General features: G+C 68.7%; 97 protein-coding genes and 1 pseudogene (2 of these 98 only partly in view). 48 read left to right on the forward strand and 50 right to left on the reverse strand.

What is annotated here, in order from left to right:
* From G9Q37_RS00310 to G9Q37_RS00320, 4 genes are all read right to left on the reverse strand, one after another.
* A protein-coding gene (locus G9Q37_RS00310) for a hybrid sensor histidine kinase/response regulator (protein ID WP_166222904.1) crosses the window boundary here: on the reverse strand, nt 1-1626 show its 5' portion. It extends 114 nt beyond the left edge of the window; only the first 1626 of its 1740 coding nucleotides appear in the window; the start codon lies at nt 1624-1626; its stop codon lies off the left edge, out of view.
* Nucleotides 1627-2223: a LuxR C-terminal-related transcriptional regulator gene (locus tag G9Q37_RS00315; RefSeq protein WP_166222907.1), complete on the reverse strand. Its 597-nt coding sequence runs from the start codon at nt 2221-2223 to the stop codon at nt 1627-1629.
* A 657-nt stretch (nt 2224-2880) separates the two neighbouring features.
* Nucleotides 2881-3003, reverse strand: a complete 123-nt coding sequence (locus tag G9Q37_RS21920) for a hypothetical protein (RefSeq protein WP_277345026.1) — start codon at nt 3001-3003, stop codon at nt 2881-2883.
* A 176-nt stretch (nt 3004-3179) separates the two neighbouring features.
* On the reverse strand, nt 3180-3443 hold the full coding sequence (locus G9Q37_RS00320) for a hypothetical protein (protein WP_166222910.1): 264 nt from the start codon (nt 3441-3443) through the stop codon (nt 3180-3182).
* Between the two features lie 258 nt (nt 3444-3701).
* Here G9Q37_RS00320 and G9Q37_RS00325 point away from each other — a divergent pair, with 258 nt between their 5' ends.
* The 5 genes and pseudogenes from G9Q37_RS00325 to G9Q37_RS00345 all read left to right on the forward strand — a co-directional run bounded on the left by G9Q37_RS00325 (nt 3702) and on the right by G9Q37_RS00345 (nt 12408).
* On the forward strand, nt 3702-5252 hold the full coding sequence (locus G9Q37_RS00325; protein ID WP_166222913.1) for a PhoX family protein: 1551 nt from the start codon (nt 3702-3704) through the stop codon (nt 5250-5252).
* 493 nt (nt 5253-5745) lie between these two features.
* Nucleotides 5746-5850: pseudogene (locus G9Q37_RS22000) on the forward strand (PEP-CTERM sorting domain-containing protein); the annotation flags it as partial.
* A gap of 250 nt (nt 5851-6100) precedes the next feature.
* Nucleotides 6101-9265 carry an ExeM/NucH family extracellular endonuclease gene (locus tag G9Q37_RS00335; RefSeq protein WP_240936461.1) on the forward strand — a complete coding sequence of 1055 codons (3165 nt, stop codon included), beginning with the start codon at nt 6101-6103 and terminating at the stop codon, nt 9263-9265.
* 25 nt (nt 9266-9290) lie between these two features.
* Nucleotides 9291-11603, forward strand: coding sequence for a 5'-nucleotidase C-terminal domain-containing protein (locus G9Q37_RS00340; RefSeq protein WP_205710695.1), 2313 nt, complete (start codon nt 9291-9293; stop codon nt 11601-11603).
* Nucleotides 11604-11646: 43 nt separating this feature from the next.
* Complete coding sequence (locus tag G9Q37_RS00345) at nt 11647-12408, forward strand: PEP-CTERM sorting domain-containing protein (RefSeq protein ID WP_166222919.1); 762 nt, start codon at nt 11647-11649, stop codon at nt 12406-12408.
* A gap of 13 nt (nt 12409-12421) precedes the next feature.
* On the opposite strand, the gene G9Q37_RS00350 is transcribed toward G9Q37_RS00345, so the two are convergent.
* Nucleotides 12422-13111 carry a PEP-CTERM sorting domain-containing protein gene (locus G9Q37_RS00350; RefSeq protein ID WP_166222922.1) on the reverse strand — a complete coding sequence of 230 codons (690 nt, stop codon included), beginning with the start codon at nt 13109-13111 and terminating at the stop codon, nt 12422-12424.
* Between the two features lie 245 nt (nt 13112-13356).
* Between G9Q37_RS00350 and G9Q37_RS00355 the strand changes: the two genes are divergently transcribed.
* On the forward strand, nt 13357-14145 hold the full coding sequence (locus G9Q37_RS00355) for a trypsin-like peptidase domain-containing protein (protein WP_166222925.1): 789 nt from the start codon (nt 13357-13359) through the stop codon (nt 14143-14145).
* Here the strand turns inward: G9Q37_RS00355 and G9Q37_RS00360 are convergent, their stop codons facing one another.
* From G9Q37_RS00360 to xrtB, 16 genes are read right to left on the reverse strand one after another with little or no spacing between them, the layout of a single operon-like run.
* A complete protein-coding gene (locus G9Q37_RS00360) occupies nt 14146-15081 on the reverse strand; it encodes an FkbM family methyltransferase (protein ID WP_166222927.1) in 936 nt (311 codons plus the stop codon).
* Between the two features lie 22 nt (nt 15082-15103).
* A complete protein-coding gene (locus G9Q37_RS00365; protein WP_166222929.1) occupies nt 15104-16483 on the reverse strand; it encodes a hypothetical protein in 1380 nt (459 codons plus the stop codon).
* The gene (locus G9Q37_RS00370) at nt 16467-17573 is read right to left on the reverse strand and encodes a glycosyltransferase family 4 protein (protein WP_166222932.1); all 1107 of its coding nucleotides are present in this window, start codon (nt 17571-17573) and stop codon (nt 16467-16469) included. The genes G9Q37_RS00365 and G9Q37_RS00370 overlap by 17 nt, the downstream gene beginning before the upstream one ends.
* Nucleotides 17570-18814, reverse strand: coding sequence for a glycosyltransferase WbuB (locus G9Q37_RS00375; RefSeq protein WP_166222934.1), 1245 nt, complete (start codon nt 18812-18814; stop codon nt 17570-17572). The genes G9Q37_RS00370 and G9Q37_RS00375 overlap by 4 nt, the downstream gene beginning before the upstream one ends.
* Nucleotides 18811-19656, reverse strand: coding sequence for a glycosyltransferase family 2 protein (locus G9Q37_RS00380; RefSeq protein ID WP_166222936.1), 846 nt, complete (start codon nt 19654-19656; stop codon nt 18811-18813). Before G9Q37_RS00380 ends, G9Q37_RS00375 begins: the two co-directional genes overlap by 4 nt.
* Nucleotides 19653-20213, reverse strand: a complete 561-nt coding sequence (locus G9Q37_RS00385) for an LbetaH domain-containing protein (RefSeq protein ID WP_166222938.1) — start codon at nt 20211-20213, stop codon at nt 19653-19655. Before G9Q37_RS00385 ends, G9Q37_RS00380 begins: the two co-directional genes overlap by 4 nt.
* Nucleotides 20210-21367 carry a glycosyltransferase gene (locus G9Q37_RS00390; RefSeq protein ID WP_166222940.1) on the reverse strand — a complete coding sequence of 386 codons (1158 nt, stop codon included), beginning with the start codon at nt 21365-21367 and terminating at the stop codon, nt 20210-20212. The genes G9Q37_RS00385 and G9Q37_RS00390 overlap by 4 nt, the downstream gene beginning before the upstream one ends.
* Entirely contained in the window at nt 21364-23112 is a 1749-nt protein-coding gene (asnB, locus tag G9Q37_RS00395; protein ID WP_240936462.1) for an asparagine synthase (glutamine-hydrolyzing), read from the reverse strand. The genes G9Q37_RS00390 and asnB overlap by 4 nt, the downstream gene beginning before the upstream one ends.
* Before the next feature lie 51 nt (nt 23113-23163).
* A complete protein-coding gene (locus tag G9Q37_RS00400; RefSeq protein ID WP_166222944.1) occupies nt 23164-24366 on the reverse strand; it encodes a glycosyltransferase in 1203 nt (400 codons plus the stop codon).
* Nucleotides 24367-24369: 3 nt separating this feature from the next.
* Complete coding sequence (locus tag G9Q37_RS00405; protein ID WP_166222946.1) at nt 24370-25995, reverse strand: hypothetical protein; 1626 nt, start codon at nt 25993-25995, stop codon at nt 24370-24372.
* Between the two features lie 22 nt (nt 25996-26017).
* The gene (locus G9Q37_RS00410; protein WP_166222948.1) at nt 26018-27550 is read right to left on the reverse strand and encodes a lipopolysaccharide biosynthesis protein; all 1533 of its coding nucleotides are present in this window, start codon (nt 27548-27550) and stop codon (nt 26018-26020) included.
* An 8-nt stretch (nt 27551-27558) separates the two neighbouring features.
* Nucleotides 27559-28635, reverse strand: coding sequence for a CgeB family protein (locus tag G9Q37_RS00415; protein WP_166222950.1), 1077 nt, complete (start codon nt 28633-28635; stop codon nt 27559-27561).
* The gene (locus G9Q37_RS00420) at nt 28632-29618 is read right to left on the reverse strand and encodes a GDP-L-fucose synthase family protein (RefSeq protein WP_166222952.1); all 987 of its coding nucleotides are present in this window, start codon (nt 29616-29618) and stop codon (nt 28632-28634) included. The genes G9Q37_RS00415 and G9Q37_RS00420 overlap by 4 nt, the downstream gene beginning before the upstream one ends.
* 4 nt (nt 29619-29622) lie before the next feature.
* The gene (gene gmd, locus G9Q37_RS00425) at nt 29623-30741 is read right to left on the reverse strand and encodes a GDP-mannose 4,6-dehydratase (protein ID WP_166222954.1); all 1119 of its coding nucleotides are present in this window, start codon (nt 30739-30741) and stop codon (nt 29623-29625) included.
* Nucleotides 30738-31457, reverse strand: coding sequence for an exosortase-associated protein EpsI, B-type (gene epsI / locus G9Q37_RS00430; protein ID WP_166222957.1), 720 nt, complete (start codon nt 31455-31457; stop codon nt 30738-30740). Before epsI ends, gmd begins: the two co-directional genes overlap by 4 nt.
* 2 nt (nt 31458-31459) lie before the next feature.
* Complete coding sequence (gene xrtB / locus G9Q37_RS00435; RefSeq protein WP_205710696.1) at nt 31460-32377, reverse strand: exosortase B; 918 nt, start codon at nt 32375-32377, stop codon at nt 31460-31462.
* Between the two features lie 16 nt (nt 32378-32393).
* Between xrtB and G9Q37_RS00440 the strand changes: the two genes are divergently transcribed.
* The gene (locus G9Q37_RS00440) at nt 32394-32801 is read left to right on the forward strand and encodes a VanZ family protein (protein ID WP_166222959.1); all 408 of its coding nucleotides are present in this window, start codon (nt 32394-32396) and stop codon (nt 32799-32801) included.
* On the opposite strand, the gene epsG is transcribed toward G9Q37_RS00440, so the two are convergent.
* From epsG to pstS, 5 genes are all read right to left on the reverse strand, one after another.
* A complete protein-coding gene (gene epsG, locus G9Q37_RS00445) occupies nt 32788-33654 on the reverse strand; it encodes a chain length determinant protein tyrosine kinase EpsG (protein WP_205710697.1) in 867 nt (288 codons plus the stop codon). The two genes, G9Q37_RS00440 and epsG, sit on opposite strands and share 14 nt — an antisense overlap.
* 61 nt (nt 33655-33715) lie before the next feature.
* Nucleotides 33716-35095, reverse strand: a complete 1380-nt coding sequence (epsF, locus tag G9Q37_RS00450; RefSeq protein ID WP_166222962.1) for a chain length determinant protein EpsF — start codon at nt 35093-35095, stop codon at nt 33716-33718.
* 10 nt (nt 35096-35105) lie between these two features.
* Nucleotides 35106-35921 carry a polysaccharide export protein EpsE gene (epsE, locus tag G9Q37_RS00455; protein ID WP_166222965.1) on the reverse strand — a complete coding sequence of 272 codons (816 nt, stop codon included), beginning with the start codon at nt 35919-35921 and terminating at the stop codon, nt 35106-35108.
* Nucleotides 35921-36910 (reverse strand): EpsD family peptidyl-prolyl cis-trans isomerase, encoded by a 990-nt coding sequence (locus G9Q37_RS00460; protein WP_166222968.1) that lies wholly within the window; start codon nt 36908-36910, stop codon nt 35921-35923. The genes epsE and G9Q37_RS00460 overlap by 1 nt, the downstream gene beginning before the upstream one ends.
* A gap of 41 nt (nt 36911-36951) precedes the next feature.
* A complete protein-coding gene (gene pstS / locus G9Q37_RS00465; protein ID WP_240936463.1) occupies nt 36952-37938 on the reverse strand; it encodes a phosphate ABC transporter substrate-binding protein PstS in 987 nt (328 codons plus the stop codon).
* A 240-nt stretch (nt 37939-38178) separates the two neighbouring features.
* On the opposite strand from pstS, the gene G9Q37_RS00470 reads away from it, so the two are divergent.
* The 24 genes from G9Q37_RS00470 to G9Q37_RS00585 all read left to right on the forward strand — a co-directional run bounded on the left by G9Q37_RS00470 (nt 38179) and on the right by G9Q37_RS00585 (nt 70671).
* Nucleotides 38179-38874, forward strand: coding sequence for a response regulator (locus tag G9Q37_RS00470; protein ID WP_166222973.1), 696 nt, complete (start codon nt 38179-38181; stop codon nt 38872-38874).
* A 201-nt stretch (nt 38875-39075) separates the two neighbouring features.
* Nucleotides 39076-39507 (forward strand): type II secretion system major pseudopilin GspG, encoded by a 432-nt coding sequence (gene gspG / locus G9Q37_RS00475; RefSeq protein WP_166222976.1) that lies wholly within the window; start codon nt 39076-39078, stop codon nt 39505-39507.
* A gap of 6 nt (nt 39508-39513) precedes the next feature.
* A complete protein-coding gene (locus tag G9Q37_RS00480; protein WP_166222979.1) occupies nt 39514-40695 on the forward strand; it encodes a type II secretion system F family protein in 1182 nt (393 codons plus the stop codon).
* Between the two features lie 47 nt (nt 40696-40742).
* Nucleotides 40743-42353, forward strand: coding sequence for a GspE/PulE family protein (locus G9Q37_RS00485; RefSeq protein ID WP_166230811.1), 1611 nt, complete (start codon nt 40743-40745; stop codon nt 42351-42353).
* Nucleotides 42340-43155: a hypothetical protein gene (locus tag G9Q37_RS00490; protein WP_166222982.1), complete on the forward strand. Its 816-nt coding sequence runs from the start codon at nt 42340-42342 to the stop codon at nt 43153-43155. The genes G9Q37_RS00485 and G9Q37_RS00490 overlap by 14 nt, the downstream gene beginning before the upstream one ends.
* Before the next feature lie 2 nt (nt 43156-43157).
* Nucleotides 43158-43682, forward strand: coding sequence for a PilN domain-containing protein (locus G9Q37_RS00495; RefSeq protein WP_166222985.1), 525 nt, complete (start codon nt 43158-43160; stop codon nt 43680-43682).
* Complete coding sequence (locus tag G9Q37_RS21780; protein WP_166222988.1) at nt 43679-44224, forward strand: GspMb/PilO family protein; 546 nt, start codon at nt 43679-43681, stop codon at nt 44222-44224. The genes G9Q37_RS00495 and G9Q37_RS21780 overlap by 4 nt, the downstream gene beginning before the upstream one ends.
* On the forward strand, nt 44221-44751 hold the full coding sequence (locus G9Q37_RS21785) for a hypothetical protein (RefSeq protein ID WP_166222991.1): 531 nt from the start codon (nt 44221-44223) through the stop codon (nt 44749-44751). The genes G9Q37_RS21780 and G9Q37_RS21785 overlap by 4 nt, the downstream gene beginning before the upstream one ends.
* Entirely contained in the window at nt 44748-46907 is a 2160-nt protein-coding gene (locus tag G9Q37_RS00510) for a secretin N-terminal domain-containing protein (protein ID WP_166222994.1), read from the forward strand. Before G9Q37_RS21785 ends, G9Q37_RS00510 begins: the two co-directional genes overlap by 4 nt.
* A 5-nt stretch (nt 46908-46912) precedes the next feature.
* Nucleotides 46913-47392 (forward strand): type II secretion system protein, encoded by a 480-nt coding sequence (locus G9Q37_RS00515; RefSeq protein WP_205710699.1) that lies wholly within the window; start codon nt 46913-46915, stop codon nt 47390-47392.
* Between the two features lie 5 nt (nt 47393-47397).
* Nucleotides 47398-47775: a type II secretion system protein gene (locus G9Q37_RS00520; RefSeq protein WP_205710750.1), complete on the forward strand. Its 378-nt coding sequence runs from the start codon at nt 47398-47400 to the stop codon at nt 47773-47775.
* A 4-nt stretch (nt 47776-47779) separates the two neighbouring features.
* The gene (locus tag G9Q37_RS00525; RefSeq protein WP_166223003.1) at nt 47780-48298 is read left to right on the forward strand and encodes a type II secretion system protein; all 519 of its coding nucleotides are present in this window, start codon (nt 47780-47782) and stop codon (nt 48296-48298) included.
* Nucleotides 48295-49086 (forward strand): XrtB/PEP-CTERM-associated transcriptional regulator EpsA, encoded by a 792-nt coding sequence (epsA, locus tag G9Q37_RS00530; RefSeq protein WP_166223006.1) that lies wholly within the window; start codon nt 48295-48297, stop codon nt 49084-49086. Before G9Q37_RS00525 ends, epsA begins: the two co-directional genes overlap by 4 nt.
* A 219-nt stretch (nt 49087-49305) precedes the next feature.
* Nucleotides 49306-50160: a PEP-CTERM sorting domain-containing protein gene (locus tag G9Q37_RS00535; protein WP_166223009.1), complete on the forward strand. Its 855-nt coding sequence runs from the start codon at nt 49306-49308 to the stop codon at nt 50158-50160.
* 42 nt (nt 50161-50202) lie between these two features.
* Nucleotides 50203-51654 carry a hypothetical protein gene (locus tag G9Q37_RS00540; protein WP_166223012.1) on the forward strand — a complete coding sequence of 484 codons (1452 nt, stop codon included), beginning with the start codon at nt 50203-50205 and terminating at the stop codon, nt 51652-51654.
* 114 nt (nt 51655-51768) lie between these two features.
* Nucleotides 51769-53343, forward strand: coding sequence for a ShlB/FhaC/HecB family hemolysin secretion/activation protein (locus G9Q37_RS00545; RefSeq protein ID WP_166223015.1), 1575 nt, complete (start codon nt 51769-51771; stop codon nt 53341-53343).
* Nucleotides 53344-53404: 61 nt separating this feature from the next.
* Entirely contained in the window at nt 53405-63781 is a 10377-nt protein-coding gene (locus G9Q37_RS00550) for a filamentous haemagglutinin family protein (protein ID WP_166223018.1), read from the forward strand.
* A 131-nt stretch (nt 63782-63912) separates the two neighbouring features.
* Nucleotides 63913-65658, forward strand: coding sequence for a DUF2341 domain-containing protein (locus G9Q37_RS00555; protein ID WP_166223021.1), 1746 nt, complete (start codon nt 63913-63915; stop codon nt 65656-65658).
* A 2-nt stretch (nt 65659-65660) separates the two neighbouring features.
* Nucleotides 65661-66071: an ExbD/TolR family protein gene (locus tag G9Q37_RS00560; RefSeq protein ID WP_166223024.1), complete on the forward strand. Its 411-nt coding sequence runs from the start codon at nt 65661-65663 to the stop codon at nt 66069-66071.
* 15 nt (nt 66072-66086) lie between these two features.
* Nucleotides 66087-66752: an energy transducer TonB family protein gene (locus tag G9Q37_RS00565; RefSeq protein WP_166223027.1), complete on the forward strand. Its 666-nt coding sequence runs from the start codon at nt 66087-66089 to the stop codon at nt 66750-66752.
* Between the two features lie 33 nt (nt 66753-66785).
* Entirely contained in the window at nt 66786-68354 is a 1569-nt protein-coding gene (locus tag G9Q37_RS00570) for a putative porin (protein WP_166223030.1), read from the forward strand.
* A complete protein-coding gene (locus tag G9Q37_RS00575) occupies nt 68341-69183 on the forward strand; it encodes an ankyrin repeat domain-containing protein (RefSeq protein ID WP_166223033.1) in 843 nt (280 codons plus the stop codon). Before G9Q37_RS00570 ends, G9Q37_RS00575 begins: the two co-directional genes overlap by 14 nt.
* On the forward strand, nt 69183-69836 hold the full coding sequence (locus G9Q37_RS00580) for a hypothetical protein (RefSeq protein WP_166223036.1): 654 nt from the start codon (nt 69183-69185) through the stop codon (nt 69834-69836). The genes G9Q37_RS00575 and G9Q37_RS00580 overlap by 1 nt, the downstream gene beginning before the upstream one ends.
* Nucleotides 69799-70671 carry a DUF3047 domain-containing protein gene (locus G9Q37_RS00585; protein WP_166223039.1) on the forward strand — a complete coding sequence of 291 codons (873 nt, stop codon included), beginning with the start codon at nt 69799-69801 and terminating at the stop codon, nt 70669-70671. The genes G9Q37_RS00580 and G9Q37_RS00585 overlap by 38 nt, the downstream gene beginning before the upstream one ends.
* Here G9Q37_RS00585 and epsL read toward each other — a convergent pair.
* Both epsL and G9Q37_RS00595 read right to left on the reverse strand, forming a co-directional pair.
* Complete coding sequence (epsL, locus tag G9Q37_RS00590) at nt 70645-71889, reverse strand: XrtB/PEP-CTERM-associated polysaccharide biosynthesis outer membrane protein EpsL (RefSeq protein ID WP_166223042.1); 1245 nt, start codon at nt 71887-71889, stop codon at nt 70645-70647. The genes G9Q37_RS00585 and epsL overlap by 27 nt on opposite strands.
* Nucleotides 71889-73328, reverse strand: a complete 1440-nt coding sequence (locus G9Q37_RS00595; protein WP_277345027.1) for an undecaprenyl-phosphate glucose phosphotransferase — start codon at nt 73326-73328, stop codon at nt 71889-71891. Before G9Q37_RS00595 ends, epsL begins: the two co-directional genes overlap by 1 nt.
* A 174-nt stretch (nt 73329-73502) precedes the next feature.
* Between G9Q37_RS00595 and G9Q37_RS00600 the strand changes: the two genes are divergently transcribed.
* Complete coding sequence (locus tag G9Q37_RS00600) at nt 73503-74258, forward strand: DsbC family protein (protein ID WP_166223045.1); 756 nt, start codon at nt 73503-73505, stop codon at nt 74256-74258.
* A gap of 142 nt (nt 74259-74400) precedes the next feature.
* Here the strand turns inward: G9Q37_RS00600 and G9Q37_RS00605 are convergent.
* Both G9Q37_RS00605 and G9Q37_RS00610 read right to left on the reverse strand, forming a co-directional pair.
* Nucleotides 74401-75497, reverse strand: a protein-coding gene (locus tag G9Q37_RS00605) for an IS3 family transposase (protein WP_240936465.1) whose coding sequence is annotated in 2 segments (ribosomal slippage) — nt 74401-75245 and nt 75245-75497 — 1098 coding nt in all. Because the reading frame shifts where the segments join, the coding sequence is not laid out codon by codon here.
* A gap of 582 nt (nt 75498-76079) precedes the next feature.
* Nucleotides 76080-76976 (reverse strand): LysR family transcriptional regulator, encoded by an 897-nt coding sequence (locus G9Q37_RS00610; protein WP_166223048.1) that lies wholly within the window; start codon nt 76974-76976, stop codon nt 76080-76082.
* 98 nt (nt 76977-77074) lie between these two features.
* Between G9Q37_RS00610 and G9Q37_RS00615 the strand changes: the two genes are divergently transcribed.
* Nucleotides 77075-78235, forward strand: coding sequence for an acyl-CoA dehydrogenase family protein (locus G9Q37_RS00615; RefSeq protein ID WP_166223051.1), 1161 nt, complete (start codon nt 77075-77077; stop codon nt 78233-78235).
* Here G9Q37_RS00615 and G9Q37_RS00620 read toward each other — a convergent pair.
* Nucleotides 78219-78902 (reverse strand): hypothetical protein, encoded by a 684-nt coding sequence (locus tag G9Q37_RS00620; protein ID WP_166223054.1) that lies wholly within the window; start codon nt 78900-78902, stop codon nt 78219-78221. The two genes, G9Q37_RS00615 and G9Q37_RS00620, sit on opposite strands and share 17 nt — an antisense overlap.
* Before the next feature lie 96 nt (nt 78903-78998).
* On the reverse strand, nt 78999-79268 hold the full coding sequence (locus tag G9Q37_RS00625; protein WP_166223057.1) for a hypothetical protein: 270 nt from the start codon (nt 79266-79268) through the stop codon (nt 78999-79001).
* A 191-nt stretch (nt 79269-79459) separates the two neighbouring features.
* On the opposite strand from G9Q37_RS00625, the gene G9Q37_RS00630 reads away from it, so the two are divergent.
* A complete protein-coding gene (locus tag G9Q37_RS00630; RefSeq protein ID WP_166223060.1) occupies nt 79460-80494 on the forward strand; it encodes a GlxA family transcriptional regulator in 1035 nt (344 codons plus the stop codon).
* A gap of 17 nt (nt 80495-80511) precedes the next feature.
* On the opposite strand, the gene G9Q37_RS00635 is transcribed toward G9Q37_RS00630, so the two are convergent.
* On the reverse strand, nt 80512-81159 hold the full coding sequence (locus tag G9Q37_RS00635; protein ID WP_166223063.1) for a TetR/AcrR family transcriptional regulator: 648 nt from the start codon (nt 81157-81159) through the stop codon (nt 80512-80514).
* 82 nt (nt 81160-81241) lie between these two features.
* Here G9Q37_RS00635 and G9Q37_RS00640 point away from each other — a divergent pair, with 82 nt between their 5' ends.
* The 6 genes from G9Q37_RS00640 to G9Q37_RS00665 are packed head-to-tail and all read left to right on the forward strand — an operon-like array spanning nt 81242 to nt 87871.
* A complete protein-coding gene (locus G9Q37_RS00640; protein ID WP_166223065.1) occupies nt 81242-82816 on the forward strand; it encodes an ABC transporter substrate-binding protein in 1575 nt (524 codons plus the stop codon).
* Between the two features lie 4 nt (nt 82817-82820).
* Nucleotides 82821-83792 carry an ABC transporter permease gene (locus G9Q37_RS00645; RefSeq protein WP_166223068.1) on the forward strand — a complete coding sequence of 324 codons (972 nt, stop codon included), beginning with the start codon at nt 82821-82823 and terminating at the stop codon, nt 83790-83792.
* The gene (locus G9Q37_RS00650) at nt 83789-84967 is read left to right on the forward strand and encodes a M20 aminoacylase family protein (RefSeq protein ID WP_166223071.1); all 1179 of its coding nucleotides are present in this window, start codon (nt 83789-83791) and stop codon (nt 84965-84967) included. Before G9Q37_RS00645 ends, G9Q37_RS00650 begins: the two co-directional genes overlap by 4 nt.
* Nucleotides 84964-85875: an ABC transporter permease gene (locus G9Q37_RS00655; RefSeq protein WP_166223074.1), complete on the forward strand. Its 912-nt coding sequence runs from the start codon at nt 84964-84966 to the stop codon at nt 85873-85875. The genes G9Q37_RS00650 and G9Q37_RS00655 overlap by 4 nt, the downstream gene beginning before the upstream one ends.
* Nucleotides 85876-85877: 2 nt before the next feature.
* Complete coding sequence (locus G9Q37_RS00660; RefSeq protein ID WP_166223077.1) at nt 85878-86846, forward strand: ABC transporter ATP-binding protein; 969 nt, start codon at nt 85878-85880, stop codon at nt 86844-86846.
* On the forward strand, nt 86843-87871 hold the full coding sequence (locus G9Q37_RS00665; RefSeq protein WP_166223080.1) for an ABC transporter ATP-binding protein: 1029 nt from the start codon (nt 86843-86845) through the stop codon (nt 87869-87871). The genes G9Q37_RS00660 and G9Q37_RS00665 overlap by 4 nt, the downstream gene beginning before the upstream one ends.
* A 1-nt stretch (nt 87872) precedes the next feature.
* On the opposite strand, the gene G9Q37_RS00670 is transcribed toward G9Q37_RS00665, so the two are convergent.
* The 7 genes from G9Q37_RS00670 to G9Q37_RS00700 form a co-directional block, all read right to left on the reverse strand.
* Nucleotides 87873-88880, reverse strand: a complete 1008-nt coding sequence (locus tag G9Q37_RS00670) for a quinone oxidoreductase family protein (RefSeq protein WP_166223083.1) — start codon at nt 88878-88880, stop codon at nt 87873-87875.
* A gap of 48 nt (nt 88881-88928) precedes the next feature.
* Complete coding sequence (locus G9Q37_RS00675; protein ID WP_166223086.1) at nt 88929-89861, reverse strand: electron transfer flavoprotein subunit alpha/FixB family protein; 933 nt, start codon at nt 89859-89861, stop codon at nt 88929-88931.
* A 13-nt stretch (nt 89862-89874) separates the two neighbouring features.
* Entirely contained in the window at nt 89875-90624 is a 750-nt protein-coding gene (locus G9Q37_RS00680) for an electron transfer flavoprotein subunit beta/FixA family protein (RefSeq protein ID WP_166223089.1), read from the reverse strand.
* Nucleotides 90621-92600 carry an AMP-binding protein gene (locus G9Q37_RS00685; protein ID WP_166223092.1) on the reverse strand — a complete coding sequence of 660 codons (1980 nt, stop codon included), beginning with the start codon at nt 92598-92600 and terminating at the stop codon, nt 90621-90623. Before G9Q37_RS00685 ends, G9Q37_RS00680 begins: the two co-directional genes overlap by 4 nt.
* The gene (locus tag G9Q37_RS00690; RefSeq protein WP_166223095.1) at nt 92597-93394 is read right to left on the reverse strand and encodes an enoyl-CoA hydratase-related protein; all 798 of its coding nucleotides are present in this window, start codon (nt 93392-93394) and stop codon (nt 92597-92599) included. Before G9Q37_RS00690 ends, G9Q37_RS00685 begins: the two co-directional genes overlap by 4 nt.
* Complete coding sequence (locus G9Q37_RS00695; RefSeq protein ID WP_166223098.1) at nt 93391-93843, reverse strand: aminoacyl-tRNA deacylase; 453 nt, start codon at nt 93841-93843, stop codon at nt 93391-93393. Before G9Q37_RS00695 ends, G9Q37_RS00690 begins: the two co-directional genes overlap by 4 nt.
* Nucleotides 93844-93988: 145 nt before the next feature.
* Nucleotides 93989-95236, reverse strand: a complete 1248-nt coding sequence (locus G9Q37_RS00700; RefSeq protein ID WP_240936466.1) for an aminotransferase class III-fold pyridoxal phosphate-dependent enzyme — start codon at nt 95234-95236, stop codon at nt 93989-93991.
* Between the two features lie 105 nt (nt 95237-95341).
* On the opposite strand from G9Q37_RS00700, the gene gcvA reads away from it, so the two are divergent.
* Nucleotides 95342-96295: a transcriptional regulator GcvA gene (gcvA, locus tag G9Q37_RS00705; protein ID WP_166223101.1), complete on the forward strand. Its 954-nt coding sequence runs from the start codon at nt 95342-95344 to the stop codon at nt 96293-96295.
* A gap of 10 nt (nt 96296-96305) precedes the next feature.
* On the opposite strand, the gene G9Q37_RS00710 is transcribed toward gcvA, so the two are convergent.
* Complete coding sequence (locus G9Q37_RS00710; protein ID WP_166223104.1) at nt 96306-97655, reverse strand: tetratricopeptide repeat protein; 1350 nt, start codon at nt 97653-97655, stop codon at nt 96306-96308.
* Nucleotides 97656-97802: 147 nt separating this feature from the next.
* On the opposite strand from G9Q37_RS00710, the gene G9Q37_RS00715 reads away from it, so the two are divergent.
* Nucleotides 97803-98810: an AraC family transcriptional regulator gene (locus tag G9Q37_RS00715; protein ID WP_166223107.1), complete on the forward strand. Its 1008-nt coding sequence runs from the start codon at nt 97803-97805 to the stop codon at nt 98808-98810.
* A 297-nt stretch (nt 98811-99107) separates the two neighbouring features.
* Here the strand turns inward: G9Q37_RS00715 and G9Q37_RS00720 are convergent, their stop codons facing one another.
* A complete protein-coding gene (locus G9Q37_RS00720; protein WP_166230817.1) occupies nt 99108-99728 on the reverse strand; it encodes a DJ-1/PfpI family protein in 621 nt (206 codons plus the stop codon).
* A 94-nt stretch (nt 99729-99822) separates the two neighbouring features.
* On the opposite strand from G9Q37_RS00720, the gene G9Q37_RS00725 reads away from it, so the two are divergent.
* Together G9Q37_RS00725 and G9Q37_RS00730 are read left to right on the forward strand one after the other, a co-directional pair.
* Entirely contained in the window at nt 99823-101157 is a 1335-nt protein-coding gene (locus G9Q37_RS00725) for an aminotransferase-like domain-containing protein (protein ID WP_166223110.1), read from the forward strand.
* A 656-nt stretch (nt 101158-101813) separates the two neighbouring features.
* Nucleotides 101814-102743 (forward strand): hypothetical protein, encoded by a 930-nt coding sequence (locus G9Q37_RS00730; RefSeq protein WP_166223113.1) that lies wholly within the window; start codon nt 101814-101816, stop codon nt 102741-102743.
* Here the strand turns inward: G9Q37_RS00730 and G9Q37_RS22005 are convergent.
* Nucleotides 102653-103099 carry an SET domain-containing protein-lysine N-methyltransferase gene (locus tag G9Q37_RS22005; RefSeq protein WP_166223116.1) on the reverse strand — a complete coding sequence of 149 codons (447 nt, stop codon included), beginning with the start codon at nt 103097-103099 and terminating at the stop codon, nt 102653-102655. The genes G9Q37_RS00730 and G9Q37_RS22005 overlap by 91 nt on opposite strands.
* 187 nt (nt 103100-103286) lie before the next feature.
* Here G9Q37_RS22005 and G9Q37_RS00740 point away from each other — a divergent pair, with 187 nt between their 5' ends.
* On the forward strand, nt 103287-104969 hold the full coding sequence (locus G9Q37_RS00740; RefSeq protein WP_166223119.1) for a HipA domain-containing protein: 1683 nt from the start codon (nt 103287-103289) through the stop codon (nt 104967-104969).
* Nucleotides 104970-105031: 62 nt separating this feature from the next.
* Here G9Q37_RS00740 and G9Q37_RS00745 read toward each other — a convergent pair whose 3' ends face one another.
* The 3 genes from G9Q37_RS00745 to G9Q37_RS00755 all read right to left on the reverse strand — a co-directional run bounded on the left by G9Q37_RS00745 (nt 105032) and on the right by G9Q37_RS00755 (nt 106482).
* On the reverse strand, nt 105032-105667 hold the full coding sequence (locus G9Q37_RS00745; protein WP_166223122.1) for an NUDIX hydrolase: 636 nt from the start codon (nt 105665-105667) through the stop codon (nt 105032-105034).
* On the reverse strand, nt 105664-106068 hold the full coding sequence (locus tag G9Q37_RS00750) for a hypothetical protein (protein WP_166223125.1): 405 nt from the start codon (nt 106066-106068) through the stop codon (nt 105664-105666). Before G9Q37_RS00750 ends, G9Q37_RS00745 begins: the two co-directional genes overlap by 4 nt.
* Nucleotides 106069-106218: 150 nt before the next feature.
* The gene (locus G9Q37_RS00755; RefSeq protein ID WP_166223128.1) at nt 106219-106482 is read right to left on the reverse strand and encodes a helix-turn-helix domain-containing protein; all 264 of its coding nucleotides are present in this window, start codon (nt 106480-106482) and stop codon (nt 106219-106221) included.
* A 189-nt stretch (nt 106483-106671) separates the two neighbouring features.
* Between G9Q37_RS00755 and G9Q37_RS21790 the strand changes: the two genes are divergently transcribed.
* Entirely contained in the window at nt 106672-107775 is a 1104-nt protein-coding gene (locus tag G9Q37_RS21790; protein ID WP_240936467.1) for a coiled-coil domain-containing protein, read from the forward strand.
* A 1172-nt stretch (nt 107776-108947) separates the two neighbouring features.
* Here the strand turns inward: G9Q37_RS21790 and G9Q37_RS00770 are convergent.
* Complete coding sequence (locus tag G9Q37_RS00770; RefSeq protein WP_166223135.1) at nt 108948-109940, reverse strand: arsenic resistance protein; 993 nt, start codon at nt 109938-109940, stop codon at nt 108948-108950.
* Between the two features lie 16 nt (nt 109941-109956).
* Nucleotides 109957-110259 carry a hypothetical protein gene (locus tag G9Q37_RS00775; RefSeq protein ID WP_166223137.1) on the reverse strand — a complete coding sequence of 101 codons (303 nt, stop codon included), beginning with the start codon at nt 110257-110259 and terminating at the stop codon, nt 109957-109959.
* 64 nt (nt 110260-110323) lie between these two features.
* Here G9Q37_RS00775 and G9Q37_RS00780 point away from each other — a divergent pair, with 64 nt between their 5' ends.
* Nucleotides 110324-110791 carry a MerR family transcriptional regulator gene (locus tag G9Q37_RS00780; protein WP_166223139.1) on the forward strand — a complete coding sequence of 156 codons (468 nt, stop codon included), beginning with the start codon at nt 110324-110326 and terminating at the stop codon, nt 110789-110791.
* A gap of 833 nt (nt 110792-111624) precedes the next feature.
* Here G9Q37_RS00780 and G9Q37_RS00785 read toward each other — a convergent pair.
* Nucleotides 111625-112368, reverse strand: a complete 744-nt coding sequence (locus G9Q37_RS00785; protein ID WP_240936468.1) for a sulfite exporter TauE/SafE family protein — start codon at nt 112366-112368, stop codon at nt 111625-111627.
* A gap of 83 nt (nt 112369-112451) precedes the next feature.
* Here G9Q37_RS00785 and G9Q37_RS00790 point away from each other — a divergent pair, with 83 nt between their 5' ends.
* Nucleotides 112452-113384 carry a LysR substrate-binding domain-containing protein gene (locus G9Q37_RS00790; protein ID WP_240936469.1) on the forward strand — a complete coding sequence of 311 codons (933 nt, stop codon included), beginning with the start codon at nt 112452-112454 and terminating at the stop codon, nt 113382-113384.
* A 371-nt stretch (nt 113385-113755) separates the two neighbouring features.
* Here the strand turns inward: G9Q37_RS00790 and G9Q37_RS00795 are convergent, their stop codons facing one another.
* A protein-coding gene (locus G9Q37_RS00795) for a helix-turn-helix domain-containing protein (protein WP_166223145.1) crosses the window boundary here: on the reverse strand, nt 113756-113866 show its 3' end. Its footprint extends 345 nt past the window's final position; the window shows 111 of its 456 coding nt (coding positions 346-456); its start codon lies beyond the right edge, outside the window; its stop codon occupies nt 113756-113758.

A 113866-nucleotide genomic window follows, 5' to 3' on the forward strand; every position in this document is an offset into this window, starting at 1 on the left:
GCCGGTAAGCACCAGCGCAGGCAATTCCTTGCCGAGCCAGGCACGCACCGCGATCACCGCATCGACGCCGCTGTCGCCGCCCGCGAGCCGCAGGTCGGCCAGCACCGCTTCGGGCTGGAAGCCATCGGCCAGGTGCTGCCGTGTGCGGGCCACGTCTTGTGCCGAACGCACTTCGCACCCCCAGGCAGAGAGCAGGTCCGTCAAGGCCGCACGCGAGTCGGCGTCATCTTCAACCACCAGCACACGGCGCCGCGTCAGCGGGGTGTCCTGCGGCATGGCCGGCGCGGCGATGGGGGATGGCGTTGCATCGCACAGCGGCAGCGTGATGCGGAACACGCTGCCCTGCCCGGGCGTGGACTGCACCTGCACGCGCAGATCGAGCAGATCGCTCAGGCGCTTGACCGTGGCCAGACCCAGCCCCACGCCCAGCCGCCGGTCTCGCGCCGGATTACCCACCTGGTAGAACTCTTCAAAGATGCGCGACAGTTCGTGCTCGGCAATGCCGATGCCGCTGTCCTGCACGATGACTTCGACGCGATCGCCCTGCACCCGCGAGGCCAGGCGCACCATGCCCTGTGGCGTGTAGCGCAAGGCGTTGGACAGCAGATTGGCCAGCACGCGGGCGACCAGGCGGCGGTCGCTGCGCACCGTCAGGGCACTGCTGTCGACTTGCAGCTGCAGGCCTTTGTGCGTGGCCTGCAGCGCATGGGTGCGCGCCACCTCGCGCAGCAGCGCATCGAGCGCGAACGCTTCGAGCCGGGGCACCACGGCGGCGGCATCCACCTGCGCCAGTTCGATCAATTCGTCCACGATCTGCGCCATGCTGTCCACGCATTCCACCAGGCGCGCGGGCACGTCTTCGGAGCGCGCTGCTGCACCGTTCTCGTTCAGCGTGTGCGCGAGCAAACCCATGGCATGCAGGGGCTGCCGCAGGTCGTGGTTGGCCGCGGCGAAAAAACGCGTCTTCGCGTCCTGGGCCTGCTCGGCGCGCTGGTTCTCCCGCCGCAAGGCCTCGATCAACGCGGCGTTCTTGCGCCGTTCGGCCTGCGCTTGAGCCAGCGCCCGGGCCTGCTGGCGCCCGCCCTGCAAGGTGTACAGGCTGGTGGCCACCACCAGCGCGGCCAGCGTGAGGTGGTACGTGCCAGCAATCCACAAATCGCGCAAGGCCAAGGGCCCCATCACGCAGACCACGAACGCGACCAGCACCGGGTAGAACGGCGGCAGGGGCACCGTCGCGCCGATGACGATCGTTGCCGCGACGATGTGCAACAGCGACTCGACCTCCGGCGTCGCCGGCTGCAACCAGATCAGGCTCAAGGAACCGAGCAACACGCCCTGCAGCAGGATGGTGCCGAACGCCCAGGCGGCCCAGCGGTGGAGGCGATCGCGCGCCGGCCGCAGCCGGTGGTAGCGGCGTGCGCCGGCCATGCGCGCCACGCCGACGAACACGAAAGCGAGCATCCAGCCATCGGCCGCGTCGAACCCTTCACCGCTTCGGAACGCCCCGTACAGGATCAGGGCCCCCAAGGTCGTCATCAACGAGGTCAGGGAGGTGAATCGAAACAGATGGTCGATCTGCTCGCTCTCGAGCCCCTCGAGCCAGACACGCACGCGCGGCCACAGCATCTACAACAGCCCCTGCTCGCGTGCCCGCACCAGCAGGTGGGTTCGGTTGCGCGCCCCCAAGGTCTCCAGCAGCGCCGTGACGTGCAGCTTCACCGTGCGCTCGGCAATGCCCAGCTCCAGTGCAATGCGTTTGTTGGGCTGGCCTTGGGCCAGCAGGGCCAGCACCTCCATCTGCCGCGCGGTGGGCCCGGCCCCGGCGGTGGCGCGCCGGGTGTCGTTGTCGAACACGGCCTCGCCGTCGGCCACGCGCTGCAACGCCGCCAGCAGCCCCTGTAGGGAACTGGACTTGCCCAGGAAGCCGCTGGCGCCGGCCGCCCGCGCGCGCTGCGCCAGCACAGGGTCTTCATCGCCGGAGATCAGCACGCGCGCAACCAGGGGAAAGCGATCACCGAAGTGCCGCAGCCCGGCAAGGCCGTCGGTGTCGCCCAGGCGGTAGTCGATCAGCACGATGTCGAGGTCCGGCTGTGCCGCAGCCTGGACCAGACCGTCCTGGATGGTCGGCGCCGTGAGCACTTCGATGCCGGACGCGCCTTGGCTCAAGGCCTGGGCAAACCCGAAGCCAAAGAGCGGATGATCGTCGATCAGCAGGACCTTCATCGGCGCGAATGTAAGCGACTGCGTGGTGGTGATGCAGCATCCGATTCGTCGGTGTGCCGAGGGGCGGTCACGCAGGTCGAGGCCGGCATGTGCACCGCCTGGATCGCCCAATAAAAAAGCCCCTGCACTGCAGGGGCTCCAGACTCGCTGGCGGTGGGGGTAGGCCGCGCTGAACCCGTCTCAGGGTCGAACGCGCACTTGAGCCGTCGGTTGTGATGCCTCGAGAGTTTCGCTGCAGCGAGCCATGAGTGCTCGCCGCTCGCCAGCCTTTAAAAAAATGCGCGCGCGCGCACGCGCGTTTTAGAGAGGTGGTATCGCGGTGGGAGTTGGCAAGCGGGTCCACTGGCCTTGCGTAGCGCTAACCGGGTAGTCGGGTCCCCAGGCGTACGCCATCAGAGCACGGCCACCGATGAACTGATGGATGACCCATCGGAAGTGGGCTCGGATGCAACATTGATGAGGTATGCGGCAGCCAGCTGCTTTAGCCGTGCTCGTTGTGCCGGTAGCGAGGATCCGCGCGCCGCCATGCATCGTGTCGCCCTTGGCCACCTGCGTTGTGCTCTCCTGGTCTTGGTCTATGTCGATAGCCTGTCGTTTTGGAGCCTTGCGGTTCCCGATGCGGGAACCGCAGGGGGGAACGGCAGGGGGCGGGCTGCTTCAGCCCTTGCTACCCCAGGTGCCCGCTTTTCTGCGCGAGTGGGTCAGAGGCAGGTACACGTCCAACTCGGTGAGCAGCACCAGCTCGTGCAGCACATTGCCGCGCGCCTGTTCAGCTTCCACGAGGCGACCCAAGACGCTTGGGCACGACCACAAAAGTGTGGCTCACCCTGCAGGCCCGGCACCAAAAGCACTGTGGTGGCTCACATCACGTTGGACTTCCCCCCTGTTTAGGCGGTTGAGCCAGCGACGCGCTGGCGCCGCCAATGATCTCGACACGTGTCGGCCGAGTCCCAGCGTCATCCGATCGCTGGTTCCGTGTGGCGACCAGCCAGCAGGGAGGCATCCAAGAGCCGGTACTTTGCGCTGTAGTACCGGTCAAGCCGCCATTCCTGAACCAGCTTGAGTGCCAGTTCGAAATCTTCATAGGGCAGGCCATAAAGCCGGGTGAGGTTGAAAGGCTCTTCTGACTCCAAGGCCAGCACGAGGGCGGCGAGCACGGCCGACCGCGACGATGCGGGATCTGCCTGAATCAGCTTCCGAACGGATTTGATGGCTTGCATGGGGGCTCCTGACAAGGAACGCGGACCATAAGCGCGGCCGTGCGGCCGGTCAATCCGGTGTCACCAAACCGTCACGGCGCGCGCAAAGGCCACTCGTGCGGCCGTGCGCAGCGGGCCGCGTTGTCAATGCGCCGTTCGGACCAGGGTTCGTGCACCGCGGCCCAAAAGGCCCGGACAAACAGACGTGCGCGGGTCAAGCGCCGTTCACGGTCGGCGAAGAAATTCCGGGGCTCCCCCCCACTTTTTAAGGAGCCCTTAATGTCCGACAGTCCTCAGGATGTCTCGCGCCGCCAGCTGCTGCTGGGCGGCACCGGCGCGGCGGTTGCCGCCGCCTTCGGCGGTCCCATCGCCGCGCTGGCCAACACGGTCGATCAGGCGTACACCGCGCAGTGCCTGCCCGACGACGCTTCGGTGCGCACGGACAGCCCCTACGGCCCCGTGGCCCCGGTGAACGACCAGACCACCGGCCTGCCCCTGGTGCAACTGCCCGCGGGCTTCACCTACAAGAGCTACGGCTGGGCGGGCGATGTGATGAGCGACGGCCTCATCACGCCGAACTCGCACGACGGCATGGGCGTGGTGCTCTCGCGCCGGGTCGGTCGCAGCAACGAAATCATCCTGGTGCGCAACCACGAGCGCTCCACCAGCAGCAGCGCGGCCAACATCGTGGGCGCTTCGCGCGAGAGCGTGGCCAAGTACGACACCGGCATCACCGGCACCAGCTACCAGATCGGGGGCAACACCAACCTGGTCTGGCGCGATGGCAGCTGGGTGTCGAGCTACGCCACGCTCGGCGGCATCTACCGCCCGTGCGCGGGCGGCGCCACCACCTGGGGCAGCTGGCTCAGCAACGAGGAGATCCTCAGCAACAACGTCAGCAGCACGGGCAAGAAGCACGGCTACATCTTCGAGGTGCCGGCCGACACCAGCCTGAACGCGGCCGATCCCACGCCCATCGTGGCCATGGGCCGCATGGCGCACGAAGCCAGCGCCATCGATCCCGCGACCGGCTACTGGTACCTCACCGAAGACCAGGGCAACGCCAACACGCTGTACCGCTTCCGCCCGAACAACCTCAGCGGCGGCCTGGGCAGCCTGCACCAGGGCGGCCTGCTCGAAGGCCTGGCCGTGGTCGGCCAGCCCAACGCGGACCTGCGCTATCCCACGCTGTGCCAGGAGTTCCAGTGCGCCTGGGTGCCGGTGGACAGCCCCGACGCCGATGCCGCCACGATCTCGACCACCGTCGGCTCGGTGACCGGCAGCGGCCCGTTCCGCGGCGCCTATGCGAACGGCGGCGCGATCTTCGGCGCCAACGAAGGCTGCTGGGTCGCCAACGGCACGGTGTTCTTCACCGACAAGGCCACCAGCGCCGCCGGCAACGGCCGCCCCGCGCGCAGTGGCGTGATCTGGGCGCTCGACCTCGCGACCCTGGTGCTCAAGGCCATCTTCGTGGGCCGCGACCGCGTGATCGGCAACTCGCCCGACAACATCTGCGTGAGCCCGCGCGGCGGGCTGCTGTTCTGCGAGGACGGCGGCACGTCCAGCCCCACCAGCGGCACCATCGTCGCGCAGGAGCTCAAGGTGCTCACGCCCGAAGGCAAGACCTACACCTTCGCGTCGCACAACTTCAACTTCACCAGCGCCCAGATGCAGGCCGTGGGCAAGGCCGGCAGCAACGCGGGCAACCACCGCAACACCGAATGGGCCGGCAGCGTGTTCAGCCCCGATGGCCGCGTGCTGTTCGTCAACCTCTACACGCCCGGCGTCACGCTGGCCATCACCGGCCCGTGGAGCAAGGGCAGCCTCTGAACCCCCAGGAAGCCACACCATGAAATCCCTTGCCTATTCCCTCATCGCGGCCCTGGGCCTGAGCGCGGGCGCGCAGGCCGCCACCTTCGAAGGCGTGGTGGCCGGCACGGCCACCCACACCGAGTACAGCGAACCCGGCCTGATCTCGTTCGACCTGGACTTCGCCTCGCTCGGCACCACGACGCTGCGCTACGTGGTCGAAGCCGCCGACTTCGGCAGCCTGAGCTTCAACGCGCTGCTGATCAACCGCATCGGCCTCGGTGGCGTGGGCGTCACGGGCTATCGCGTGGACATCGGCGCCGGCCTGTTCGCGTCCGTGGGCACGGCCTACCGCGAGTTCTCCGAGTCTTATGCCAGCGTCGACTTCAACGGCTCGAGCGCCGTGGTCGATTTCGGCATGCCCGAGTTCTACGACGTGCGCCTGGGCGATCCCAAGGGCTATGCGGGCAACGTGAACTGGTCCATCACGGGGCTCAACGCCGGCGACGTGCTCAACATCTCGGTCACGGCCGTGCCCGAGCCCGAGGGGCTGGCGATGTTGCTCGCCGGCCTGGGCGCGGTGGCCGCCTTCGCGCGCCGCCGCCGCAGCGCGGCCTGATCCCGGCCCGCGGCCCGCGGCCCGTGTCCGAGGCCCGGGCCATGGCCCGGTCTTCGCCGGGCCCGTCGAACGCCCATCCCGCGCATGCCGTTGGATGGGCGTTTGTTTTGAAGCCGCAGCTGCAATGGTCTTTTCGGATCAGCGCGGCGCGCTTGGCGCACAGCAAAGCCGTGATGCTGGCTGACCATCATCACGCAGGCCTTTGACAGGGTGCCGCTCGGGGCACCCGCAGGTGCCCACGAACACGCCCATGCCGCTCCGATCCGCACACCACCGCCCCGTTCCCTCCACCGCGCGCCTGCGCCGCCTGAGCCTGGCCATGTCCCTGGCACTGCCGCTGTCGGCCATGGCCACCGACGTGCCCCAGGCGCTGCCCTTTGCCCAGAACTGGAGCAATGCCGGCCTGATCACCACCGCCAACAACTGGTCGGGCGTGCCGGGCATCGTGGGCTATGTGGTGGCAGGGCCCACCACCGGCGGCATCGATCCGCAGACGGTGCTCGCGCCCTCGACCGACGTGAACGTGGCGCCGAACCAGACCGCGCCCAACACCTACAGCACCGGCGGCGTGGCCGAGTTCGCGCTGGCCGACCCGGTGGTGGCGCTGGCCGGCTCGAACGGCGCGCACGCGCCCAACATCGTGCTGCACCTGGACACCCGCGGCAAACAGGCCGTTCGCGTGCGCTACGTGCTGCGCGATCTCGACGGCTCCAGCGACAACGCCATCCAGCCCGTGGCCCTGCAGTACCGCGTGGGCCGCAGCGGCAACTTCATCAACCTGCCCGCGGGCTTCGTGGCCGACGCCACCTCGGGTCCGAGCCTGGCCACCCTGGTGACCCCGGTGGACGTGGTGCTGCCCGCCGCCGCCGACAACCAGGCCGAGGTGCAGGTGCGCATCATCACCACCAATGCGGCCGGCAACGACGAGTGGGTGGGCATCGACGACATCCAGGTCGACGGCGACAGCCTGGGCGGCGGCGTGAACGCGCCCATCGCCACCACCTGCCCGGCCAACGCCGCGTTCGACACCGGCACCGGCGGCAGCTTCGCCGTCTCGGCCAGCGACAGCGACAGCGTGGTCAATGGCGCCACGCTCGCGGCCAACACGCCCGCCGCCATCACGCTGTCCGCGTTCACGCCCGCCACGCTCGAAGGCGGCAGCGCCAGCGCCACCATCGCCGTGGCCGGCTCGCTGGCCGCCGGTTCGTACCCGGTGCAGATCAACTTTGCCAACGACGAGCTGCAGACCGCGAGCTGCACCGTCACCATCGCCGTCGAAGGCACCACCCCGATCCCGCAGATCCAGGGCAGCGGCGCGCGCAGCCCGCTCGAAGGCCAGCGCGTGACCACGCGCGGCGTGGTCACGCGCATCAACAGCAACGGCTACTTCCTGCAAGACCCGGTGGGCGATGGCGATCCCGCCACCTCCGACGGCATCTTCGTCTTCACCAGCACCGCGCCCACGGGCGTGGTCGCGCTCGGCAACGAGCTGCGCGTCACCGGCACCGTCACCGAGTTCGCGGTGGGCACCGGCGCCGAGGCGCAGGCCCGGCCCGTGACCGAGCTCACCGGCACCACCGCCACGCTGGTGAGCACCGGCAACAGCGTCGCGCCCGTGGTCATCACGCTGCCCGAGGTGGCCGATGGCGAACTCGAGCGCTACGAAGGCATGGTGGTGCGCATCGCCTCGCCGCTGACGGCCTCGCAGAACTTCTTCCAGGGCCGCTACGGCCAGGTCACGCTGGCGGCCGAGGGCCGGCTCGAAAAGCCCACCAACCGCCACCCCGCGAACTCCGCCGAGGCCCTGGCCATGGCGCAGGACAACGCGCGCCGGCGCATCCTGCTCGACGACGGCAGCACGCAGCAAAACGTCAACCCCACGCCCTACATCGGCGCCGACAACACGCTGCGCGCGGGCGACACCCTGCCCGACGGCCTCACCGGCGTGATCGACTACGGCCTGGCCACCAACCTCGCCGACGGCCTGAGCGACTACCGCATCCACCCGATCGGGCCCGTGAACTTCGTGCGCAGCAACCCGCGCCCGGCCACGCCGCCCGCGGTCGGCGGCAACGTGCGCGTGGGCAGCTTCAACGTGCTCAACTACTTCAGCACCATCGACCAGGCCGGCGCCTCGTGCTTCCCCGGTGGCACGCGCAGCGACTGCCGCGGCGCCGACAGCGCGCTCGAACTCACGCGCCAGCGCAACAAGATCGTGCCCGCCATCAACGGCCTGGGCGCCGACATCGTGGGCCTGATGGAGATCGAGAACAACGGCAACGGCGCGGCGCAGGACCTGGTGAACCAGCTCAATGCGGCCGCCGGCGCCGGCACCTGGGCCGTGGTGGGCCTGCCCACGGGCGGCACCGGCACCGACGCCATCCGCGTCGCCATGATCTACAAGCCCGCCCGCGTCACCCCGTACGGCGCCGCGCTCAGCGACACCGCGGCCATCCACAACCGCCCGCCGCTGGCGCAGACCTTCCAGCTGTCCAATGGCGAGCGCTTCACCGTGGTGGTCAACCACTTCAAGTCCAAGGGTTGCGACAGCGGCTCGCCCGCGGCCGACCTCGACCAGGGCGATGGCCAGGGCTGCTTCAACGACCGCCGCCAGCAGCAGGCGCAGGCACTGCTTGGCTTCATCGGCCAGCTCCAGGCCACCGACCCCGACGTGCTCGTGATCGGCGACCTCAACGCCTACGGCAAGGAAGACCCCATCCTCACGCTGGCCGGCGCCGGCCTGGTCGACCAGATCGACCGCTTCAACGGGCTCGGCTACTCGTACGTGTTCGATGGCGAGGCGGGCTACCTCGATCACGCCTTGGCCACGCCCACGCTGAGCGCCCAGATCACGGGCGCGCGCCACTGGGCCATCAACGCCGACGAGCCCTCGATCATCGACTACAACACCGAGTTCAAGGTCGGCGATCCGCAGTGCAGCGGCAGCTGCAGCCCCGACTATTACCAGGCCAGCGTGTACCGCTCCTCGGACCACGACCCGGTGCTGGTGGGCCTGTCGCTGCTGCGCCCGGTGCAGGGCACGGCCGGACGCGACACCTTGGTCGGCGGCGCGGGCGATGACCGCATCACCGGCGGCCCGGGCGCCGACACGCTCACCGGCGGCGCGGGTGCCGACACCTTCGTCTACACCGACCTGCGCGACGGCATCGACACCATCACCGACTTCACGCCCGGCACCGACCGCATCGACCTGAGCGCGCTGCTGGCCGCCATCGGCCAGAACCCCGCGAGCGCGATCGCCGACGGCGTGGTGCGTCTGGTCGATACCGCGGCCGGCCTGAGCCTGCAGATCGACAGCGACGGCAGCGCCGGCCCCATCGCGGCGCGCCCGCTCGCGGTGCTGCGCGGTGTCACCGCGGGCCAGATCCAGCCGGCCCGCGACCTGGGCCTTTGATTTCCACCTCCACAGGACCGATCCCATGAAGAACCGTTTCACCCTGGGCGCGCTCGCCGCGTCGCTGATGCTCGCCGGCAGCCTGAGCGCCGTGCAGGCCGAAACCCTCACCATCCTGCACATCGGTGACCAGGAGTCCTGGCTGATCTCGGCCCAGGGCAACCTGCGCAACGACGCCAGCCAGCCGATCTCGTTCTACGGCGGCATCGACCGGCTGGCCACGGTGGTGGCCAACCGCAAGGCCGCCGCGCCCGGCACGGTGCTCACGCTGAATGCGGGCGACTCCTTCCTGCCCGGCCCGCGCCTGACGGCAAGCTTCGCCAACCTCGCCACCGCGCACCCCGACGGCGGCCAGGACTTCTACGACGCCATTGCCAACCGCCGCATCGGCGTGGACGCCACCACCTTCGGCAACCACGAGTTCGACCTCGACAACACCGGCCCGGTCGCCGCGCGCTTCGCCCAGGTCTCGGGCACCACCTACCTCTCGGTCAACCTCGACTTCTCGGTCACGCCCCAGTTCGCCGACCTCGCGGCGCAGGGCAAGGTCGCGGCCTCCAAGGTGTTCACCACCGCGGGCGGCAAGAAGGTCGGCGTGATCGGCGTCACCACGCCGCTGCTGCCCTCCATCTCTTCGCCGCCGGCCGGCATCATGAAGAACTGGAGCGCCGGCAACAGCGAGCTGCAGAACCTGCAGGCCCTGCTGCCCCTGGTGCAGGCCGAGATCGACGACCTGCGCAACAACCAGGGCGTGAGCGTCATCGTGGTGATGAGCCACCTGCAGAACGCGCAGAACGAAACCGGCGTGATGATTCCCGGCCTGCGCGGCGTGGACCTGGTGATCTCCGGCGGCGGTCACGAGCTCATGACCGACAGCGACGACCTGCTCATCAACAGCGGCGTCGCGCCCACCTACACGCAGCACCCGATCACCGCGCTCGACGCCGAAGGCAAGGCCGTGCCGCTGGTCACCGGCCACTTCGGCAACCGCTACGTCGGCGAACTGCGCATCGACGTGGACGACAGCACCGGCCGCGTCAAAGGCCTGCTCGGCTCGAAGATGATCCGCGTGAGCGGCGCCGCGGCCGACGCCGACGCCGTGACCGGCGACGCCACCATCCAGGCCCAGGTGGTGCAGCCCGTCAGCAGCTACATCGCCGCGCTCAACGCCCAGGTCATCGGCACCACGGGCGTGAAGCTCAACGGCCCCACCCACGTGGCCTGCTCGCCCGCGCCCTGCCAGTACGTCGCGGGTGTGCGCAACGCCGACACCGGCCTGGGCAACCTGGTCGCCGACGCCCAGCGCTTCGCCGGCAAGGCCGAGGTCGCGATCCAGAACGGCGGCGGCATCCGCACCAGCATCGCGGTGCCGGGCAACGTGACCGTGGGCGACACCTTCAACGTGCTGCCCTTCACCAACCTGGTCAAGCGCGCGCCGGCCATGAACGCCGCGCAGCTCAAGGACCTGATGGAGCACTCGGTGGCCGCCTCCACGCCCACGGGTAGCGCCCAGGGCCGCTTCGCCCAGGTCTCGGGCATGCAGGTGGTGTACGACACCACGCGCACGCCGCGCGGCACCGCCGTCGGCAGCGGCGACCGCATCCGCCGCATCGTGCTCGACGATGGCACCGTGCTGGTCGACAACGGCCAGGTCGTCTCGCCGCGCGTCTTCTCGTTCGCCACCATCGACTTCACCGCCAACGGCGGCGACGGCTATCCCTTCGCCGCCAACGGCGTGGTGTTCGAGAACAACGTCAACACCATCACCTACCAGGAAGCGCTGGCCAGCTTCATCCGCGCGCCCAAGGCCGAAGGCGGCCTGCAGCGCCTGAACGCGGCCGACGGCGACGAGATCACCGCCAACATGTACGGCATCGAGAACGCCTTCGACCGCCACGGCCGCCTGATCGACCTCGCCGTCGCGCAGTCCACGCCCGGCATCGTGATCAACGGCACCGCCGGCCGCGACACCCTGGTCGGCACCGCGGGCGACGACGTGATCACCGGCGGCGCGGGCGCCGACACCCTCACCGGCGGCGCCGGCGGCGACCGCTTCGTCTACACCAGCGTGCGCGACGCGGGCGACACCATCACCGACTTCACGCCCTACGCCGACAAGATCGACTTGAGCGCGCTGCTCGCCAGCCTGGGCGTTGTCGGCGACGGCGTGGCCAGCGGCCACATCGGCCGCGTGGACGTCATCGGCGGCGTGCAGCTGCTCATCGACACCGACGGCAGCGCCGGCCCGATCGCGCCGCGCCCGCTGGTGCTGCTCAAAGGCCTGACCGCGGCCCAGTTCGTGCCCGGCCGCGACCTCATCGGCAACACCGCTCCCTGATCCCGCCCATCCCTGAACCGATCTCTTCACCCAAAGGAAAGCCATGAAAACCACCCGCCAACTGCTCGCCGCGGCCGCGCTGATCGTGACGGGGGTGGCCCCCGCGCTCGCGCAGGGCACCACCTTCCAGAACGGCAGCTTCGACGCCGGCCAGACCGGCTGGACGCTCTGGGGCGATGCCCAGATCCGCACCACCGGCAGCAAGACCGCGGTGCTGTCCACCGCCACCACCGCGTACGAAGACGACGCGCCGCTGCCCGCGGGCTTCAACAACAACAGCGGCGTCTCGCCGGTCAACTTCTACGAAGCGCCCAGCATCGCGGGCCTGCTGCCCACGGCGCTCGACATCGGCGGCTACGCGATCGAGGCCTCGGCGATTTCGCAGGACTTCTTCGCCACCGCGGGCGACACGCTGTCGATCAAGTTCGACTGGGCCTTCCTGTCGACCGAATCGATCAACCCCGACTTCGCGTTCATCGCCATCAACGACACCGTGGTGAAGTTCACCGACGCGTTCACGCTGCCCAACGTGAGCACCTTCAACAGCACCTTCGGCGATTTCAACGATGTGGCCTGGGGCTGGTCCAACGCCTCGTTCAGCTATACCGCCAACGCCAGCGGCGCGGTGCGCCTGGTGCTCGGCGTGGTCGACCTCAACGACGACCTGAGCACCTCCGAGCTGCGCCTGGACAACATCAGCGTGAGCGCGGTGCCCGAGCCCGAGACCATCGCCATGCTGCTGGCCGGCCTGGGCGTGATCGGCGCCGCCGCGCGCCGCCGCGCGCCGGCCCGCACGGCCGCCTGAGACGGCGCTTCGTTCAGCCCGCCGCCACCGCCTTGCCGCGCCGATGACGCAGCCAGCCGCCCAGACCCGCCAGACCCGCGAGCCACAGCAGCGCGGTCTCGGGCTCGGGCACGGGCGACACGCTCACGCGCACGATGAGGTCGTCGAAGTCGGGGCGGCCCTTGTCGCGGCCGATGTTGAAGAACAGCAGCGCGCTGCTGGCGTCCTCGGACAGCACCAGCGCGTGCGGCCGCAGGTGGCCCCAGCGCGCGCCGACCAGATCGTCGAGCACCGACAGATCGACCCGGCCGGCGCTGGCCTGCTCGAAGCTCAGGCTCTGGCCCAGCGTGAAGGGCAGGCGCTGCGCGTCGCGTGCGGTGTCGTGGCGGCCTTTGGCGGGGTGGTCGTGGCCCCAGTGGCTCCAGTGGCCCCAGTGGCTCCAGTGGCCCCAGCCCCAGCCCGGCCGGTCGGCCGCCTCGGTGCCGACCACGGTGAAGCTCAGCGTGGCCGGCCCGTCGAGGACCAGCCGCGCGTTGCGCAGCACGCTGTCCAGATCGAAGCCGCCGGTGTAGGTGGCCGCATCGCCCCACCAGACCGGGTCGAAGCGCGAGGGCAGGTCCAGGGACTTGCCGCCCTGAGTGGACAGCGATTGCGCGTGGCCCAGCGAGGCCGCCAGGCCCAGCGCCAGCACGGCGGCGCGGGCGATCGAACGAACGGTTTGCATCACGGTTTCCTTGGCTGTGGCCGCGCCTGGCGCGGCCGGATTCATCACGAAGACATCGAGGAGCGGTACACCCTTCGGCAGGCCTGACGTCGAACACCCCATCGTCGAGACCCCGGTGAAGGGCTGCTGGCCGGAATTTTCCGGGCCGCGGTCCTGCGCTGTGTGTCTTCGCGTGCCTGGGCGCGGGCATATCCATGGTCCGATCGGATGATTCCGGAGGCGCGGTGCGAATCCCATCCCCTGTCGTGCGGCGGCGTGCCGCGCTCTGGTGCCTGTTGGCCGCGCCGCTGACGGCCGCAGCGCTCGAGGGCGGGGCTGGCGCGTCTGACCCGCAGGCGGGCACGCCGGCCGCCGCCGTCGGCAGCCTGTACGCGGCGCAGCGCCTGCTCTCGGGCGTGCTGATCGATCGGCAGTGGGTGCTCACGGCCGCGCACGCGGTCAACGGCGCGGTGCCGGCCGAGGTGGTGTTCCGCTCACCGCTGGCGGGCGGCTTCGTGGCGCGCGCCCGGGCCGTGCACGTGCACCCCGGGTTCGTCACCGGCCAGGTCGACCTCGCGCTGGTGCAGCTCGAACGCCCGGCGCCCGCTGCGCTGCCGCCCGCGCCGCTCTACACCGGACCCTTGCTGGGCCACATCGTGCACCTGGTCAGCCACGGCGGCAGTACCACGCTGATCACCACCGGCGAGAACCGCGTCGACGCGCTGCAGCCCGATGCCGCGGGCCGGCCCTTGCTGTACCTGTTCGACCAGGACGGGCCCGACCTCTCGAGCAACGTGATCGGCCCGGCCGTGCCCGCCAACGGCACGCTGGGCGCGGGGCGCGAGGCCACGCTCGCCGCGGGCGATTCGGGCAGCGCGGCCTTCGTGGTGCTCGATGGCCGCTGGGGCCTGGCCGGCATCAACACCTTCCAGGCCACGGTCACGCCCAAGGGCGGCGGGCCGGTCGGGCGGCTGGCCGGGGGCATCTGGCTCGCGCCGCAGGCGGCCTGGATCGCGCGCGTGCTGCGCGGCGAAGCGGCCGACGCCAAGCCCTGATCAGGCCTCGGGCCGCAGGCCGAGCGCGGCCTGAAAGCGCGGCGGCACCGCCACCAGCATCGAATGGTGGCGCGCCTGCACCTCGCTGGCCGTCACGATGCGGTGGGTCTGGCCGCGCCACAGGTCGCGCAGATCGGCCCAGCGCCGGCCCAGCCAGGTGCGGGGCAAGGGCGGGGCGGCATGCCAGGCGAAGCGGTAACCCAGGCCGGCGAGCAGGCGCACGGCCTCGGGCTGGCCATCCCGGAACTCGGCCAGGTGCTGCTCGAGCACGATCAGGGGCTGGCCACGCGCGATGGCGTTCAGGCCGCCCTTGAGCACTTCGGTCTCGAAGCCTTCCACGTCGATCTTCATGAAATCGGGCCCGCGCCCGTCAAGCGCCAGATCGTCCAGCCGCTCGATGTCGATCGACACCTTGCGATCGCCCTGCGCGGACGCGTTGCGCAGCGACGAGCCGCCCAGGTTGGTGGCGTGTTCGAACAGCTCGAAGCGCCCCGCCTCGCTGCCCAGGCCGACCCTGCGCGCGTGGATGCGCGGGTCCCACTGCGTGTTGAAGCGCAGCAGTGCGAAGGTGTCGGGATGGGGCTCGAAGGCATGCACCGCGGCGAAGCGGCGCGCGAAGAACAGGCTGTGGTTGCCGATGTTTGCGCCGACGTCCAGGGCCACGCCCGCGGCGAACGTGGCGGCCAGCGGCTGCAGGAACGCGAACAGCAGCGCCAGTTCGTCGCGTTCGTAGACGCCGTGCTGGTTGATGTCGATGCCGATCAGGTCGTTGGCGAAGATCGCCATCTTGTGGCCGCGTTGCGCCGCATGCACCGCCGCGCGGCGCAGCAGCGCACGGGTGATGTAGCGGTCCACCAGGGCCCCGACGGGCTGCGCCTGGCGCACGCAAAGCAGGGTGGCGGCCTGGCCGGGGGCGGAGGGGGTCGAAGGCGTCATGGGCGGGCTGTCGGTTGGCGCATCAGCGCGGTGCGATGGGCGGGGGGCGCAGGGCAGGGCACACGGCCACGCCATAGCCGGACCCCGAGCGGAACAGGCGGTCGAGCGCGGCCGGCACGTCCGCGCGCCGGGGCGGCAGCCGGCAGGCATCGGCATCGGCGCGCGCGTGCAGTGCGGTCATCGGCACCAGGTCCACCGCCTCGCGCGCACCGGCGGGTGGGCATCCCTTGAGCCGCGGCTCGTAGGCGGGCTCGAAGGCGTTCGCGGGCCGCAGCAGCGTCAGCCAGGGCGGCACGCCGCACACCGCCACCCCGCGGTCCTGCAGTTGCCGCAGCGGTCCGAGCGCGGCCGCGGCATCGGGCCGCTCGCGCCAGGCGCTCACGCCATCGCGCAGCAGCGATTGCGCCAGCCCCGCGCTGGCCAGCAGCGCGCACAGCAGCGCCGTGGTCCGCGCTGCGGTCGGCCCGGGCGCGCGCGGCGGCGCATCGCGCAGCGAGGCCAGCAGCACCACGAACAGCGGCGCCAGGTTGTACCAGGCCGGCGGCACGCGCAGGCCGAAGTACGCCACCAGGGGCAGCAAGAGCAGCAGCGCGGGCCGCCGCCAGCACGCCAGCGCGAACACGCCCGCCATCGCCAGCCCCAGCAGCGGGAAGAAATCGCTGCGCACGAAGTACACCAGCAGGCCGCCGTCCTGGCGGCCCGCGAACTGGCTGCCCTGCTGCGACAGGCCGGCCAGCAGGTCGGCAAGCGGGAACGGATAGGCCAGCACGATCAGGCCCTGCACCGCGAGCACGGCCGGCAGGCCCAGGGGCGCGCCCCGCCACAGGGCCCGCTGGTCGTGCGCGTCGAGCGTGAGCAGCGCATGCGCTGCCGCCAGCAGGCAGGCCGTGGGCTGCGTCCAGGCCAGCAGGCCGATGCTGGCCACCCAGGCCCAGGCCATGCCGCGCACGCGCCATGCATGGCCCAGCAGCGCGATGGGCATGGCGAGCGTTTCGGGCCGAAAGCCCAGCTTGGCCTGCAAGGCACCAACCACCGCGATCAGCAGTGCGGTGGCCCACACGCCATGGCGGCTGCCGAAGCCCCAGGCCAGCGCCAGGGCCGTCAGGCCCATGGTGATCGCCAGCGCGATGAAGCCGCCCTGCAGCGAGCAATCGGGATTGAGCAGCGACAGCAGCCCGGGCCAGGCAATGCCGTGCCACACGTAGCGGTAGGCGCCGGTGGGGTCGAGCGGAAAGATCGGCGTCTCGAAGACGCCGCTGGCGCAGTGGTACTGCGCGACCGAGGCAAACAGCACGCCGTCGCCCACCGGGGCCGGCAGCGGCAGCGCCGCGAACACCGCCACGCGCGCCGCCAGCAGCGCCAGCGCCAGCGTGGCCAGCGCGCTGTCACCACCCCAGCGCATCGATCACCTCGCCGGCCCAGCGCTCCATGGTCGGCAGCGTGGGCAAGGGCCGGTCGAACAGGCCCGGCCGCTGCACCCGCCGCAGCATGGTCTGCAGCGCCGCCGCGAAGCCGGCCTCGCCGGGCTCGGCGATCAGCACCCAGGGCGTGCCTTCGAGAATTTCGCTCACACCCGATTCGCGGTTGAGCACCACCGCGCAGCGCCGGTACAGCGCCTCGATCGCCGGCAGGCCGAAGCCCTGGCGCGCGGGCATCAGGAACACATGGGCCAGGCGGTACAGGTCTTCCAGCCGCGCGTCGCTCACGAAGCCGTGGAACACCACGCGATCGGCGATGCCCAGCGAGGCGGCCAGCGCCTGCAGTGCGTCGCCCTCGGGCCCCTTGCCCGCGATGTGCAGCCGCCAGCGCGGCCCGCCCGGGTCGCCGGCGGCCAGCGCGCGCAGCATCCAGTCGATGCGCTTGCTGGCCTGCAGCCGGCACACGCTGAGCAACTGCACCTCCTGCTCGCTGCGCAACGGCAGTTCACCGGCGATGCGGCCATGACCGCCCAGGTAGTGCACCTGCGCACGGCGCCCATAGAGCCGGTGCATCTCGTGCGACAGCGCCTGCGTGTTGGTGAGCAGTTGCTGCGCCGCGCGCACACCGCGGCCCGTGGCCCAGTCGCGCACGCGCAGCCTCATGCGCTCGCCCACCGTGTCTTGCGGCGCGGGCGAGAGCAGGCTGTAGGTGTCGGGGATGCGCAGCTGGAAATGGCGCGCGCCCACCAGCCCGGCGTGCATGGCCGACTGGATGTTGAACAGCGCGGGCAGCGGCGAGCCCATGGCCCGGATGCGCGCCAGCGCAGCGCGCAGCGCCCAGGCCTTCACCGGTCCGCCGGCCTCGGGCCGCAGCTGGTGCACGCGCAGCGGCAGCGTGGCGTGGCGCGCCAGGTCGATGTGGTCGTGGTAGCAGAGCACACAGTGCGGCTTGCCGCGCGCGTGCAGGCCTTCGCTGAGCGCGAGGATCACGCGCTCCTCGCCGCCGAACTCCACGAACTCGGGCTGGAAGATCACGGCCTCGCCGGCCGCGGGAAACGAATCGCCAACGCTCATGGAACGGTCCTCGTGTCGGTGCGGCCTTCGGTGGCCGCAAGCCGGGCGAGCAGGGCGCTCAGCACGGCGTCGCGGTCGATGTGCTGCTCGGCGTGGGCGCGCGCGCGCTGGCCCAGCGTGAGGCGCCGCGACGGGCTGTCCATCAGCGATGCCAGCGTGGCCGCGAGCGCGCGGTCGTCGCCCGGCGGCACGCAGGCCCCGCAGCGCGAGACCACGTCGGCCAGCTCCGTGCCCTCGCGGCAGGTCGCGATCACCGGGCGTCCGCTGGCCAGCATGTTGGTGAGCTTGGAAGGCAGCACCAGGTCTTCGGCTTCCACGCTCTGCGGCAGCAGGTGCACGTCGGCCAGGCCCAGCAGATCGCCCAGCCGCTCCAGCGGTTGCAGCGGCAGCAGCCGCAGGTTGGGCAGGCGGCGCGCCGCCTGTTCGAGCTCGGCCTGCATCGCGCCCTGGCCGCACACCACGAACACGATGTCGCTGCGGTGCGCGAGGTGCTGCGCGGCGCGCGCGATCACGTCCAGCCCCTGCTTGGCGTTCCAGGTGCCCGAGAACAGGGCCACACGCACCCCGTCGGCCAGGCCCAGCTCGGCGCGGTAGGGGCTGGGGCCGGCGAGCGGGCGCACGGTCTGCACGTCGGCCCAGTTGGGAAACAGGCAGCCCCGGGCTTCGTCCACGCCCTTGCGCCTCAGGTGCGCGAGCATGCGCCCAGAGATCGTGGACACGGTGTCGAAGCGGCGCAGCAGCCACGATTCCAGGCCCAGGGCCGTGCGGCGCAGCGCGGCGTGGCGCAGCAGGCCCATCTGCAAGGCCACGTCGACCTCGAAGTCCTGCACATGCAGCCACGCCTGGGCGCCCGTGGCCCGGGCCGTGAGCCACCCCATGGGCGCGCACAGCAGCGCAGGCGCCACCACGATCACCGCGTCGGGGCGCCAGGCCCACTGGCGCAGCATGGCCGGCAGCGAGGCCAGCGCAAAACTCGCGAGGTGCAGCACGCGCTTGAGGCCCCCCGGGTGCCGCGGCACCCACAGCGGTGCGCGCCACACGCGCACACCCTGCCACGTGTGCTGGCGCCAGGCCGGACGGCGCCAGCCGGCATCGACCTGCCAGGCCGGGTAGTAGGGCGGCGCGCACACCACGCGCACCTCGTGTCCGCGCGCGGCCAGCCAGGCCGCCATCTCGCCCGAGTACTTGCCGATGCCCACGGGTTCGGGGGCGAAGTTGGTGCTGTAGACGAGGATCTTCATGGCCGGGGTTCGCGGGCCGCGGCCTCGCGCTCCTTGACCTTGAGCACGATGAAGTACTCGTAGATGCACTGCAGCAGCGCGTAGCGAACGCCGGCCATGCCGTCGAGCAGGCCGCGACGCCACAGCAGCATGTACAGCAGCTTCACCAGCGGCCGCGCGGGCAGCCGGTAGAACAGCGCCTTCTGGTGCACGCGCCGCTGGTTGAAGTCGGCGCCGAACAGGGCGATGCGCCACGAGGGCCGGGCGATCGCGCCCTGCACGATCAGATCGGCCTCCATGCGCGAGTACTGGTTGTGCTTGTGCAGCCAGTGGTCCAGCCCCTTCGAGAACGGGTAGTGGTCGAATGGCGCCTGCAGGTCCTCGATGCCGCCATCGACCTGCAGCACCTCGTTGATCTCGCGCTCGTAGCGCACGTGCGGCGGCCGCACCAGGCGCACGTAGAAGGGCGAGATCTGCGAGTGCCTGAGCCAGCGTCCCCACCAGATGTCGCGCCGGCGCATGCGCGCGGCCACCACCCCGGCGGGCGCGCGCTGCACGAAGCGGCCGATCTCGTCGCGCAGCGCTTCGGGCAGGCGCTCGTCGGCGTCGAGGATCAGCACCCAGCGGTGCTTGAACGGCAGGGCCAGGCCGGCGTTGCGCTGGCTCGCGTAACCCGTGAAGGCGCGCTGCGTCACCGTGGCGCCCGCGGCCTGCGCCAGGGCCACGGTGCGGTCGTCGCTGAGCGAGTCGAGCACGTGCACATCGTCGCTCCAGGCCACGGTGGCGAGGCAGCCCGGCAGGTCGCGCTCCTCGTTGCGCGTGAGCACCAGCACCGACACCGGCAGATTCGCTGGCGCGCTCATTGAACGGCCCCCCGGCGCCGCTGGCGCACCCGCACGGCGGGGTGGCCGGCCCACACCGTCCATGCCTCGTCGACCGATCGCATCAGCACCGAGCGCGCGCCGAGCACGCATCCCGGCGCCAGACGCACGCCGGGCCCGACGAAGGCCTCGGCGCAGACCCAGGCGTGTTCGCCGATGTCGATCGGCCGGGCCACGAGCTGGAAGTTGGGCGAATCGATGTCGTGGGTGCCGCCGCACAGGTGCGCGCCCTGCGAGATCACGGCCCCCGAGCCGATGCGCAGCGGCCCCATGTTGTAGAGCGTCGCGCCATCGCCCACGCCCACCCGGTCGCCGATCTCGAGCTGCCAGGGCGCCCAGATGCGCACGCCCGGGTACACGTGCACGTGCCGGCCCAGGCGCGCCCCGAAGGCCCGCAGCAGCGTGCTGCGCCACGCGTGCGCGGGCCGCGGGCTGGGGCGAAACAGCAGCAGCCATACCAGTCCCCAGAGCGCGCGCGCGAGCCGGTTGCCCAGCGCGAACGAGGCCTGCGTGGCCGGGTCGTTGCCCTGGACGATCATGGCCGCCCCAGCGCATGCGCGACGTCGATGAGCGACTGCGCCATCGCATCGACCGAGAACTGGCGCCGAAAGAGCGCGCGCGCCGCCTGGCTCATGGCGTGGCGCTGGTCCGCGTCGAGCGCGAGCCAGTGGGCCAGCAGCCGGCGCATGCCCTCGGCGCTGTCCGTGTTCACCAGGCCGGCGCCGGCCGCCTGGATCTCGCGCCAGATGTTCACCTTGTCCGAGATCAGAACCGGCAGGCCGCAAGCCAATGCCTCGGCCACGGCGATGCCGAAGTTTTCCTGGTGCGAGGGCAGGGCGAAGGCCTCGGCCAGGTGCAGCGCGCCCCACTTGGCCTCGCCGCTGAGCATGCCGGTGAAGTGCACGCGGTGGGCCACCGAATGCCGCCTGGCCAGCAGCTTGAGGCGATCGAGCTGCCCGCCGTCGTCGGGCCCAGCGAACACCAGGTGCAGGCCCGGGTGCCTCGGTGCCTCTTCGCCGAAGGCCTCCACCAGCAGGTCGCAGCCCTTCTTCTCGTGCAGCCGGCCCAGGAACAGCAGCAGCCGCTTGCCGCGCAGTTCGGGATACGTTTCGAGAAACCGCTGCGCCAGGCGCGGCCCGTCTTCGGGGGGCGGCCGCGTGCCGTAGGCCACCACCTGTTCGCGCGCGGCATAAAGCCAGAACGATTCGCGCGCGAGGCGGCGTTCCTCTTCGCTGGTGAACAGCACGGCCGCGGCGTCGCGCAGCACGCGGTAGTCGCCCCAGGGCCAGTACAGCCACTTCTTGAGGTGCTTGAGCGGGTAGGTGTGCTTGAACCAGGGGTCGAGCATGCCGTGCGTGAACACCACGTAGGGCAGGCCCATCGCGCGATGGGTGTGCCAGGTGGCCAGGCTGTGGTACTGCCAGAGGCCGTTGACCACGGTGAGGTCATAGCGGCGCGCGTGCTGGCGCAGCCAGCCCGAGAGGCCGCGGTGGAAGCCGTACTTGCCGTGGCCCGGGCCGATCGCGTGCACCGTGAGCGGGTGTTCGCGCACGTGCGGCATGGACGGGTCGTCGAGCGCGACGATGTCGACCTCGTGCCCCATCTCGCGCAAACGCAGCCCGCGCTGCAGCACCCCTTCCATCGGGCCGCCGCGGCGGGGATCCACGGTGGGCAACACGTGCAGCAGTTTCATGCGACCGCCTGTTCCTGGGTGAAGGACCGGTAGAGGAAGCGGGCCCAGCCGCGGTGGTTGCCCACGGTGTGGGCGGCGCCGGGATGCAGCCACTGGTGGATGGGCACGGCAAAGCCGGTCTTGGGCCGTTCGAGCACCGGCGCCGGCAGCTGCGGCGCCACCGCCCGCGCCACCGCGCGCTTTTCGCGCGTGGCCGACAGGCCGGGCAGCTCGCGCCATTGCCGCAGCAGCGTGCCGTCCACGAACGGCACGCGGATCTCGAGCGAATGCGCCATGCCGGCCCAGTCGGCGTCGCGCAGCAACTGGTGGCGCATGTACCACTGCATCTCGAGTGCCGAGAGCGCCAGCCGCGGCGAGCGAAGACCACGGGTACTCGCCTGCAGGCGGGCCAGCGTGTCGAGTTCGGCCAGACCTTGCGCGGCGAGCTCCGGGTCCATCAAGGCTGGAATCTCCCAGGGCATGAACAGCGCACGCCGCAGCAAATAGGCGCCACCGATCGAGCCGCCGTACTCCACCAGGCCGGCGTACTTCGCCGAGGGCAGCAGCCCTGGCATCCGGCTCATGGCGTGGCGGATGCCCAGTCCCAGGTGAGGCACCCGGGCCAGCGGCTGTATTCGCCGCTGCAAGGTCGGCACCTGGCTGAAACTCGGGTAGGAGCCGAACAATTCGTCGCCGCCAATGCCCGATAAAGCCACCTTTAGGCCTTGTGCAGCGGCCGACTTGGCCACGAACCAGGTGTTGATGCCATCGACGGTGGGCTGGTCCATCGCGTGCATCAGGGCTTCGCGGTCCTTTGCAAAGTCAGACGCATTGAAGCGGTGCAGGTGGTGTTTTGCGCCGAGCTGGCTGGCCACTTCCGCCGCCAGCGCGGCCTCGTCCTGGCGGGTGCCCGCGTACTCGTCGAAACCGAGGGTGACGGTGTGCAGGGCCCGGTGCCTGGCGGCGCAAGCCGCGATCATGGTGGAGTCCAGTCCGGCCGACAGGAATACGCCGACCGGCACATCGGCCACCATGTGCGCGGCCACGCTGTCGTCCACCGCGCGGGCGATGTCGTTCAACGGTTCTGCGAGCGGATCGCGCCGGGCCTCTTGCGCGCACAGCAGGCCATGAAGTGGGCTGTCGAAGGGCACCGCGCCGCCGGCTTTGCCGTCGCGCACCTGCATCCAGTGCCCTGCAGGCAGGGCCCGGATACCCTTGTAAAGCGTCCAGGGGTCCGGCACCGATCCCCACAGCAGGAAACCCGCGTGGCCAGCAGGCTCCGGTCGACGGTCGACGTCCGCTTCCAGCAACGACTTGACTTGTGAGGCGAAGCGCAGCGTCGCGCCATCGTCGGCGACGTACAGCGGCTTGACGCCGAACGCGTCACGCGCCAGAAACAGCGCGCGGCTGGCCGCGTCCCAGATGGCGAAGGCGAACATGCCGCGCAGGCGGCCGAGCATGGCCGGGCCGTCGCGCGACCACAGCTTGAGCAGCACCTCCGTGTCGGACGCGGTGCGCATGGCCACGCCGCTGCGCACCAGGTCTTCGCGCAGCGCCGCGTGGTTGTAGATCTCGCCGTTGAAAACGATCTGGTTGCCGTTGCGTTCGTCGCGCATCGGTTGGGCGCCGCTGTCGTCGGTGGCGATGATGGCAAGGCGCCGGTGCGCCAGCGCAACCCGCCCATCGCTTGAACACCACAGGCCTGCGCCGTCGGGTCCTCGCGCTCGCATGCGCTCCCGCATGCGCATGAGCTCGTCCAGGTTCACAGGAGAGGCGTCCGGGTGGTAGGCCAGCGTGCCGGCGATTCCGCACATGGGTCAGCGTCTTTCGGGTGTCGGCATGGCGGCGGCAGGCGTGGCGGTATCGCTCAGCAAGCGCGCGTAAATGCGGAGGTATTGATCGATGGCTTTGGAGGCCTCGAAGCGGCGCGACCAGGCCACGCAGGCGGCGGCCCGGCGGCGCCGCTCACCGGCGGGCACGTCCAGCAGCGCCTGGAGCACCTGCGCGCCATGGGCTGCCCAGGCGTCAATGTCGTCGCTGGCATTCAGCAAGGGCAGGTAGCGCGATTCGGGTCCCCCGATCTCGTTCATGGGGGCGTCGTCGGTGGTGATCACCGGGCAACCGCAGGCCTGCGCCTCGATGATCGGCCAGCCGAAGCCTTCTGCCAGGCTCGGAAACAGCAGCGCCTGAGCCAGCGAATAGGCCGCCTGCAGCGCGGTGTTGTCGAGGTTGTAGAGAAACCGAACCTGGGCCGTCGGGGGAAGCGCATGGACAGCCTGTCGAATAGCCGGGCTTTGAGGCACCCCCACCAACCACAGCGGCAGTGGCTGCGAATGGCGGAGGACGTGCTGTGCATAAAGGCGCAACACCCCCTGCACGTTCTTGTACCAGCTCCCACCGCTGACGTGCAGCAACATCCCGGGACCCGGCACGGGGTGGCCCGCGGCCTCGAGGATGCCTGTCGCGGCCTCGGCCGTCATCGGTTCATAGGGGTGATTCATACCGTTGTGAACCACCTCGCAAGTGGTGGCCTGCAAGCGACTCAACCGCAGCAAGTCTTCCCGGGTCCGTTGGGAGATGCAGATGAAGTGCCTCGCGTGCTGATAGCCGTGGCGAATGAAGCGCTGATAGAGCCGGCCAGTAAAGCGTGTGGGGTTCTGCGGAATCTCGCCGAGGGCGCTGCGAAGCGCGAGCAGATCGTGCACGTGGACGACATGCGGACGGTCCTGCAGGCGCGGCGCCCAGGGGCCCTGCGCCTGATCGGTGAGCACGAAAAGGGTGTCTGCGGGCTCTCGCGCCACAGCCCCTCTCAACCACCAGGCGAACAACAGGTACTGATCGACGTAACCGGCCCATTTGCTCAAGGCGCCACGCTGTATCCATGCACGCAGCCGGGCGGGCGGCGCCCACACCTGCACCTCGTGACCGCGCGCTTCATACGCCGATCGCAACATGCCTGCAAAGCGCGGCATGCTCTGCGAATCCATGAACGCCGGGTGGGCCAACAGCACGATGCGCACGGCTCAGGCCCTCCCGGGCTGGAGCCCGCGCGCGGGTTCGGCGGGCAGGGCGTCGACCGAGGGCCGCGAGCCACCGAACAGCGCGCCCAGCGCCCGCGCCACACCGGCCACCAGCAGGAACAGCACGATGTTCTGCGGCAGGTTGCGCACGGTGCCGATGAGCCAGGCGTGCAGTGAGTCGTTGCTCAAGCCGTTCTGGAACAGCTTCCAGACCAGCAGCATGCCCACGGCCGACAACATCACCTGGCCCCGGCGGTGCCGGAAGGCCAGCAGGTCCATCGCCGCAAAGGCCAGCAGGCAGCCCGCGAAATACATCGCCAGAAAGGCCGGCCCGGCCACGCCGAGGCCTTGCGCGAGCATGGAGCCGGTGCGCCGGCTGCCCAGCGCGGCGCCCTGGCTCAGATGGCTCAGGTAGTCGCCGATAGAGAACTCGAGCGCCTTCTTGTCGATGTCGATGCCCAGGCGGCGGATCACCGGGTCGGGCAGCGCCACCCAGAACATGTCGAGCGTGGTTTCAGTGAGCAACTGCCGGTCGCTTTGCGTGAGCGTGCTCGCGAAGTACAGGGCGTTGTCGTGAAACTTGGTTTCGACCAGGCGCGCCAGCAGGGGGTTGTCGAAGTAGTGCTCGTCGTACTTGCGCAAGGTGTCGGCGCGCTGCTCCTCGCGCACGTTGGCGAGCTCCTCGGGGCGCGTCCAGTAGTGAAAGGTGTTCTGCACCATCTGCACCGCCGACACGCTGCCGCGCGCCTTGCGCGCCACCACCATGGCCGTGGCGAGATCGCTGAGCGGAATCGACAGCGCGGCCAGCACCAGGCCGGCCACGGCCACCTGCAGCACGCGCTTGCCCGACACGGGTTGCGCGCTGCGCATCACGCCGAGCAGCACGAACAGGCCGACCGTCACGAAGCCCGACAGCATCACCTGGCGCGCGTTGGCGGCCAGGCCCAGCAGCACCACCAGGCCGGCAAAGAACAACAGGCCCAGCCACTGCTGGCGCCAGCGGCTGTAGGCCTCGCCGAACTGCAGCATGTACATGGGAATCAGGAACGGCGCCCAGGCCAGGAACGACAGGCCCTGCATCACCTTGCCGAAGGTGCTCTCGCGGCCTGCGCCCAGCAGAAAGGCCAGCAGGCCCACATAGCCCGTGAACCACAACACACCGGTGCTGGGCGTGGCATACAAGCCCAGGCCGCGCAGCCATTGGCGCGGCAGCGATTCGCCGTGCGCCCCGGACGGGCTGAGCACCCAGCGGTAGCCCGTGTGCGCGAGCATGGCCAGCAGCTGGAAACCGGCCAGCATGCCGAAGGTTTCCAGCGGCAGCCGCAGGTTGCCGGCCAGCGAGGTGCCGTACGCGGTCTGGCCCAGCAGCGCGCCCAGCTGGGTGGTCACGCAAAAGCCGAACAGCGCGAAGGTGGACAGCGGGTGGGTCTGCAGGGCCGGTGTCCACAGCAGGTAGAGCAGCACCGCCATCGACGAGGCGAAGGCGATGCAGGCCGAGGCGATGTTGTCCGCTGCGGGGTCGATCAGCAGCTGGCCCGCCAGCGCCCCCAGCGAGAGCGCCATCAGCAGGTACAGCACGAACCGGCCGGTGCTCGGGGCGGCAGATCGACGGACCGGGGGCGTGTTCATGGGGGCGCGGGGTGGATGGGGGTCAGCGTCGGCTGGCCAGCGGCAGAAAGCGTTGGGCGCGCTGGCGCAACCACGTGCGCTGGTCTTCGGGCAGCCGGCTCAGGAAGGCGGCCATCAGCGCGCCCGTGCCCAGCAACACCCCGCTGCAGACCGCGGGGCCCCACGGCGGCACCCAGGCGATCGCCAACATGGCGGCCACGCACACGGCGGCCTGCAGCAGCGCGAACCGGAACAGGCCCTGCGGCCACACCAGGCCTTGCTGCGCCATCCAGCGGCGCGCCCGCACCAGCATCGTGACGGCGCTCGCGGTTTCCGCCGCCAGCAGCACGGCGGCCACGCCGCCCATGCCCAGCCGCCCGTCGAGCCAGACGATGCCCGCGACGGTAAAGCCCGCGAGTGACGCGGCGGTGACGAACTGCACCCGCAGCAGGTTGTTGCCGACCACGATGGACTCGGCTGGGCGCGCCAGTGCAAACACCAGCATGGCCGCGGAGAAGAGGGCGAACACCGGCGCGTCGAAGGGCAGCTTGCCCTGGGTCCAGGCCTCGAACAAGGCCGGCCCGAGCGCCTGCAGCAGCACCAGCAGCGGGCCGAGCATGAACACCACCAGCAGCCAGATGAAGGCGAAGGTGCTGTCGATCGCGCCCTGACGGCGATCGCGCAGAAAGCCCATGAACTCCGGAAACAAGGGGTCGATCACGGTGGCCACGCCCTGCAAGGCCAGGTTGCTCGCGGTACGCAGCGTGGTGAACACCACCGCGGGCGCGGCGCCCAGCGTGGCGCTCACCAGGACGCGTGTGCCTTGCTGGCGCACCAGGCCGAGCAGGCAGGTCAAGCCGAGACCGAACGAGGCCAGCAGGTTGCGCCAGCCCAGCCGCCACGAAGGCAGGCCCAGCCGCACCCGGTGGGCGCGCGCGATGCCCCACAGGTCGGCGAGGTACAGCAGGTGCAGCGCCAGCGTGAGCAGGCCCAGTGCGATCGACAGTTGCAGCAGGCCCGCGCCCCGGTGCAGCAGCCCGGCGGTGGCCACGGCGTTGGCCAGTGCGATGCCCACGCCCCACCAGGCGGCGCGCGGAAAACGGCCGAAGGCGCTCGCGACCCGCCCGTACAGCCCACTGATGCAGACCGAGAGGTAGGTGGTTCCGCAGTGCACCAGCAGCGCCGTGGTGGCTTCTGCGGTCAGCCGCGGCGGAAGCAGGCCATCGAGGTCGAACAGGCGCGCGGCCTGGCCGCTCAACGCCAGCGCGCCGAGCAGCAGCCATTCCGCCAGCCCCAGCGCCAGGCTGAAGGGCAGGGCGGCCGACAGCAGCGACGAGATCGCGCGGGCATCGCGTTGCGGCACGCGCAGGATCTCGTTGCCCACGTAGGTGTGGTGGGCGTAGCTGAAGATGCCCACGAAGCTGCCCACCGACACGATCACCAGCCAGCACCCGTACTGCTCGACAGGCCAGTGCGTGAGGAACACCGGCACCAGCCCCACCTGGGTGACCACCATCACGCCGATGCGCGCCCATGCCGCCAGGCTTCCCGACAACACACGTGCGGCGGTTCCCATGGCGCTGCTCAGGCGTGCTCGCTGTGCATCGCCGCCTCGATCACCGTGGCCGGCCCTTCGTCGAGCGCGGCGCGCAGGATGCGCTGCATCACGCGCTCGTTGTGGTGTCCGTCGCGCTGGTAGCGCCGCTGCCCGGCCTGCGCAAGGCGATCGCGCCGCGGCTCGTCGGCCAGCAGGGCCGCGCAGACCTCGGCGCATTCCTTTGCGTCGCGCCAGAACACGGCCTCTTCGCCCTCGCGGTACAGCCGCTCGTGCTCGTCGGTGCGCTCGGCGCACAGCAGGCCGCCGAGCGCGGGAATTTCCAGCGAGCGCGTGGTGTGGCGGTCGCGGTTGTCGTGCGAGAGCAGGCCCAGGTTCACGCGCGCGCACTGGATGGCGCGCGCGTAGTCGTCGCCGCCGATGGCGCCGCCCGCCCAATGCGCCTGCAGGCGTTTCCACTCGGGCGCCTTGTGCCAGTTCGGGCCGCGGATGGTCAGCGGCACGCCGCGTTCGATGAGTTCGAGCAGGAAGGGACCGCGGTCGGGAAACCAGGAGCCGAGGAACAGCACGTCGCTGCCCCATGCGATCCGGTCGAGCGCCGACACGGCGCGCGGTGCGTGGCTGACTTCGTCGGCGCTGCGGAACACGCGCATGCAGCGGCGTGCACCCAGGCGTCGCAGCTCGGGCAGGTTCTCTTCGCGCACCACCACGAGCAGGTCGTAGTCGGGCACGGCCTGCCGGTAGGCGGCGAAGCGCGCGCCGTCGCGTGGCCCTGTGGGGTCGTCGATGTTGTAGTTGACGATGCGTCGGGCGTGCCGGCGCAGCCGCGCCACCACCTGCGGCGTGACCCACTCGCCGCCGTCCACGTGGCAGACGTCGAAGCGACGCTGCCCCAGCACGCGCTGCAGGCCGCTGTCGATGCGGCGGCCGAACCAGTGGCCGCCCACGTGCCAGGTCCAGCGGTCGACCCAGGGGCTGGCGGGCAGCAGCTCGCGCAGGTCGAGGTGCTCGACGCTCGCGCCCAGCCGTCGCAAGGCGCGTGCGCGGTCCAGGCAGGTGCCGCTGCGCGGGCCGAGGTAGAGCACGCTGCAGCCGGCCGGATTCATGCCGCAGCCTTGTCGAGGAACACCTCGCGGTACACCGCGCGCAGCCCGTCTTCCAGCCGGCGCTGCGGGCGAAAGCCCAGGGCCGTGAGGCGGCTCACGTTCATGAGCTTGCGCGGCGTGCCGTCGGGCTTGCTGCGGTCGAACTCGATCGCGCCTTCGTAGCCGACCACGCGCGCCAGGGTTTGCGCGAGCTCGCGCACGGTGAGGTCTTCGCCCACGCCGATGTTGATCAGCGGCGGCTCGAAGCGGCCGGTGGCGGCCTCGTCGCTGCCCAGCAGGCTGTCGAAGCCCGCGTCGTCCAGGCGCATCAGGTGCAGGCAGGCGGCGGCCATGTCGTCGCTGTGCATGAACTCGCGCCGCGGCGTGCCGCTGCCCCACACGCTCACGCTCGGCGCGCCGTTCACGCGGGCCTCGTGGAACTTGCGCATGAGCGCGGGAATGACGTGGCTGCTCTGCAGGTCGAAGTTGTCGCCGGGCCCGTAGAGGTTGGTGGGCATGGCCGCCAGAAAGCGCGTGCCGTGCTGGCGGTTGTAGCTCCAGCACATCTCGATGCCGGCGATCTTGGCGAGGGCGTAGGCGCGGTTGGTGGGTTCGAGCGGGCCGCCGAGCAGGTGAACCTCCTGCAGCGGCTGCGGCGCCAGGCGCGGGTAGATGCAGCTCGAGCCGAGGAACAGCAGCCGCTGCACGCCGTGCCGCCAGGCCTGGTGGATGGCGTTGGTCTGGATCAGCAGGTTGTCGCGGATGAAGTCGGCCGGTTGCTCGCGGTTGGCGAGGATGCCGCCCACGCGCGCCGCCGCCAGGAAGACGTAGGCCGGGCGTTCGCTGGCGAAGAAGCGTTCGGTGGCCGCGGCGTCGGTGAGGTCGAGCTCGGCGTGCGTGCGCAGGATCAGCCGCCGGTGGCCGCTGGCGCGCAGGGCCCGCACGATGGCCGAGCCGACCAGGCCGCGGTGGCCCGCGACGTAGATGGGGGCGTCGAGGTCCACGGCCTCACTCCTGGTACTCGTAGGCCGGAAACCCCGCGAGCTTGACCATCGCGTCGCGGCGCGCGATCTGGTAGTCGGTGAGCACCATTTCGCGCACCAGCTCGGGCAGGCCCACGCGCGGCGCCCAGCCGAGCTTTTCCTTGGCGCGGCTGGGGTCGCCCAGCAGCGTCTCGACCTCGGTGGGGCGGAAGTAGCGCGGGTCCACGCGCACGATCACGTCGCCTTCGCTGACCTTGAGGTCGCTGCGGCTGGTCGATGCCACCACGCCGGCTTCGTCGATGCCCTCGCCCACCCAGGTGAGCGCGATGCCCAGCTCGGCCGCGGCCATTTCCACGAACTGGCGCACGCTGTGCTGCACGCCGGTGGCGATCACGAAGTCCTCGGGCCGGTCCTGCTGCAGCATGAGCCACTGCATCTCGACGTAGTCGCGCGCGTGGCCCCAGTCGCGCAGCGCGCTCAGGTTGCCCAGGTACAGGCAGTCCTGCAGGCCCAGCGCGATGCGCGACAGCGCGCGCGTGATCTTGCGCGTGACGAAGGTCTCGCCGCGGCGCGGGCTCTCGTGGTTGAACAGGATGCCGTTGCAGGCATACATGCCGTAGGCCTCGCGGTAGTTCACCGTGATCCAGTAGGCGAACAGCTTGGCCACCGCGTAGGGGCTGCGCGGGTAGAACGGCGTGGTTTCGCGCTGCGGCACTTCCTGCACCTGGCCGTAGAGCTCGCTGGTGCTGGCCTGGTAGAAGCGGCAGGTTTTTTCGAGGCCGTGCTGGCGGATGGCTTCGAGCAGGCGCAACGTGCCCATGGCATCGGTGTCGGCCGTGTACTCGGGCGTTTCGAAGCTCACCGCCACGTGGCTCATCGCGCCGAGGTTGTAGACCTCGTCGGGCCGCACCTGGCCCACGATGCGCGCGAGGTTGCTGCTGTCGGTGAGGTCGCCGTAGTGCAGCACCAGGCGGCGGTCTGCCTCGTGCGGGTCCTGGTAGAGGTGGTCGATGCGGTCGGTGTTGAACGACGAGGCGCGCCGCTTGATGCCGTGCACGCGGTAACCCTTGGCCAGCAGCAGCTCGGCGAGGTAAGCGCCGTCCTGGCCGGTGATGCCGGTGATGAGTGCGGTTTTGGGGGTCATGGTGCGTTCGTTGGGTGGAGCGCGAGGCGCGTTGCGGTGTCGAGTCCGGCGAAGCGGCCGCGCAGGGCCGGGTCGATGGCGGCGACCATGGCCGCCGCGAAGGCGGCCTGCACCGCGTGGCCGCGGCGGTGGTCGCGGTCGATCGATGACACGCGCACCAGCATGCCGTCGGGGATGCGCCGCTCGAGCAGGCCGTAGCGCATCTCGGTGAGCTTCTTGTCGAAGCCGCCTGCGGTGATGTGGTCGCCCACGACGGTCCAGTAGGTCACGGGCTCGAAGCGCTGGCCCAGGTGGGTGCGCATGCGGCGCGCGGTGATGGTCTGGTCGGCGAGCGCGAGCGGGAAGGTCTCGATGTGTTCGAGCTTGAAGCCCTGGGCCGGATAGCAGACCTCGGGCAGGTGCAATTGCAGGTTGTCGGTCTGCGCCTTGCCGTAGGCGATGGACAGCATGATGCGGTAGCCGTCGGCGTGCGCGTAGGTGCGCGTGAGCACCTGGGTGTAGATGGCGTCGATCGTGCGCTGCAGCTCGGGGTCGACGATCTGCACCGGCACGTCGCCGAGCTCGCGCCAGTCGGCGAAACGCGGCGGCACCATGGCCTTGAGGTCGATGGGAGCGCGCACGTCGGCCAGGCTGCCTTCGGGGCGCAGCGCCTGCGCCAGCGCGGCGCCGCCGGCCATGAGGCCGCCGAGAAGCAGGTGTCGGCGCGGGATCGTCATGGTCAGGCTCCCAGAACGGCGGGTGGCGGGGCCGGGGGCTGGCCGCGCAGGCGCTCGACGAACTGCAGCAGGTTGTCGAAGCCGATGATGAGGATGAGCGCGCTCAGGAACAGCACCATGCCCGCAAAGCCATGCAGGAAGCCCTGGCCGGCTTCGTTGCCGAAGTGGTAGGTGATGAGGCTGAGCGCCATCACGCGGATCACGTTGGCGGTGAACGAGATCGGCACGATCAGCAGCGCCAGGCCGACGTTGCGAAACAGCGAATCGCGCCGCACCAGGTTGAGGTAGAGCAGGCCGAGCGCTTCCAGCGTGAGCAGGGTCTGCAGGCCTGCGCAGGCGTCGGCCACGAGCAGCATGTACTGGCCGATCTGCAGCACCACCCCGTTGCGGCCGATGGGGTAACCGAAGGCGTAGAGCACGTGCTCGGCCACGTAGGACACGGCCATCTTCATGGGCATGGTCACCACGTCGACCACCTGAGGCGGCAGCGGCACCATGAAGCCCATGAAGAACAGCGCGAACCACTGGGCCTTGAGCGCGGACCAGCCACGCAGCACCACGATCAGCCCCGCGAGCAGCCAGATCACCGAGCCGACTTCGAACACGCCCACGCCCTGCGAGCGGCCCAGCGCATAGAACAGCAGGGCCAGCGCCACGAGCGGCCAGCCCCAGGCGCTGGGCTGCCGGCCTTCGGCGGCGGCTTCCATGGCGCCCCAGTTGCGGTACAGCAGCCACAGCGAGATGCCGAGCACGATCGGCCCGTGCATCTGCTCGTCGCGCGCCCAGGGGCCGGTGAAGAGGTCGGCCAGCGTTGGCACGTAAAGGACACACAGGCCGGCCAGAATCGGCAGCCAGGCCAGCCAGCGCTGCACCGGGTTCGCGCGGTCCCCGGCCGAGAGGAAAGGATCGTTCGTGTTCACGTCAGTCTCGAGACTTGTGCGCGGATCGCGCCCGCAGGCGCGCCGGCTGGTGCTGGGCGTGTTCGCCTGCCTGCTGATCTGGGTCGGGGGCAACCTGGTGCACGCCCAGGTGGCCGAGGTACTGGTGTCGCCCTGGGACAAGCTGGTGCACCTGACGCTCTACACCGGCGTGGCGCTGGGCGCGGGCCTGCTGCTCGGCGTGCGGCGACCGCGCGACCTGTGGCGCTGCTTTCTGCTGGCCCTGCTCGTGGGCGTGATGGACGAGGGGCTGCAGTTCTTCGAGCCCGGCCGCTCGGTGGACGCCGACGACCTGCTGGCCAACGCGGTGGGCGCGCTGCTGGGCACGGCACTGCACGCGCTGCATTGGCGCTGGCGCGCCGGCCCGCGGGCCGACAGCGAGGACTCGGCGCTCACGCGTCATTGAGCACCGTCCCCACCAGGGCGACCCCGGTGTCTTGCAGGCGGCGTGCGAATTCGCCCGCGCCGCGCAAGGTTGTGCGGTTGCGCCGCGCCACGAGCACGGCCGCGCCCACGCGGGCCGACAGGATCTCCGCGTCGGCGCAGTCGTGGCCGGCGGGCGTGTCGATGAGCACCACGTCGTGCTGGGCGATGGCGGCATCGAGCAGTTCGGCCAGCGCGGGGCTGCCCACCAGCTCCTGCGGGTTCGGCGGCGTGGTGCCCGCCGGCAGCACGCGCAGCCCCGGCAGCCCGGGCACCTGGGCGATGACCTCGGTGCCCACGCGACCCGCGAGCACGCCGGCCAGGCCCGCACTGGGCTCGGTCTTGAACAGGGTGTGCAGGCGCGGACGGCGCAGGTCGCCGTCGATCACCAGCGTGCGCTGCCCCTGCTGCGAGAAGGCCACCGCGAGGTTGGCCACGAGGAAGCTGCGGCCGTCGCGCGGCTGGTGGCTCACCACGGTCAGCACCTTGCGCAGCGGCTCGCCGTTGAACCAGCGCAGCATCAGCTGGCCGCGCAGCGCGCGCATCTGCTCGGCCACGTTCGAGAAGGGCTTGTAGGCCGTGACCAGCTCGCGCGAGAGGCCGTCGCTGGCGTCCTGCAGGTAGCCGTAGTTGAACTGCTTGGCCAGCGCCGATTCGAGGTCGCCGCGCTGGATGAGCCGCAGCGCGATCGCGGCCTCGCCGAAGGGCAGGCGCTTTTCGCGCTGGTGCGCGATCACGCGCGGGATGTCGTCTTCGCGCAGCAGACCGCGCGACACCAGGATGTCGCCGATGGCGCTGCCCATGCGGGCGCTGCGCAGGCGTTCGGGCGCGTTCACTGGACGGCCCTCCGTGCTGCGCACTGCGGGGCTGAACGCCTTGGGAGCGGCCCGGCGGCGTTCATGCACCCCCCTTGGCCAGGCGCGGCGCGCGCATCATGCGGCGCGCCGAGGACACCTGGCCCAGCAGCGGCAGCTCGCCGAACAGCGCGAGATCGTCCACCGAGCGCACGCGGCGCTGCAGGAATTCGAGCGCCATGGCCAGCATCACGCCCAGCAGGCCGCCCAGGAACATGGCCAGCGCCACGTGCAGCCGGGTGCGCGGGCCCGAGGGCTTGCCCGGCGGCGTGGCCGGGTTGAGCACCGAGATGTTGGTCTGGTTGGTCTGGCTTTCGAGCGTGCTTTGCGAGGCGCGCCCGCTCAGGGTGTCGAACAGGCGCTGGGCCGATTCGATCTCGCGCCGCAGCACGTTGATCTGGTCGCGCTGCTGGTTGATCTCGAGCACGCGCGCCTTCTGCGCTTCGAGCGCCGCGCGCAGCTGGCCCTCGCGCTGGCGGTTCACTTCGTAGGTGGTGTTGATCGAGCCGGTGATCTTGGTGGTCTCGGCGCTCAGCTGCTCGCGCAGCGCGTTGAGTTCGGTCTGCATGCGCTGGAACTGCGGGTGGTTCGCGCCGAGGTTGATGCTGGCTTCGTTGAGCCGCGCTTCCTGGCGCGCGATGTCGGCCTTGAGGCCATTGATCAGCGGGCTCTGCATCACCTCGGCCAGCGAAGCGCCGTCGTTGCGCAGGCGTTTGCTCTGGCTGTCGGTGGTGCTGGCCTGGATGGCGGTGAGCTGGCTGCTGGTCTCGTTGAGCTTGGCGGTCTCGAAATCGAGCCGCTCGTCCACCGAGGTGATGCCGTGGCGCTGCTGATAGTCCGACAGCGCGGCCTGGGCCTTCTCGAGCCGTTCGCGGGCGGCGCGGGTCTGCTCGTCGAAGAAGCCCGCGTACTGGCGCGCGGGCTCGGTGCGCAGCTCCACGTTCACGTCCACGTAGGCCTGGGCGAAAGCGTTGGCCACCGCGGCAGCGAACTGCGGGTCGTTGCCCACGTACTCGATGTTGATCACGTTGCTCTCGCGCGAGGGCTTGACCTCGAGCGGCAGCTTGATGCGCTCGGACAGCCAGTCGACCAGGTTGCCGCGGCCGCCGGTGTCTTCGGCCCACTGGGCCTGCACGGCCGCGCTGCTGTCCATGCGCAGACTGCGCACCACGCGGCGCGCCACGCGGTCGCTCTTGATGATGTCGACCTGCGTGGCCATGTAGCCGGGCGCCATCAGACCGGCCAGCATCATGCCGCTCACCGGGTCGGGCGATTTCACGTCGAGCACCACCGAGGCCGTGGCCGTGTACTGGCGCGGCGACAGCAGCGACCAGGTGGCGGTGGCGCCGACCACGAGGGCGAAGGTCACCAGCAGCACGAGCCAGCGCGCGCGCAGGATGAGGAAGAACTGCTGCGGGGTCATCGCGGGTCTCTCAGAACAGGCTTTCGCGCAGCTGCAACACGTCGTTGGGCTGGATGCGCTCGGTCATCGCGGGCTCGAAGGTCTGCACCGTGCCGTCGGCCTGCGTGCGGTGCAGCTGCAGCCGGCGCAGCGTGCCGCGCGGCGTGGGGCCGCCGGCCTGGGCGATCGCCTGCATCACGGTGAGGTCGCGGTCGACGCGGAAGGCGCCCGGGCGCTGCGCTTCGCCGAACACGTAGAACATGGGCGCGCGGTGCACGTAGACCACGTCGCCGGCCTGCAGCAGCAGGTCTTCGGCGCTGCCGGGCTGCAGGAACAGGGCGGGCAGGTCCACCGTGCGGCGGAAGGGCTTGCCCTCGCGCTCGCCGCTCACGATCACCACGTCGTCGCCCGAAGGCGTGGCGCCGCCCGCGTTGGCGAGCATGTCGGTCAGGCGCGTGTTGGTGCTCTCGAGCGGGAAGCGCCCCGGGCGGCTCACCTGGCCCAGCACCGACACCTGGCTGCCGCGCACCTGTGTGAGCAGCAGCGTGACCTGCGGGTTCTGCAGGAAGCCGCCGGTGCGCAGCGCCTCGGCGATGCGCCGCTCGGCCGCGGCCACCGTGAGGCCGCCCAGGCGCACGGTGCCGATCAGCGGGTAGCTGATGGTGCCGCTCTCGCTGATGCGCGTCTCCAGCGTGAGGTCCTGGTTCTGGAACACCTGCACGCGGATCACGTCGCCGGCCGCGAGCGGGTAGTCGCCCGAGGAGGGCGACTGCGCCCACGCCGGCACGCAGAGCACGAGCACGGCCCAGGCGCGCACGAGCCAGGTCAGGCCGACGAGCCGCCGCATCACTTGAGCCCTTGCAGGCCGCGCTCGATCACGCTGGCGTCAGGGTCGTCGGTCTTCGCGGGCTCTGCCGTGACCGAGGGCGCCGCAGGCGCTGCCGCGGCCGCCGGTGCCCGCGCCGCTGCCGCCGTCTGCTGGAACTCGCCCATGTAGGTGATGGGCGTGGCGGCGCGCAGCCGCTTGATCTCGTTGCGCACCGTCTCGGTGGTGCCCAGGTTGCCCAGGTATTGCACGATGCCGGGCGTGGCCACCTCTTCGCTCACCGGCACCTGGCGCGACGACGCGACGCGGATGAGGGTCGCGCCTTCGCCGGCGGGCACCACCAGGCTCTGGCCGTCCTTGAGCGCGTGCAGCTTGGGCAGCAGGTCGAGCGGGATCTGCTCGGCCGTGCGCGTGGCGCTGCCGCCGCCGAAGGCGATGCCGCGGGCGCGCAGCGCGTCGGCCACCTCTTCGATGCGGCGGCCTTCGCGCGCCATGGTCTGCAGCAGCTCGAGGTTGTCGCCGAGCTTGACCACGCGGATCTCCTGCAGGTTGAAGACGCGGCGCTCGGCGAACAGCGCCGGGTTCTCGCGGTAATAGGCCCGCACCTGGTCGGGCTCGGGCTTGGCGCTGGCGCCGGCCACCTGCTGCAGGTAGGCGCGCGCCAGCACTTCGCGTCGCGCGGCCTCGAGCTGCGCCACCACCTCGGGCGAGCGGTGCAGCTTCTGCTCGGTGGCCTGGTCCACCGCGAGCTGCTGGTCGATCAGGCGCTCGAGCGCCGCGCGGCTGGCCGCCTGCACGGCTTCCTTGCTGCTGGTGTTCACGGGCGTGCGGCTGAGCACCTGGTTGATCTGGTGCACCGAGATCTCGCTGCTGCCGACCTTGGCGGCCACCTGCGTGGCTTCGCCCGAGGCCGATGCCTCCTTCTGGCCGCAGGCGGCGAGCAGCAGCGCGGCCGAGGCGGCCAGGGCGATCGCGCCCAGGCGCGGTGCGAGGGAAACGGGGGGCTTCATGGTGATCACTCCGGGGGGACGGCCGCGAGGCTGCGCGGCGATCAGGGTTTGAACAGGGCCTGGCCGTCGCTGCCGACGATCTCGCCCCAGCGGGCCTGCAGGCTGTCGAGCGCCGACGGGGGCAGGGCCGCGTAGCCCAGTTCCTGCGCCATGTCGCCGCCGCGCTGCAGCGCCCACTGGAAGAACTTCAGGCTCTGGGCAGCCTGCTCGGTGCGCTCGGGCTTGCGCGGCATGAGGATGAAGGTGGCGCCGGTGATGGGCCAGGCCTCGGGCGGGGACGCGTGCGTGAGCATCTGCGCGCTCGAGGCCTTCCAGTCGATGCCCTGCGCCGCGGCCGCGAAGGCCGCGGTGCCCGGGGCGGGCCACTGGCCGGCCGCGTTCTGCACCAGCACGTGGGTCAGGCGCGACTGCTGCACATAGGCGTACTCCACATAGCCGATGCTGTTGGGCAGGCGGCCCACCAGGCCCGCCACGCCAGGGTTGCCGCGCCCGCCGGTGCCCAGCGGCCAGGCCACGGTCGCGCCTTCGCCGAGCTTGCTGCGCCACTCCTCGTTGGTCTTGCTCAGGTAGTTCGTGAAGATGAAGGTGGTGCCCGAGCCGTCGGAGCGGTAGATCGGCGAAATGGTCGCGTCGGGCAGTGCCAGCGTCGGGTTGAGCGCACGGATCGCGGGATCGCTCCAGCGCGTCACGCGGCCGAGGTAGATGTCGCCCAGCACCTTGCCGGTCAGGCGCAGCGCGCCCGGGGCCACACCGCGCAGGTTCACCACGGGCACGACGCCGCCGATCAGCGCCGGAAACTGCACCTGGCCCTTGCGCGCGAGCTCGTCGTCCTTGAGCGGTGCGTCGGTGGCGCCGAAGTCCACGGTGCGGTTGTCGATCTGGCGGATGCCGCCGCTCGAACCGATGGCCTGGTAGTTCACCTTGATCCCGGTTTCCTTCTGGTAGGCATCGGCCCACTTGGCGTACGCGGGTGCGGGAAAGGTGGCGCCCGCGCCGGTGATCTCGGCCGCATTCGCGGCAGCGGCCATGCAGGAGAGGGCGATCAGGGAGGCACCGATCCGGAGCCTGGTGGTCGAGAACATGGGACTGCTTTCAGCGTCGGACGGGAGCGTTGGGTGCGGACCAGTCTAGGAAGGCAGTACGTCAGATCCGTGACCGCCACGATGGTCCGAAAGAACCATGGGCCGGCACCGGTGGCGCGCCCCGCGTGCAATCAAAACGTCACCCCGGCTTCCTACGATCGCGCCACTTTTCATCACTGCTGTCACATGGCTGCGCAAATTCTTGTGGTCGAAGATGAGCCGGCCATCCAGGACCTCCTGAGAGCCAACCTGCTGCGCGCGGGGCACGAGGTGCGCTGCGCGGACGCGGCCGAGCGGGCGCGCGAAATGTTCACGCAATGGCAGCCCGATCTGGTGCTGCTCGACTGGGGCCTGCCGGGCATGTCGGGCGTGGACTTCCTGCGGCTGTTGCGCGGCGACCCGAAGCTGCGCGACGTGCCGGTGATCCTGCTGTCGGCGCGCAGCGAGGAGCGCGACAAGATCGCGGGCCTGGAGGTGGGGGCCGATGACTACATCACCAAGCCGTTCTCGACGCGCGAGCTGATCGCGCGCATCGGCGTGGTGCTGCGCCGGCGCGCGCCGCAGGTCAATGCCGAGGTGGTGCGCCTGGGCAGCATCGTGCTCGACCCGGCCGCCATGACGGTGAGCGCGGCCGGCATACCGCTCAACATCGGCGGCACCGAGTTCCGCCTGCTGCATTTCCTCATCACGCACGCCGACCGGGTCTACAGCCGCTCGCAACTGCTCGACCACGTCTGGGGCAGCCATTACGTGGGCGACGACCGCACGGTGGACGTGCACATCAGCCGCCTGCGCAACGCCCTGCTGCCCGCGGGTATGGACCGCATGATCCGCACCATCCGCGGCAGCGGTTACAGCTTCAACGTCAACGGCACAGTGTGAAGCGCGCGGGCCGCACCGGTCGGTTTGTGTGCGATGTGTTGCCTGCCTTGGCGCCAGGCATGGTTCTTTTGGAGGAGTAGTGCTCTCGCCATCGTGCGCAACCTGCTCCCAAAGCGCCGTTGTAACCCGCGCTTCACGGGCCTTTCCTAACCTTCGATCGTTGGCGCAACGCCGCCTGTCATCGGTCCGGAGTCACCACCCATGAGCCTTTCCAACCACGCGCGGGCGCGGCATGTCCGCGGTTTCACGCTGCTCGAACTGCTGGTGGTGATGGTCATCATCGGACTGCTCGCGGGCTTCGTGGGGCCGCGCTTCTTCTCGCAGGTCGGCAAGTCCGAGGTGAAGACCGCCAAGGCGCAGATCACGTCCATCGGCAAGGCGCTCGACCAGTTCCGGCTCGACGTGGGTCGCTACCCCACGACCGACGAAGGCCTGGCCGTGCTCTTCGAACGCCCGCAGGGCGAGGCGCGCTGGAACGGGCCCTACCTGAGCAAGGCCGCGCCGCCCGACCCCTGGGGCCAGCCCTACGTGTACCGATCGCCGGGCGAGCACGCCGAGTACGACCTCATGTCCTATGGCAAGGACCGCCAGCCCGGTGGCAGCGGCGAGGCCGAAGACGTCGTGAGCTGGTGAGGCCCCATGCGCTATCGCGTGCTGTCGCTGCAGCCCGATCTGCAACGGGTGAGGCTCACGGTCGATGCGGTCGACGAGGCCGACGCCCGGCGCCAGCTCGGTGCGCGCGGCCATGAGGTGATCTCGCTGCGCGCCGACCGTGGGCCCTGGGGTGGCGCGCGCGGCGCGGCCTTTCCCCTGGTGCTGTTCAGCCAGGAACTGCTGGCCCTGCTGCGCTCGGGCGTGGGCATCGTGGAAGCGGTGCAGACCCTGCAGGAAAAAGAAGGGCGAGGCGCCACGCAGGCCGTGCTCGAACGCGTGAATGCGTGCCTGCGCGAAGGCCAGCCGCTGTCGGCCGCGCTGCAGGCACAGCCGCAGGCCTTCTCGCCGCTGTACGTGGCAACGGTGCGCGCCAGCGAGCGCACCAGCAACCTGGCCGAAGCGCTCGAACGCTACGTGGACTACGCGCGCCGCATCGACGAGGTGCGCGGCAAGCTGGTGAACGCGGCCATCTATCCGGTGCTGCTGGTGTTGGTGAGCGCGCTGGTGGTGCTGTTCCTGCTCGCCTACGTGGTGCCCCGCTTCGCCCACGTGTATGAAGACCTGGGCGATCGGCTGCCGCTGGCCTCGCGCTGGATGTTGGCCTGGGGCCAGGCCATCGAACAGCATGGCCTGCTGCTGCTCGCGGGGGCGGGCGCGCTGGCGGCGCTGGCGCTGTCGGCGCCGGGCCGGCGCCTGTGGGGCCTGCTGCTGCAGCGGCTCTGGGCCCTGCCGGCCGTGGGCGAGCGGCTGCGCGTGTTCCAGCTCGCGCGGCTGTACCGCACCGTCGGCATGCTGCTGCGCGGTGGCATCGCGGTGGTGCCCGCGCTCGAAATGGTGCAAGGGCTGCTGTCGCAAAGCCTGCGGGCCGATCTGGGCGCCGCCACCGAGGCCGTGCGCAACGGCCGCCCCTTGTCCGCGGCCTTCGCCGAGCACCGTCTGACCACACCGGTGTCGCTGCGCATGCTCGCCGTGGGCGAGCGCACCGGCGCCATGGGCGACATGCTCGAACGCGCGGCCGCGTTCCACGACGACGAACTCGCGCGCTGGGCCGAATGGGCCACGCGCGTGGTGGGGCCGGCGCTGATGCTGGTGATGGGCGTGCTCATCGGCGGCATCGTGGTGCTCATGTACCTGCCGATCTTCCAGCTCGCGGAGAGCATCCAGTGAACGCCCCCACCGATCTGCAGGCGCTGGTCGCGCCCTACGACACCGCCATGCTGCGCAACGCGCTGCGCGAGGCGGCCGCGCGCGGCCTGCCCCTGGTGGCCCTGCTCGAAGCGCAGGGCGAAGACCCGCAGGTGCTGTCGCTGCGGCTGGCGCGCAGCGCCGCGCTGCCGCACTTGGACAGGCACGCGCTCGACGCGCTCACGCCCGCCTTCGACGCCTTGCCCTACACCGAGGCGGTGCAGCGCGAATGCCTGTTCATGCGCGACCCCGCCGGCGCGGGCGTGCTCGTGGTGGCCAACCCCTTCGACGCCGACCTGCAGGCCTGGGCCCAGGAGCGCGTGCGCTGCCCCATGGCGCTGCGCGTGGCCGCGCGCGGCGACATCGAGGCCTGGCTCGCACGGCACGAGGAAAGCCTGCGCGCCATGGACGGCCTGTCGAGCGAGCAGGCCGGCACGGCCGACGACGCGCGCGCCGAAGACATTTCGCTGCGCAGCATCGGCGAAGACACCAGCCCCGTGGTGCGGCTGGTCAACTCCACGCTCTACGACGCGCTCAAGGCCGGCGCGAGCGACATCCACCTCGAGACCGGCCCCGGCGGCATCGCCATCAAGTACCGCATCGACGGCGTGCTCGCCTCGGTGGGCCACATCGCGGGCAGCGACACCGCCGACCAGGTGGTCTCTCGCATCAAGGTCATGGCCGAGCTCGACATCGCCGAGCGCCGCGTGCCGCAGGACGGCCGCTTCAAGGTCGCCGCGCGCGGCCGGCGCATCGACATCCGCGTCTCCATCATGCCCAGTATCCACGGCGAAGACGCGGTGCTGCGCGTGCTCGACAAGGAGCGCCTGGCCGATGCGGTGAGCGGCCTCACGCTCGACACCCTGGGCTTCGACGCGGCCACCAAGGACGTGCTGCGCGGCCTGTGCCGCCAGCCCTACGGCATGGTGCTGGTCACCGGCCCCACGGGCAGCGGCAAGACCACCACGCTGTACGGCGCGATCAACGAGATCCACAGCGGCCACGACAAGATCGTGACCATCGAAGACCCGGTCGAATACCAGCTCGGCGGCGTGCTGCAGATCCCGGTCAACGAGAAAAAGGGCCTCACGTTCGCGCGCGGCCTGCGCTCCATCCTGCGCCACGACCCCGACAAGATCATGGTGGGCGAGATCCGCGACGCCGAGACGGCGCAGATCGCCGTGCAGGCCGCGCTCACCGGCCACCTGGTGCTCACCACGGTGCACGCCAACAACGTGTTCGACGTGCTGGGCCGCTTCACCCACATGGGCCTGGACCCGTACAGCCTGATGGCCGCGCTCAACGGCATCGTGGCGCAGCGTCTGGTGCGGGTGCTCTGCAAGGAATGCTCGGTGCCCGCCGCGGCCACCGACCTCATGGCCGCGCCCGGCGAAGGCCAGTGGCGCAGCGCCTGCGGCTGCGCGGGTTGCCGCGGCACCGGCTACAAGGGCCGCAAGGCCGTGGCCGAGGTGCTGGTGCTCGACGACGAACTGCGCGAGGCCATCGTGGGCCGCGAACCGGTGCGGCGCATCAAGGAACTGGCGTTCGCCAAAGGCACGCGCGAACTGCGCGAAGCCGCGCTGGCCCTGGCGCGCCGCGGCGAGACCAGCCTGCAGGAGGTGCAGCGTGTGGTTCGCTGACACCGCGGTCCCCGCCGGCCTGCTGGCCGACGGCGCCGTGCTGCTGCCTGCGCGGCGTGCGCACGGTGAGCCCGAGCTGCGCGCGGCCGCGGCGCCCGCAGCGAGCGATGCGCCCTGGCAGGCCAGCCTGGACGCCCTGCTGGCCCTGCTGCGCGCGCCGGGCCGGCGCCCCGCGGCGCTGAGCCTGAACCTGAGCGCGGCTTTCGTGCGCTGGCACCTGCTGCCCTGGCCCCCGGGCGCGGGATCGCCCGCCGAGCTCGACGCCGCGGTGCGCCTGCGCCTGCGCGCAGTGCACGGCGCGGCCGTCGAAGGCTGGCTGCTGCAGCGCGCCGAGGGCGTGCCCGGCCAGCCGGTGCCGGTGTGCGCGATCGACCAGGCCCTGTTGCAGGCCGTGCGCAGCGGGCTGGCGGGCGCGGGTTGGCGGCTGCACCGCCTGCAGCCGTATGCCGCCGCGGCCTTCGATCACTGGCGCCCGGTGTGGCGCCGCGGCGCGGCCTGGCTGGCGGTGGTCGAGGCTGATCACCTCACGCTCGCGCTCGTGGACCGCGGGCGCTGGGCTGCGCTGCGCAGCGTGCGTTGCCACGGCGGCGACAGCGCGGCGCTGCAGGCCGCGTGCGCCGGCCTGCAGGCGCGGCTGGCCCTGGAGGCCGAGCGCCCGGTGCCGCCCGACACGCCGCTGTATCTGACCGGCCCAGTGGCGCACGAGCACGCGGGCACGGACCCGGTGGCCGGGCAATGGCTGCGGCCCGAAGGCGGGCCCGCGTGGTGCGACGGCCCCGCGCGGCTGGCCTGGGGGCGCTGAGCATGGCGGCCCTGAACATCGACTTCGCCCACCCGCGCCCGCGCCACCCGCGGCTGGCCTGGGGGGTGCTGGCCCTGGGCGCGGCCGGCCTCGCGCTCGCCCTGCTCGACCACCAGGCCGCGCGCGCGCAACACCGGCTTGCCGAGGCCTCGCTCGCCCAGGTGCGCGCGGTGCCGCGCGCGCGCACGGTGGCCGCCGCGGCGGCGCCCACGCCCGAGGCGCAGCGCGCCACCGAGCGCGCGCGTGCGGCGCTTGTGAGGCCCTGGGGCGCGGTGTGGCGTGAACTCGAAAACACCCTGACCGGCGACGTGGCCCTGCTCGGCATCGACGCCTCGGCGGCCCGGCTGGACACGCGGCTGACGGCGGAAGCGACCGGCATGGAGCCCGCCGTGGCCTACGTGGAGGCCCTGCGCGCCTCGCCGCGCGTGCGCTCGGCACAGCTCACGCACCACGAGCGCCGCGAGGTCGAGGGGCAGCCGCTGCTGCGCTTCACGGTCGAGGTGCGCTGGGAAGGGGTGGCCCCATGAAGCCGGCGCGCAGCCCCGTGTGGCGCTACCGCCTGCAGCGCGCGGGCTGGCCCGCCTGGCTCGGCGGCGCCATGGTGCTGGCCGCCCTGGCCATCGGCCCCTGGGTGAGCGACCCCTTGCACACCGAGGCGGCGTCGCTGGCCGCGCAGGCCGAGCGGCTGCGGCGCGCCCAGGCGCAGCGGCCGGCCGATGTGCTGCAGCGCGCGAGCGACCAGGGCGCGGCCTTCGTGGCCGAGTTGCCCGCGAGCGATGCCGCGCTGGCCGCGGTGCAGGACCTGCACCAGCTTGCGCAACAGCACGGCGTGCGCCTGGCCTCGGGCGAGTACCGGCTGGTCGCCGAGCCCGGCCAGCGCTGGCAGCGCTACGAAATCAGCCTGCCCGCGCAGGCCAACGACCTGGCCCTGCGCCGCTGGATGGCCGACGCGCTCAACCGCTGGCCCAGCCTGGCGCTCGACGACTGGAGCGTCTCGCGCGAGCAGGCCGCGCAGGACGCGTTGCAGGCGCGCGTGCGCTGGTCCTTCTACCTCCGGAGCCCCTCATGACCCGGTCGCTGCTGCTCTATGGCGGCCTGGCCGCCACGCTGATGGCCGTCTGGTACACCGCCGGCCTGGACGCGCCGGCCGATGCGTTGCTGGTGCCGGCACGGCGCGCCGCGGCGCCCGGCGCTGCCATGCCGGCCGTGCCCGCGCCCGCGCCCTCCGCCGTGGCCGCAGCCCCGATCGCCGGGCCCGTGGTGCGCATGGGCGAGGAACGCATGGCCGCGCCGCGCGGCGCGCTCATGGGCGCGCGCGACTGGCGGCCACCGCCGCCACCGCCGGCCCCGGCACCGGCCGTGGCGGCGGCGCCGCCGCGCGCGCCCCAACTGCCGTTCCAGTACCTGGGCCGCCTCGACGACGAGGGCGGCACCCGGGTGTTCCTGAGCGAAGGCAACCAGGCCCGGCCGCACGTGGTGCGCGTGGGCGACCGCCTGCGCGACTACCAGGTCGAGTCCATCAGTGCCCAGGGCATGGGCCTGATCTACCTGCCCCTCAACCAGAAGCAGCAACTGCTGTTCGGAAGCGCCCCGTGAAACCTTTGACCGTGTCCCGCCACGCCGGCCTCGCACCGGCCGTGCTGCTCGGCCTGCTGCTGGCGGGCTGTGCGTCCCATCCGGCGATCCAGGAAAGCGAAACGCTGTATGCCAGCGGGCGCGGCGAAGAGGGCGTGCAGCGCCTGGAGAGCGCGATGCGCGAGTCGGGCAGCGACCGCGAGTTGCGCGCCGCCTACTTCCGCCAGCGTGACCGCGTCTCGGCCACACTGGTGGCGCAGGCCGAGACCGAACGGCTCGAAGGCCGGCTCGACACCGCGCGCGAGTTGTTCGATCGCGCGCAGCGGCTCGACCCCAACAACCCGCGCGTGCGCGACGGCCTGATCGGCCTGGACAACGAGGTGCGCGTGGCCACGCGCATGGCCGAGGCGCGCCAGCAGATCGAGCGCAAGCAGGGCGAGCAGGCCGAGCGCACGCTGCGCGAAGTGCTGCGCAGCGCGCCCGGCCATGGCGAGGCGCGCCGCCTGCTCGAACGCCTGCGCGCCGAGGCGCCGCGGCCCGCGACCGCGCCCACCGCGCTCGCCGAAGCGCTGAGCAAGCCCATCACGCTCGACTTCAGGGACGCGCCCATCAAGTCGGTGTTCGACGTCATCGCCCGCACCAGCGGCGTGAACTTCGTGTTCGACAAGGACGTGCGCGCCGACACCCGCGTGACGCTCTTCGTGCGCAACACCAGCGTCGAGGAGGTGATCCGCATCGTGCTCACCACCAACCAGCTCGACCGCAAGCTGCTCAACGACAACACGCTGATGGTGTTTCCGGACACGCCCGCCAAGGCGCGCGGCTACCAGGAGCTCGTCACGCGCAGCTTCTACCTCGCCAACGCCGACGTGAAGCAGGCGCAGACCATGATCCGCACGCTGGTGAAGTCGCGCGACATCTTCATCGACGAGAAGCTCAACCTCGTGATCGTCAAGGACACGCCCGATGCGGTCCGCCTGGCAGAGCGCCTCATCGAGTCGCTGGACATGGCCGAACCCGAGGTGATGCTCGACGTCGAGGTGCTCGAGGTCACGCGCAGCCGCCTGCTGGAGCTGGGCGTGCGATTCCCCGACCAGATCGGCTACGGCCGGCTGCAGAACGACCTCACGACCACCATCGTCAACAACGGCGTCACGCAGAGCAACACCACGCCGGGCGGCCGCCTCGCCGAGGGCTTCATCGACCTGCAGAACCGCAGCGGCCTGACCTCGTTCGTGGCCAACCCCGCGCTCACGCTCAACCTGCGCAGCCAGGCCGGCACCGGCAACACGCTGGCCAACCCGCGCATCCGCGTGAAGAACCGCGAGAAGGCCAAGATCCACATCGGCGACAAGCTGCCGGTGTTCACCACCACGTCCACCGCCAACGTGGGCGTGTCTTCGTCGGTGTCCTACCTCGACGTCGGGCTCAAGCTCGACGTCGAGCCCAACGTGTACCTCGACAACGAGGTGGCGATCAAGGTGGCGCTCGAAGTGAGCTCGGTGGTGCGCGAGATCACCGGCCCGGCCAACGCGCTGGCTTACCAGATCGGCACGCGCAGCGCGGGCACGGTGCTGCGCCTGCGCGATGGCGAAACGCAGGTGCTCGCCGGCCTCATCAGCGACGAAGAGCGCAGCAACGCCAACCGCCTGCCGGGCCTGGGCGACGTGCCCGTGCTGGGGCGGCTGTTCTCGAGCACGCGCGACAACTCGGGCAAGACCGAGATCGTGCTGCTGATCACGCCGCGCGTGGTGCGCAACGTGGCCCGCCCCGAAAGCGCCGATTTCGCGCAACCCGCGGGCTCGGAGGCCGCCGTGGGCGTGGCGCCGCTGCAGCTGCAGCGCACCGCGCCGCGCAACCTCTCGGTGTCGAGCAGCGGCGGCGCGTCCGCGCGCCTGCCGCTGCCGCAGGCCGTGCCGGCGCCGCGCGAAGCGGCCGATGCGCCCACCGAGGCCGCCGCCCCCGAGCCCGGCGCGGGCCGCGAGCTGCGCGAGGGCGGCGCGCCTGCGGCCAGCGCCACGCCCGCCGCGCCCGCGAACGCCGCCGCCGAGGGCGCTGCCAGCGCGCCGGATCGCGCGGCCGAGTCCACGCCACCGGCCAACCCCTCGTCGGTCACGCTCACGCCGGTGGCGCCATTGGCGCCCGCCACGCCGGCCACGCCGGCCGCACCCCGGTGATGCCCATGCAGGCCCTGCAGCGCGGCTTCACGCTCATCGAACTGGTGGTCACCGTGGCCATCGTGGGCGTGCTCGCCTCGGTCGCCGTGCCGCTGGTGGAGGTTCAGGCGCAGCGCGCGCGCGAGAGCGAGCTGCGTGCCGCGCTGCGCCAGATCCGCGAAGCGATCGACGCCTACAAGCAGGCCTACGACGAAGGCAAGCTGCCGCAGCGCGTGGGTGCCAGCGGCTACCCGCGCTCGCTCGACGAACTCGTGCAGGGCGTGCCCGACGTGCGCAGCCCCGACGGCAGCCAGCGCCTGGTCTTCCTGCGCCGCATTCCGCGCGACCCCATGAGCCCCGACCTGGACGCCCCGGCCGCCAGCGGCTGGGGCCTGCGCGCCTACGGCAGCCCGCCCGACGAGCCGCGCGCGGGCGAGGACGTGTTCGACGTCTATTCGCTCTCGCCGCGCCGTTCGCTGCGCGGCGAGCCCTACCGCCAGTGGTGATGCGCATGCGATCCCGCGGCTTCACGCTCATCGAACTGCTGGTGGTGATGGCCATCGTGGCCACGCTGCTCACGCTGGTCACGCCGCGCTACTTCGCGCAGGTCGAGCGCGCGCGCGAGGTCGCGCTGCGCGAAACCCTGGGCGTCACGCGCGCGGCCATCGACCGCTTCCACGGCGATCACGACCGCTATCCCGCGAGCCTCGAAGAACTGGTGGACAAACGCTACCTGCGCAGTCTGCCGCTCGACCCCGTGACCGAGCGCAGCGACAGCTGGGTGCTGCTGCCGCCCCCCGGGCGCGCCGACGGCGAAGCGGCGGGCGGCGCGGTGTGGGACCTGCGCAGCGGCGCCGTGGTGGAGGGCAAGGCCTATGACCAGTGGTGAGCGCATGCCGGCGCCGCGGGCCCGCCGCCAGCGGGGCATGGGCTACCTGCTGGTGCTCTTTGCCATGGCGGCCATCGGCATCGGCCTGGCGGGCACGGGCGAGGTGTGGCGAACGAGCGCGCAGCGCGAACGCGAAACCGAGCTGCTGTTCGTGGGGCAGCAGTTTCGCCTCGCGCTGGCCTCGTACCGCGACAGCAGCCCGCCCGGCACGCCGGTGGCGCCGCAGAGCCTGGACGAGCTGATCGAAGACCCGCGCTTTCCCAACGCGCGGCGCCACCTGCGCCGGCTCTGGGCCGACCCCATGACCGGCAAGGCCGAGTGGGGGCTGGTGGTGGCGGGCGGGCGCATCGTGGGCGTGCACAGCCTGGACACGCGAGAGCCGCTGCGCAGCGCCTTTCGCGCGCGCGACGCCGAGCTCGCCGGCGCGAGCTCGTACGCGCAATGGATCTTCAAGGCTGCCGAGATCCGGCAGCCCCTCAGCGACCCGTCCGTTTCGCCGAACGCCCCCCGGAGCCCCCCATGACCACGACCCCGCTGCCCTTCGTTCGACTCAACGCCAGTGACCTCGAGCATTTGCTCATCACCATCGAGCGCTCGCTCGAGGTGCAGACGCACGCGCAGTTCTACCTCTGGGCCCAGGGCGCTCTGCAGGGCTTCATTCCCCATGAGGCCATGTGGTGCGCCTGGGGCAATGTGGACACGATCCAGCTGCGCGTGCAGATGTTCGCGCGCGGCGTGATCGCGCCGCGCGTGGAACAGCAGATGACCGATCCCACCGACGGCATCCTGCCGCGCCTGGTCGACGACTGGTTGCGCGGCGGCCGCGCACCGCGCCTCATCAGCAGCGCCGGCGGCGACCAGATGGGCCGGCGCCAGCTGATCGGCGACCTCAAGCGCTGCGGCTTCGAGCATGCGGCCGTGCACGGCGTGCGCGAGGTGCAGGGCGACTACGGCAGCTTCTTCGTCTTCGCGGGGCTCGACCGCGTGCCCGACCACCGCACCGCCTACATGCTGGAACTGCTCATGCCGCACCTGCACCTGGCGCTGCACCGCATGCGCCAGCGCGAGACCCACGAGGCCTGCGCCGAGGTCGCGCCTGTGACCATCCTGTCCAAGCGCGAAATCCAGGTGCTGCACTGGGTGCGCAACGGCAAGACCAACACGGAGATCGGCCAGATCCTGGGCATCAGCCCGCCCACGGTGAAAAACCACGTGCAGAAGATCATGCGCAAGCTCAACGTGAACAACCGCGCCCAGGCCGTGGGCAAGAGCGCCACGCTGCGCCTCGTGACGCACGCCGACCTCGGCTGAGCAGGCCTTCGCCCGGCGGTGGGCCGGACGGGTCCGATGGTCAAAAACGTGACGCAATTCACCCTCTGAACGGACTATCGGCCGCCGGGAACACGGCGGCGGCCCCGCAAAGTTCGGTTTCTACAGTCCATCTCGTTCAACGAAGAAGCCATGGCGGTTTTGGAGTTGGCAGACGAAAGAAGTTCCTTCAACTTTTTCCTTCTCAGGACTGGACCCGACATGAAACTCAAACTCATCGCAGCCGCCGCTGCCTTCGCCGCTGCCGGCGCTGCGCACGCGGCCATCGCCCTGCCCACGGCCACCGGCAACAGCGACCTGGTCGCCAGCTTCTACAGCGTGGCCAGCAACTCGTCCGTCTATTTCGACCTCGGCGTGTCGATGTCCGACTTCGCCGCGGCCACGGGCGGCGCCTCGGGCACCGGCATCAAGCTGGTGTGGGACCTCGACGCCGGCACCTTCCAGGACCTGAGCGCCGCTGCCACCGGCCTCGCGACCCAGGCCATCAACTACGGCAGCGTGTTCACCAGCTTCCTCGGCGAGGTCTCGCTGGGCGACGTGAAATTCGACGTCAAGGCCGGTGACCGCCAGTACTCGGGCCTGCAGCCCGCGGCCGGCGCCGTGAGCCTGCTGACCACCAGCGCCGCGCCCACCGTGAGCTCGACCAACTCGAACCTGCTCACCGCGCTGACCAACCTGAACACCGCGTTCGGCTTCATGAACGGCGACACCACGAGCTCGACCCACAGCGACGCCGCCGGTGCCAACAAGTTCGACGAAGGCGACAACGCCCAGCAACTGGCCTACCTGAACGCCCAGGGCGAAAACATCAAGGTGCTGCCGTTCCAGACCGCCGGCTCCATCGCCAACCCGCTCAACATGTTCCTGGTGAGCTACACCACCGGCATCAACCCCGCGGCCGTGACGACCTACGCCGGCCAGTGGAGCTTCGACTCGGTGACCAACCAGCTGATCTACGCGACCGCGCCCGTGCCCGAGCCCGAGGCCTTCGCGATGCTGCTGGCCGGTCTGGGCCTGATGGGCGCGATCGCCCGCCGCCGCCGCACGCAGGCCTGAGCGCCTGACACCCCATCCCCGTCTTTCATCCAAAGGTTTCTCATGAAGCTCAAGCACATCGCCGCGATCGCCAGCCTGGCGGCCGCCGCTCCCGCCTTTGCCGCCACCGGCTCGCTGCAGGCGCTCTACAACGTCACCGCCGCGCGCACCGTGTACATCTCGGGCGCCTCGGCCCTCACCGGCTCGCTGGCCAGCGCCGTGGGCGCGCTCTGCCAGGGCGGCGTCGCCAACGTGCGCACGCTCAGCGTGGGCGGCAGCACCAGCGACGGCCGCGTGTTCGTCTGCACCACCTCGTCGGCCGGCCCGGCCGCGGGCGTGTTCAACGCGCCCTTCGCCGTGGTCAAGCGCGACACCAACGGCTCCTTCGACGGCGTCGGTCCGGTGATCAAGGGCAGCGCCCTGACCACCTGGGCCAACGTGGGCAACTGCGACGACGTGGCCCTGAACTGCGCGCGTGACACCACCACCGCCATCGTGCCCAACGGCGGTCTGTCCGACGTCGAAACCGCCATCTGGCGCGGCCTGAGCAACACCGGCGCGCTGAGCCAGCCGGTGCCCGTGCCCACCGGCATCACGCTCGAAACCGGCTTTGCCGGCCAGGGCTTCGGCATCATGGTCAGCGAAGAGCTCTACAAGGCCATGCAGACGCAGCAGAAGGCCGCCGGCCGCCTGCCCTCGACCTGCACCGTGGGCGACTTCACGGCCGGCGCGTGCCAGCCCAGCATCTCCAAGGCCGAGTACACCGCCGTGGTGCGTGGTGACGCCTTCAACTACGCCTTCAATGCCGCGCTCACGGGCACGAACGACCCGATCAACCTGTGCCGCCGCGTCGAGACCTCGGGCACCCAGGCCGCGTCGAACGCCTACTTCCTGAACAACCCCTGCGGCAACGGCAATCCCACGTTCGGCGCCATTCCGCCCAAGGCCGTGGACTTCAGCGGCGGCACCGCCGTGAGCTGGACCAACGGCGTGGCCGGCGCGACCGTGTCGGGCAACTACGACGACTTCGGCGGCCAGTTCGGCCTGTTCGAAGGCTCGGGCACCGGCGATGCGCGCAACTGCGTGATCCGTCGCAACAGCGGCAACAACCCCAACAACGTGGCCGACAGCCTGGGCAAGTACGCCATCGGCTTCATCTCGCTGGAGAACGCCCCGGCCGCCGGCTGGAAGCTGATCAAGCTCGACGGCGTGTCGCCCAACGCCTACGAGTCCACCGCCGCCGGCGGCTGGACCGTGGACAACGACCAGCGCCGCACCGTGGTGCAGGGCCGCTACGACCTGGCGCCCGAGTTCGAACTGCTGTACCCCACGAACAGCCCGTTCGCCGGCTTCTTCAGCGCCCTGAAGACCGCCTTCTCCACGCCTTCGGTGCTGAACACGCGCGGCATCTTCATCTCGCCGGCCGGCGCCAACACCTACACGGCCTTCCCCACGCAAGTGGCCAAGGGCACGCGCGCCGGCAACTTTTGCGCGCCGCAGAGCCTGACCGAGTAAGCCTCGGTTGAACAGGCCGTCCGGGCCCCCGCGGGCCCGGATCGGGCCGGACCATCCTCCAACCATCTGCCGGCAACGGCAGATGGTGTTTGTCTTCCTGGGCTGGGGTTTCTGATGCCTGCTGTTTTTCCGCGCGCCTGGCGGCGCGCCACCGGTGGCCTGCTGCTGGCGCTGTGCGCGTCGGTGCAGGCGCAGGACGCGCGCTTCGACGTCTTCGAGTACCGCGTCGAAGGCACGAGCCTGCTGCCGGCCATCACCATCGAACGCGCGGTGTACGCGCACATGGGCGAGAGCAAGACGCTGGCCGACGTGGAGAAGGCGCGCGAAGCGCTCGAGAAGGCCTACCACGGCGCTGGCTACCTCACGGTGCTGGTGAGCATTCCGCAGCAGCGCGTGGACGGCGGTGTGGTGCGCCTGCAGGTCACCGAAGCGCCGGTGGACCGGCTGCGCGTGACCGATGCGCGCTTCTACAGCCCCGAAGACATCAAGGCCGCCGCGCCCTCGATGCAGGAGGGGCAGGTGCCCAACTTCCAGGACGTGCAGGCCGAGCTCACGGCCCTCAACCGCAGCCCCGACCGCCGCGTGACCCCGGTGCTGCGCCCCGGCAAGACGCCGGGCACGGTGGAAGTGGACCTGAAGGTGCAGGACCGCTTCCCCTTCCACGGCAGCGTGGAGCTCAACGACCGCTACAGCCCCGACACCACGCGCACGCGCGCCAGCGCCAACCTGCGTTGGGACAACCTCTGGGGCCGCCAGCACAGCATCGGCCTCACGGTGCAGACCGCGCCCGAGAAGCCCAGCGAGAGCCGGGTGTTCTCGCTCAACTACACGCTGCCCCTGCAAAGCGGCGGCTTTCTCGCGCTCTACGGCATCCGCTCCGACTCCGACGTGTCGGCCGTGGGCGCGCTCAACGTGGTGGGCCGCGGCGATATCTTCGGCCTGCGCTACATCCGCCCGCTGCCGGGCAGCGACGGTTTCTTCCACAACGCCAGCTTCGGCATCGACCACAAGGACTTCGACCAGTCGGTCAACCTGATCGGCAGCGGCGGCTTCAACACGCCCATCGCCTACACGCCCTTGAGCATCGGCTGGGACGGCACCTGGCTCACCGCGCAGCGTACCACGCGCGCGGGCCTGTCGTTCAACTTCCACACCAGCGGCCTCGGTGCAAGCGAACAGGAGTTCGCCGACAAGCGCTTCATGGGTCGGCCTTCGTACATGTACCTGCGCGGCCATGCCTCGCAGGAACGCACGCTGGCCGGCGATTGGGGCATCGACTGGCGCGCGAGCGGCCAGTGGGCCGACCAGGCGCTGATCTCCAACGAGCAGTTCGCCATCGGCGGCCTGGACACGGTGCGCGGCTACTACGAGTCGGCCGCGCTGGGCGAGCTCGGCCTGGCGCTGAGCGTGGAGGGCCGCAGCCCCAACCTGGCCAAGCGCTGGCCTTCGCTGGCCGACACCTTCAGCGAACTGCGCGCGCTGGCCTTCGTGGACGCGGGCCACGTGCGCGTGATCGACCCCATCACCGAAACCCGCAAGTACACGCTGGCCAGCCTGGGCCTGGGCCTTCGCGCGCGCGGGCCGAACGGCCTGCAGGCGGCCCTGTGGTGGGCCTACCCGCTCAAGGCCCTGGGCAGCACCGCGCGCGGCGAGCAGCGCCTGCACTTCAGCCTCGCCTACGAGTGGTGAGGCCGCGCCTCGCCGCCGCACCCCCAACCTTGCTGATCACCGCCCCGAGGAGAACCCCGCCATGAACCGCCAACGCCACCGCATCGTCTTCAGCCGCCACCTCGGCGCCCTCGTGGCCGTGGCCGAATGCGCGCGCGCCCAGGGCAAGGCCGCCAGCGGTGCACGCGCCGCGGGCGCGGCGCTCGCGGGCGCGCTGCTGCTCACGGCCACCGCGCACGCGCAGAACCTGCCCGTGCCCAGCGCGGGCGTGGGCATGCCCTCGTTCGTGACCTCGGGGCAGGCGGCCTACCAGACGCTGGGCAACCAGGCCTTCGTGAACCAGGTGGGCAACAAGGCGATCCTGAACTGGCAGAGCTTCAACGTGGGCGCGGGCCACAGCGTGCAGTTCCGCCAGGTGCAGGACCTCGCGGGCAACCAGCTGGTGCCGGGCGCGAGCTTCACCACGCTCAACCGCATCTGGGACATCAACCCCAGCGTGATCGCGGGCAGCATCGGCCAGGCCCCGGGGCAAAAGGCCAACGTGATCATGGTCAACACCAACGGCATCGCCTTCATGGGCGGCTCGCAGGTCAACCTCAACAGCTTCACGGCGAGCTCGCTCAACATCGCCGACCGCTTCATCACCGAGTCCTTCGTGCCCGGCGACGGCGTGGCCCAGTTCCAGGGCGACACCGGTTTCATCAAGGTCTTCGAAGGCGCGCAGATCAGCGCCGGCAACTTCGGCCGCGTGATGCTGCTGGCTCCCACGGTGGTCAACCGCGGCGAGGTCAAGGCGCCCGATGGCCAGGTGATCGCCGCGGCCGCGAGCAAGGTCTACCTGAGCAGCGCGGGCGCCGACAGCAACGTGCGCGGCCTGTTGGTGGAGATCGACACGCCCGCGGCCGCCACCGGCCTGGACGTGGCCAACACCAGCGTGCGCGACGGCGTGCTCGACGGCCGCGCGGTGGCGCTCACCAACGCCGCCGAGGACAAGCTGGGCGCGGTGACCAACCGCGGCACCCTGGCCTCGGACCGCGGCAACGTGACCATGATCGGCCTGTCGGTGAACCAGTCGGGCATCGCGCGGGCCTCGACCTCGGTGGTGGCCAACGGCTCGGTGTACCTGGTGGCGGCCGATCGCGCCATCGACGCGAACGGCCAGCGCCTGGCCAACGGCGCGCAACGCGGCGGCCGCGTGGTGCTCGGCGCGGACAGCCGCACCGAGGTCACCATCGACGAACAGACCACGATCGACGCCGCGACCGGGCAGCCCAAGCCGCTCACCTCCACCGACAACCCGCAGCTCGGCGGCAGCGGCCTCGACCGCCCCTCGGTGGTGGCGGTGACGGGGCACGACGTGCGCATGGAAGGCGGGGCCGCCATCACCGCGCGCGCCGGCCGCGTCGCGCTGACCGCGCTCGACGCGCCCGGCGCCGCGAGCCAGCTCGTCGAGGGTGGCGTGCCCGCCTCGTCATCGGCCAGCCTGCACATCGCCGACGGCGCGCGCATCGACGTCTCGGGCCTGGACGACGTGCAGGTTTCGGTGGCGCGCAACAGCGTGGCCGTCGAACTGCGCGGCGACGAGCTCAAGGACTCGCCCATCAACCGCAACGGCCCGCTGCGCGGGCGCACCGCCTACGTGGACGTGACGCGCGCGCTCGCCAACGCCGAGGCCGGCCTGCCCACGCTGATCGCCGAAGACAGCCTGGCCGCCTACGCCGCGCGCCTGGAGCGCACGGTCTCGGAGCGTTCGACCCAGGGCGGCCAGATCGAGCTCTTCAGCCAGGGCCAGGCGGTCGTGAAGAGCGGCGCCACGCTCGACGTCTCGGGCGGCAAGGTCACCTACACGCCGGGCGTGGTGAAGACCTCGCTGCTCGTGAAGGACGGCAAGCTCACCGATCTCGCCGACGCGCGCGCCGACGTGGCCTACAGCGGCATCGCCAACCAGTACGTGGTGGACCACGGGCGCTGGAACGTCAAGGAGACCATCGAGCTGCCCAGCACCTGGCAGTACAACGCGGGCTATGTGGAAGGCAAAGCCGCGGGCGGGGTGCAGGTCTTCGGCATGAAGGCCACGGTGATGCAGGGCCAGGTGCAGGGCCGTACCACCGCGGGCAGCCTGCAGCAGCGCGCGGGCACGCTGCCGCGGGGCGCCACGCTCACGCTGGGCTACGACGACCTCAGCGCCGCGCGCAACGCGGTGAGCACGCTGGCCTTGCCCACGCGCGACTTCAAGATCAACCAGCAGGTCGTGATCGGGCAGGGCCTGGCGCGCCTGCCCGACGGTTACCAGGTGGGCGACGCCCTGCCCGACGAGCAGGCGCGCCAGCTCAACCTGGACAGCGGCCTGGTCGGCGAAGGCAAGGTGGCCAACCTGCGCGTGCTGTCCAACCAGGCGGTGGTGGTGCGCGATGCGCTGCGCACGCCGCAGGGCGGTTCGGTGTCGCTCACCGGGGCCTCGGTCGACGTGCAGGCCGGCATCACGGCGCGCGGCGGTTCGGTGAACCTGCTCGCGCGCAACACGGCGGGCACCATGCCGGTGTCGGCCTCGGGCGCGGTGCCCGACCCGGTGCTGCGCCTGGCCGACGGGGTGCGCATCCGGACCGAGGGCGTGTTCACCAACGCGCGCGCCAGCGCGCCGGGCGACCGGCAGGCCACGGTCGCGCTCGACGGCGGCAGCATCCAGCTGCGCGCGGAAAGCCAGGCCAACGGCACGGTGCAGGCCTCGCGCGGCCAGGTGCTGCTGGGGCAGGGCGTGCGGCTGGACGCGAGCGCGGGCGCCGCGCTCGCGGCCGACGGCAGCGTGCAGCAGGGCGCGGCCGGCGCCGTGACGATCGCGGGCCACACGGTGCAGGGCTTCACGGGCGACACCGCGCAGGCCTACGGGGCCGACCGCGGCGGCTCGCTCACGCTGGGCAGCCAGCGCATCCAGGTGGGCGGCGCGGCAGCGGCCACCGCCGGCACGCTCAACCTCGACCCGGCGTTGCTGTCGCGCGGCGGCTTCGGCACGGTCCAGCTCAACGGCATCGAGCGCGTCGAGGTGGCGGCCGACACCACCGTGGCGCCGCGCCTGCAGAACCGCGTGCTCGACGCCAACGCCCCGGCGCGCGCGAGCGGCACGGCCATGGCCGAGGTGTCGTCGGTGGTCACGCGCAGCGACGAGCAGCGCCGCGCGGTGAACCTGGGTCTCTCGGCGGGGCAGAGCGAACTCGGCGTGGGCACGGTGGTGGTCAACGCGGGTGCGCGCATCGAGGCCGATCCGGGCGCCACCGTCACGCTGTCGGCGCGCGACGCCATCGTCATCGACGGCACCGTGCGCGCGCAGGGCGGGCGCATCAGCGCCACGCTCGACCGCAGCACGGGCCAGGCCAACACGCCGGGCAACGTGAACCCGATCTTCCTCGGTGCCCGGGCCGTGCTCGACGCGTCGGGCACCTTCGTGGGCTACACCGATGCGAGCGGCGCGCGGCAGGCGCGCCGCTTCGACGGCGGCACGGTGGAGCTGCTCGCCAGGTCGGGCTACGTGGTCACGCAGCAGGGCGCCACGATCGACGTCTCGGGCGCTGCGCCGCAGACCCTGGACCTGCCCAACGAGGCCGGCGGCGTGGGGCGCACGCTGGGCACCGACGGCGGCACGGTGCGCATCCGCGCCGAAGAGGGCGCGCTGCTCGACGGGCGCCTGCTCGCGCAGGGCGGCACGGCGAGCGATCGGGCCGGCACCTTCGAATTCACGCTCAGCCAGTACGTGCAGCAGCCCGCCGGTTCGCCGCCGCAGCCGCCCATCACGCTGCGTCTGGACAACAGCGTGGCGCCGCAGACCGCGGGCCTCACGCCGGCCTCGGCCATTCCCAATGCGTCGGGCACGCGCGCCACGCTGAGCGCGCAGGCGCTGGAGCAGGCGGGCTTCGACCGCATCCGCCTGAGCAGCCGCGACGGCATCGCGCTGGGCGACGGCCTGGCGCTGGGCGAAGGCCGCGCGCGGCCGCTGCGCGAGCTCACGCTCGACGCGGCCCGCATCCGCACCGACAACGGCAGCGCGCGGGTTCAGGCCGAGACGGTGCGCCTGGGCAACTTCGACACCGGCCGCGTGGCCGCCAGCGGCAACGCGCAGACCGCGGGTTCGCTGCAGGTGCAGGCCGGGCAGATCGAGGTGGCGGGCAAGCTGCAGTTCGAGGGCATGGGCGCGGCGCGGCTCGAGGCCCGCGACAGCCTCACGCTGTCGGGGCTGAGCAATGGCAGCACGCGCCCCACGGGCGCGCTCACGAGCTCGGGCGATCTCACGCTGAGCGCCGCCACCGTGTCGCCCTCGACCTTCAGCGACTTCACGGTGCAGGCCGACGGGCGCCGCCTGCGCATCGAATCCCCGGGCGCGGCGCCCGCGCAGCCGCTGTCGGCGCAGGGCCGGCTCACGCTCAAGGCCGCCGACATCACCCAGGCCGGCGTGCTGTGGGCGCCGCTGGGCAGCATCGACCTGCAGGCCACGGGCGCGCTGTCCTTCGAGCCCGGCAGCCTGACCTCGGTGGCGGCCACGCCGGGCAGCGTGCTGCCCTTCGGCAAATTGGTCAACGGCCGCGACTGGGTGTACGACGTGGACAGCACACGCGTGCCCGCGGGCCAGATCCCGGTGGCCGGCCTCGAAGGCAAGGCCGTGCGCGCCAGCGGCGGCACGGTCAAGCTCAAGCAGGGCGCGCGCATCGACCTCTCGGGCGGCGGCGACCTGCAGGCCTACGAGGTCACCGTGGGGCCGGGCGGTTCGAGCGACGTGCTCGCGGCCGCGGGCACCTACGCCATCCTGCCCGGCTACCGGGGCGGCACCGCGCCGGTCGACGCGCAGGAGGCCCGCGGCTTCGACCGCGCGGTGGGCGATGCGGTCTACCTCTCGGGCGTGCCGGGCCTGGCCGACGGTGTCTACACGCTGCTGCCGGGCCACTATGCCCTGCTGCCCGGCGCCTACGCGGTGCGGCTGGACAGCCGCGCCGGCGCGGTGCTGCCGGGCCAGGCCTACACGCGCGAGGACGGCATCCGTGTGGCCGCGGGCTACTTCACCGACACGCGCGCCAACGCCACGCGGTCGTCGCAGTGGCAGGGCATCCAGGTGCTCAGCGGCGATCAGGTGCGCGAGCGCGCCGAATTCACCGTGGCGCGCGCCTCGTCGTTCTTTGCGGGCGGCAGCCGTCCGCAGGACGCGGGCCTGCTGTCGGTGCAGGCCACGCAGGCCGGGGCCGGCGCGATCGCGCTGGGCGCGCAGGTCTCGGGCCGCGCGGGCGGCGACGGGCGCGGCCTGGCGCTGGACCTCGCCGCGCCCGACCTGGCCATCGTGGGCGGCGGCGCCACGGCCCCGGCGGGCGCCACGGTGATCGACACCGCGCAGATCGCGGCCATGGGCGCGGACAGCATCCTCATCGGCGGCGTGCGCAGCACCGCGAGCGCCAACGGCCAGGCGGTGACCACGGTGCGCACCCAGGCCAACCGGGTCACGCTGGCCAACGACGCCGGCCACGCGCTGAGCGCCGACGAAGTGATGCTCAGCGCGCGTGACCGTATCGAGCTGCAGGACGGCAGCGTGGTCGAAGGCCAGGGCGCGCAGCGCGCGCGCGAGGCGGTGCAGGTCGACGGCAACGGCGCCTTCGTGCGCGCCGCGTCCTTCGACGCCGGCTTCGAGCGCACCGGCAGCCCCGACGGCAGCACCGGTGTGCTGAGCGCGGCCAGCGGCGCCACGGTGCGCGCGTCCAGCGCCATCGTGCTCGATGCGACGCGCGACAACGCCTTCGGCGGCCAGCTGCGTTTCGAAAGCGGCGGCCAGCGCACCAAGGGCCACTTCGCCCAGGGCGCTTCGCGCTTCAACTTCGGCGCGGTGCCGGCCGGCACCAGCGGCATCACCTACTCGCAAAGCGCGCTCGACGACTTCGCGGACCTGGCCTCGCTCACCCTCACGAGCTACAGCAGCTTCGACTTCCACGGCGGCGTCACCGTGGGCCAGGCCGATGCCCAGGGCCGCGCCACGCTGGGGGCGCTGCGGCTGCAGGGCGGGGCCATCCGCGGCGTGAACAACGACGGCCAGACCGCCACGCTGCGCGCCCGCTCGCTGACCCTGGCCAACCCCGGCGGGCCGGTGGCGGCCGGCGCCACGGCGAGCGGCAGCGGTGCCTTGCGCGTCGAGGCCGAGCAACTGGTGCTGGGCACGGCCACGCCCCAGCCCCTGCCCGCGGGCCAGACCACCGACAACCGCGGCCAGGTGGCCGTGGCCGGCTTCGCCCAGGGCGTGAGCGTGCGCGCCGACGAGGTGCTGGCGCGCGGCAAGGCCGCCCTGGCCGTCGACGGCACGCTGGCCGTGTCGACCGCGCGCATCGCCGCCGACAAGGGCGCCGACCTCGCGCTGTCCAGCAGCGGCGCCATGGCCGTCACGCAACACGCGCCGGCCGCGGCCCTGCCCGGGTCGCAGGCGCTGGGCGGGCGCGTGTCGCTGCAAGGCCCGTCGGTGCGCTTCGACACCCTGGCCAGCCTGCCTTCGGGCCAGCTGGCCATCACGGCGGACAGCGGCGAACTCGAGCTCGGGCCGAACGCGCGCGTGGACGTGGCGGGCCGCCGCCTGGCCTTCGGCGACGCCAGCGCGGTGTCGCCCGGCGGCGCGGTGCAGCTCACGGCCAAGGCCGGCAACGTCCGCGTGCAGCCGGGCGCGCGCATCGACATCTCCGCGCCCGCCGACGCCGATGGCGGGCGGCTGCAGATCGACGCGGTGGCCGGCACCGTGTCGCTGGCCGCCGGCAGCGTGGCGGCCGGCACCGCGGGCGCGGGCGAAGGCGCGCGGGTGGCGATCGATGCCGGGCGGGTGGACAACTTCTCCGACCTCAACGCGGTGCTGGAGGCGGGCGGCGCCAGCGGCGCGCGCAGCGTGCGCGCGCGCACCGGCGATCTGGTGGTGGCGCAGGGCGACACCGTACGCGCGCACGAGATCGCGCTCGCGGCCGACGCGGGCCGCGTCGCGGTCAACGGCACGCTCGATGCCTCGGGCGCACAGGCCGGGCGCATCGGCGTGCTGGCCGGGCAGGACCTCACGCTCGGCGGCCAGGCGCTGGTGCAGGCGCGCGCCAGCGCCGCGGGCGAGAACGGCGGCCAGGTGCTGCTGGGCTCGCGCGAGGGCACGGTTGCGCTGCAGGGCGGCAGCCGCGTGGACCTCGCGGGCGGGCAGGGCGGCCGCGGCGGCACGCTGCAGTTGCGCGCCCACCGCACGGGCACGGGCGGCGCCGCGGGCACGGGCGCGGGCGCCGGCACCGGCGTGGCCGTGGCGCGCGTGGACGGCACCGTGGCCAACGCCGCCGCGATCCACATCGAGGCCGTCAAGGTCTACGAGGGCAAGACCACGCTGACCGCCACCGGCGCGAGCACCGGCAGCACCCTCAGCCGCAGCGACGTGGACAGCCAGAACACCGCGTTCGCGGCCTCGCACGGCGCCATCAAGTCGGCGCTCGGGCTGGACAGCGACCCGCGGGTGCACGTGCTCAATGGCGTGGAGGTGCGCTCGGCCGGCGCCATCACGCTCGCTGCCGACTGGAACCTCGACACCAGCAAGGCGGGCGGCGAGCCGGGCGTGCTCACGCTGCGCGCGCAGGGCAACGTGAACCTCAACAACAACCTCTCCGACGGCTTCGGCGTGGCCACGCCCTGCACCACGCCCACCTGTGCACCCAACGCGCCCTCGGTGGCGGTGCTGCGCGCGGCGCCCTCGTGGTCGTACCGCATCGTGGCCGGCGCCGACGCCAGCGCGGCCGACCCGCTGCAGCTGCGCCCGGCCGATGCCGACGTGGTGCTGGCCAGCGGCAAGCTGGTGCGCACGGGCACGGGCAGCATCGACGTGCGCGCCGCACGCGACATCGTGCTGCAGGGCAATGGCAGCGTGATCTACACCGCGGGCCGCGTGGCCGACAGCCTGCCTGGCTACGCGACCCCGAACAACCTGCTGCGGCCCGTCTTCGCGCAGGACGGCGGCGACCTGAGCCTGCAGGCGCAGCGCAACATCACCGCCCAGCCCTCGACCCAGCTGTTCTCGGACTGGCTGTTCCGCCAGGGCGCGGTCAACCTGGGCACCGGCGACTTCACGCAGACGCCGTCGTGGTGGGTGCGCTTCGACCGCTTCCAGCAGGGCGTGGGCGCGCTCGGCGGCGGCGACGTGAGCGTGCGCGCGGGCCAGACGGTCAAGGACCTCGCGGTGTCCGCGCCCACCCAGGGCCGCACGGTGGGCGCCCAGCCCGGGGCCGCCACCACCACGGTGACCGGTGGCGGCGACGTGCGCATCGAGGCCGGCGCCGACGTGCTCGGCGGCGCCTGGCTGGCCGGCGATGGCGCGCTCAACGTGCGCGCCGGCCGCAGCGTGGGCGCCAGCGACACGGCCGTGCTCACCGGCGCGGCGCCGCTGGCGCCGGTGATCGCGCTGGGCGACGCCCGGGCCCGCGTGACGGCGGGCGGCGACCTCAGCGTGCAGCAGGTGCTGAGCCCGCAGGCGCTGGTGCAGTCGCCGGCCAACCTGGTCACCGGCATCGGCCTCACGCAGCCCGCGCGCAGCCTGTTCACCACCTATGGCGACGACAGCGGCCTGCAGGCGCAGTCGATCGCGGGCGACGTGCGCCTGATCGCCTCGCGCGATGCGCTCGAAAGCGCCTACCCCGCGCTGGCCACGCTCGAAGGGCGGCGCGTGGCCGACGCGGCCTACGTGATGCCGCCGCAGCTGTCGATGACCGCGCTGCAGGGCTCCGTCTCGGTCGGCACCAACTCGCGCGATCTGCTGCTCGCGCCCTCGCGCCAGGGGCAGCTGGCCCTGCTGGCCGCCGACTCGGTGAAGATCAACAACCTGGTCACGCTGAGCGACCAGGGCAGCGGCGTGGTGCCGACCGCGGCACGACCCGCGCTGGTCAACACCGCCTCGGGCGACCTGAGCCTGCCGGGCGTGATCGTGAACCCCGACGCGCCGCGCGCCAGCGACCACGCGTCCACGCCGGTGCACGGCGCCGACGCGGCGCCGGTGGTGGTGGTCGCGCGCGACGGCGACGTGGCGGGCTTCTACAACCCGGCGCTGCAGCAGCTCTACGGCGGCATCCAGAGCGCCAAGCCGGTGCTGGTGCAGGCCGGGCGCGACGTGCAGGACCTGAGCGTGCTGGCGCAGCACAGCGACGCCGCGCAGACCTCGCGCATCGAGGCCGGGCGCGACCTGCGCTTCTCGGGCAGCCAGCGCCGCGAGCGCGCGCGCATCGCGCTGTCCGGACCGGGCGCGCTCGAGGTGACGGCGGGCCGCGACATCGCGCTCGGCACGTCGGCGGGCATCAGCTCGCGCGGCAACCTCGACAACCCCAACCTGCCCGAGGCCGGGGCCGACCTGCGCCTGGCCGCGGGCGTGGGCCCGCAGGGCCTGCAGCTCGAGAACGCGGTGACGCGGCTGCTGCAGAAACTCGATGCGGGCACGGTGGACGACAGCAGCCTGTGGCAGGCGCGCTGGCTCACGGGCGACGCCACGCTGCAAGCCGGCAACGCGCGGGCCGCGGTGCAGGCGGTGGCCGCACTCGACGTGGCGCAGCAGCGCCTGAAGGTGCGCGAGATGCTGTTCACCGCCTTGCGCCAGACCGGGCGCGACTCGAACGACGCGGCCAGCGGTTACGCCGGCAACTACCAGCGCGGCTACGACACGATCGAGTTGCTGTTTCCGGGCATCGGCCAGGCCGGCCAGACGCGCTACCAGGGCAAGGTCGACCTGTTCGCCAGCCGTGTGAAGACCGAGCGCGGCGGCAGCATCGACGTGCTGGTGCCGGGCGGCGACCTGGTGGTCGGGCTGGCGAACACGCCGGCCGATCTGGTCAACGTGGGCAGCAACGTGCTCGGCATGGTGGTGGCCGGGGCCGGCGATCTGCGCGGCTTCTCGCGTGGCGACATGCTCGTGAACCAGTCGCGCATGCTCACGGTGGGCGGCGGCGACGTGCTGCTGTGGTCGAGCGAAGGCGACATCGACGCCGGCCGCGGCAAGAAGACCGCGTCGGCCGTGCCGCCGCCGCTGATCGCCATCGACGCCCAGGGCAACGTGACGCAGGTGCTGCAGGGCGCGGTCTCGGGCTCGGGCATCGGCGCGCTGCAATCGGGCGCCACGCCGGCCGGCGACGTCGACCTGATCGCGCCCAAGGGCACGGTCAACGCGGGCGACGCGGGCATCCGCGCGGGCAACCTCAACATCGCCGCGCAGGTGGTGCTCGGCGCCGACAACATCTCGGTGAGCGGCACCAGCACCGGCACGCCGGTGGCCGACACGAGCGCCGTGACGGCCGCCGCCTCGGGCGCCACCACGGGCGGCGACGACGCCTCGCGCGTGGTCGAGTCGCTCAACCAGGCCGCGGCCGAATCGGCCAAGGCGGCGCAGGAACTCGCGAGCGCGTTGCGCCCGTCGGTGGTGCGCGTCGAGGTGCTGGGCTACGGCGAATGAGCGCGTGTGGCGGGGCCGATCGGACCTCGATAGTCCGATCGGCTCACGCCACGTTTCTGACACAAGCGCGCCGCCGTCGCTTCTTAACGTCGCTGTTTTGCCGCGCGACCGCGGCCTTCGTTCTCACGACCATGAAACGTTTTCTCGCCCTGTTTGCGCTGGTGCTCGCGCTGCCCCTGTCCGCCCATGCCTGGTGGAACGGCGACTGGTCCGCCCGCAAGAAGATCACCCTGGACACCGCCGCCGCCGGCATCGGCAGCGAGGTGGTGGACGTGCCCGTGCTGGTGCGCCTGTCCACCGGCGGTTTCGACTTCCTCGCGGCGCAGGACAACGGCGGCGATCTGCGCTTCGTCGCTGAAGACGACAAGACCGTGCTGGCCCACCGCATCGAGCGCTTCGACAGCGTCAACGAGCTGGCCTTCGTCTGGGTGCGCGTGCCGCGCCTGGCGCCGGGCAACAGCACGCAGCACGTGTGGCTCTACCACGGCCACCAGGCCGCGCCCGCCGCGCAGGCGCTGCCGGTCTACGACGAGGCGCAGTGGGCGGTGTGGTCGATGAACGAGGAACAGGGCCTGCCGCAGGACAGCACCGCGGCGGGCCACCACATCGGCGCCGGCGCGCTCACGCCGGTGCCGGCCGGCCTCGTCGGCGGCGCGGCGCGGCTGTCCAACGGCGCCGGCCTGCAAAGCGGCGCTGCTTCGCTCGCCGCGGGCAGCGGCTTCACGCTGTCGCTGTGGGTCAAGCCCGAACAGGCCGATGGCCAGTTGCTGGCCTACGGAAGCCTGAGCCTGGCGCTGGCGCAGGGCACGCCGGTGGCGCAGGTCGGTGCGGCGCGCGCCGCGGCCCCCGCGCCGCTCTCGCTCAACGCCTGGCACCACGTGGCTGTGAGCTGGGGGGGCAACGCGCTCACGCTGTTCGTGAACGGCCAGCCCGTGGCCACGGCGAACGCGGCCTTCGTGGGCGCGCCCGCGCTCACGCTGGGCGCGGGCTTCACGGGCGAACTCGACGAGGTGCAGGTCTCCACGGTGGCGCGCAGCCCGGCCTGGGTGGCGGTGCTGGCCGACAGCCAGGGCATGGCGCCGCGCCTGGTGCGCCAGGGCCCCGAAGAAAGCGCTGGCGGCGGCGAACACACCGGCTACTTCATGGCCACCATGAACAACCTGACGGTGGACGGCTGGGTCGTGACCATCATCTGCGTGCTCATGCTGTTCGTGGCGCTCTACGTGATCTGGGCCAAGGCGCTGCTGCTGGCCCGCGTGGAGAAGAGCAACCCGCGCTTCAGCGAGGCCTTCCAGCGCCTGAGCGAGCAGCTGCGCACGCTCGACGCCGATGCGCGCGAACACGCCAGCCGGCTCGACGCGCTGACCGCGCAGCAGGCGCAGTTCCGCCACTCGCCGCTGATGCGCATCTACGAGGTCGGCGCGCGCGAGCTGAAGTCGCGCTTTCATTTCGGCGACGAGCGCGCCTCGGTGGTGCACCCCGATGGCGTGAGCGCGCCGTCGGTGAGCGAGCGCGCCATGCTCGCCGTGCGCGCCGCGCTGGACGCGCAGATGACGCGCGAGCGCGCGCGGCTGGACCGCAACATGGTGTTGCTGACCATCGCGATCTCGGGCGGGCCCTTCCTGGGCCTGCTGGGCACGGTGGTGGGCGTGATGATCACCTTCGCGGCGATTGCCGCCGCCGGCGACGTGAACGTGAACGCGATCGCGCCCGGCATCGCGGCCGCGCTGGTGGCCACGGTGGCCGGCCTGGGCGTCGCGATTCCCTCGCTGTTTGGCTACAACTACCTGCAGACCAAGATCAAGACCTTGTCCAACGACATGACGGTGTTCGTGGACGAGTTCGTGACCCGCATGGCGGAAACCTACGGGGACTGAAGATGGCCAAGGCCCAGGAAGACGGTGCCGTCTACGACGACATCAACATCACCCCCATGCTGGACCTGTCGTACGTGCTGCTGGTCATCTTCATCCTGATGACCACGGCCTCGGTGCAGGGCATCCAGGTGAACCTGCCGCGCGCGAGCAACACGCCCAGCCTGGCCAAGCCGTCCACGCGTGCCATCACCATCACCAACACCGGCGCGCTCTACCTCGACGCCTACCCCATGGCCACCTTGGCCGACCTCGAGGCGCGGCTGCTGCAGTTCAAGGCCAACACGCCCGAGTTCCCGGTGATCGTCAAGGGCGATTCGGCGGTGCAGTACGAGAAGGTGGTCGAGGTGCTGGACCTGCTCGGGCGCATCGAGCTCAACCAGATCGGCCTGGTGACGCAGCGCCCTGCGCGCTGAACGTGCGGGTGCCTCATGTCCGAAGCCCCCAAGCGGTACGCCCGTCTGGTGCTCGTCGCGCTGCTGGCAGCGCTGGCGATCGCGCTCGTGGTCTGGCTCTACCAGCTGTTCTCCAAGCCGGCCGAGGGCCCGCGCAAGCGCGCGGTGCAGGAGATCGAGCTCGTGAAGCCGCCCCCGCCGCCGCCTCCGCCCAAGACACCGCCGCCGCCCCCGCCGCCGCAGCAGCAGGAAAAGATCGACGTGCCCAAGCCCGCGGCCTCGCCCGCGCCCACGCCGGCGCCCGACGCGCAGCCGCCCGGGCCCACCTCGTCGCTGCCGGGCAACGGCAGCGGCGATGCCTTCGGGCTGCCGCCCGGTGACGGCCGCGCCAGCATCGGCCCCGTGGGCGGCGGCGGTGGCGGTGACCGCTTCGCCTGGTACGGCGCGCTCGTGCGCGAGCGCATCACCGAGGCGATCCTGCGCGACGAGAAGCTGCGCAAGGCGCAGGACTACCAGCGCGTGGTCAACGTGTGGGTGAGCGCCAGCGGCGCGGTCACGCGCGTGGAGCTGGTGGGCGCGGCCGCCCAGCCCGAGCTCGACGAGGCCTTGCGGCTGGCCCTGCGCAACCTGGCCCCGGTGCGCGAGGGCGCACCGGCCGACATGCCCCAACCGATCCGGCTGCGGGTGTCCGCCCGCTCCTGAAACCCTTTCATCCGATCCCAGACGAGAACGCCCATGAACCAGCAGCCCTTTGCCTTTGCCCTGCGCCCCGGCGTCCTGGCCGCGGCCCTGCTCATCGCCGGCGCCGCGCAGGCGCAGACCGCGGGCAGCGAGCGCGAAAGCCTCGAAACCCTGCGCCAGACCACGCTGCAGCTCATCGAAGCCCTGGTGCAGCAGGGCGTGCTGCCGGCCGACAAGGCGCGCGCCCTGGTGGCGCAGGCCGAGGCGCGGGCGCGCGCCACCGTGGCCGAGCAGCAGAAGGCCGAGCAGAACACGGTGCGCATCCAGTATGTGCCGGCCTCGGTGCGGCAGCAGATCGCCAACGAGGTGCGCGAAGAGGTGGTGGCCCAGGCCAAGGCCGAGCGCTGGGGCGACGTGAACGCGGTGCCCGAGTGGGTCGACCGCTTCCGCTTCGACGGCGAGATCCGCGTGGGCTACCAGCGCGACATGTTCGACAAGACCAACGCGCCCGAGGTGTTCCAGCAGATCGCGGGCCAGAACATCAACAACACCCTGATCGACCGCGACCGCGAGCGCCTGCGTGCCCGCCTGGGCCTGACCGCGCGCGTCACGCAGGACGTGACCGCCGCGCTGCGCCTGACCACCGGCAGCAGCAGCGACCCGGTGTCGACCAACCAGACCCTGGGCAACTACGGCAGCAAGTACAACTTCGCGCTCGACCGGGCCTACCTGCGCGCGCGCTCGCAGGACGTGCTGCCCTGGCTCACCACGACCGCGGGACGCATCCCCAATCCCTTCTTCAGCACCGACCTGATGTGGGACGACGACCTCGCGTTCGACGGCATCGCGCTGCAGTACGAAGACCCCGCCGCGAGCACGCGCGAATGGCGCCCCTTCGCCACCGTGGGCTGGTTCCCGCTGCAAGACAGCGAGCGCTCGGCGAGCAATGCCGCGCGCAGCCGCTCGCTGCTCGCCGCGCAAGGCGGCGTGGAATGGGTGCCCAGCAACGAGTTCCGCGCCAAGGTCGGCCTGGCGCTGTACGACTTCCGCAACGTCAGCGGCGTGCGCAACGACTTCAACAGCGTCACGCAGAACGGCACGCAGCCCGCGTTTCGCCAGAAGGGCAACACGCTGTTCAACCTGTCGAATCCGACCAACTTCAGCGGGCCCTTCGGGCTCGCGGCCGATTACCGCGTGCTCAACCTCACGACGGCGGTTGACTACACGCTGTTCAACCCGGTGCACCTGATCCTCGGTGCCGACTACGTGAAGAACATCGGCTACAGCCAGGCGCGCACGCTGGCGCGCACCGGCCTGAACCTGGCGCCCGAGGACCAGGGCTACATGCTGCGCGCGGCCATCGGCATGCCCAACATGCTGCTCAAGGGCGACTGGCAGCTCTCGCTGGCTTACCGCTACCTCGAGGCCGACGCCGTGCTCGACGCCTTCACCGATTCGGACTTCCACCTCGGCGGCACCAACAACAAGGGCTTTATCGTCGGCGCCCAGTACGGCCTGAGCCGCAACACCTGGCTCAGCGCGCGCTGGCTGTCCAGCCGCGAGATCTCGGGCCTGCCGCTTTCGATCAACAGCCTGCAGGTCAACTTCCATGCGCGCTTCTGACGGCGTGACGGCGCTGCTGGTGTGCGCGCTGCTGGGCGGCTGTGCCTCGCACGGCGAGCAGGCGCTGGCCCTCCGCGAGCGCCTGGAGCAGGGCGCGTCCACACCCGAGGACCAGCAACGCTGGTTCACCAGCCCGCAGGCCACGGCCGAGGCCGCGCGCGCCGCGCGCGAGCAGCCCCCGCGCCTGGCCACGCCGCTGGACCAGCGCCTGCTGAACGCGGCCGCCGAGGGCGACGCGGCTGCCGTGCGCGAAGCCCTCAAGGAAGGCGCGCTGGTGAACGCCACCGACGCACTCGGGCGCACGCCGCTGCTGCTGGCGGCGCGCGCGGGCGACCTCGAAACCGCGCGCGTGCTGCTGCGTGCGGGCGCCGAACCCGAAGGGCGGCCCCACGCGGGCGCCACGCCCTTGTCGGCCGCGGTGGTGCGCGGCCACCTGCAGATGGTGCGCCTGCTGCTCAAGGCCGGCGCCGAACCCGACGCCGCGCCGCCCAGCGAGCCCACGCCGCTGGTGCTGGCGGCGCGCCTCGGCCTGGGGGGCGTGGCGCAGGCGCTGCTCGCGGCCGGCGCCAACCCCGAGGCGCGTGACCGTTCGGGCGACAGCCTGCTGCTCATCGCGATCAACAGCGACCAGCCCGCGCTGCTCGATGCCCTGCTCGCGCGCGGGGCCGACCCCAACCGCGCCGACAGCAGCGGACTGTCGCCCCTGTACTGGGCCGAACAACTGCAGCGCCCCGACCTCGCCCTGCGCCTGCAAGCGGCCGGCGCGCGCGACGGGCTGCGCCAGCAAAGCCTGCGCGCGAGCGGGCCCTACCGAACGGAGGATTTCTGATGGTCTGGCACAACACCGGCGTGCGCGCCGTTCTCGGCGTGGTGCTGTTGGCCCTGTGCGTGGGCGTGTCGGCGCAGGACGACAAGCGCAGCCAGCGCGAGCGCGAGGCCCTGCGCCGCGCCCAGCAGCAGGCCCAGCGCGCGACGCAGGAACTGGGCGCGCTGCAGCAGCAGCTCGCGGCCGCCGAAGCGGCGCGTGCCCGGCTCGACGGCGCGGCCCAGGCGGCGCAGCAGCAGGCGCGCAGCGAGGCAGCGCGCGGCCAGCGCCTGGCGCGCGATCTCGCCGCGGCGCGCGAGGAGCGCGATGCGCTGGCCCGCGACAAGGCCGCGCTCGAAGCGCAGCTGGCGCAAGCGCAGGCGCGCGCGAGCCGCCTGGACAAGGAGCTGGCGGCGGCCACCGAGCGCGGCCGCGCGCTTGATGGCCGCCAGGCCACGCTGAGCCAGGAACTGGCCGCCTGCACGCGCCGCAGCCAGGGCCTGTACACGACGGGCCGCGCGCTCATCGAAGACTGCCGCCAGTACCACGCCGACAAGCCCGCGCTGAGCCTGGAGGCCTTCACCGGCCTGCGCCGCGTGGGCCTGGAGAACACCTTGCAGACCTACCGCGACCAGCTCGATGAGCACAAGCCTGTTGCCTTGCCCGCTCAGCCCTGAGGGCCGAGCGCGGCCGCGCTCTTTCTCGCGCCGCCTGCTCGGGGGCAGTGCGCTGCTCGCCGCAATGGTATCGGCGCTGGCGGCCTGTTCGGCCACGCCCCACGAAACGCACCACGCCGAGACGCCGGCGCCGCTGGCGCAATCGGACTGGGTGCAGGCCTCTGACTTGGCCGACCTTGGCGACACGCCGGGGTGGCGCCATCAGCGCTACGGCCAGCAGCGGCCCACCGACTACGAGCCCGGACACCACCAAGGTCGCGCCGCCTTGCGCGCCCGCAGTGAGGCCGGCAACAGCACGCTGCGCCTGCCGCTGGCGCGCGCGGTCGAGCCCATGCTGCGGCTGCGCTTCTCCTGGTTTGTGCCTCGGCTCAACGACAGCGCCGACCTGCGCGACGCCGACATTGACGACGCGGTGGTCCGTGTGATCCTGACCTTCGATGGCGATCGTTCGGCATTCCGTGCGCGCGATCATCTGCTGTCCGAAATCGTGCAACTGGTCACGGGCGAGCCGCTGCCACAGGCCACGCTCATGTACGTGTGGGATCACCGCTACCCGGTGGGCACTGTGATCGCCAATCCCCACACCGAGCGCATCCGCATGTTGGTGGTGCAGTCAGGCGCCGAGGGGCTGGGTCGCTGGAGCGACATCGAGCGCGATGTCGAGGCCGATTACCGGCTGGCTTTCGGCGAAGCGCCTGGTCGGGTCACGGGCCTGGGTCTGATGAGCGACTCGAACAACACCGGCGAAACCGTGCAGGCCTGGTTCGGTCCGCTGGCCGTGAAGGCGCTTGGCCGAGCCGTCCCGGGCTCAGAAGCTCGCGTTCAAACCGAGTGATAGCGCGCGGCTGTCGAAGGTGGCGCCGGGGTCGGTGCTGAACCGGCGCACGCGCTGCCAGCGCAGGTCCAGGCTGGCGTTGTCCTGCACCGACCAGCGCAGGCCCAGAGACTGGTCGCGCGTGCGGTCGCGCCGGGGGTCGGGGGCCTGGCCCGGCGGCGGTTGCAGGGCACGGCGGCGCTCCTCGCCGGTCTGCAGCGTGAGCGCGAGGCGCGGCGTGATCGACCAGTTGGCCAGCAGCGACCAGCGCTGCGTGCGCGCGATGCTCGATTGCGCGGTCTGATAGCTGTCGGTGTCTTCGCTGGCGCTCCAGCGCAGCAGCGTCTTGGCGGTGGGCGTCCAGTTCAAGTTCAGGCGCGTGTTGGTGGCGTCGTAGTCGCGCAGCGCAAGCCGCTGGTGGCGCCGCTGCACCCGCGCGAGGCCGGCGTCCACGCTGAGCTGGCCGGTGGCGGGCCAGGCGAGGTCGAGCAGCCACTCGTCCTGCGAGAAGCCGTTGTCGCGCAGCGGGTCGGGCGTACGCAACGGGTCAAGGGTTTCGCCGCGACCGCTGCGCAGGCGCAGTACCGCGCTGCTGCCGCGCGCGGTGTCGTGGCGCAGGCCGATTGCGCCCGAGCGCAGGCGTTCGCTGGCCTCGCCGAGCAGCGGCTGCTGGTTGACGTTGCTCGTGTCGCGCACATCGGCCAGCAGGCTCCAGCGCGCATCGACCTGCCAGCGCAGGTCGGCGCTGTCGTCGCGGCGCAGGCGCCGGTTACCTTGCGTGAGCACGCTGGCGTCGGCGAAGCTGTTGACGCTTTCGTCGCGCTGAGAGCGCAGCGTGCCCGTGATCCAGGGCGTGACGGCCCAGCGCCAGCGCAGGTCGTGGTTGCGCGCGAGCAGATCGAGCTGCGGATAGCGGTCGTAGGCGTAGTCCACCAGGCCCAGGTCGGCTTCAAGCCGCTGCAGGCCGAAGTCGTGCGCGTAGCGCAGACCCACGGAGCGCAGTCGCACGGTCTCGCCGGCATCGGCGCGGCCAAGCACGCGCTGCGGGTCGGCGCCGTCGGGCAGGCGAAACAGGTTGTCGTCGTGCTGGATGCGGTAGCCCGCGCTCAGGCTCAGCCCGTCCTGCGGCTGCGCGCACAGCGGTGGGCCGGCCAACCCCAGGGCCAACCCCAGGGGCAGCGCCAAGGCCGGCGCAGGGAGGGTGCGCAGGCGGCGCACCGCGCGGCGGCCGGCTTGCATCAATAGGCCTGCTGGTCCTTGAAGACCAGGCGGATGGTCTTGAGGATGATGAGCAGGTCGAGCTTGAGCGACCAGTTGCGCAGGTAGTCGAGGTCGTGCGCGATGCGGCCTTCCATCTTGTCGAGGGTGTCGGTCTCGCCGCGGTAGCCATTGACCTGGGCCCAGCCCGTGATGCCGGGCTTGACCTTGTGCCGCACCATGTAACCCTTGATGAGCTTGCGGTAGAGCTCGTTGTGCGCCACCGCGTGCGGCCGTGGGCCCACGATGCTCATGCGCCCCTGCAGCACGTTGAAGAACTGCGGCAGTTCGTCGAGCGAGGTGCGGCGCAGCACCGCGCCCAAAGGCGTGATGCGCTGGTCGTTGCGGCGCGCCTGGGTGATCTGGGCGCCGTCTTCGATCACCGTCATCGAACGGAACTTGTAGACCAGGATCTCTTCGCCCGACTGGCCATAGCGGCGCTGCTTGAAGATGACGGGCCCGGGCGAGCTGAGCTTGACGGCGATCGCCAGCGCGAGCAGCAGCGGCGACAGCACCAGCAGGATGCACAACGACAGCAGGATGTCGCTGCCGCGCTTGAGCAGGCCGTTCATGCCCTGGAACGGCGTGTCGCACACGGAGATCACGGGCACACCGCACAGCACGGTGGGCTTGCTCTGGATCAGGTCGGTCACGAACAGGTCGGGCACGAAATAGATCGAGGCCGTGGTGTCCTTGAGATCGTCGAGCAGCTTGAGGATGCGCGGCTGCGAGGCCATGGGCAAAGAGATGTAGACGTGGTCGATGCCCTGCTGGCGGATAACGTCGGCGAGGCTGTCGAAGCGGCCCAGCAGCGCAAAGCGTGGCTCGGCGGGCAGGCGCTCGCGCGAGCGGTCGTCTACGAAGCCGACCACGTGGAAGTTGTGCAAGCGCGCGTCCTGCAGGTTGTGCGCGAGCTGCAGGCCCTGGGCGTTCATGCCGGCCACCAGCGCGCGCACCGGCGGGCCCTGCCACCGCACCAGGGCTGGGGCGGCCGCGCGCAGCGCGAGCCAGGCCGCGGTGTCCAGCGTGGGTACCAGCGCCATCCAGCCGCCGATGACCTCGTGCGGGAACAGCTTGACGTAGCCCGTCGTCCAGCCCGCGGCCAGCAGCAGGCCGAAGGTGGTGGCCCAGCTCAGCGCCACGTCGAGCAGCAGCATGCGGACCGTGCCGTTCAGCCGCGAAGGCCCGGGGAACGTCATGGCGAACACGACCACGGCGAGCAGCAGGTATTCGGGGTGGATGCCGCCGTCGAGCAGGCTGGCCAGGCTCCAGAGCACGGTCACGCCGAGCACGGGGCTGGTCGACACCTCGAGCACGTTGAGCAGGCTGCCACGCGAGGTGGCACCGCCCGCGCTGGCACTGCGCGTCGGGGGGTGTTGACCGGGGGTGGTGGCGTCGAGCACGGGTGGCCGTTGAGACACTTAATTGCCACGAGTGTGCGAGGCCTTTGTGACAGCTTCGATGCGCGCCGCCCCACCAGGCCCCGGCCAGGGCCCGCATGGTCCGTTCGGACCATTCGGCCGCGCCCGACCCCGAAGCGTCATGGAGCGCTGCCACAGTGCGCGTATCCCCCCACCCACCCGGCAGGAAGCACCATGGACAGGCAGCGACGCGACGGTTTGAAGCACATCTCGGTCTGGGCCGGCTTGGTGGCCGCGGGCCCGGTCTGGGCCCAGGCACCGGGGCCGCGCAGCGCGGCGGCGCTGTCGGCGATCGTGGAGGCCCTCACGGGCGCAAAGGTCGAGGCCATTCAGGCCGGTCCACTTCCCGGACTGCACGAGGTCATCGTGCGTGGCAAGGTGCTCTATATCGACGACAGCGGCGAGCACCTGATCCAGGGGCAGATTGTTGAAATCGCTCAGCGTCGTTCGCTGACGGCCGAGCGCGAGGCGGCATATCTGCGCGCCACCACACCCGTGCTGAGTCTCAAGGACCTCAACCTCGCGGATGCGATCACCTATGTGCGGGGCAAGCCCAGTGAAGGCCGTGTTCTGGTGACATTCGAAGATCCCCGCTGCGGGTTCTGCAGGCAATTGCACACGTTGCTGGACGGCATGCGTGACCTCACGGTGCATACCTTCCCCGTGTCGTTTCTCGGGCCAGAGTCGCGAGCACTGAATGAGCGCATCTGGTGCTCGGGGTCGCGTGTGCAAAGCTGGAACGAAGCCATGGCTGGCAAACCCGTCGCCGGAGCAGCGGCTTGTGAATTTGGCGCACTTGATCGCAATATGGCATTGGCCGAGCGATTTCGTGTGCGAGGGACGCCCACCATCTTTACCGCAACTGGACGTCGATTTGACGGTGTTGTCGGGTTGGATGCCATCGAGTCTGCTCTCGCGAGCGTGGGTTGATTCCCTTGCTTGTAATTCCACAAAGAGAGTTCACGCCACCGACCGCCCAAAGGGCGCTTATCTTCGGTTTTGCTGTTCCATTGGCGCGCTCAACACAGCACCGCTATGTGCACGTTGTGGTCCCCTCGATTTCCTGAGCCTGTCAGAAGTAGAGGTTGGGGAACAGTTTGACACGGTACTCGACCGGTGGGATTCGGCCGAGAGCTTCATGGGGTCGGTGGTGGTTGTAGCGGTGCAGCCAGTCGGCCGTCATGTCGCGCACTTCCTGCAAGCTGTTGAACACGTAGCAGTCGAGCACCTCGGTGCGGTAGGTCTTGTTGAATCGTTCGACATAGGCGTTTTGCGTGGGCTTTCCGGGTTGGATGTGCTGCAAGGCGATGCCCTTGTTCTGAGCCCACTGGGCCAGGGCGTGCGCGATGAACTCGGGGCCGTTGTCCAGGCGAATCGACAGCGGCGCACCGCGCACCTCCACCAGTTCATTCAAGGCCCGGATGACGCGCGCAGCCGGCAGGCTGGTGTCGACCTCGATGCGCAGGCCTTCACGGTTGAACTCGTCGATGACGTTGAAGGTCCTGAAGCGCCGCCCCGACCACAGCGCATCTGCCATGAAGTCGCAGCTCCAGCCCTGATTGGGCTGGCCGGCGGCGTGCAGGGGCTGTTTGATGCGCGCGGGCAGCCGCTTCTTGCCGCGCCGGGGCAGGTTCAGCCGCAGTTCGCAGTACACGCGCCAGAGCACCGTCCTGCCCCAGGGCTTGCCCTGATGGTGGGCGCTGTCGTACAGCAGCCCGAAGCCGTGGCGCGGGTTCAGTGCCATGTGGGCCTGGATGAAGGTGATGCCCCCGGAGTCGTCGCGTGCGACGGGCCGGTAACGCAGCGTGGAGCGGGCAATGCCGCTGGCCTGGCAGGCCCGTCGCTCGCTCATGCCATGCTCGGCCACGAGGGCCTGCACGACCATCTCGCGACGCTCCGGGGTCAGAGCTTTCGGTCGACGACATCCTTGAGTGCGTGGTGCATGAGCGCCAGGTCTGCGTACATGCGTTTGAGCTTGGCGTTCTCGTCCTGCAGCTGGCGCAGCTGCGACAGGTGCGAAACCGTCATGCCCGAGAACTGGCTCTTCCACTTGTAGTACGTCGGCTCGCTCACGCCGTGCTTCCTGCACGTCTCGCCGACCTTCGCACCCATCTCGACCTCCTTGAGGAGGCCGACTATCTGCGCTTCACTGAATCTGGACTTCTTCATGTAGAGACTCCGCTTGGGGGGATTCTCTACCTCCGGGTGGTTCAGGTTTTCGAGAGAGCTTCACTAGTGATTGACCACATCGGTGGTCGACGTGACGATCCGGCTCTATCGGGATCGGCCAAATCCCGGGTTTGAGAGAAAACCTCCCACAGCCACCTCAAGATATCCGCTCCCGGTACTTTTGAGAGCCGAGAGAAATCTCCCAGCCCCCCGCAACCTCGCGCCACGCCTCGCATTCACCCAACAAAAAAGCCCCTGCACTGCAGGGGCTCCAGACTCGCTGGCGGTGGGGGTAGGCCGCGCTGAACCCGTCTCAGGGGCACACGCGCACTAGATCTGTTGGTTGTGATGCCTCGAGAATTTCGCTGTAGGAGCAATTGAGCCCTCGCTTTTCGCCGGCCTATAAAAAAAAGGCGCGCGCACGCGCGTTTTAGAAAGGAGGTATCGCGGTGGGAGTTTGCAAGCGGGTCCGTTGGCCGTGTGTATCGGTTCTAGATTCCATCTCGTCGTGGTGCCTGCGAAATCGACGGTGGCCCGGCCCGCTGCATCCGATACTGGGGGGCGACACAGTCACTTGCCAAATCAGCGTGCCCAATGACGAGCCTTCCGCACCACAAAGTCGATAAGCGTGCGCGTAGCCACCGTCTGGTAGCGGTCGGGCATTCGAAGCAGATACATGCGCGTGCCGAAAATACTCAGCCTCCAGGTATCGAGGGCCGTGACCACGCGGCCCGAAGCCAGGTCGGGCTTGACCACGTAGTCGGGTACAAGACCCACGCCCAACCCCGCCAGGATGGCCTCGCGCAGGAACTGGAAGTTCTCGGACGCAAGTGTGGGGCGTAGCGTCAACTCCTGGCGTTCGTTGCGGCGATAGGCCGACACGCGCAGTTCGCGGCCACTGACCGCTGAGGTGATCAACGGGCACCGCGCGAGCGCATCCAGCCGATCAGGCATGGGGTTGCGTTTCGCGTGGTCCGCGCTGGCGCATACCACGTAACGCACGCTGGCGAGTTCCGTCGCGACCATCTGTTGAGGCGGCTCGGACATCACTCGCACGGCCACATCGACCTCTTCGCGAAGCAGATCGTCAACACGGTTGTCGAACAGCACGTTCAGTGCGATGTCAGGGTATTGGCGCTTGAAGTCGATCAGCCAGTCGGACATCACCATGTGGCCGAAGCCCGTGGGCAGGCTCAATCGCACTTGGCCATGCAGTCCCTTGCCCAGCATGGCAACCGACTCGCGTGCCGCCATCACCTCTTCCCGGATGACCTTGCCATGCCGGTAAAGACGCTGTCCCGCTTCGGTGAGGTCCACACGCCGGGAGGTGCGGCGCATCAGCTGCAGGCCCAAAGACTTTTCCAGTTGGCTCAGGTGGTAGCTGATGTTCGCCCGGCTCATCTTCAGCTGCCGGGCAGCCTCGCTCAAGTTGCCGGCTTCCACGATGTCCACGAACAAGGCAAGGGCGTTGGAGTCCATGTTTGGGCGTCGAAAAAATTTGACGTTGCTTGCATTTTCTTTGTAATTGTCAAACTCGGTCGATGCTTCAACAATGCCGGCAATCCGTTGGAGATCCCATGCCCCTTGACCAAGACACCTTTCATTTGTTGAGAGACAGCGTTCAGCGCTTTGTGCGTGAGCGGCTGATGCCTGCAGAAGACCATGTCGAAGAGTACGACGAGGTTCCGGAAGACATCGTGAGCGACATGCGAGAGCTGGGGCTTTTCGGGATCTCGATTCCCGAGGCTTATGGCGGCATCGGTTTGAGCATGGCGCAGGAATGTGAAGTGGCTTACGAGCTGGGGCAGACGGCATTGGCCTTTCGCTCGGTCGTGGGCACCAACATCGGCATTGGCTCACAAGGCATCCTGATGGATGGCACGGAGGCTCAGAAGACCGAGTACCTGCCGCGCATTGCCAGTGGCGAGTTGATCGTTTCCTTTGCCTTAACCGAGCCCGATGCCGGGTCAGATCCCGCCTCGCTCAAGACCCGCGGTGTGCGCGATGGCGACGACTATGTGCTCACGGGCGCCAAGCGCTACATCACCAACGCGCCGAGAGCGGGCGCATTCACCCTCATGGCCCGCACCGAAGGGCCCGGGGCCGGTGGCATCACGGCCTTCATCGTGCCAGCCGATGCGCCGGGGTTGTCCCTGGGCAAGGCCGACAAAAAGATGGGTCAACGCGGTACCAAGACCTGTGACGTGAACCTGGACGCGGTGCGGGTGCCGGCTGCCAACATCATCGGCGGTGAACCCGGCAAGGGTTTCAAGACCGCGATGAAAGTGCTCGACCGGGGCCGTTTGCACATTTCGGCGCTCGCCTGTGGCATGGCGCATCGCATCCTGAGGGAGAGCGTCGCCTATGCACAGCAGCGCAAGCAGTTCGGCCAGCGCATCGGAGACTTTCAGCTCGTACAGGCCATGCTGGCCGACAGCCAGGCCGAGTTGCTGGCGGCCTGGTCCCTGGTGCGCAGCGTCGCTCAAGACTACGACGCCAAGCCTGCTGGCGTCACCGACCCGCAGGTGAGCATGCAGGCTTCCTGTGCCAAGTTGTTCAGCACCGAGATGGTTGGGCGGGTGGCGGACCGTGGTGTGCAGATCCACGGTGGGGCGGGGTACATCAACGATTACAAGGTCGAACGCTTCTATCGCGATGTCCGGTTGCTTCGGCTGTACGAGGGCACGACCCAGATCCAGCAACTCGTGATCGGCAAGCAGCTCATGAAGACGGCCTGATCTCCTGCGGACTGTCTGAGGGGCGGTCAGGTAAATAGACGTCGATGGCCGAGGGGCCGTAATCAATGCCTTCTTGAACGAGGGAAGCGCCAGAGCAGAGTCCAACATCCTGGAGGCCGCACAGGCTGGACTCGCCTGGCAACAAAGCCGGTGTGCAGACGCGCTTCAATCCGGTCAGCCAGACCCACCGGTCTGGTCGGTCGTCGCCCCGGCAGTAGTAAGCGCGTGGAGGTGTCGTGAACAGGTTGCCGAAGAACTTGCCTTCCAACCGCGAAAAGGACGCGCGCTCCCGCTCGTCGGCGTGCAATGAGGTTCCCGGCGCTGCCTGGGGCTGGCGCAATGACAGGAGAACAGGCACACCGAAATGGTTCGTTCTGGCCAGCAGGCAGGCAGAGACGAGTCGCTGCGCTTCAGGCTGCAGCGCCTGGTGGGCCCACTCGTTCGCGAGGCCCATTTCGCCTGGGAACACGTCGGTCGCCTCACCGGGCCGCGACGGCGGTACCACGACACGCGTGTCCGGGCCAAGCGCACACGAAATCAGGTATCGGGCAAACGCCCGTTCGAAGGAATCGCCCGTTCGAAACGACAGCGACGAAGGCATCACAGGCGCCTCCGCCTTGAATGGCGAGGGCGCCTTTGTTTGCGCACTGGCGACCAGGGTGGTCATTGCCAGCGCCTGGCACAGACGGGATCGAATGCGCATTCGCACCTCAGGCCTTGCGGTGTTCGAAATCGGACGGGCGCTGGCAACGCTGGGCCGCGATCAATTCAGCAGCGGGCGCGAAGCGAGCGACTCCAGTGACGACGCTTCGCCTTGGGTCTGCGATGGCGTGCGCTCAGGCTGCTTGTCGGCAGGGCGAAGACTGTTGAGTCGAAAACCGTTGATGCGGAATCCGTTGCCCGTGATGCCGTTCATGTGAAGCCCGTTGAAGTTGAGACCGTTGTAGGTGAGGGCGTTGTAGGTCAATGCAGCCTGCGCAGACGTAGCAAGCACGAGCGCCGCCGCGGCGGTGAAGAGATGGGAAGCTTTCATGGGATGTTGGTAGTGAGGGATGGAGATGTCCACGATGTGTGGACGGTTGGCCCCGCGCCGTCGAGGAAGCGGGACACGCCGGGGGCATGCGGCGCATGTGCGCGAGAAGCGGTTCCCAGACGCGAGGCGATTTTGTTGGGTGGTGCTTTGGCGTTTCGGGGCATTTGCGTCAGAGACAGGGCGAATCGGACATGAAGCCTTCGCAACGCAAGATCACGGTGGCACTGCTGGCCATCCCCGAGGTGGGTGCCGCCACCCTTTACGGCATTCACGACGTTCTGGCGGGGGTGCACCGCGACTGGCAAATGGTGCACCGAGGCCCGGCGATGACTTCGCCTTTCAGGCCGTTGGTGGTCAGTCGCGATGGCGTGCCTTTGCGTGTCGGCAACGGCGTTCTGGTGACACCCGATGCGGGCTTGGCCGATCATCCTGTGCCCGACGTGATCTGCGTCACCGACGTGATGCTTCCACCGGAGTTCGATGTGCGGGCGCGGTATGCGAGCGAGATCGCCTGGCTTCGCCAGGCCTGGCAGCGCGGCGCAACGCTTGCGTCCGCTTGCTCGGGGGCCTTGTTGCTGGCGGCGACCGACCTACTGGATGGATTCGATGCCACGTCGCACTGGGCGTATTGCGATCATCTGGCACGTCAATACCCGCGCACACGCTGGAACGCCGACAGAGGCCTGGTGGTGACCGGTCCTCAGGGCCGGATACTGATGGCGGGCAGCGGGAGTTCCTGGCACATGCTCGCGCTTGCGCTGGTCGCACGCCACGTGTCTGCCGAAGACGCCATGCGCGTGGCGCGCATCAACCTGTTCAATCTGGACGAGACCAGCCCGCTGGCCTACGCATCATTGCTGCGTTCAGCCACCAGCGATCCGCTGATCGAACGTTGCCAGGCATGGGCCGCCCACCACTACAGAAGCGCTGCACCGGTCGCCAAGATGAGCAGCCTCTCTGGTTTGAGCCAGCGGACCTTTCAGCGGCGTTTCTACGCTGCAACCGGCATGAGCCCCCTTGATTACGTGCACATGCTGCGGCTTGAGGAAGCCAAACAGATGTTGGAATCAACCACCCTCTCTGTCGAGGCCATTGCGCGCGAAGTGGGCTACCAGGACGTGGGTTTCTTCAGCCGCTTGTTCAAGCGCAAGGTCAGCCTGAGCGCGGTTCAGTACCGGAATCGATTTTTCGCGTTGGGCAGTCGTTTGCGCGCGCTGAGCGCTTGAGGAACAACGGTGCGGCTTCAGTGGCTGGTTGGTTCCGTCGCGTCGGCTCTTGAAGTCCCCGTGTTCAGGGTACTCAGCACGAGACTCAGCAGCCTGGCCGCGAAGTCTTCATCGATGGGCGCGTGATCGAACAGCAGTCGGTACCACAGCGGTCCGAACAGCATATCGAGCACCAGTTCATGGTCGCAGTCGGGTGCGATCTCTCGGCGTCTCTGCGCGCTCAGCAAAAGCCGCAGGCCAGCTTCTCGCCGCGGAATGATCACCTTGTGTTTGATGAGATCGGAGGTGGTCGTGTCGTATTGCGCCTCGGCCACGAGCGAACGCAGGATTTCGCGCCAACTGTCATCGTTCACGCGGCGGATCGTGGCCATCAGGTAGCGGTGCAGTTCTTCGCGCAGGTTTGGGGCGTCGGGCGTGATGACGTCACCTGGAATGCCAGCCATGTAGAGGTCCAGCAGCAACGCGCCCTTGGTGGGCCAGCGCCGGTAGATCGAGGCCTTGGACACACCCGCGTTGCTCGCCACCCGCTCGATGGAGAAATGCGCATAGCCCGCGGAGCGAAGCAAGTCCCTCGCCGCGGTGAGGATGGCCTCATGGGTCTGGGGATTGCGCGGGCGGCCGCGTCCAGCGCGGTCGGCAGCTTCAGCCGGGTGGGAGCGGGTCATAGGGGTTTCCCCTTATATAAGGTACGGTGCGTACCGTTTTATATTTTACGAAACGGCACGTGCCGTATTTTGGAGGTGTTTCATGAGTTCCCGCCTTCTTCGTGGTCTGTTGCTGGCCATGGCTGCGTTGACGCTGAGCGTCGCCCAGGCTGCCTCGTTCAAGTGGGCATCGCAGGACGACGCGACCACCCTCGATCCGCATGCCTTCAACCACGGCATGACCTTGACGCTCCTCAACCACATCTATGAAGGCCTGGTGCGACGCGACAAGGACATGCGCATCGAGCCGGGTCTGGCGGTGCGGTGGGAGCAGCCCACCCCCACAAGTTGGGTCTTTCACCTCCGCCAGGGCGTGCGCTTTCACGATGGTTCGCCGCTGACGGCGGAAGACGTGGCGTTTTCGATCGAGCGCGCGATGCACAAGGACTCTGACATGAAGGTGTTTGCCGCATCGATCGTGTCGGCCAAAGCCCGAGATGCCAGCACGGTGGTCATCGAGACGGCCTTCCCCAATGCCGCGCTGCTCCAGTCGTTGCCGGAGCTGCGTGTGATGTCCAAGGGGTGGAGTGAGCGCAACAACGCGACCACGCCCGCCAACATGCGTATGAAGCAGGAGAACGCAGCCACCCGCCAAGCCAACGGCACCGGCCCGTTCAAGTTGGAGAGCCGCGAACCGGACGTTCGAACGGTGTTGGTCCGCAATGAGCAGTGGTGGGGCAAGCACACCACCAACATCCAGCGAGCGGAGCTCGTGAAGATCAGCTCCGACGCCACACGGGTCGCCGCGCTGTTGTCGGGCGAGGTCGACTTTGCCTATCCCATCCCGCTCCAGGATGTGCCCCGGCTGGACACGAGCGATCGTGTGAAGGTCATGCAAGGCCCAGAAATCCGTGTGATGTTCCTGTCCTTGGACCAGGGCAGCGACGAACTCAAGTACGCGAACGTCAAAGGGAAGAACCCCTTCAAAGACCAACGTGTTCGGCAGGCGTTGTATCAGGCCATTGATATCGAAGCCATTCGCACACGGATCATGCGCAACAGCGTGAAGACCACGGGCATCCTGGTGGCCACGGGCGTCAACTCGGTCGATCCCGCGGCCAGCCAGCGCCAGTTTCCTTTCGATCCCGAGGCGGCGTCGCGGCTGATGGCGCAAGCGGGCTATGGCAGCGGATTCGAAGTCACGCTCGACTGCCCGAACGATCGTTACGTGAACGACGAACAGGTATGCATCGCCGTGGCGTCCATGCTGGCGCGCATAGGCGTCAAGGTCGCCGTCAATCCGCTGCCCGCGGCGCGCTTCTTCCAGAAGATCGGTTCTGGCGACAGCAGCTTCAACTTCTTCGGCTACACGCCGAGCAACCTCGATGCTTACAACACCCTGGAGGTGATCATGGCCAGCCGCCAGGGTGGCTCCGGCCAGTGGAACGTGGGCCGGTACAGCAACCCGCAGGTCGATGCGCTCATCCAGCGAGTGCTCAGCGAAATGGATCCGCGGCGGCGCACCGAACTCGTGACCCAGGCGCTCAGCCTGCACAAGCAGGACGTGGGTCACATCCCGCTCTACCAGCAAGGTCTGGCCTGGGGTATGAAGAAGTCGGTCGACGCCGTGCTGCAGATCGACAACCGGGTCAACCTCAACCACATCTCGGTGAAGTAGGTCCATGCTCGGATTTCTTCTGCAGCGATTGCTCGCAAGCGTCGGCGTGATGCTCGTCGTCACCGTCATCGCTTTCACACTGTTCCAGTTCGTCGGCGATCCCGTGAACCAGATGTTGGGCAACGAAGCGAGCGAAGCCGACCGCTCGCGCGTGCGTGCCGAACTCGGACTGGACGATTCCGTGGCGACGCAGTTCGCCCGCTACGTCGGGCACTTGGTCAGCGGCGATCTCGGACAGTCACTGCGGCAAGGTCGACCCGTGGCCGAGATGTTCATGGAGCGCCTTCCAGCGACCCTGGAGTTGTCCTTGGTCGCGGGGCTCGTGGCCGTCGTGGTGGGCGTGGTGATGGGTGTAATGGCGGCGATCCGGCCGAATGCGTTGCGGGCGCGACTCGCCATGCTGGTTTCCCTTGCAGGCGCCACTTTGCCGTCGTTCTTGATCGGCATCCTCCTCATCGTTGTCTTCTCGGTCCAGTTGCACTGGCTGCCATCGTATGGACGGGGCGTGACCACCGCCATCGGCCCGTGGACCACCGGCCTCATGACGGGGAGCGGATGGGCGCACCTTGTGATGCCGGTCATCACCCTGTGCCTCTTTCAACTCGCGCTGATCGTTCGCCTGTCCCGCACGGAAATGATGGAGGTCCTGAAGTCCGACTACATCAAGTTTGCGCGTGCACGCGGCATCCCTGAATCGCGCATCCGCTACCGACACGCATTGCGCAACGCGCTGATCCCCGTGATCACCGTCGCAGGGCTCCAGTTGGGCACCATCATCGCCTTCGCTCTTGTTACGGAGACCGTGTTTCAGTGGCCTGGGGTGGGCATGTTGTTTGTCGAATCGCTGGCCTTTGCCGACATACCGGTGCTTGCGGCCTACCTGTGTTTCGTATCCCTGGTCTATGTGGCGATCAATCTCTTCGTAGATCTCGCTTACCTGGCCGTCGATCCCCGCCTGAGAGTGAGCGCCACATGACCAACCTCATTGAAAGCATCAGTGCCTACCAGGATGAGCTGGTTGCCATCCGCCAAGACTTCCACAAGAACCCGGAACTGGGGTTCGAGGAACACAGAACCGCCGCGAGGATCGCGGCCTATCTGAACGCATTGGGCATACCGACCCACACCGGCATTGGTCGCACGGGCGTGGTGGGCGTGATCGAGGGGCGATCCACCACCAGCGGTGCATCGGTTGGGCTGCGTGCCGACATGGATGCATTGCCCATCATTGAACTGGGCCAGGCGCCTTACAAGTCATGTGTGCCCGGCCGTATGCATGGCTGCGGCCATGACGGCCATTGCGCCATCCTGCTCGGTACTGCACGTTACCTCAGTCAGACCCGGCGATTCAATGGAACGGTCTATCTGTTCTTCCAGCCGGGTGAAGAAGGTCATGCGGGCGCCCGCGAGATGATCCAAGAGGGGCTCTTCGAACGGTTTCCAGCACAGCGCGTGTTTGCATTGCACAACTGGCCTTCCTTGCCCGCAGGCCACGTGGGACTGAACGAGGGACCGATGATGGCTGCGATCGACAGGATCCACATCCGTGTGCAAGGCAAGGGCGGTCATGGTGCGCATCCGCACCAGGCGATCGACCCGATCCTGGTGGCTTCGCAGATCGTGTCGACCGTGCACACGATCGTCAGCCGAAGCGTCAACCCGGCCGACTCGGCCGTGGTCAGTTTTCAGTCGATCCAGGCCGGCTCGCCCGATGCGCTGTCGGTGATTCCAGACGGCGCCACCCTCGATGGCATGGTGAAGTGGTTCAAGCCACAAGTGCAGGACGTGGTCCGTCGACGCTTGCACGAGGTGGTCTCCGCTGTGGCCGCCGCCCACGGTGCGCATGCCGAACTGCGCTACGACGAGCTTTACCCGCCGACGATCAACACCCCTGGTGAAGCCCGCCTGCTGGCTTCGGTGGCCCAGCGTTTGCTCGGGCACGACAAGGTAGACGCCCAGATGGAGCCCAGCATGGGATCCGAGGACTTTGCTTTCATGCTCCAACAACGGCCTGGGGCTTACTTCCGCCTCGGCCAAGGCATGCAGGAGGGGCGCTTCCTGCACCACCCCATGTATGACTTCAACGACACGACGATACCGGTGGGCAGTGCCCTTTTCTCGGCCCTGGTCGAGGAGGCGATGCCGCTATGAGGCTTCATTGGCACCAGTGGTGGGACAGCGATGTCGGCTACAGCTTCCGCACCTCGCCGACGGCCATCGTGGCCGCGGTGATCGCGGCCATCTGCATCTTCTGCGCGGTGTTTGCCCATTGGGTGGCGCCGCACAACCCCTTCGACCTTGCCACGCTCGACCTGATGAACGCGCGCCTGCCCCCCATGTGGCAGGAGGGCGGCAACCCGCAGTTCGCGCTCGGCACCGACGACCAGGGCCGCGACATCCTGTCCGCGCTCATGTACGGCGCGCGCATCTCGCTGGCCGTGGGCCTGGCCTCGGTGGTGCTGTCGGTGCTCATCGGCGTCACGCTGGGCCTGCTCGCGGGTTTCCTGGGCGGCTGGATCGACGCCTTCCTCATGCGCCTGTGTGACGTGATGCTGTCGTTCCCGCCCATCCTGATCGCGCTGCTGATCGCCGGTGTGGGGCGTGCGCTGTTTCCCAACGCGCACGAGACGCTCGCCTTCGGCGTGCTCATCATCTCCATCACGCTCACCGGCTGGGTGCAATACGCGCGCACGGTGCGCGGCTCCACGCTGGTCGAGCGCAACAAGGAATACGTGCAGGCCGCGCGCGTGACCGGCGTGGCGCCGCTGCGCATCATGGGCCGCCACGTGCTGCCCAACGTGCTCGGCCCGGTGCTGGTGCTGGCCACCATCCAGGTCGCCACGGCCATCATCACCGAGGCCACGCTGTCCTTCCTGGGCGTGGGCGCGCCGCCCACCTCGCCCTCGCTGGGCACGCTCATCCGCGTGGGCAACGACTACCTGTTCTCGGGCGAGTGGTGGATCACCATCTTCCCGGGCCTGATGCTCATCCTCATCGCCCTGAGCGTGAACCTGCTGGGCGACTGGCTGCGCGACGCCCTGAACCCCCGGCTCCGTTGAACATGAGTCTTCTGCAAGTCAAGAACCTCGTCGTCGAGTTCCCCACGCGCCGCGGCACGCTGCGCGCGCTCGACGACATCTCCTTCGACATCGCGCCCGGCGAGATCCTGGGCGTGGTCGGCGAATCGGGCGCTGGCAAGTCGCTCACGGGCGCCTCCATCATCGGCCTGCTCGAGCCGCCGGGGCGCATCGCCTCGGGCCAGGTGCTGCTCGAAGGCCAGCGCATCGACCACCTGCCGCACGAGCAGATGCGCCGCATCCGCGGGCGCAAGATCGGCGCCATCTTCCAGGACCCGCTGACCTCGCTGAACCCGCTGTACTCGGTGGGCCGCCAGCTCATCGAGACCATCACCACGCACCTGCCGGTGAGCCAGGCCGAGGCGCGCGAGCGCGCCATCCAGCTGCTCAAGGACACCGGCATCCCCGCGGCCGAGCAGCGCATCGACCACTTCCCGCACCAGTTCTCCGGCGGCATGCGCCAGCGCGTGGTGATCGCGCTGGCGCTCGCGGCCGAGCCGCAGTTGATCGTGGCCGACGAGCCCACCACCGCGCTCGACGTGTCCATCCAGGCGCAGATCATCACGCTGCTCAAGACCATCTGCAAACAGCGCGGCGCGGCCGTCATGCTGATCACGCACGACATGGGCGTGATCGCCGAGACCTGTGACCGCGTGGCCGTGATGTACGCGGGCCGCATCGCCGAGATCGGCCCGGTGCACGAGGTGATCAACCACCCGGCCCACCCCTACACCCGCGGCCTGATGGCCTGCATCCCCGACATGACCGAAGACCGCGAGCGGCTGCACCAGATCGACGGCGCCATGCCGCGCCTGAACGCCATCCCCAAGGGCTGCGCCTACAACCCGCGCTGCGAGCGCGTGTTCGATCGCTGCCACGCCGAGCGGCCCGAGCTCATGGACGCGGGCGCCACGCGCGCCGCCTGCTGGCTCTCGAGCGGAGCCGCTGCATGAACGCCACCGTGAACGCCACCGTGAACGACGACACCCCGCTGGTGCGCGCCACCGACCTGGCCAAGACCTTCGACGTCTCGCCGCCCTGGCTCAACCGCGTGATCGAGCGCAAGCCGCGCCAGCTGCTGCGCGCCGTCGACGGCGTGAGCTTCGACATCCCGCGCGGCCAGACGCTGGCGCTGGTGGGCGAGTCGGGCTGCGGCAAGAGCACCGTGGCGCGGCTGCTCGTGGGCCTGTACGAGCCCACGCGCGGCGGCTTCGAGTTCGACCGCCAGGACGCGCACGCCGCGTTCAAGACGCCCGAAGGCCGCGTGCTGCGCCGGCGCATCCAGATGATCTTCCAGGACCCGTACGCGAGCCTGAACCCGCGCTGGCGGGTCGAAGACATCATTGCCGAGCCGCTGCGCGAGCACCAGATCGAGTCCGACCCGGTGAAGCTGCGCGAGCGCGTGGACGGCCTGCTGCAGTCGGTGGGCCTGAGCCCGCTCGACCGCGTGAAGTACCCGCACCAGTTCAGCGGCGGCCAGCGCCAGCGCATCTCGATCGCGCGCGCCCTGGCCACGCAGCCCGACTTCCTGGTCTGCGACGAGCCCACCAGCGCACTCGACGTGTCGGTGCAGGCGCAGGTGCTCAACATCATGAAGGACCTGCAGCGCGAGCGCGGCCTGACCTACCTGTTCATCAGCCACAACCTGGCCGTGGTGCGCCACGTGAGTGACCAGGTGGGTGTGATGTACCTGGGCCGCCTGGTGGAACTGGCGCCCAAGCACACGCTGTTCGAGCAGCCGCGCCACCCCTACACGCGCATGCTGCTCGACGCGATCCCCAAGATGCACGACACGGGCCGCGCGCGCACACCGGTGCAGGGCGAGGTGCCCAACCCGCTGAACCCGCCCAGTGGCTGTGCCTTCAACCCGCGCTGCCCGCACGCCAACGAGCGCTGCCGCAACGAGCGCCCCGCGCTGCAGACCCTGGGCGGCATCCGCATCGCGTGCCACGCGGTAGCAGAAGGGCGGATACGATGAATCAGTTAAGCCAGCCGTCGGCAACGTCGATGGCGAGCTTACCGGTAACGCCGCCAGCCTCCAGCGCCTTATGTGCTACAGCCATCTCGCTCACAGGCCAGACACGATCAACGACCGGACGCAACTGGCCTTGTTCGACGAGGTAGGCGAGGGTAGCCAGGTTCTCGCCCAGCTTCTCCGGTTGCCGCTCGTACTCGAGCGGTGCGGTCATCATGTTGTAGTGAACGGTGATGCTTTTCATGAAGGCCCCGCTGCGCAGCCCGTCGATGGCCGAAGGCACGATGCACACCACCTGCGAAAGCGGTGCCATGGCGGACATGGTGACGTTCATGTTGTCGCCACCCACGGTCTCCAGGGCCACATCGAATCCACGTCCCTGCGTGCTTTCCAGAAGACGATCGGCATAGTCCTCGGCGCGGTAGTCGAGGCAGGTGTTCAGACCCAGGCGATCGCGGCAGAATGCCAGCGATTGCGATGAGCCGCAGGTCACCACCGGGCGTGCGTTCAGCAGCTGGACCAGCTGTGCGGCCACGTGGCCCACACCACCCGCGCCGCCGTGAATCAGAACGGTCTGGTCTTCCCTCAGGTTGGCACGATCCACCAGTGCTCCCCAGGCGGTCAGGCCAACCAGTGGCAAGCTGGCGGCCTCGACGTGCGTCAAGGCCTTCGGCTTTCGAGCGATGACACGGTGATCGACGGCAATGAATTCCGCATTGGCTCCTTGGCGCATCAGGCTGGGGCAACCGATGACCTCGTCGCCGACTTGCCATCCCGCGACCTTGCTGCCGAGCTCCACGATGCTGCCTGAAAAGTCGTAGCCCAGCACCAACGGAAATTCGCGTGCAATCGAACGTGCACTGGACGGGCGACGTGCTCGCAAGTCCGCGGGGTTCACCGAAGTGGCGGCCACACGCACCAGCACGTCGTGAGGGCGCAGTGTGGGCATAGGCATATCGCAGACGCGCAGCACGTCTGCGCTTCCGAATTCGAACTGGGCAATGGCCCGCATGGGGGTCTCCTGTTGGCAATAGGGGGCAAGTGGTGTTCTGGCCAGGGCTTATGCCGACCGCGTGATCTCGGGCACGGCCTCGAAGAGGTCGGCCTCCAGGCCGTAGTCGGCCACGCTGAAGATCGGGGCTTCGGGGTCCTTGTTGATCGCGACGATCACCTTGGAGTCCTTCATGCCGGCCAGGTGCTGGATGGCGCCCGAGATGCCCGCGGCGATGTAGAGCTGCGGCGCCACGATCTTGCCGGTCTGGCCGACCTGCAGGTCGTTGGGCGCGTAGCCCGCGTCCACCGCGGCGCGGCTGGCGCCGATGGCGGCGCCGAGCTTGTCGGCCAGCGGCGTGATGACCTCGGTGAACTTCTCGGCGCTGCCCAGGGCGCGGCCGCCCGAGACGATGATCTTGGCCGCGGTGAGCTCGGGGCGGTCGCTCTTGGCGATCTCGCTGCCCACGAAGGTGCTCTTGCCCGAATCGGCCACGGCGCTGGCGCTCTCCACGGCGGCGCTGCCACCGCTGGCGGCGGCGGCGTCGAAGCCGGTGGTGCGCACGGTGATGACCTTGACCTTGTCGCCGCTCTGCACGGTGGCGATGGCGTTGCCCGCGTAGATCGGGCGCTCGAAGGTGTCGGCGCTCACGACCTTGGTGACGTCGCTGAGCTGCGCCACATCGAGCAGCGCGGCCACGCGCGGGGCCACGTTCTTGCCCGAGGCGGTGGCGGGGAACAGGATGTGGCTGTAGTTGGCGGCCAGTGCGATGACCTGCGCGGCCACGTTCTCGGCCAGGCCGTGGGCGAAGCCCTCGGCGTCGGCGTGGATCACCTTGCTCACGCCGGCGATCTGGCTGGCCGCCTGGGCGGCCGCCGCGGCGTTGTGGCCCGCGACCAGCACGTGCACCTCGCCGCCGCATTGCGCGGCCGCGGTCACGGTGTTGAGGGTGGCGCCCTTGATGGCGGCGTTGTCGTGTTCGGCAATAACCAGTGCAGTCATTTCAGTGCGCTCCTCAGATCACCTTGGCTTCGTTCTTGAGCTTGCTCACAAGGGTGGCCACATCGGGCACCTTCACGCCGGCGCCGCGCTTGGGCGGCTCGCTCACCTTGAGGGTCTTGATGCGCGGGGCCACGTCCACGCCGAGGTCCTCGGGCTTGATGGTCTCCAGCGGCTTCTTCTTGGCCTTCATGATGTTGGGCAGCGTCACGTAGCGCGGCTCGTTCAGACGCAGGTCGGTGGTGACCACGGCGGGCATGGCCACCGAGAGCGTCTCCAGGCCGCCGTCGACCTCGCGGGTCACTTTGGCGTTCTGGCCGTCGATCTCGACCTTGCTCGCGAAGGTCGCCTGCGGCAGGCCGGCCAGCGCGGCCAGCATCTGGCCGGTCTGGTTGCAGTCGTCGTCGATCGCCTGCTTGCCCAGGATCACCAGGCCGGGCTGTTCCTTGTCCACCAGCGCCTTGAGCAGCTTGGCCACGGCCAGCGGCTGCAGTTCGGCATCAGTCTCGACCAGGATGGCGCGGTCGGCGCCGATGGCCATGGCCGTGCGCAGCGTTTCCTGGCACTGCGCCACGCCGCAGGAGACGGCGATCACCTCGGTGGCCGCACCCTTTTCTTTCAGGCGCACCGCCTCTTCCACGGCGATCTCGTCGAAGGGGTTCATGGACATCTTCACGTTGGCGATGTCCACTCCGCTGCCGTCGCTCTTCACGCGGACTTTCACGTTGTAGTCGACCACGCGCTTGACGGGGACGAGGATTCTCATGCGTGAGCCTCCTGTGTTGATCCGGGCGGCGGTCCGAAAACGCTGGCCCGCAGCCGTTCAACGGCCATGAGCATGGACGTGCTCTCCAGTGAGGAGGTATCGCCCAATGCCTGGTTTTCGAGTGCGCGGCGCAGCATGCGCCTCAGAACCTTGCCGTTGCGTGTTTTCGGAAGCATTTCGATCCAGTGGATGGAAGCTGGCGCGAATGGCTTGCCAAGCCCGGCGCGAACAGCGGTTGCCACCGCCTGGGCCAGTTCGGGCGTTGCCAGCGATGGCGATTCGGGCACGACCACCAACACCAGCCGCTGGCCCTTGACGTCATCGGAGAGGCCAACGGCCGCGATGTCTCGGACACCCTGGATGCGCGCCACTTCTTCCACCTCGGCCGGCCCAACACGCTTGCCGGCGATCTTCAGTGTGTCGTCCGAGCGCCCCTTGATGAAACTGTGGCCATCCGCGTCTTGCAGCAGCAAGTCGCCATGGGTCCAGACGTCGGGAAACTGCGACCAGTAGGCATCGAAGTAGCGCTCTGGCTCTTGCCAGAAGCCATGCGTCATGCCGACGAAGGGGCGGCGAATGACGAGCTCCCCCACGGTGTTCCTGCACGGAAGACCCGCGTCGTCGTAGGCGACCACATCGGCCGCCAGCGATGCCGCGTTGAAGCCCGAGGCTTTGATCGGGCGGGTGACCACGTTGCCCAGGATGGCGCCCGAAACCTCCGTGCCGCCGGTGTAATTGATCACGGGGGCACGGCCGTTGCCGAAGTCGTTCAGGTACCAATCGAAGACATCCTCGGGCAACACCTCGCCGGCCGAGATGAGAACCTGCAAGTCGGACCTCGGTGCACTCAGACTGCTGTCGGCGTTCTGCATGAGGCCCCTGAGCAGTGTCGGCGAGGCACCGAAATGGGTGACCTGATGCCTGCCGATCATGGCCCCCATGCGGCTCCAATCGGGGTGGTCGGGTGCGCCGTCGTAGCACACCAGTGTGGCCCCCAGGCACAGCGCACCCACGATGGTGATCGGGCCGACGATCCAACCCAGGTCACTGGGCCAAAGCCACCGATCACCGGATTTGAGATCAAAGTGATAGGCGCTGTCCTCGACGATCTTGACTGGAAAGCCACCGTGGGTGTGAACCGCGCCCTTGGGGCGTCCTGTGGTCCCCGACGTGTAAACGATCATGAAAGGATCGTTGGCCCCCATGGCTTCGATCGAATCGATTGATTGATCGCGTCCCACGTCAGACCAGGGCATGACCGCTTTCCCGGCGATCGAGCGCGCAGGAGCCTCTGTCGTGATGAAAACCACGCGCAAAGCGGGCAACTGGCGCGTGACGAGCACCAGGCGCTCCCACAGATCGGTGGTTTGGCCTCGGCGAGTGAGGTGTCTATCGGTGATCAACGCCCGCGCATCGCAGGCCTGCAGTCGAGCCACCATGGCGTCGGCCCCGAAGCCCGTGAACAGCGGAACGGCGATGGCGCCAAGCGCGCTGATCGCGAGGAACGCCACCACCGCATCCTTGCCCATGGACAACATCAGTCCGACCCGGTCGCCGCGGCGGATACCGCTGGCGCGCAACCCTGCAGCCTTGCGCAAGGCCTCTTGCCGAAGCTCGAAGTAGCTCAGCTGCTGCACCCGGCCGTCCTCCTGCTCACAGATCAATGCGATCTGGTGCCGACCAGCGTCACTCTCGCCGCGGCGCAAGGCGTTGTGAACCCAGTTCAGTTCGCCTCCAGCGAACCAGTGGGGCAGCCGCGGATCGCAACCCTCGGCGATCAGTGCGTCAGGCCAGCGGAACCACTCGAAGCCCAAGTGGCGCATCGCGGTCTGATGAAAGCGGAACGTGTCGTCCAACGAGAGCCGGTGTAACCCGTCGTAATCGCGAACGCCGAGCATGGCGCACAGGGCGTGAATGTTCGAACGCTCGATCGTCTGGGGGGCGGGCGTCCAGGCGAAGTCAGTGCCAGCACTCATCGATCGCGCTCCTGATGCAGCACACGAAACTGCGGCTTGCGCTTTTCCGCGAAGGCGGCGACTCCCTCCCGAGACTCGGCGCTGCCATAAAAGAGCGCGAGCGCCTCGAAACCAAGTGCCGACACCGCGCGAAGATGCTCGGTATCGGCGTTGAACGAGCGCTTGGCGATGGCGATGGCCGTTGGGCTCAGCGCAAGAATCTCGTCACACCACCGCTGCACTTCGTCGTCGAGTTCGTTACGAGGAACAACCGCGTTGATCCAGCCCATGGCCAGGGCTTGATCGGCGCTGTATCGCCGGCACAGGAACCAGACTTCGCGGGCGCGCTTTTCACCGAGAACGCGCGAGAGCAAAGCGGTGCCGAAGCCGGGGTCGACGGAGCCCACCTTGGGGCCGACTTGCCCGAACTGTGCATGGTCGGCGGCGATCGCCAGGTCGCACACCGTCACCAGGACGTTGCCCCCGCCGATGGCGTAGCCGTTCACCTTGGCGATCACGGGTTTGGGAACGTCGCGGATCAGGCTCTGCAGTTCGTCCACCGGAAGCCCTATCGCTCCGCGCCCCCCGTAGCCGCCGTCGCTGTGTGAGGACTGATCGCCACCCGTACAGAAGGCCTTGTCGCCCGCGCCCGTCAGGACGATGACGCCGACGGATCGATCGGCGCCTGCCTGTCGAAAGGCGTCGAGCAGTTCCTCGATCGTCTGCGCACGGAAGGCGTTGTATTTTTCTGGTCGGTTGATCTGAATCTCGGCGACGCCTTTGCGCCGATTCACGGTGATGTCTTCGTATTTCATGCTTTCTCCGCAATGTCTTCCACCGTGGCATGGGCACCAGCGATCAGGTCATCGACCGCAATGCGCATCAGGTGTCGGGGCGTTCCGCCCCCGGTAATGACGCTTCGTCGCAAGGTGATCTTGCGATCGATCACGACGGTCGTGGGCTTGTAGAAGCCCATGGGCGCAACGCCACCAGGCAGGTAGCCGGTGTGCTCGATCACCCGGTCGTGCGAGCACAGACGCAGCGAGGTGGAGCCCATGAGTCGCTGCAGCTTTCGGCGGTCGACCCGGTCCGAGCCCGCCAGCACGGCCGCGACCACAACCGCGTCGTCCTCGAACAGCAGGGTTTTCACGATGTCTTCCACGGGGCAGCCGACCTGTTCCGATGCCGCGCTTGCCGTTGGCGCTTCGTGATCGAGTTCGATCAGCTCGAAGACAAGCCCCTCCGTGCGGCCGTGGCGATCCAAGGTGTGCTGATTGCACCGTGTCGTGGGAGCAGCGGCGGGCGCAGTTGTCACAGTCGACTCTCCACCACCGACAGCGCCTCGTCCAATGCCTCGAGTCCGGCATCGAGCTCGTGCTTTTCGATGGTCAGCGGCGGCGCGATGATCATCACGTTGTAGCGGCCATAGGCATGAACGCCGCGTTTGAGCAGTTCCGTATAGAGCGTTCGCATGGGGCCGATCCATCGGGGTGGTGCCAGCGCACCAGGGGCTCCCTGGTTTCCCGGTCACGCACCAGTTCGATGCCGAAGTGAGCACCCAAACCGCGCGCGTCGCCGATGATCTTGTGGCGTTCGCGCAGTTGCTGGAGACCGGTGTTGAGCCACTTCTCGATGGATTTGGCCCGCTCGAACAGGCCTTCTTCCAGATAGACCTCCAGCGCAGCCAGGCCGCCCGCGACAGCGAGCACATGGCCCGCGTGTGTGTGCCCGACATCGAAGAGATGGGTGTCGAAGTGACGCGCCACCTTCTCCCGCACCAGGACGCCGCCCAGGGGGGTGTAAGAGGCGCTTGCACCTTTTGCAAAGGTGATCATGTCGGGTTGAACGCCCACGCGCTGTGCCGCGAATGGCGCGCCACAGCGCCCGAACCCCGTCATGATTTCGTCGAAGACGAGCAGGATGCCGTGCTCGTCACAGAGTTGGCGCACACCCTCGAGATAACCCCGCGGATACAGCACGAGACCACTGGATCCGGTGACCGGTTCGATCAGGATCGCGGCGACGTTCTGTGCGCCCTCATGCGAGAGCACCATCTTCAGGTGATCGAGCGCCCGCTGTGCCTCCTCGGGGCCGTCGGTGGTGTGAAAGGGGCTGCGGTAGGGATAGGGCGCCACGAACTTGGCGAAGCCGGCGGGGGCGGGAATGGGGTCGCGCCAACGGTCAACGCCCGTCAGTGCGCTCGAGCCCAGCGTACTGCCGTGGTAAGAGCGGTAGGCCGTGAGAACCTTGGACCGGCCGGTCACCAGGCGCGCGATCTTCACCGCATCGTCGTTCGCTTCGCCACCGCCGCAGGCGAAATGAACCCGCAGCCCCTCTTGCCACGGGGAAATCTTCTGCAGCAGCTCCGCATAGCTGGCGCGCACATCATTGAAGTAGCTCGAAGCGGTCCAGCAAAGGCGCTCGGCCTGCGCTTGAATGGCTTTGACGACTTTGGGGTGCCCGTGTCCCAAGGAGACGGCGACATACCCACTGGTGAGATCGAGAAATGCCTTGCCGTGCTGATCGTAGAAGTACGAGCCCTTGGCGTGGGTGATCACCGGGGGATTGAGATTGCCTTGAACCGACCACGGGACCAGCACCTGGCGGTAGCCGGCGCCGAGTTGCTCTGTGCTCAGGCCCTGAATTTGAAGATCCATCGTCTGCCTTTCGTTGTGAATGAGAACGAGGGCTAAGATAATTGACCCAAAACCCGCTCGCAAACGAAAGCTTTTGCCCTCTTAGGGTTAGTTTTATTGAGTCATATGTCTCGTCGAATTCCTCCGCTTCTGGCTGTTCGGGCGTTTGAGGCCGCAGCGCGCCAAGCCAGTTTCTCGAAGGCGGCAGAAGAGCTGTTCGTGACCCCGGGTGCGGTGGGTCATCAGATCAAGCTTCTGGAGGCGTCACTGGGTGTGAAGCTCTTCGAGCGTGGGCCGCGATCGGTTGCGTTGACCGACGTGGGGCGCCGGTACTTCGGGGAGGTGCAAGCGGTGCTGGAGCGCCTGGAGATCTGTTCGGAAGATGTTCGTCGGACCGCTCAGTCCAATGAGGTGACATTGACCGCCATGCCCTCGTTCGTCACGCGCTGGCTCATGCCCCGCCTGGGGCGCTTCCAGGCCAGCAACCCGGACGTCGAGGTGCGCTTGCTGGCGTCGGTTCCCCCCGTGGATTTTTCCCGGGATCGCGTCGACCTCGCCATTCGCCTGGGCGCGGGCAACTACCCTGCCATGCAAGCGGTGGAGATCATGCGGGAGTACTTCCTGCCCGTTGCCAGCGAAGCGGTCGCCGCACGTGTGGGGGCCAAAGGCGGCCCCACGCGGCTGTTCGAAGCGGGTTTGCTGCACGACGAGTATGAAGTGCGCATCCCCGATCAAATCGACTGGCCGCGGTGGGCCCGGATGCGCTTCGGTAACAGTGTTGCAGACGCCAAGTGGAGCCGTGGCATGCATTTCTCGCACTCTTACCTCACGCTGGACGCGGCAACCGCGGGCCAAGGTGTGGCGATGGCGTCGTCGGTGCTCGCAGGAACGGCCCTCATGGAGGGCAGCCTGCTGCCGCTCGATGAGCGATGGCTGCCCGGACCATATGCCTACCGTTTGCTCTACCCGAGAGACAGGCCCCCGAGCGAGCGGGTTGAGCGCCTGGCCCAATGGATCGAGGCCGAAGCGCGCGCGTTTCTGGAAGGCTTGAACAAGCGATTCAAGCTTCCCATGGGGTGAGGGCCTTGGTTCAGGCCGCCTGCGGCGCGGTTGCACCCGTGTCACGCAGGGGTGCCAGCACGCGTCGCAAGAGTTGCTGATTCATGCCGCTGTGAGGCCTTTGTGCCAGCCGCTCACGCACCAATGCCTCGGCCACCGAACGCTTGCCACTGCGCAAGGCGGCCTCCATCAGGGTGAGGTCGATCACGTCGCGTTGCGCGTGGCTGCCTCCGAATCGGTTGGAAATGGAGCGTGCACGCCATAGCGACTCGATGGCATCGCCGAACCGGCCGCGCCAGAATGCGGCAAAGCCCGACACCAGGTCTGCACCCGTCTCACCCGCCCAGCGAGCGGCTTCGCTGCCTTGCCCTGCGGCACGCAGACGGGCCTCAAGCTTTTGTACATCGGCCATGCGATCTGCACCCAGCCAAGCCATGGAAGCGTGCCAGTCGTTGAAGGCGTAGCTGTGGCCGTCAGCGTGAGCGTTCCAGGCATCACCGAGTTCGTGCCAGCGGTCCCCAACGTCATGTCCCGCCAGCTGAAGCCTCCACAGAAGGGCAGAGGCATCGACCATGTCCGCCGCCACCGCGCTGCGGCTGGCGCGAATGGGTCCGTCGTAGAGCCTGAACACGGCATCGATCTGGCCGAGCTCCAGGTGACACAGCGCGCGATGCCACCAGTTGTGGATCTGGAAAAAGTTGTCATCACCGCTCCAGTGTGGCTCGCGCGACATTGCCCAACCCACGCCGTCCTCATGGCGGGCCTGCATTTCCATGACGTGTGCGACCGCGTGATGGGCCCAGCAGTCCCGCGCCTCGAGCTGGATTGCAGCGCGCCCCAGGTCTTCGGCTTGCGCGTATTGGCCGTTCTCTTCGAGACCGAAAGCCAGCATGCCCAGCAGGAAGTGACGGCCCGGTGTGTCGGCCGACCATTGCGGCAGGGTACGCGCAATGCGGTCGCGCAGATTGCGGGCGTTGGCGCGAAAGAAGTCCACCAGATGTCCCACCTGGAGAGCCACGATGTCGAGTGGCCATTCCGTGTGATGGTGGTCGAGGCGGTTTGCCGCCGCCGACCATTTCCCGGCGAGGATGTGGCGTGCTGCGACGAGATGCGACTGTTCGCGTTCGTTGAGAGGCCAATCGGCCACCTCGGCCAGCAACTCACGCGCGGCTTCGGATGCTTGCGGCTCGGTGGCCACTGCCATCAGATGCACCTTCAACAGTGCGGCCATGGCGAATCGCGGCGCTGTGGCCAGCGCTGCGTCGAGGGCGCCGATAGGGTCGCCCCTGTAGAGGTTGAAAGCGTTGACCGCTTGATCGAAATGTGCTGCCGCTTCTCGGCTGGCGCCAGTGAGGGAGAGCCCCTGCGCGTCGGTAATCATGTTTTTCACTCCGTGGTCTTTTCAGGTCTTTCAGCGCCGCTGCTGCGCGCCGAATACACAGCAGCGATGCTGCGTTCGCCACTTTAGGAACCTTGGTTCGCGATTACCATCCTCGCCCCGCCGAGTTTTTTAGCCGAGCCGCCGGACATGTCCAACTTCGACGCCACCAGTGCCCTGAGCGACATACTGCGCACGCTTCGCTTGCGGGGCGGAGTGTTCGTAGAGGCCGAATTCGGTGAGCCTTGGTGCGTGCTGTCTCAGGTGGGGCCCGAGGACTGTGGTGAGTTCAGCCCCTTGCCTCGGGAGGTGATCGCCTACCACTATGTTTGTGAAGGCGCGATGTCACTGCGCGTGGAAGGTGATGCCGATGCCGTCGAGCTGCGTGCAGGCGATCTCGCCATCTTGCCGCGCAACCATCGCCACCGATTGGGCAGCGACCTGACCGTCACGCCTCTGTCGGTGGAAGAAATCGAGCATCAGGCTGCAGGGGGCGGTTTGATGCGCGTCATGCACCCCGGACAAACTCGGGGGGCGCGCTTCTTCTGCGGCTACCTGGGTCATGACAATGTCAACGATCCCTTGATCCAGGCGTTGCCTCATGTCCTTCATCTCTCCGTTGGCGATGCGACGTCTGCCAACTGGCTGGAGAGCTCCATGCGTTTTGCAGCACAGCCGCAGAGCGCACCCCACGGCTTGACGCCCAGCGTACTCAGCCGTCTTGCAGAGCTTCTCTTTGCACAGGCCGTACAGCAATACGTTGAACTTCAACCCGAAGGCAGCACGGGCTGGCTCGCCGGACTTCGCGATGCCAGGGTGGGACGCGCATTGGCACTTCTGCACGCTGATCATCAGCGCGCGTGGACCACCGAGGAATTGGCACACAGCGTGGGTGCGTCCCGTTCGACGTTTGCCGAGCGTTTCACCTCGCTGGTGGGTGAGCCGCCAATGCGTTACCTGGCGAGGCAGCGCATGCGCCATGCGGCGCAGCAACTCCGCGAATCCGATGAGCCGATTGCGCGTATCGCTCAAGCCGCGGGCTATGAGAGTGAGCCAGCCTTCCACCGAGCCTTCAAGCGAAGTTTCAAGACTTCGCCAGCTGCATGGCGGCGTGAACAGACAGCAACCCATCTGTTCGGACGAGCGCGACCGCCTTGAGAGATCACCTTGACCGAGACAGCCCAGGCTTTGACGTTCAACGAGAAGCTTGATGCCGGTCAAGGGAGGTCGCTGGAGGCGGAGAGCACCCACCTCCGCAAGCTGCTGACCCACTCGATGCTTGATCGACGCGATGCGCGAGGTGCCCCATAGAAAGCCGCGGAGGCACGTTGGGGGGCGTTCGGCCGTTGCGGGATCTGGGTCTGAGCGAACGCCAGGTGCTGCGGCTGGTGGGCCTGTGCGCCAGCACGGTCAGAGGGACGAGGCCGAGATCTGCCGACGTCCATCTGTGTCGCTTCATGAAGCAGCGGTGGCCGACTTTGGAAGGTACTGCGTCACGTTCGCAAGGGCGCGCGACACATAGGCCTCCTTTTCTCCGACGGGTGCGACGTAGTGCATCGCGCTCCTGGCGGCCTCGATGCCCTCGATGCGGGCGATGATCCAGGTCGCGAGGTACTGAGACGCGAGGCAGCCTCCGGCCGTGGCGACGTTGCCGCGCGCGAAGAACGGTTGGTCCAGCACGCTCACGCCCGCCTCGAGCACCCATGGCTTCGTCGTGAGGTCCGTGCAGGCGGATACGCTGGCCAGGAGCCCCAACTTGGCGAGCACCAGTGCGCCCGAGCACTGTGCGCCGATCAACTGTCGTGCGGGGTCGAGCCGAAGTTGCGACATGAGCGCGGCGTCGGCCACGACCTCGCGTGTCTGTATGCCGCTGCCAACGATGACGGCATCGGCGGCGCTGGCGTCTTCGAGCGAGGCTTGGCGTTCGATCACGACACCGTTCATGGAGCATACCCGCTCCGTCGGGCTGGCGATCGACACGCGCCAGTCCGACCGTTTGATGCGGTTCAGGATGCTCAGTGCGATCAACGAGTCCAGTTCGTTGAAGCCTTCGAAAGTGAGGATGGCGATGTGCATGACGGGTACTGCCGTGGCGATGAATCGTTGATCGGGCGTGATGCTAGATCGACGATTCAGTACGATCAAATAATCGTCATGGATACGCTTGCGCATGCCAATCGCCCGCTACAAGGAACTGGTTGACCGTTACGCCGCGGAGATTCGTGCAGGCCAGCTGGCGCCAGGAACCCGCCTCCCGACGCATCGGGCCCTCGCGACCCGCGAAGGTCTGGCGCTCGTCACGGCGTCTCGCGTGTATGCGGAGCTGGAGGCAATGGGGCTGGTCAGCGGCGAGACGGGCCGGGGAACATTTGTCCGAGAAGCCACCCTTCCGCGCGGCCTGGGTATCGATCAGCATGCGGCGGCCGCCGGCGTGGTTGATCTGAACTTCAATTACCCGGCTCTGCCGGAACAGGCAGATCTCCTCCGCACAGCGCTTCGGCAGATCGCGGCATCGGGGGACCTCGAGGCGCTGTTGCGTTATCAGCCGCATGGCGGTCGCCCACACGAACGCGCGCTGGTGGCGGAGCACCTGGGGGCCCGGGGGTTGAGCGTGACGGGCGATCAGGTCCTGATCGTCGACGGTGCGCAGCATGGTCTGGCGACAACGGTCATGGCCTTGTTGCAACCTGGGGACGTCGTGGCCGTGGATGCGCTGACCTACCCGGGCTTCAAAGTACTGGCCGAGCAGCAGAGGCTCGAACTCTTGCCGCTGCCTGATTCCGGCCAGGGTCCGGATATCGATGCGCTGGACTCCGCGTGCCGGCGCCGTCGGGTCAAGGCCGTCTACGCGATGCCGACCCTGCACAACCCGCTTGGCTGGGTCATGAGCGCTTCGCGTCGGCGGCAACTGGTGGCGGTCGTTCGCCGCCACGGTCTGCTGTTGATCGAGGATGCCGCCTATGCCTTCCTCGCCGACGATCCACCCGAGCCTTTGGCTGCCCTTGCATCGGACTCGACCGTCTATGTCTCCGGACTCTCGAAGAGCGTTGCCACGGGGCTTCGCGTGGGGTTTGTTGCCGCCCCGACGAAGTGGATTCCGCGCATCGCGCGCGCGATACGCGCCACGACATGGAACACCCCGGGTGTGATGACGTCCATCGCCATCGGCTGGCTGGTCGACGGCACGGTAGATCGATTGGAGGCGGAGAAGCGCCAGGACGCCGAGACGCGACAGGCACTGGCCTCCGAGGCGCTGCAAGGTCTGCGGACCTTGCGCCATCCGGCGTCGTACTTCCTCTGGCTGCCGCTCCCGCAGGATGTGCGCGCCGACCGAACCGCAGGAGCACTCATGCGGGCTGGCATCGCGGTGTCGACAGCCGAACCGTTTGCCACGACCGATCATGTCCCGCATGCCTTGCGACTGGCGCTCGGCTCTGTCCCACACGACGATCTGAAGCGAGCCCTTGCGCGGGTGCGTCAAGAGGTCGAAGCGCCAACGCTTTGACCTCTGTCTGCCGCGGCCCAATGGCCGCGTTGCGCCGAGGTGAACGGTGGTCCGCTTGGTGCCAACGGCAGCCTGCTGCAGTCAGATGTCCGAAAGGCCGCTATCGCTGCAATGTGGAAGTTGTCGAAGCAATTGAACTGGCTGCACATCCCCGGCAGCGGTCAGCCCGCGCTGCCTTGAGATCACCTCGAGTAGCGCAGCGGCAGACCAGGCTCCCAACCGCGGCCGCGGTCGTCAATCTGGATCGGGCGAAGTTCCCATTTGGCGAGAAGTCACCTGTTGGCGGCTTGAGAGCGCAGCTGCCGGCACCTTTGAGAGCAGTGAGAACGGCCTCAGCCCTCCGGCAACCCCGCGCCACGCCTCGCATTCACCCAACAAAAAAGCCCCTGCACTGCAGGGGCTCCAGACTCGCTGGCGGAGAGAGAGTCTGTCAAACGCTAGGCGCTGAGCGGTTCCCAGCCGTAGCACTGCATCAACCCCCATTTGCCCCCCCGCCACGGGGCTGCTAAGGGCTCGGCGGAGCCCCGTGCCACTTGAGCAGCGGCGATTTGACATTGCCCACCGTCCATTGCGACGCGGATATCATCTTTCGGGCTGGCCTAGAGGAGCCTCAACTAGGCTTTCAAGCAATCGATCGAACCTGCCTTGCTTGCCGCATGTCCGAAGATCCGATAGAGGCTGCGCTATCGCGACTGGCTCGCGACTGTAGGAGTCTTGAAGAGTTCAAGGCGCGTGTCATTGCGTCTTATGGTCAGGCGCAGCTTAATCACGCGCTTTCAATCGCGAAACACCTGGGGCGGTTCGAGTCGATGTCTACGGTCCAAGGCACGGCAAGTTCAGGTGAAAACCAGTCGCCTTCCGCCATTTCGCAAGAGGGAGTAGCAGTGCAGATCCGATCGTTTTTTCTAGGCGCGACCAAGATCGCAGTGGCCATAGTGGTGTCTTTCGTGGTGCTCGCGGCGCTTGCCTTCGGGGTATGGAAGGTGTTCGATGCTCAGAGGATCAAAGAGGAGGAAAGCCAAGCAGTTCTGCGGGAGTGGACGTCGCAGACAAAGTCGTTCTTAGGATTCGATGTCTCGGCTAAGACAAAGTGGCTCGACAGTCGCGTGTATGTATCCGTTCACCTCAGCGACGCTCCTCACTACATGGTCGACGCTCCACTTCGAGAAGAGAATCTTGGCAGAGGAATCTTTGTTCAGTTCACTGACGCTGATGGGTTCAAAGTATTCGAACACTTGGTGAAGCTGTCGGACCTCAGCCGCAACGTGGACAACGAAGGCAAGGCCATTGGATTTGAGACTCAGTTTGATGAGTTCATGCCCATTGATGCATACAAGCGAGTTCAAGGCTTCACAGTTCGATGGAACCTCATCACAAAGATGTCTCAGCCTGCGCCGGAGCCGCGTGAACCTCCGCGCCCGGAGCAAGCAGGGGCCGACCACTGCGCACCAGGTTTGACTCGCGCCGAAAGGCTGAAGCGGTTGTCACGGTTCGGTCAGGTTCGCGAGACAGGCCTTGGCGAGTATTCGGCTGGTGCACGCTCGGTGACTTTCTTGAGTACCGGTGAACTGCTCAACTGCCGATGAGGCAGAAGTGACTCGCGCCACCTAGCCGTGGTCCTCACTTCAGCGTCGATTGGCTGGGCCGACCAGCCGTTGACACGCGCGACCTGGCGATAGTCCACCGTCAGTTCGTCTTGCTCTTGGATATCGCGCAGGGCCACCATTGCGAGGCCATTGGCGACAGCCTCAAAGGCGCAGTTTGGCATGGGGGAGTGATTGGTTCGTCGCCCAGCGACAGTGCGGCAATCACCAAGCCTTGCAAGTGCTACTACTTCGCCCGCTCGGATTGAGCGGAGGCAGAACAGACCGACGCCCTCAACCGGCGAAGGCCGGACCTCGAATTTGTCGAAGCATGCGGGCATGTCGGCATGGTCTGACATGTCCTCAACGACCGCGCGGACCCCTGCCTCTGTAAAGCCGTACTCCGCCAGGATTGTGGTCCCCTCGATTTCCTGAGCCTGTCAGAAGTAGAGGTTGGGTTGGCGCGTGGCGTGATCCCGCAAATTCAGAGCAGACCAGCAGTCGTGACGCAAGAATGGCAAGGGTGCCTTGAGACCCCTTGCCGCCATGAATCTTCCAGCTCCTCACGCTATCGCCCGTGCCGAGAAGCGCCTGGGCAACTGCATCCGCCAATGCCGGCGCCGCCGCGGCTGGACCCAGCACGAGTTCGCGTCACAGATTGGCACCTCCATCGGCTTGGTTCGCCGCATCGAGCGTGGTGGATCGAGTGTCTCTCTGTTGATCGTGATGCGTGGCGCGCTGCACCTCGGATTGCTTAGGGAGTTCAACCGGCTGCTGGCCATCCGGCATCGGCAGTACCGCGACAGGCGTGGCCGCTGCGGACATTCGACGCCGCGCCCGGCCGTGGTGGCTGCGCCTGAGCAGGCGACGGTCGACGTCGTTGCGCCGCCTGAAAACCCCCAGCAGCTGCTTCATGAGTCCCAAGCTCGCCTGTTGGATCACCTCACGGTCCACCTTGGGCATACGTCTCTGGTGCTTGGGAGCCTCAAGGTCTATGCGCAGAACGACGAGTTGTTTTCCGAGTTCGCCTACGACGTGAGCTGGCTGAGCAGCCCCCGCTACTTTCCCGTCTCACCCGACCTGGCCCATACGGCAGCGCCTCAGCGGTTCACGCCGCTGCAGGGGGAAGACCTCAACGTTTTTGCAGCATTGGCAGAGACCGCGCCGTCCGGCTTCGGGCTGCAGGTGATGAGCAAGGCCAGCGAGATTGGGCTGCTCGGGGCGTCTAATTGGGAGGGTAGGGCGCTTCGTGCTCTGGAGGGATTGAAGGCCGTGCCCAACGTCGTGCGCCTGGGCGCCCTGCGGCTTGTTTCGTCAGGGGAGTCCCCAGAGGAACTCTCTCATTCTCGCCGCACGCTCCCCCGCGAATCAGATCTGCCTTCCCTTGCTGCGGCTGTTCACGCCTTTGAGGGCGGGACCGTGAGCTCTGCGCAACTGCAACTGCTGATGACGAGCGCCACCGCTCTTGGCGGCTCACGCCCCAAGGTCACTTGGTTGGGCAGGGACAACGACCTATGGGCTGCAAAACTCCCCAAGCGCTTCGGTGACTCTCTGCCCAATCGCTCAGAGGCCTTGGCCATGTCGCTGGCCGCGATGGCCGGGATCGACTGCGTCACTGTCACTCTGCGGCACTCGCCGTCAGGCCCCTTCCTGATCGCACCGCGGTTCGACCGGGCAAGTGACGGCAAGCGCAAGCCCGTTCTGTCCGCCCGGAGCATGCTGCACGCCAACGAGTGCGATGTCATCAGCCCACTGGAGCTCCTGGGTGTGATGCGCGAGCGGTGCCTCGATTTCTCATCAGACGCCCGCGAGCTGTGGCAGCGTCTGCTGTTCATGTGCCTCATCCGTCAACCGGGCGATGAGTTGCGCAAGATCAGCTTTGTCTACGCGGGGAACGGGCTGTGGCGTCTTGCGCCGGCGTATGGCCTGCGCCTGCATTCCTTCTCGATGCAGTCGTTGAAGGCGCAGCAGGCAGCTGGGTCAGGGCTCGAGATGAGGCTCTTGCCCTTGATGAAGGCGTCAAGCGCATTTGGCATGGAGCCTAAGCTGGCACTTGATCAGTTGCGCTGGCAGCTCAATGTGCTCGCGCGTTGGAGGGATCAGGCGGGACAGTTGTCGGTGGGCATGAGCCAGTTCGACATGGCGCAGTTTCAGCACGCCATGACCCAGACGGCCATTGAGGGTGCGACCCTTGCCGCGAAATGTTTGCGGGAGCTCGACATCGCTTAGCCATAAGGTCTAAAGCCCAAGCCGGACGGCCTCAAGCGTTTCCGTCCGCCTGATTCGCCGCGTTAGGCGATCGACGCCAGCAGATTCACGATCGGCGCGTCCTGGGGGCTTGTGAGGGCCTCGGTCAGCTGCGTTGATGGCACGAGCATCACCGCCTGCGTCTCCCAGCCCATGTCCGCCGGGTTACCCCCGACCCGCTCGGCGAGGTAGTAGCGGGTGTAGCTCTGGGTGCGAGGAACGTCGATGAGGTGCCTGATCAGCCTCACTTGCAGTCCGCTCTCTTCGAACACCTCCACCAGGGCCGTCGCCTGGGCCGACTTGCCGTCCATCGTGCCCTTCGGAAACGTCGCCTGGTAGCCTGCAAAAGCGTTGCTGGGCGCCACGACCCAGATTCGGCCGTCAGCCTCGCGGATGACCGCACCGGCGGCCTTCTTGTAACCCTTAGGAACCTCGAAGGGCGGCTCGACAATCGATTGGCTGACTGCCAGGGCTTCCCAGCCCTCGTCAGAGGTGGGGGCGTCTGACCAGCGCCTGATTGCGATGCCGTTCACTGAGGCCGGCATTTCGCCCTCGGGCACCACGCAGGCAGTAGCGCTCGGATCGGACCAGGCGGAGAGGGGCGTGGGGCTGCTGGGATTCTTCAGCCGTACAGGCGCACCTTGATCGTCGGGCCTGGGGTGAAAGACAGGCGCGCTCATGAGGAACCTGCCCCAGCCGACCGCGTACGGCCGCGCTTGGTGGGGGTGCTCGTGAACACGTTGGGCTCTTGCTGGAGCCGGTAGAGGACATCCCACACCCCGTGATACAGGTGAGCCCGGGCAGCACCCTGGCGCTGCTTCACGGCATCCTTGAAGTTCGAATAGTCAAGGTGCTCAATAAGTCGCGCCATGGCGGCAGCAACCGCCGATTGGGGCGCAACCGCCCTAAAGCGGTAGTCATTGACCGAGCTCTCCTGAATCGGGCCCAGTTCAGCGAGGTACTGCGCTTGCAGCGCTTCCAGATCCGAGCGCACGCGGGCGCGGACGGTCAATGTCTTGTTTTTGATGTCCGTGGGCTTGCGAACCACGCTGAAGAACCCGATGGGGGTGATGAGCCACATGCTGGCGCTCCCTGAAATGACGAATGGCCCCGTGGCCGAGCGCGACCAAAGGCCAGTGACCGCCATGATGGACAACACCGCTTCCGCAAGCCACAGGCGATAACCCTTTAAGCGGGCACGGCTGCCACCAGCAGTTCGGTGCCGAGATGCTCAGGTCTTGGTGCGCTTGAGCCGCTTGTAGCGCAAGAGTGTCAGGCGCAGCAGCTCTGGCAGGTCCATCTCCAAGCCCAGCGACAACTTGTGCAGCACGGTGAGCGAGGGCTGGTTCTGCGCCAGCTCCACCTTGGCCACGAACGTGCGGTTGACGGCTGCTCGGTGGGCGAGCTCTTCCTGGGAAATGCCCAGTTCGCCCCGGCGCGCCTTCACCTCCGCCGCGAAGGCCTGCATGAGGTCGGGGTTCTGGGTACTGCGCACCGCCGCACTGTCATGCGAAAGTACTGTTTACACACCCGTATATATGGTACAAAACGCGCCGCCTGAAGGGGACTCGAACCCATTCAATTCAGCGTGAAGTCAAGGCCTGCCATGAGGCACTGGCCAGACCCCAACCAGCGGGAGCGTTCTTTGAGATCACATCTTTCACACTTGGTGGCGGGCGCTGCCATGTTTGCCGCGCTTCTCGGCGCGCTGCAGCCCGCCCCGGCTCGAGCAAGCGGAGAGCCATGGGCCATTGAGTACACCGAGCGCCTGGGCGCGCAAAGCGCCTATTGCTTCGGCAAGAGCTGTCGCGCAGCGGAGCAGCAATACGCCGCCAAGCTCCTGCGCGTCTGCATCAACCGAGATCCGAAGACCGCTGGTTTCTTTACGCAGGGCGACTGGGTGGTTTCGGTGGGGCCGGACGGGCCTGCAACTTGCCGCGAGCGACTGCATGCGGACCCGGCCAAGAAGATCCTGTATCTGCAGGCGAACTTCCTTGGCGGTACCCGGTTGGATACCCGTGCGCCTGCGACCATTCGATGCGAGCCCAACCCATCGGGTCAGGTGGAATACAACCCATGCGAGTCCACCTTTTTCACCCCGAACCCGTCCAACCCGCGGTTCATGTTCCTGAACGGTGATGCGATTCACCGTGTGGTTCGTGATGCCAAGGTGGTTGACAGCATCGAGCGCTACTTGCGCGAGGAGGACATGCGGCGCGCCGAGCAGCAGCGCGCGCAATACCTGGCAGATTTTCAGAATGCCAAGGGGTCGCTGATCGCGCTGCGCGCTTTCGAGCAGAAGTACCGGGGGGATGATCCTGACCAATTGATCGAGCAGCTAGCCGATGTAAAGCGTGAACTGCAGCTGCAGGAGTACCGCGAGCGGTATGCCCAGGTCAACTCCACATCGTCAATGCTGGCGTTCATTGAGGACTACCGGGACAACGATCCCGATGGCAAAGTGCCTGGCGTTCGCCGTCGTCTGGATGCGGAGTTGCAGCGCCAGCGAGACCTGGAAGCGGCAGAGACCAAGCGCAAGGAGGCGGAAGAGTTGCAGAGCCAGCTCGCCGAGATCGAGCGCGACATCATCTGGTGCAAGCGGCGCACTCAGGCTGCGAGGCAAGTCATTGCCCGCGAGGAGGAGATTGGGCGAATCTCGGGTTTCGTGAACAAACGGCTGATGCGAGAGGCTGGGGAGCAAATCGTGGCCTGTGAGGAAAACAACCCCAAGCGCTTCGCGGAGTACCAACGGCGCGGCGGGCGCAAGAGCTACGCTCAGCTGCAGTGATGTTCGGGCCCGGTGGGCGGTCTTCGGGACGCGGCAGTCGCTTCTCTGAATGCTGCCGATTCAGTTCCGCAGCGGCTGACAGTGAGCAACTTCTGGTTAAACGAGAGCACGTGTTCCCGCGGGGATTTTCCGCACCGTCCCATAAACGGATCCGCGACCTCCTTCTTTCCGCTGTGAGGTAGCACGCTACCTGAACGAATTGGACCGTTCACCGGTTGCGATGAATGGCGATGCGGTTGATCAGAGGCTCGTGGCGAGGATCCCTACTTCATGAATATCGGATTGGTGCCGCCGCAGCTAGACTTCCGCAATCGGCCATAAGCGGTCTGCCGCAAGTCAGACTCGTCAACCGAATCATATGCTTCTCGTCATGCCCAAATTTTCCCGGGGAGGCGCATCTTTGTTTCCGAAGTACTTCGCTCGCGTTTGCTGGCTAGCACTACCAATCCTCCTTCTCGGGTGCTCATCCTTGCCAGAGGTGGAAGGCCTTAAGCAAGTCACAAAGCCCAGATGCATCGTCATTAGCTCACCCTTCTTGATAACGTATCAGCCAACTCGGCACGTTCGTGGCCTATTGCCCGGAACCTACTCAGCTGTTCTTGAGAACGAGCTCGGGACCTTCTTCAAAGGAAGCGGGCGTCTCGTCGTGTACGGGGCGCATCCCTCGCACACCGCTGACAAGAAGTACCACTTTTTTAACGGCGGATTGTGGATACCTCGTCAGCCGAATCAGAGCATTCGTTTCTATTCGTACTTCGAACCAGAAAGCTACACAGCGCCAAGTATCGAAGCGTACATGGCGGCGACTCGCCAACCACCTGCCCTACCAGACGCAAATGAACGAGCTGTTCAAGCGGTTGCATCAGGCGCTCCCGTCGGACCAGCAGTCACGGGTAACGTCGTGGGCAACGCCGTTGTGGCGGCGCTCATCGAAGGAGGCCGTGGCGAAGTGACGCCTTGGGTTCAGCATCCTGAAGATGCGGAGCTGCAAGTATTCCGAACGAAAGTCATCGAGGATGAATCGGGACGCCCGTGCAGTGAGCCGCGAGTTCGCTAGTCGCGAATTCAGTCGGTGTTTGTCACGCTGACGTCAGATGACACTTGAGGTCCGCTATGGGCCCGTAGCAGTCCGTTTCGACGTGTGTACGAGCGACCGCCTTGCGGCCATGCTGTCACCGGCTAGTTCTTCGGCACTCGCGCGAGGCCTTGGCACCTAAGACCGGCGCCACCTTCACATAGGCCAGCTCGCTGATCAGCTCCACCAGGGTCTGCGTCACGATCACGGCGGGCACCCACGGCACGGCGCCGGGGATGGCCAGGCCCAGGGGCAGGACCACCAGGGAATTGCGCGTGGCCGAGCTGAACGCCACGGCCCGGCCTTGGTCGGGCGGCAGGCGCCACAAGCGGGCCAGACCCCAGCCGAGCAACGGGGCCGCGATGGCGAATGCCACGTAGATCGCGGCGACCTGGCGCACGGCATCGAGTGCCTGGCCGAGCTGCGGCGCGACGGATGCGACAACCACGAACAGCACGGCAGCCGTGGCCGGCACGGGCATCAGGCCGAGCCATCCGACGACGCGATCCCCAGCCGTCGAGCGCGCGGCCCACGCCTGGCAGATGGCCGCGAGCGACAACGGCACCGCGATCAGCCAGATGAAGGCGTGCAGGAACGGTCCCCACTGCACCAGGCCTGCGGCTGCATCACCCATGAACAGGCTCAGGTAGACCGGCAATAGCACCATCTGCGCGGCCAGCAGCAGCGGCGTGGACGCCAGCAGCGGCTTGGCGTCGGCCTTGCCCAGATGCGCGAAGGTCACCACGTAGTCGATGCAGGGCGTCAGCAGCACCAGCAGCACGCCGATCCGCAGCAGCGGGTCTTGCGGCATCCAGGGCAGCAGCACGGCCACCAGCACCGGCACCATGACGAAGTTGGCCAGCAGCAGCGCGCCAAGGAATCGCATGTTCGACAGCGCACGCCGCAGCTCGGTCAGCGGCACTTGCAGAAACGTGACGAACAGCATGAAGGCCAGCAGGGGGTCAATGGCCGGTGCCATCGCCGTGGAGGCCGGCCACTGCCAGGCCACGATGCCCGCGAGCATCACGGCGGCGAAGTAGATCGCGACCTGGCGGATTTCGAGAAGGGAGCGCAGGGAAACAAGGGTCATGCGTGCGTGTAGGAGGCTATGAGGCGGATTTGGGGCCGCAGCCGCAGCCCCCGGGAGGCAGGGTGCACGCGGCTGGCGTGGATGCGCTGGAATTCTCGCAGCCAGCCTTGCGCCCTCGCCTTATCCACACGACGGCACCGACTGAGGCGACCAGCACGATGGCAATCAGCAAGTTCACGACCGTGCCCAGCTCCAGGCTCCAGCCGGCCAGCAAGGCGGCGAAGGCGGTGCCGCCGAGCAGCGGCAGCATCAGCGGGATGGAACAGCAGGCGGCGCACGCGCCGGCAACCCCCAGAACGGCAAACAAGGGCTTCTTCATCGTCAGCTTTCAAGTATGCGGATACATTCCGCACATCTGAATCTAAAAGCTCAAGCAACTTGAGATGCAAGCCCTGACGCCAGAACAGTATTTGTCCATCGGCACTGTGGCCCGCCGGGCGGGCCTGGCTGTCTCGGCCGTCCGGTACTACGAGGAGGTCGGCTTGGTGGCACCCGGTGCCCGCAGCGAGGGCGGGCACCGCGTGTACCCGCCGGCCGTGGTGGACGTGCTGAACCTAATCCGGCATTGCCGCGATCTGGGATTCAGCGTCGATAACACCCGGGCGCTGCTGGCCCTGGCCGACAACGCCGACCGGGACTGCCAGGACGCACGAGACATCGCCGCGTCGCACCTGGGTGCGGTGCGGGCCAAGATGATCGAGCTTCGGCAGTTGGAGCGCAGCCTTGCGCGCTTCGTGCAGGACTGCGATCAGGAATGCGCGGGCGGGCCGGCTGCGCAATGCTGCATCTTCGAGGACTTGCGCAAGGAGCGACGGAAGGCGCCACCCAACGGCGGATGTTGTTCGGGGTGAGTGCGACGTGGTGCCCGGGCCAGGCCCCCACTAGATGCTGAGCAGGGTTCGTAGGGCTCTCGACAGCTATCCTGGCGCTACAACCCCTACGACTGCTACACGCCCGAGAACTGACCTTCGACCAAGCGCGACGAATGGCTGCAACTGGCCGAGAGCAGACGTCAGGTCGCAGCTCTGTCCCGCCCTCTCTGTCCAACGGAGTCTCATTCCGCCGGTGTACTTCTAGAAGGCGTCGGTCAACTCTGGCATCGGCATTGGCCTGCAGGCCAGACGGACTGCTGTCCGACATTGATCCGATCACTCGTCAGCTGGTGCGTCGTCGGAGCTAGGAACCTGCCTGATCTGCCGTTCGATGTCGTCTGCGAAAGTGGAGCTGCCCGTCACGCACAACTCCCTCTGCCAGTTTGTAGCTCTTGCCGTCTGCGTCCTGTCCCATCAGATCCATCGTCATGCCGTCCGGCAGGGCGCCGATTGGGCTGGCGTTGTTGAGGATCTGCAGGTCGGTATGAATCAGCCTGTTGATTCGAAGGTCGCCGGATCCAGGTGAGCCTACATAGGCCGGTGACCGCTTCACTCCGACCCTAGCTTCAAGTTTCGACCCAAGGCAGCTCTCCGCCAGCAATTTCCAGTGTAAGTCAGACCGGTCCAGGCAAGCCGTTTGCAGCAAGAAGCGCGACACGAGCCTCATCCAGCACCTCGACCAGCTCGTTCACAACAAACTGCCGGCTCTCGATGTCAAGCCAAGCTTCGCCTTACAGCACATGAGCCAGCCGGTAAGCCCGCTCCAGCAGGGCGGCGGCCGCAAGCAGCTCCGGTTGTCCGCTCATGGTCTGTCAGTGGGCCTGGACCAGGTTGGCTGCGCCCAGACCGATGAAAACGATGAAAAGTGCCTTTTGGAACGCTGGGCCGGCGAGGCGGCCGCGAAGCACCTCCCCAAGCCTGAGTCCGCCGAATGCACCGAGCAAAGCCCCGCACACCGCGATGGCAACGGACGACGAGACGGACCCGAGCGGCGCGGACATCTGTATTCTCACTGCGAGTGAGAGGGTGGCAACGGTGAATGACAGCCCCAACGCTTGCACCATCTCATCCTTGCTCAGCCTCAGCGTCTGCAAGTAGGGAACCCAAGGCAAGACAAAGACAGCCGTGAGGGCCGTGACAAACCCGGTGGTCGTGCCTGCAAGCAGGCCGAGCCATTTGCTCGAAAGCGAAAGATCGGGCAGGCGGGGTCGCCACAGGCCCCAAAGGCCATAGGCCACGAGGATGCCGCCGAGCCAGCCCCTGGCCACTTGCGCAGAAACGGCTCCTCCAAGACCCGGTGCGCTGACGGTCACGATCGCTATCGCCAGCCAGCCTGGCCACAGCCGGGCAGCGAGCGCGCGCAGGTGAGGGCCACGGCACTGCGCGACGTTGGTCGCCAACGAGGGGATCACGAGCAGCGCAGCCGCTTGCACCGGTGGCATCCACAAGCCCAGCAAGCTGATGGCCACCGTGGGCAGCCCCATGCCGGTGATGCCCTTTACGCTGCCAGCGAGCACAAAGACCATGACCACCATCAAGAGCTGCAACATGTCCATGCCCGATGGTGCCGGCACAGCGCATGTGCTGTCCATCGTGCAGTCGCGAACACATCCTTCGTGAATTCCGTAGGATGGCCACCATGAGCACCGCCAAGCGCCGTACCACCGATTACCGCATCGATCCGTTTGACCTGCATCTGTTTGCCGCTGTCGTGGCGCATGGAACTATCACAGCTGCTGCTTCGGCCGTGAACCTCTCGCTGGCTGCCGCGAGTGCGCGCCTCAAGGCTCTGGAGGACGCGACCGGATCGCACCTGCTCGAGCGCTCCAAGTCCGGTGCGGCGCCCACCGATGCGGGACGCGCTTTGCTGCGCCACGCCAATCGCGTGCTGGCTGAGCTCGAATCGCTGCATGTGGAGATGGCGAGCTTTGGCCATGGCTTGCGCGGTACGGTTCGGCTGCTGTGTAACACGGCCGCCATGACCGAGACGCTGCCGCGCACGATCGGACAGTTTCTGGTGAAGACCCCTGACCTCGATGTGGACGTGCAAGAGCTACCGAGCGAGGCGGTCATTGACGCCTTGCGCCGTGGCACGGCCGAGCTGGGCATCGTCGCCGATCACGTCGATACTTCCGGGCTGCTGGCGCAACCTTGGGTCGATGACCGTCTGGTGGTGCTGTGGCCAGAGCACTGGTCGCTGGGCCGCCGCCGCTCGATAGCCTATGGCGAATTGCTCGAGCACCCCTTGGTGGGCTTGGCCTGGGACAGTGGACTCAGCCGCTTTCTGGCGGCCCAGGCCAGCCGCAGTGGCCGCGTTCCGCGCCATCGAGTACGTCTGGGCGGCTTTGACGCTGTGGCCGAACTGGTCGCTGCGGGCGTGGGGGCGGCGGTCATGCCCGAGAGCGCTGCCGCGCGCTTTGGCATGGACGGTACCCGCATCGTCCCACTGTCAGATGCTTGGTCTCGCAGAAAACTGCTCGTTTGCATGACCCCCGCAGGGAGTGGGCTCTCCAGCGTATGCGCTCTGGCCGATGCGCTGCTGAAGATGCAACCGACGCTCATTGGTCGATGACTCTAGGACGCATGGTCGGGTCATGGGGAACGACTGCTTCTGGCCGTTAGCGGAAGTCTACCGTGAGCGTTCAAGCACATAGAAATTTTCCGATGTCATAGAACGAAGCTAAGCCGTCGATGTAGTCGGTCAACGCATTGCCAAATGCGTTTGGTTCTGTCGCCTGAGACGGCGGAAGATCCATGCCAGCGAGGCTGATCTGCTCACAGGCAAAGCAATCGACGTATGTGCACCTATTCCCCGATGCTTCTGGACACTATGAAGGAGCGCTCTTCTTTAGAGGTTCTGCATCTGCCTGGGGTCGGTGGCGCGCTTCAGTCGAAGCCGTCTGACTGCACCTGTTTGCAGATTCCCCGAGCTGTGTCCACGGATCAATGGCTGAATATGGAGAGCCGGCTCATCGCCTCTCGCTTACCGATTTTCTTGATCTCAAGGATCTTGTCTTGCTGGGCCGCACGCGGTGTTGTTTGACCGCTCTCCCA

Source organism: Hydrogenophaga crocea (assembly GCF_011388215.1).
GTDB lineage: Bacteria > Pseudomonadota > Gammaproteobacteria > Burkholderiales > Burkholderiaceae_C > Hydrogenophaga > Hydrogenophaga crocea.

What these genes read in the sequence shown, in the direction of transcription:
- G9Q37_RS00315 (WP_166222907.1), bottom strand. Translation starts at nt 2,223, where the DNA reads ATGAAGGTCCTGCTGATCGACGATCATCCGCTCTTTGGCTTCGGGTTT.
- G9Q37_RS00320 (WP_166222910.1), bottom strand. Translation starts at nt 3,443, where the DNA reads ATGCAAGCCATCAAATCCGTTCGGAAGCTGATTCAGGCAGATCCCGCA.
- G9Q37_RS00325 (WP_166222913.1), top strand. Translation starts at nt 3,702, where the DNA reads ATGTCCGACAGTCCTCAGGATGTCTCGCGCCGCCAGCTGCTGCTGGGC.
- G9Q37_RS00335 (WP_240936461.1), top strand. Translation starts at nt 6,101, where the DNA reads ATGCCGCTCCGATCCGCACACCACCGCCCCGTTCCCTCCACCGCGCGC.
- G9Q37_RS00340 (WP_205710695.1), top strand. Translation starts at nt 9,291, where the DNA reads ATGAAGAACCGTTTCACCCTGGGCGCGCTCGCCGCGTCGCTGATGCTC.
- G9Q37_RS00345 (WP_166222919.1), top strand. Translation starts at nt 11,647, where the DNA reads ATGAAAACCACCCGCCAACTGCTCGCCGCGGCCGCGCTGATCGTGACG.
- G9Q37_RS00350 (WP_166222922.1), bottom strand. Translation starts at nt 13,111, where the DNA reads ATGCAAACCGTTCGTTCGATCGCCCGCGCCGCCGTGCTGGCGCTGGGC.
- G9Q37_RS00360 (WP_166222927.1), bottom strand. Translation starts at nt 15,081, where the DNA reads ATGACGCCTTCGACCCCCTCCGCCCCCGGCCAGGCCGCCACCCTGCTT.
- G9Q37_RS00365 (WP_166222929.1), bottom strand. Translation starts at nt 16,483, where the DNA reads ATGCGCTGGGGTGGTGACAGCGCGCTGGCCACGCTGGCGCTGGCGCTG.
- G9Q37_RS00370 (WP_166222932.1), bottom strand. Translation starts at nt 17,573, where the DNA reads ATGAGCGTTGGCGATTCGTTTCCCGCGGCCGGCGAGGCCGTGATCTTC.
- G9Q37_RS00375 (WP_166222934.1), bottom strand. Translation starts at nt 18,814, where the DNA reads ATGAAGATCCTCGTCTACAGCACCAACTTCGCCCCCGAACCCGTGGGC.
- G9Q37_RS00380 (WP_166222936.1), bottom strand. Translation starts at nt 19,656, where the DNA reads ATGAGCGCGCCAGCGAATCTGCCGGTGTCGGTGCTGGTGCTCACGCGC.
- G9Q37_RS00385 (WP_166222938.1), bottom strand. Translation starts at nt 20,213, where the DNA reads ATGATCGTCCAGGGCAACGACCCGGCCACGCAGGCCTCGTTCGCGCTG.
- G9Q37_RS00390 (WP_166222940.1), bottom strand. Translation starts at nt 21,367, where the DNA reads ATGAAACTGCTGCACGTGTTGCCCACCGTGGATCCCCGCCGCGGCGGC.
- G9Q37_RS00405 (WP_166222946.1), bottom strand. Translation starts at nt 25,995, where the DNA reads ATGAACACGCCCCCGGTCCGTCGATCTGCCGCCCCGAGCACCGGCCGG.
- G9Q37_RS00410 (WP_166222948.1), bottom strand. Translation starts at nt 27,550, where the DNA reads ATGGGAACCGCCGCACGTGTGTTGTCGGGAAGCCTGGCGGCATGGGCG.
- G9Q37_RS00415 (WP_166222950.1), bottom strand. Translation starts at nt 28,635, where the DNA reads ATGAATCCGGCCGGCTGCAGCGTGCTCTACCTCGGCCCGCGCAGCGGC.
- gmd (WP_166222954.1), bottom strand. Translation starts at nt 30,741, where the DNA reads ATGACCCCCAAAACCGCACTCATCACCGGCATCACCGGCCAGGACGGC.
- epsI (WP_166222957.1), bottom strand. Translation starts at nt 31,457, where the DNA reads ATGACGATCCCGCGCCGACACCTGCTTCTCGGCGGCCTCATGGCCGGC.
- epsF (WP_166222962.1), bottom strand. Translation starts at nt 35,095, where the DNA reads ATGACCCCGCAGCAGTTCTTCCTCATCCTGCGCGCGCGCTGGCTCGTG.
- epsE (WP_166222965.1), bottom strand. Translation starts at nt 35,921, where the DNA reads ATGCGGCGGCTCGTCGGCCTGACCTGGCTCGTGCGCGCCTGGGCCGTG.
- G9Q37_RS00460 (WP_166222968.1), bottom strand. Translation starts at nt 36,910, where the DNA reads ATGAAGCCCCCCGTTTCCCTCGCACCGCGCCTGGGCGCGATCGCCCTG.
- pstS (WP_240936463.1), bottom strand. Translation starts at nt 37,938, where the DNA reads ATGGCCGCTGCCGCGAATGCGGCCGAGATCACCGGCGCGGGCGCCACC.
- G9Q37_RS00470 (WP_166222973.1), top strand. Translation starts at nt 38,179, where the DNA reads ATGGCTGCGCAAATTCTTGTGGTCGAAGATGAGCCGGCCATCCAGGAC.
- gspG (WP_166222976.1), top strand. Translation starts at nt 39,076, where the DNA reads ATGAGCCTTTCCAACCACGCGCGGGCGCGGCATGTCCGCGGTTTCACG.
- G9Q37_RS00480 (WP_166222979.1), top strand. Translation starts at nt 39,514, where the DNA reads ATGCGCTATCGCGTGCTGTCGCTGCAGCCCGATCTGCAACGGGTGAGG.
- G9Q37_RS00485 (WP_166230811.1), top strand. Translation starts at nt 40,743, where the DNA reads ATGCTGCGCAACGCGCTGCGCGAGGCGGCCGCGCGCGGCCTGCCCCTG.
- G9Q37_RS00495 (WP_166222985.1), top strand. Translation starts at nt 43,158, where the DNA reads ATGGCGGCCCTGAACATCGACTTCGCCCACCCGCGCCCGCGCCACCCG.
- G9Q37_RS21780 (WP_166222988.1), top strand. Translation starts at nt 43,679, where the DNA reads ATGAAGCCGGCGCGCAGCCCCGTGTGGCGCTACCGCCTGCAGCGCGCG.
- G9Q37_RS21785 (WP_166222991.1), top strand. Translation starts at nt 44,221, where the DNA reads ATGACCCGGTCGCTGCTGCTCTATGGCGGCCTGGCCGCCACGCTGATG.
- G9Q37_RS00515 (WP_205710699.1), top strand. Translation starts at nt 46,913, where the DNA reads ATGCAGGCCCTGCAGCGCGGCTTCACGCTCATCGAACTGGTGGTCACC.
- G9Q37_RS00520 (WP_205710750.1), top strand. Translation starts at nt 47,398, where the DNA reads ATGCGATCCCGCGGCTTCACGCTCATCGAACTGCTGGTGGTGATGGCC.
- G9Q37_RS00525 (WP_166223003.1), top strand. Translation starts at nt 47,780, where the DNA reads ATGCCGGCGCCGCGGGCCCGCCGCCAGCGGGGCATGGGCTACCTGCTG.
- epsA (WP_166223006.1), top strand. Translation starts at nt 48,295, where the DNA reads ATGACCACGACCCCGCTGCCCTTCGTTCGACTCAACGCCAGTGACCTC.
- G9Q37_RS00535 (WP_166223009.1), top strand. Translation starts at nt 49,306, where the DNA reads ATGAAACTCAAACTCATCGCAGCCGCCGCTGCCTTCGCCGCTGCCGGC.
- G9Q37_RS00540 (WP_166223012.1), top strand. Translation starts at nt 50,203, where the DNA reads ATGAAGCTCAAGCACATCGCCGCGATCGCCAGCCTGGCGGCCGCCGCT.
- G9Q37_RS00545 (WP_166223015.1), top strand. Translation starts at nt 51,769, where the DNA reads ATGCCTGCTGTTTTTCCGCGCGCCTGGCGGCGCGCCACCGGTGGCCTG.
- G9Q37_RS00550 (WP_166223018.1), top strand. Translation starts at nt 53,405, where the DNA reads ATGAACCGCCAACGCCACCGCATCGTCTTCAGCCGCCACCTCGGCGCC.
- G9Q37_RS00555 (WP_166223021.1), top strand. Translation starts at nt 63,913, where the DNA reads ATGAAACGTTTTCTCGCCCTGTTTGCGCTGGTGCTCGCGCTGCCCCTG.
- G9Q37_RS00560 (WP_166223024.1), top strand. Translation starts at nt 65,661, where the DNA reads ATGGCCAAGGCCCAGGAAGACGGTGCCGTCTACGACGACATCAACATC.
- G9Q37_RS00565 (WP_166223027.1), top strand. Translation starts at nt 66,087, where the DNA reads ATGTCCGAAGCCCCCAAGCGGTACGCCCGTCTGGTGCTCGTCGCGCTG.
- G9Q37_RS00570 (WP_166223030.1), top strand. Translation starts at nt 66,786, where the DNA reads ATGAACCAGCAGCCCTTTGCCTTTGCCCTGCGCCCCGGCGTCCTGGCC.
- G9Q37_RS00575 (WP_166223033.1), top strand. Translation starts at nt 68,341, where the DNA reads ATGCGCGCTTCTGACGGCGTGACGGCGCTGCTGGTGTGCGCGCTGCTG.
- G9Q37_RS00580 (WP_166223036.1), top strand. Translation starts at nt 69,183, where the DNA reads ATGGTCTGGCACAACACCGGCGTGCGCGCCGTTCTCGGCGTGGTGCTG.
- G9Q37_RS00585 (WP_166223039.1), top strand. Translation starts at nt 69,799, where the DNA reads ATGAGCACAAGCCTGTTGCCTTGCCCGCTCAGCCCTGAGGGCCGAGCG.
- epsL (WP_166223042.1), bottom strand. Translation starts at nt 71,889, where the DNA reads ATGCAAGCCGGCCGCCGCGCGGTGCGCCGCCTGCGCACCCTCCCTGCG.
- G9Q37_RS00600 (WP_166223045.1), top strand. Translation starts at nt 73,503, where the DNA reads ATGGACAGGCAGCGACGCGACGGTTTGAAGCACATCTCGGTCTGGGCC.
- G9Q37_RS00610 (WP_166223048.1), bottom strand. Translation starts at nt 76,976, where the DNA reads ATGGACTCCAACGCCCTTGCCTTGTTCGTGGACATCGTGGAAGCCGGC.
- G9Q37_RS00615 (WP_166223051.1), top strand. Translation starts at nt 77,075, where the DNA reads ATGCCCCTTGACCAAGACACCTTTCATTTGTTGAGAGACAGCGTTCAG.
- G9Q37_RS00620 (WP_166223054.1), bottom strand. Translation starts at nt 78,902, where the DNA reads ATGACCACCCTGGTCGCCAGTGCGCAAACAAAGGCGCCCTCGCCATTC.
- G9Q37_RS00625 (WP_166223057.1), bottom strand. Translation starts at nt 79,268, where the DNA reads ATGAAAGCTTCCCATCTCTTCACCGCCGCGGCGGCGCTCGTGCTTGCT.
- G9Q37_RS00630 (WP_166223060.1), top strand. Translation starts at nt 79,460, where the DNA reads ATGAAGCCTTCGCAACGCAAGATCACGGTGGCACTGCTGGCCATCCCC.
- G9Q37_RS00635 (WP_166223063.1), bottom strand. Translation starts at nt 81,159, where the DNA reads ATGACCCGCTCCCACCCGGCTGAAGCTGCCGACCGCGCTGGACGCGGC.
- G9Q37_RS00640 (WP_166223065.1), top strand. Translation starts at nt 81,242, where the DNA reads ATGAGTTCCCGCCTTCTTCGTGGTCTGTTGCTGGCCATGGCTGCGTTG.
- G9Q37_RS00645 (WP_166223068.1), top strand. Translation starts at nt 82,821, where the DNA reads ATGCTCGGATTTCTTCTGCAGCGATTGCTCGCAAGCGTCGGCGTGATG.
- G9Q37_RS00650 (WP_166223071.1), top strand. Translation starts at nt 83,789, where the DNA reads ATGACCAACCTCATTGAAAGCATCAGTGCCTACCAGGATGAGCTGGTT.
- G9Q37_RS00655 (WP_166223074.1), top strand. Translation starts at nt 84,964, where the DNA reads ATGAGGCTTCATTGGCACCAGTGGTGGGACAGCGATGTCGGCTACAGC.
- G9Q37_RS00660 (WP_166223077.1), top strand. Translation starts at nt 85,878, where the DNA reads ATGAGTCTTCTGCAAGTCAAGAACCTCGTCGTCGAGTTCCCCACGCGC.
- G9Q37_RS00665 (WP_166223080.1), top strand. Translation starts at nt 86,843, where the DNA reads ATGAACGCCACCGTGAACGCCACCGTGAACGACGACACCCCGCTGGTG.
- G9Q37_RS00670 (WP_166223083.1), bottom strand. Translation starts at nt 88,880, where the DNA reads ATGCGGGCCATTGCCCAGTTCGAATTCGGAAGCGCAGACGTGCTGCGC.
- G9Q37_RS00675 (WP_166223086.1), bottom strand. Translation starts at nt 89,861, where the DNA reads ATGACTGCACTGGTTATTGCCGAACACGACAACGCCGCCATCAAGGGC.
- G9Q37_RS00680 (WP_166223089.1), bottom strand. Translation starts at nt 90,624, where the DNA reads ATGAGAATCCTCGTCCCCGTCAAGCGCGTGGTCGACTACAACGTGAAA.
- G9Q37_RS00685 (WP_166223092.1), bottom strand. Translation starts at nt 92,600, where the DNA reads ATGAGTGCTGGCACTGACTTCGCCTGGACGCCCGCCCCCCAGACGATC.
- G9Q37_RS00690 (WP_166223095.1), bottom strand. Translation starts at nt 93,394, where the DNA reads ATGAAATACGAAGACATCACCGTGAATCGGCGCAAAGGCGTCGCCGAG.
- G9Q37_RS00700 (WP_240936466.1), bottom strand. Translation starts at nt 95,236, where the DNA reads ATGGATCTTCAAATTCAGGGCCTGAGCACAGAGCAACTCGGCGCCGGC.
- gcvA (WP_166223101.1), top strand. Translation starts at nt 95,342, where the DNA reads ATGTCTCGTCGAATTCCTCCGCTTCTGGCTGTTCGGGCGTTTGAGGCC.
- G9Q37_RS00710 (WP_166223104.1), bottom strand. Translation starts at nt 97,655, where the DNA reads ATGATTACCGACGCGCAGGGGCTCTCCCTCACTGGCGCCAGCCGAGAA.
- G9Q37_RS00715 (WP_166223107.1), top strand. Translation starts at nt 97,803, where the DNA reads ATGTCCAACTTCGACGCCACCAGTGCCCTGAGCGACATACTGCGCACG.
- G9Q37_RS00720 (WP_166230817.1), bottom strand. Translation starts at nt 99,728, where the DNA reads ATGCACATCGCCATCCTCACTTTCGAAGGCTTCAACGAACTGGACTCG.
- G9Q37_RS00725 (WP_166223110.1), top strand. Translation starts at nt 99,823, where the DNA reads ATGCCAATCGCCCGCTACAAGGAACTGGTTGACCGTTACGCCGCGGAG.
- G9Q37_RS00730 (WP_166223113.1), top strand. Translation starts at nt 101,814, where the DNA reads ATGTCCGAAGATCCGATAGAGGCTGCGCTATCGCGACTGGCTCGCGAC.
- G9Q37_RS22005 (WP_166223116.1), bottom strand. Translation starts at nt 103,099, where the DNA reads ATGTCAGACCATGCCGACATGCCCGCATGCTTCGACAAATTCGAGGTC.
- G9Q37_RS00740 (WP_166223119.1), top strand. Translation starts at nt 103,287, where the DNA reads ATGAATCTTCCAGCTCCTCACGCTATCGCCCGTGCCGAGAAGCGCCTG.
- G9Q37_RS00745 (WP_166223122.1), bottom strand. Translation starts at nt 105,667, where the DNA reads ATGAGCGCGCCTGTCTTTCACCCCAGGCCCGACGATCAAGGTGCGCCT.
- G9Q37_RS00750 (WP_166223125.1), bottom strand. Translation starts at nt 106,068, where the DNA reads ATGTGGCTCATCACCCCCATCGGGTTCTTCAGCGTGGTTCGCAAGCCC.
- G9Q37_RS21790 (WP_240936467.1), top strand. Translation starts at nt 106,672, where the DNA reads ATGTTTGCCGCGCTTCTCGGCGCGCTGCAGCCCGCCCCGGCTCGAGCA.
- G9Q37_RS00770 (WP_166223135.1), bottom strand. Translation starts at nt 109,940, where the DNA reads ATGACCCTTGTTTCCCTGCGCTCCCTTCTCGAAATCCGCCAGGTCGCG.
- G9Q37_RS00775 (WP_166223137.1), bottom strand. Translation starts at nt 110,259, where the DNA reads ATGAAGAAGCCCTTGTTTGCCGTTCTGGGGGTTGCCGGCGCGTGCGCC.
- G9Q37_RS00780 (WP_166223139.1), top strand. Translation starts at nt 110,324, where the DNA reads ATGCAAGCCCTGACGCCAGAACAGTATTTGTCCATCGGCACTGTGGCC.
- G9Q37_RS00785 (WP_240936468.1), bottom strand. Translation starts at nt 112,368, where the DNA reads ATGGACATGTTGCAGCTCTTGATGGTGGTCATGGTCTTTGTGCTCGCT.
- G9Q37_RS00790 (WP_240936469.1), top strand. Translation starts at nt 112,452, where the DNA reads ATGAGCACCGCCAAGCGCCGTACCACCGATTACCGCATCGATCCGTTT.